Genomic DNA, 115343 nt, shown 5'->3' with positions numbered 1-115343 from the left:
ACGGCGTGGCACAGCAGCGGATCTTCCAGCGAACGCGAGACGGAACCGAGCGCCGCCTGGTGCAGCACATAATCGACGGCGACGCCAGCGGTGGCGGGGGCGCCCGCACTGGCACGCCCGCGCTTGCCCAAGCTGCTGCCCCTGCCGTCGCTGGCGCCATCGGCCGCATCTATTTCACCTTCCGGCTCGCCGTCTGCCTCGCTGCCATCGGCACTGCCAGCCTGCGCCGGCACGCCGCACGCGCGCGCGCACGCTTGCGGGTCGCGGATGTCGCCTTCGATGAAAGTGAAGCGCCGCCATGCATCTTCTCCCACGCTGGCGCGCACTTGCTCCAGGTTGTGGCGGTGGCCCGTCATGAAATTGTCGAGCCCGCGCACTTCCTGTCCCAGCTTCAGCAAGGTTTCCAGCAGATGGGAACCGATGAAGCCGGCCACGCCCGTCACCAGCCAGCGCCGCGGCGTTTGCGCCAGCTGCGCACAGGCTTGCGCATACGCACCGGCAGCCGGGCCGCCGGCGGGGGCGCCTTGCGCCGTGTTTGCTACCCGCTCGAAGGCATCGGCCGCCATCACAGCCGCCACACGTGCAAGCCGCCGTCCTCGAGCGGACGCGGGTCGAAATGCGATTTGATGTCGATGAAGCAACCGTTTTCCAGCACCTTGCCCTGGAAGTCCGCCAGCGGGCGGGCCAGCAGGGCCTGGTGCGAGACGGCGCTGATGATGGCCTCGGCCCGCGGCAGCTGTTCCCAGCTTTCCAGGGTCAAGCCGTATTCTTCCAGCGCTTCGCGGCCATCGGCGACGGGGTCGTGCACGTGCACCTGCACGCCATACGATTGCAGCTCGTGAATCATGTCGACCACTTTCGAGTTGCGCAGGTCGGGGCAATTTTCCTTGAAAGTCAGGCCCAGCACGTTCACGTGCGCCCCTTTCAATTTGAAGCCCGCGCGCACCATTTCCTTGATGGTCTTTTCCGCCACGAACTTGGCCATGCCGTCGTTGATGCGGCGCCCGGCCAGGATCACGTGCGGGTGGTAACCCAGCATTTCCGCCTTGTGCGTCAAATAGTATGGGTCGACGCCGATGCAGTGGCCGCCCACCAGACCGGGCCGGAACGGCAGGAAATTCCACTTCGTGCCCGCCGCCTGCAGCACTTCCAGGGTGTCGATGCCGATGCGGTCGAAGATGATGGCCAGTTCGTTCATCAGTGCGATGTTCAGGTCGCGCTGCGTGTTTTCGATCACCTTGGCAGCCTCGGCCACCTTGATGCTCGATGCCCGGTGCACACCGGCCTCGACCACGCCTTCGTACAGCGCCGCCACTTGCTCCAGGGTGGCGTCGTCGTCGCCCGAGACCACCTTGCGGATGCTGTGCAGGGTGTGGTCCCGGTCGCCGGGGTTGATGCGCTCGGGCGAAAAGCCCACATGAAAGTCTTCCTTCCAGCGCAGGCCCGAATGCTGCTCGAGGATGGGGATACAGATTTCTTCGGTGGCGCCCGGATATACGGTGGACTCGTAGATGACGATGGCGCCGCGCCGCATGTGGCGGCCGACGGCCGCGCTGGCGCCGGCCAGGGCGGAGAAATCGGGATTGTGCGCGCTGTCGACGGGCGTGGGCACGGCCACGACGATGAAGTCGGCCAGTTGCAGCTCGGCCGGGTCGCAGCCGACGCTCAGCCCTTGCGCCGCCAGCAACTGTTCATGGCTGACTTCGCCCGTCGGGTCGATGTGGCGCCGGTAGCTTTCCACCTTGCGGGCCGACAAGTCAAAGCCGATCGTGCGCTGGCGCATGCCAAACGCCACGGCCAGCTGCAAGCCCACATAACCGAGCCCCACCACCGCCACCACGCCGCCCTTGCTATCCACCTTGCTGTCCATATGTCTGTGCTCCGAAAAGTTGCGGCCCGAGCATCGCCGTCCGGGAAATTCTACGGTTGCCGATTCGGCGATTCTTGAGCGGGAACAAGAAACACGGGGCAGCGGCCAGCATGCACGCCGACAATCGGCGGCTTGTTGAGCGCAATCAAGGAGACCGGCGGCCATCTTTTTAAGCTAGGCCATGCCGATCCCTCATGCACGCCGCTACCGGAGACTTCCATGGCCCGTTCCCTGCCCCGCCCTTTCCCTGGCCTGCCCGCCGTTGCGCTGTGCTGTACTTTGCTGCTACCCCTGCTGACGGCTTGCCACGGCACGCAGAGCAGCGAAAGCCTGCTGGCCGACGCGCAGCAGTACCGCCAGAAAGGCGAAGCGCGGGCGGCCATTATCCAGTTGAAGAACCTGCTGCAAAAGGAGCCGGACAACGCGGCCGCGCGCTTGCTGCTGGGCAGCATCTATATCGACACGGGCGAAGCGCTGTCGGCAGAGAAAGAATTGCGCAAGGCAATGTCGCTGGGCCTCGCTTCGCAGCAAGTGATGCCGCTGCTGGGCAAGGCCTGGCTGATGCTGGGCCAGTTCGACAAGGTGCTGGCCGAGATCGCCGACGATGCGGCGCAGCCCGCCAGCGTGCTGGCCCTGCGCGGCGATGCCTTGCTGGCCCTGGGCCGCCGGGACGAGGCCCGTGCCCTGTACTCGCGCCTGCTCGAAGCCCATCCGGACCAAGTCGAAGCCTTGCTGGGCCTGGCCCGCCTGGCGGCGCTGGACCAGCAAGTGACGGCGGCCGAGCTGCTGCTGGCGCAAGCCCTGAAAAGCGCGCCCGTCAACCTCGACGCCTTGCGTCTGCAGGGCGACCTGCTGCGCCTGCAAGGCAAGAACGGCGCGGCGCGGCTCGCCTACATGCAGATTCTCAAGATAAAACCGGACAATACCCAGGCGCACATCGACCTGGCCAACCTCGATATCGTGGAAAACCGCTACGGGGAAGCGGCGGCCCAGCTGGCCACGGCGCGCAAGACGGCGCCCAACAGTCTGGGTTTGCTGCAAGCCCAGGCGCTGCTCGATTTCCGCCAGGGCAAGAACAAGACGGCCTTGCAAGCCTTGCAACTAGTGCTCAAGGCGGCGCCTGATCACATGCCGTCCATCCTGCTGGCCGGCGCCGTGCAACTGGCGCTCGGCTCGCCGCCGCAGGCGGAAAACTACCTGCGGCGCTTCCTCGCCGTGTATCCCAAACACTTGTATGCCGTCAAGATGATGGCGTCGATCGAATTGATGCGTGGCAAGACCGATGCGGCCATCGACTTGCTGCAACCGATGCTGGCCGCCTTCCCCGACGACGTGGAATTGCTGTCGCTGGCCGGCGAAGCCCACTTGCGCGCGCGCCAGTACGACAAGGCGACGGCGTATTTCGAACAGGCCAGCACCCTGGCGCCGGACACGGCCAGGCTGCACGCGGCGCTGGGCATCAGCCGCCTGGGCATGGGCGAGCACAGCCGCGCCATCAATGAACTGGAACGCGCCAGCATGCTCGACAAGAGCACGCCGCAAGCAGGCACCATGCTGGTGATGACCTTGCTACGCAACAAGCAGAACGACAAGGCCCTGGCCAGCGTCAAGATGATGGAGCAACAGCAGAAAGGCACGAATCCCTTGCTGCTGAACCTGAAAGGCGGCGTCTACCTGGCCTTGCGCGATTTACCGGCCGCGCGCGCCAGTTTCGAGCAAGCCCTGGGCATGGACCCTATCTATTTACCCGCGCTGAACAACCTGGCGCAGATCGACCTGGCCGAGAAAAAGCCGGAACAGGCCAGGCAGCACTTCGAGCGGGCGCTGGCAAAAGCGCCGAAGAATGCCGACCTGTGCGCGGCGCTGGCCAAGCTGGCCGCGTCGCAAGGCAAGACGGACGAGGCGCGGCGCTGGCTCGAGCGGGCCCACCGCGACAATCCCGACGCCGTCGCGCCGGCCCTGCTGCTGAGTAACTTTTACCTGAAGACGGGTGCACCCGACAAGGCGCTGGAACTGGCGCGCACCTTGCAAACGGGCCATCCGGGCGACGCCGATGCGCTGGCCCTGCGCGCCCAGGTGGAATACAGCGCCGGCCTGGCGCCAGCCGCGCTCGACAGCTACAACAAGCTGGCCAGCATACAGACCACGTCCGCGCCCCTGCAGATGCGCATCGCCAGCCTGCACCTGGCGCTGGGCGACCATCACAATGCGCTGCAAGCCGTCAAGCGGGCGCAGGCGCTTGACCCGGCCCTGCTCGAAGCGCGCGTGGTGGAAGTGGCGATGCTGCTGACCCTGAACCGGCAGCGCGAGGCGCTGGCCGTGGCGCGGCAAGTGCAGGAGCAGCAGCCGAAGCTGGCGGCCGGCTACAAGCTCGAGGGCGACGTGCTGATGGAGCAAAAGCTGCCGCAGCAAGCCGTCAAGCTGTACCAGCACGCCTTCGGCATCAGCCCCATCGGTCCCTTGCAGGTGCAGCTGTACCGCGCCTTGCAGGCGTCCGGGCAAGAACGCGAAGCCGAGGCGCGCATGGCCACCTGGCTGAAGGCGCATCCGGAAGACTTGCCGACCCGCACCTACCTGGCGGGCACCCGGCTGGCGGCAAAGCAATACCGCGCCGCCATCGAGCACTTCCAGTACGTCGTCGCCAAGGATGGGGCCAATGTGGTGGCCTTGAACGACCTGGCCTGGGCGTATCAGCAGGAAAAAGATCCGCGCGCGCAGGCCACGGCCGAGCAGGCGCTGAAGCTGGCACCCGACAATCCCGCCGTGCTCGACACCCTGGGCTGGATCGTGCTGGAGCAAGGCGACGTCAAGCGCGCCACGGCCCTGCTGCGCAAGGCGGCGGCGCTGGCGCCGAAGTCGCCCGAGGTGGCGTACCACCTGGGCGCGGCGCTGGCGAAATCGGGCGACAAGGGCGGCGCGCGCAAGCAGCTGGAACAATTGCTTGCCGCCAACAAGGACTTTCCGCAGCGGGCCGCAGCGCAAGCCCTGCTGACCCAGCTGTAGGCCATGGCTGTCCACGCGGCCATGCCCGGCGTGGTGGCGCGGCCGCTGGCCCTGCTGGCGGGCGCGGCCTGCGTGCTGGCCTTGCGCCACTATCCGCTGGGCCACGGCTGGCCCGGCCTGCTGTTTGCCATCCTGCTGCCCGCATATTTTCTGCTGCTGTGCTGGCGTCCCGCCAGCTGGCTGTTCTGCGTGCCCGCCCTGCTGCCCGTGCTGGACCTGGCGCCTTGGACGGGCTGGTTCTTCCTGGAAGAAATCGATCTGCTGCTGTTGCTGACGGTGGCCTGCGGCTACTGGCGCCTGGGCGGGCCGGCGCAAGGCGCAGCGGCGCGGCTGTCGCCCGCCGCCCGCGTCTGTTTGCTGCTGTGCAGCCTGGCCTGGCTGGTGGCGCTGCTGCGCGGCGTCCTGCCGCTGCCGCACCTCGATCTGAACGCCTGGGATAACTATCTGAGCCCCTACAACAGCTTGCGGCTGGGCAAGGCCTGGGCCTGGAGCATGCTGCTGCTGCCGCTGCTGCTGCGCGACGCGGATCCTCCCGCCTTGCGCCGCTACGCGCTGCCGGGCATGCTGGCCGGACTGGCCATGGTGTCGCTGTTCGCCCTGTGGGAACGGGCCGTGTTTCCCGGCCTGTCGAATTTGTCCAGCGACTACCGCATCACGGCGCCGTTTTCCGCCATGCACACGGGCGGCGCCGCGCTGGACGGCTACCTGGCGTTGAGCCTGCCGTTTGCGGGCCTGTGGCTGGCGCGCGCGCGCAGCCGCTGGCAGGCAGCGCTGGCATTGCTGCTGCTGGGCCTGGCCCTGCACGCGGCATTCACCACCTTTTCGCGGGGCTTGTACGCGGCCCTGGCCGCAGCCATGCTGCTGGCATTCTGGCACACCCTGCGGACGGCGCCCGGTGCGGCGCGGCACCCACCGGGCCAGCCGCCCGTGCGCAAAATCTTGCTGATGCTGCTGCTGGCCAGTCTGGGCACGGTCCTGCTCGTGTACATGTTCAGCCTGGCCGGCTACCGGGGCTTGCTGGCCGCCGTCGTCCTGCTTGCGGCCAGTTTCGTGCTGGCGGCGCGGCCCTTGCCGTGGCGTCTGGCGCCGGCCAGCCTGTTGTGCGCGCTATGTCTGCAGGGCTTGCTGGCCGCCTGGTGGCCGGAAGGGACAGGCCAGCAAACGGCCGGCTGGCTGAAAGGCCCGTATTTCCTGTTTTTGCTGGCGGCCGCGCTGCTGGCGGGCGCATTGTGGCCCAGCGGCACTGGCGGCAAAGGGCCGGCCAGGCTGGGCCTGGCAATGATGGCGTGGACCATGCTGGCATGCAACCTCGCCTGGATAGGCTGGCACTGGGCCGGACCGCCGGCCCTGCTGCCCGCCGGCCTCGTCGTGGGGCTGGCCACGCTGATGTTGTGCAATGGCCGCTTGCGTCCGCCGTTGTGGCGGCTGGACCGGGCCAGCCTGAGCATCGCGGGCGCAGCCGGCATCCTGCTGCTGCTGGCCATACCCGTCTCGGCCAGCTATTACGCCACAGAACGTTTCGCCACCACCGCCTTCGACATGCAAGGCCGCTTGCGCCACTGGCGGCAAGTGCTGGCCATGCAGCCATCGGACTGGGGCGACCGCCTGTTCGGCATGGGGCTCGGCAGTTTCCCCGCCACATATTACTGGCACAATCCGCAGCGCGAGGTGCCGGCCAGCATCGTGTATGCCGAGGAAGGCGGCAACCCGGACAATCCCGGCAACAGGTATGTGCGCCTGGCCAGTCCCGGCTACAGCGCCGGCTATGGCGAACTGCTGCGGCTGCTGCAACGCCTTCCCGTGCAGCCTGCCACGCCTTACACCCTGGCGCTCGACGTGCGCCGGACCGGCCCCATGCCCGTGCTGCTGGTGCGCCTGTGCCAGCGGCAATTGCTGTATGCACAAGGCTGCGTGAACGTTCCGTTGCGCCTGCACCCTGCAACGGCCGGCACGCAGGCCAGCGCTTGGCAGCATTATGACGTGCCGTTCGACAGTGCCTGGCTGGGCGCGGGGGCCTGGCTGCTGCGTCCGCCCGTGCAACTGGAACTGGCGGCCAGCGGCACGGCCACCTCGTCCGTGCTCGAAGTCGACAATCTGAGCTTGCGCGCACAGGGGGGCGAGGAGCTGATCGCCAATGGACGCTTTACTCAGGCCAACAATTACTGGTTTTTCAGCAGCGACCACCACCACTTGCCGTGGCATATCAAAAGCATGGCCTTGCACTTGCTGGTCGAAACGGGCTGGTGCGGCGCCCTGTCCATGCTGGCCCTGCTGGCTGCGGCCAGCCAGCGCCTGCTGCGCCGCGCCGCGCGGGGCGATCCAGGCGCGCTGGCCTGCGCCGCTGCCTTGCTGGGTTTTCTCGTCGTCGGCCTGTTCGACAGCCTGCTCGACGTGCCGCGCATCGCCCTGCTGTGTTACCTGATGCTGCTGTGCGCGCTGCTGCAGCCCGTGTCATCTCCTCCCGTTGAAAGTACACCGCCATGAAAGCCTTGCTCTCCGCCTTGCTGTCCTGCCTTTTTCTGCTCCTGGTTGCGGCGCCCTGCCGCGCCGATGCGCCGCTGGCGCACACCATCGCGCGCGTCAAGCCGTCCATCGTCGGCGTGGGCAGCCTGCAAAAGACGCGCACGCCGCCGATGAACTTCATCGGCACAGGCTTCGTGACGGGCGACGGCTTGAGCGTGCTGACCTGCGCCCATGTGATCCAGAAACTGCTCGACGCCAATCCCAACGAAGTCATCGGCATACTCACGGGCCAGGGCGAGGCGGCGCAGTTTCGCCCCGCCAAGGTCCAGGCGCTGGACACGGAACACGACCTGGCCTTGCTGCGCCTGGCGGGCGCGCCTCTGCCCGCCCTGGCGCTGGGCGACGCGGCCACGGTGCGCGAAGGCCAGGCCATGGCGTTTACAGGATTTCCCCTGGGTACCTTGTTGGGACTGCACCACGTCACGCACCGCGCTACCGTGTCATCGCTCACGCCCGTGGTCATGCCCAGCGAAAATGCGCAGCGCCTCGACGTGCGCCGCCTGGCGCAGTTGCAAAAGGCGCCGTACACGGTGTTCCAGCTGGACGCGACGGCGTACCCGGGCAGCAGCGGCAGCCCCCTGTTTGATCCCGAGACCGGTCTCGTCTACGGTATCGTCAACATGGTGTACGTCAAGGGCCTCAAGGAGACGGCCATCAGCGCGCCCAGCGGCATCACTTACGCGATTCCAGGCAGCCACATGCAGGCGATCTTGCTGAAAAACAAATGACTTCTCAGTTGCGCCCCTGCCTCAGCCGGTCGGTAATGCCAGGCTCATCCCATGTCGGGAAAAAAAAGGGGTAAAACGACCGTTCACCCCCATGCTGTTCCATCAGGCCACCGTACTTGCGGATCTGGGCCCCCATGTAATCGAGGTCCAGCCGTAGCAGCACGGCCGGCGCCCCCACGCGCGTGCACTCGCGCTCGCCGCCGAAGTCCTGGAAACCCAGCATGCGCTTGTAAAACACCACGTGGCGCGGGTTGACTTCGATCACGTAATCCGTAAAGCCGTGAATATTATGGGCATAGATATAAGAGATATGAATCAGCGCCGCAAACACGCGCTTGCTCACACCCTTGTCGATGGCCAGGCGCGACGGTTCGCACAGGCGGCGGCCCTGCTCGCGCAGGACGTCGAGCTTGTCGCGGAAGTTTTCATCCGCAGGCAAGCCCGTCTCGTCATTGTCGAGGCACAGGGTCATGGTGCCGACGGTGCTGCCGGCCGTTTCCGCAAACAGCGTGATTTTATTCAGCGCATGCGCGGTGCCGGGATCGACGGCATAGCCGCGCCAGCCGTACATCTTGCGGATCAGCAAACTGGCCGCCTCGCGCCGGCCACGCGAATTGGCCATGCGGATATGAAAGCGCTGCAGGTCGAGCTCGTGCTCCATGGCCGGGTCGATCTGCCCCTCGCCCACCACCAGGTCACTCAGGGTGCCTGGGGTGTCGAAGGAAATAATGGGTTCATCTTGAAAGCTCATCTTGTCCTCACGTTCATCGGCTGCCGTTGAGACGGACTGAAGCCAATGCCTTGTGACAAGACAAAAACTGGAGAAGTTCCCAGCTTTAGTTAAAAAAACAGAAGAATTTCACCTTTAGATAGCAAAATTACACGCTGAAATTTGCCGAAAAGTACAAAATGACAAATATAAGTGCTGTTTTGATATTGCCGAGGCCGCTGTTAAAAAAAGCTTTCCGGTATCAGCAGCACATCGCCCGGCCGCATCATGACATTCGCGGAAATATCGCCTTCCTTCAGCAAATCATCGAGGCGGACCCGCAGCTGCTGCTGGTTGCCTTCGCGCATGCGGATGATGCTGGCCTTGTTGCCGGCCGCGAAATCGGTGATGCCGCCCACGGCGATGAGCACGTCCATCAGCGACATGCCCAGCCGGTACGGCAGCGCCTGCGGCTTGGCCGCCTCGCCAATCACCCGGATCTGCTCGCCATACGGTCCCGAGAAATTGGTGACGATGACCGTCACCACGGGCTGCTGGATGAATTTGCTCAAGGCTTGCTCGATGTCGCGCGCCAGCTGGGTCGACGTCTTGCCGCTGGCGGGTAAATCCTCGACCAGCGGCGTGGTGATCTTGCCGTCCGGGCGGACAGCCACCGTCAGCGACACTTCCGGGTTGCGCCAGACGATGATGTTGACGGAGTCGCCCGGCCCGATCAGGTAATCGTGCATGGGCGCACTGTCGTCGGACGGTGCCAGCGGATGGGACGTGCGGCAGGCGCCCAGCAGGCTGGCCGCGCTGGCCAGGCCCAGCGCGTTACGGACAAATGCACGGCGAAACGGATTCATGCGGAGCCTCTTCGAGTCGATGGCGCATCCATGGCCGGCCCCGCAGAACCAGCCTGGGCCGCGAACTTCCTATGATTATTAAAACTCGGCAAGAGAACCTTGAGGCGTATCAAGAAGCAATCATCTTGGGAAATCTTGCTCCACAGCCGCCCTATACTTTGCTTACCCAACAGGCAAGTATTTCTTGCAAGATGCCGCTGTTGTCCGCGCCGCCAGCCCATCTCCCGTGCAGCACCGCACCGTCACCTGAAGGAAGCGACATGGAAGACTTGATACAGCAACTGCTGTCCAGCCTGAAAGGCATCTGGAAGTACCGCTGGCACGCGGTCGTGGTGGCGTGGCTGGTGGCCATCGCCGGCTTCATCCGGGTGATCTCCCTGCCCGACGACTTCCAGACATCGGCGCGCGTGTTTGTCGATACGCAAACCATCCTCAAGCCGCTGATGGCCGGCATGACCAGCGTGCCGAACACGGAACAGCAGGTGGCGATCATGAGCCGCACCCTGCTCAGCCGCCCGAACGTCGAGCGCGTCATGCGCATGGTCGACCTCGACCTGGGTTCGAAGACCGTGCGCGAGCACGAGGCCCAACTGGACGAGCTGATGAGCCGCATCAAGATCACCGGCACCAACGCCTACGACATCTACACCATCAGCTACAGCGGGCGCGACCCCAAGCTCGTGCGCGACGTCGTGCAAAGCCTGCTGACCATCTTTGTCGAAGGCAGTTTCCAGGGCAAGAAAGGCGATTCGCAAAAGGCGGTGCAATTCATCGACGAGCAGATCAAGAATTACGAGGACAAGCTGAGCGCGGCGGAAAACCTGGTGAAGGAATTCAAGATCCGCAACAACCTGCTGCTGCCGCGCCAGGGCATCGACTATGGCAGCCAGCTGCTGATGTCGTCCGATAGCCTGAACAATGCCAAGCTGGAACTGGTCGAGGCGGAACAGGCACGCAAGGCCATCCTGAGCCAGATCGAGGGCGACGAGCCCGTGCTCGACCTGGAACCGAACGCGGCGGCCATCACGAATCCCGAACTCGACGAGCGCATCGCGTCGATCAACAAGAACCTCGACAGCCTGCGCATGCAATTTACGGAATTGCATCCCGACATCATCGCTTCGAAACGCCTGGTGGCCCAGCTGGAAGAACGCAAGATCGAGGAAAGCAAGCTGAAAACGGCGGCCGGTGATCCGGGCAAGAACTACAGCCCCATGCTGCAGCAACTGAAAGTGGCGCTGACGGACGCGGACGCCAAGGTGGCCGCCATCCGCGCCCGCGTGCAGGAATACAACGCGCGCAACGAGCGCCTGCTGGCGCAGAGCAATGCCGTGCCCGAGGTGGAATCGCAGCTGGCGCAGCTCAACCGCGACTACATCATCAACAAGGAAAACTATGAAAAGCTGATTGGCCGGCGCGAAGCGGCCAAGCTGTCGGGCGAACTCAGTTCCACCACGGACATGATGGCCTTCAAGATCATCGACCCGCCCACGGTGCAATATGCGCCCGTCGGCCCGAACCGCCCGTTGCTGTTTTCCGCGGCGCTGGGCGCGGCCCTGATTGCCGGCATCGCCACGGCCCTCCTGATCAGCCAGGTGCGCCCCACCTTCCTCAGTCCTTCCGAGCTGCGCGACGCCACGGGCTTGAACGTGCTGGGCACGGTATCGATGAACTGGACGCCGCTGCAGCAAGTGCGCCGCCGCCGCGCCCGCTATGGCTTTGGCGCCTGCCTGGGCAGCCTGTTCGTGCTGTACGGCGGGGTCATGACGGCCGCGCTGCTGAAATTCTAGATCCCAAGGAGCGACGATGACCAGCAAGGACAGCGGCAAGCAGGAACCCACCACCCTCGGCGTGGCCGAGGCCGGCATGCCCTATACGGTGAACGGTACGCAGGGCGCGGACGCGGCCCGGTCGCCCCGTTACCGCCCCCTGAACCTGGACCGGCTGGCCGAGCAAGGCATGCTCACGCACGACGGCGGGCGCAGCGCGGTGGCCGAGGATTTTCGCATCATCAAGCGCCCGCTGCTGCGCCAGGCGCGCGCCAGCGGCGCCGAGGCCATTCGCCACGGCAACCTGATCGTCGTCACCAGCGCCATGCCGGGCGAAGGCAAGACGTACTGCGCCATCAACCTGGCCATGAGCATCGCCATGGAAATGGATATCACGGTGCTGCTGGTCGACGCGGACGTGGCGCGCCCGTCCGTGCTGAAAGTGCTGGGCCTGCCGCCCGAGCCGGGGCTGATGGATATCCTGCTCGACCCGCAACTGGCCATGGCGGACGTGATCCTGAAAACCAATGTGGCCAACCTGAGCATCCTGCCAGCCGGGCGCAGCAACAAGCACGCGACGGAATTGCTGGCCAGCCGGGCCATGAGCCGCTTGCTGGCGGAAATTGCCAGCCGCTATGGCGACCGCATCGTCGTCTTCGATTCGCCGCCCCTCCTGATCACCAGCGAAGCGCACGCGCTGGTCGGGCAGATGGGACAAGTCGTCATGGTGGTCGAGGCGGAAACGACGACGCAGCACGCCGTCAAGGAGGCGCTGCGGCAGATCGAGTCGTGCGAACACATACATTTGATCTACAACAAGACCAAATCGTTCCCCGGCAACGACTACTACGGCTATGGCCATTACGATTAGCCGCCGGGTTTCGCTAACGCCGCCGCTGTCGCCGCTGCTGCCGTTGCTGCCGTTGCTATCTCTGCTGCTGCCCCTGCCCGTCGGCGCCGTCGACTGGCTGGTGCAGCCGTCGCTGCGCCTGCGCGAAAGCTATACGGACAATGCCTTGCGCGCGCCACCCGGCAAGGCGCAATCGGACTTCATCACGGAAATCGCGCCCGCCATCGCCCTCATCGGCACGGGCCCCCGCCTGCGCATGCACCTCGATTACAGCTGGCACAAATACCTGTCCGGCCAGCGCGCTGATACCGAGCACCACGAACTGGGCGCCTCGGCCGACGCCGAGCTGGTCAAGGACTGGTTCTTCATCGATGCGGACGCCAGCGTGAGCCGGCGCAACATCTCGCCGTTCGGCCCGCAATTGATCGACGACCTGCCCGATACGGACAACGCCAGCACCGTGCGCACCACCGGCATCAGCCCCTATTTGCGGCACCGTTTCCGCGGCCTGGCCACGACCGAGCTGCGCTACACGCGCAACACGGTCGACAGCGGCGGCGCACTGCTGTCCGTACACAGCGATGAAATGGAATTGCTGCTCAGCGGCGAGCCGCGCGGCAAGGGCTGGACCTGGAACGCCAGCCACGACGTGCGCCGCACGCAGGACAGCAAGCTGGCGCCCATGCGCATGCAGCGCAGCAGCGTGGGCCTGCGCTATCCGTTCAGCAGCAAATGGGCGGCCACGGCCAGCGGCGGCACGGAAAAGGAAGGCTATGTATCGGCCAGCGGCAAGGCGCCGGCCGGCCGCTTCTGGTCGCTGGGCGGCGTGTGGACGCCGTCACCGCGCACCAGCGTGGCCTTCAGCACGGGCAGGCGTTTTTTTGGCAACACCTACAGCCTGGACGCCACGTTCCTGCAGCGCCATACCAACTGGCAACTCAATTACAGCGAAAACATCACCACCCTGCCGACGCAATTTTCGCGCCTGGGCGACCGCGACGCGGGCCAGTTGCTCGATCAATTGTGGCGCGGCATCTTTCCCAATGCGCGCGACCGGCGCCTGCGCATCGATGCCTTCCTGCGCTACGCCAACAGCCTGGGGCCGGAACGGGGCGCCATCAATTACTTCAGCCACCGCTATTTCCTGCAAAAGCAGCTGAAGCTGACGATGGCGCGCGCCACGGCGAAAAGCACGATGATCGCCGGCATCACGGCCGTCGACCGCACGGCGCAAACGGCCAGCGGCATCGACAGCGGCTTGCTGCCCGGCGTGGAATTTGGCAGCGAAGACCGCACGCGCCAGATGAGCGGCAACCTGGGCTGGAGCTGGAAAGCCAGTTCGCGCACCAGCCTGAACGCCAATGCCGGCTACGCCAGCGTGCGCTCGCTGAGCGTGCCCCGGCACGACAACAACATCACCGTGACGGCCGGCTACACGCGCATCCTGCAGCAGAACATGACGGCCAGCATCGACGTGCGGCACACGCGGCACGCCAGCAACCGCGGCGGCGATTACCGCGAAAACGGCGTCAGCGCCACGCTCACCATGCAATTCTAAGGAGGCCGCAATGTCCGACCCTACTCTTGCGCGCGCCGTGCCGGCGCACCTGCTGTGCGTGGTGGCCGCGCGCCCCAACCTGATGAAGATGGCGCCCATCCTGGCCGCTCTGGCCCGCCACGCACCTTTCGTGCGGGTGACCTTGCTGCATACGGGCCAGCACTACGACACGGCCATGAATGGCCAGCTGTTTGCGGACCTGGACCTGCGCCCGCCCGACATCTGCCTCGATGTCGGCTCCGGCAACCACGCGCAGCAGACGGCCGAGATCATGCGCCGCTTCGACGCCGTGCTCGACGCGCAGCCGCCGCTGGCGCCCGATGCCGTGCTGGTGGTGGGCGACGTCAATTCCACCCTCGCATGCGCGCTGGTGGCGGCCAAGCGTGACATTCCCGTGATCCACGTCGAGGCGGGCCTGCGCAGCGGCGACCGGCACATGCCCGAGGAAATCAACCGCGTACTGACGGACCAGTTGTCGAGCCTGCTGCTGACCAGCGAGGAAGGCGCGCGCGCCAACCTGCTGCGCGAAGGCATCGCGCCCGAACGCATTCACTTCACGGGCAACGTCATGATCGACAGCCTGCGGCAGCAACTGCCGCGCGCGATAACGCCCGCCGCCACCCTGCGCGCCCAAGGCCACGCCTGCCCGCCCGCGTATGGACTGTTGACCTTGCACCGGCCGTCGAACGTGGATGACCCGGCGCAGCTGGAAGCGCTGCTGGGGGCGCTGGGAGAATTGTCGCAGCAACTGCCGCTGCTGTTTCCCATCCACCCGCGCACCCTGGCAGGCCTGCGTCTGGCGGGCCTGGAACCGCTGCTGGCGCGGCATGCCATCGTCCGCCTGCCGCCGCTGGGCTACCTGGAAATGCTGGGCCTGATGCAAAAGGCGCGCCTGGTGCTGACGGATTCGGGCGGCGTGCAGGAAGAAAGCACGGCCTTGGGCGTACCTTGCCTGACCTTGCGCGACAATACGGAGCGGCCCGTCACCCTCAGCGACGGCACGAACACGCTGGCCGGCACGCAGCCGGCCGCCATCCTGGCGCTGGCGCGGGGCATCCTCGACACGGGCGGCAAGCGCGGCCGCCTTCCGCCCCTGTGGGATGGCCACGCGGCCACGCGCATCGCCGCCGTCATCGCACCCTGGCTGGCGGCGCGCCGGGGGCCGCCATGACGCCGCCGGTGATACTGCGCAACGCGCTCACCATCGACGTGGAAGATTACTTCCAGGTGTCCGCCTTCGCGCCGCATATCGCGCGCGCCGACTGGCCCCGCCTGGAATGCCGGGTCGAGGCAAATATCGAGCGCATCCTGCTGCTGCTGGAAACGCGCCGCATCCACGCCACCTTTTTTACCCTGGGCTGGATCGCCGAGCGCTATCCCGCCATGCTGCGCCGCGTGGCGGCCGCCGGGCACGAAGTGGCCAGTCACGGCTATGCGCACCTGCGCGCCTGCGACCAGTCGGCCGCGCAGTTCGCCGACGATGTGCGCCACAGCAAGACCATCCTGGAACAATTGACGGGGCTGGCCGTGCACGGCTACCGGGCGCCCAGCTTTTCCATCGGCGCGGCCAACCTGTGGGCTTTCGACGTGCTGCAGGAAGCGGGCTACCGCTACAGTTCCAGCATCTATCCGATCCGCCACGACCACTACGGCATGCCCGATTCCCCCCGCTTCGCCTGGCGGCCACGGGGGGCGCACGGCATGCTGGAATTGCCCGTCAGCACAGTACGCTTGCGCGGGCGCAACCTGCCGGCCGGCGGCGGCGGTTATTTCAGGTTGATGCCGTATGCACTGTCGCGCTGGCTTTTGCGACGCATCAATTCGCGCGACGGGCAAGCTGGCATATTCTATTTTCATCCTTGGGAACTCGACCCCGGCCAGCCGCGCCCGACGGGCCTGAGTGCCAGGACGCGCTTTCGCCACTATGTGAACCTGGGGCGCATGGAAGCGCGGCTGGGGCGCCTGACTCGCGATTTCTCCTGGGACCGCATGGACCGTATTTTTCTGGAAAGCACATGATGCACGAGGCCAGCCTTGCTCCCGACCCGCTACAGTCCCGCGCCGCCATCGCCGTGCGGTCGCTGCAGGGGCACGAGCATGCGCGCTGGGACGCCTTTGTCGACACCTGCCCGGAAGCGACCTTCTTTCACCGCGCCGGCTGGCAAACCATCATGGAGCAAGGTTTCAAGCACGACAGCTATTTCTTGTACGCGGAACAGGACGGGCGCATCGCCGGCGTGCTGCCGCTGGCCCATCTGCGCAGCCGTTTGTTCGGCTCCGCCCTCGTCTCGCTGCCGTTTTGCGTGTACGGCGGCATCGCCGGCGGCAGCGCAGCCGTGCAACTGGCCCTTGACGGCGCGGCACTGGCGCTGGCGCGGCGCCTCGGCGTGGGGCACCTGGAATACCGCTGGCGCGAAGTGCCAGAAAGTGCAGACCCTTCCTGGCTGCACAAACCCCTGTACGCGACCTTCCGCCGCTCCTTGCTGCCCGATGCCGAGCAGAACCTGCTGGCCATTCCTCGCAAGCAGCGCGCCGTCGTGCGCAAGGCCATCACGGGCGGCCTGCACAGCGCCATCGACTATGACCTCAACCGTTTCTACCCGATCTACGCGGCCAGCGTGCACCGGCTGGGCACGCCCGTCTTCGCGCGCCGCCATTTTGCCCTGCTGCGTTCGGTGTTTGGCGACGCCTGCCAAATCCTCACCGTCTACCACGGCCAGCAGGCGCAAGCGAGCGTGCTGCTGTTCTTTTTCCGCGATGAAGTGCTGCCATATTACGGCGGCGGCAGCGTGCTGGCGCGCAGCACGGGCGCCAACGACTTCATGTACTGGGAAGCGATGCGCCGCGCTTGCGCGCGCGGCTACCGCCTGTTCGATTTCGGCCGCAGCAAGCTGGGTACGGGGGCATACGACTTCAAGAAGAACTGGGGCTTCACGCCGCAGCCGCTGCCCTACGCCTACCAGCTCGTGCGCGCCAAGGCCTTGCCGGAAGTCAACCCACTGAATCCGAAATATGCGCTGTTCATCCGCGCCTGGCGCCGCCTGCCGCTGCCGCTGGCCAACCTGCTGGGGCCGCACATCGTGCGGCAGCTGGGCTAAGCGACGGGACCCACCATGCGCGAACTGCTATTCCTTGCCCACCGCCTGCCGTATCCGCCCAACAAGGGCGACAAGATACGCTCGTGGCATATGCTGCAATACCTGAGCCGGCATTTCCGCGTGCACCTGGGCTGCTTCATCGACGATGACGACGACTGGCAGCACGCGAAAACCGTGGCCGCCCTGTGCGCCAGCACGCGCTTCATCGGCTTGCGGCGCGGCCCGGCCCGCTGGCGCGCCATGCAGGCGCTGCTGTCGCGCCAGGCCATGAGCGTGCAGTACTACCGCGATGATGGCCTGCTGCAATGGGTCGACGGCTTGCTGTCCTGCGGCAAGGTGCGCCACGCGCTGGCCTTTTCCGGCCCCATGGCGCAATACATCGACGGTAGCGCGGGCCGCGCCCTGCACCGCGTGATCGATTTCGTCGACGTCGATTCCGACAAATGGCGCCAGTACGGCGACAGCAAGCCCTGGCCCATGTCGCAGCTGTACCGGCACGAAGCGTACATGCTGCTGCAGTACGAGCGCCATATCGCCCAGCAATTCACGGCTGCCAGCTTCGTCTCGCCGGCCGAAGCGGCCCTGTTCCGCCAATGCGCCCCGATGGCGCGGCGCAAGACGGGATACTTCAACAACGGCGTCGACACGGCGTATTTCACGCCCCTGCCGGACCAGCCCCCCTTCTATCCGCCCGGCGTGCAGGCGCTGGTGTTTACGGGCGCCATGGATTACTGGCCGAACATCGACGCCGTGCAATGGTTCGTGCGCCACGTCTGGCCCGCCTTGCGGCGCCAGTTTCCCCAGTTACAGTTTTATATCGTCGGCAGCGCGCCCGTGCCCGCCGTGACGGCGCTCGCCAAGATGGCTGGCGTGGTGGTGACGGGCAAGGTGCCCGACATCCGGCCCTACCTGGCCGGTGCGGCGCTGGTCGTGGCGCCCCTGCGCATCGCCCGCGGCGTGCAAAACAAGGTACTGGAAGCGATGGCGATGGGCAAGGTCGTGCTGGCCACGCCGCAGGCGCTCGAAGGCATCGCCGCCCAGCCGGGCCTGGAACTGCTGCTGGCGCGCGACGACGTCGAATTCATCCACCATGCCGCGCGCGTGCTGCGCCATGCCCAGGGCGGCGCAGCCGAAGGGAACGGCGCGGCCATGGGCACCGCGGCGCGCCAGCTGGTCTTGCAGGATTACAACTGGGAACGCAATCTGCGGGGCCTGGGCGCCATGCTGGGCCTGCCTGCCGAGACGGATGCCGATACCGACGCGGCTGCCAGCGGCGCCAGCGCGCCTTTGCTGCCCGTGCGGGAGCCATCCACATGAGCGTGCAGCTCGATCCGGTGGCCCGCTTGCCGGACGCGGCCGTCTGGCGGCACGGGCACGCCCAGGGCCAGCAGCAAGCCCTGCTGCTCCTGCTGCTGGCCCTGGCTGCCATCGTGCTGCTGTACCACGCCACCTTCTGGTCGATGCTGGAACTGTGGTCCCGCTCGCAAACCTTCGCGCACGGTTTCTTGATCGTGCCCATCAGTTGCTGGCTGGCCTGGCGCCAGCGCACCCGCCTGGCCGCGCTGGCGCCCCAGCCGTCGCGCCCGGGCTTGCTGCTGCTGGGCTTACTGGGCCTGGCCTGGCTGCTGGCCGACGCCGCCAACGTGCCCGTGGTGGAACAATATGCGGCCACGGCCATGCTGCCCGCCTGCGTGCTGGCCATCCTCGGCCCACCGGCCGTGCGCCTGCTGGCCTTTCCGCTCGCCTATCTGTTTCTCGCCGTGCCGTTTGGCGAAGTGTTCCTGGAACCGCTGATCGACTTCACGGCCGCCTTCACCGTCACCGCGCTGCAATGGACGGGCGTGCCCGTGTTTCGCGATGGCAGCAATTTTTCTCTGCCCACCGGCAACTGGTCGGTGGTGGAAGCGTGCAGCGGCTTGCGCTACCTGATCGCCGCGCTGGCCCTGGGCGCCCTGTTTGCCCATGTCAACTTCCACAGCGCGCGGCGGCGCCTGGCCGTCATGGCCGCCGCCCTGCTCGTGCCCATCCTCGCCAATGGCGTGCGCGCCTACCTGATCGTGATGCTGGGCCACCTGAGCGACATGCGCCTGGCCGTGGGCATCGACCACCTGATCTATGGCTGGCTGTTCTTCGGCCTGGTGGCGTTGCTGCTGTTCTGGCTGGCCGCGCGCTGGCGCGAACTGCCGCCGGCGCGCGCCGTGCCGCCGGCTCGGCCCGCACACCTGAGCGCTGGCGCGGCCAGTCCGCGCGCCGTCGTGCGCGCCAGCGTCGCCTGCCTGCTGCTGGCGGCCGTGTGGCCGGTATTGGCGCTGGCCAGCCACCGCGATGATGCTCCCAAGCTGCCCGCCGTTGTGCTGACACTGCCCGATCCACCCGCCTGGCATCGCCTGCCCGACGTTCCTCCTGCCTGGCAGGCGCCGTATGCGGGCACGCCCGCGCGGTTTGCCGCCATGTATGCGCGCCAGGACGGCGACGGCGCGCCCGTGGGGCTGCAACTGCACTGGTATGCGCGCCAGGCGCGCGATGCCGAACTGCTGACGCACCAGGCCTCGCCTTACGGCGCGCACTGGATGCCCCTGGTGCAGGGCGAGCGGCACGTCAACCTGTCCGACGGCCAGATAGGGGTGCGCGAAAGTGTGCTGGCCCACGGCGGCGAACGCCTGCTGCTGTGGCGCGTCTACCGCCAGGGCGGCGTCGTCACGGCCAGGCCCGTGCTGGTAAAACTGCTGCTGGCGCAAGCCAAGCTGCTGGGCAGGCGCCAGGATGGCGCCGACATCCTCGTCTTTGCCGCCTACGACGAGCTGGCGCCGCCGCCGCGCGCGCAGCTGCAAGCCTTTATGCGGGCGGCGCTGCCCGTCATCGAACAACGCTTGCAGGAGTTGCCGCATGGCCCTTGACCTCGATACCGGTGGCACGGAGGCCGCCAGCACGGCCCCGCTGATCGTGCACGTGATCCACCAGCTCGACGTGGGCGGGCTGGAAAACGGCCTGGTCAACCTGATCAACCATTTGCCTCCGGAACGCTACCGCCACGCCATCGTCTGCATGAAGAACGCCACCGCGTTTCGCCTGCGCCTGACCACCCCGGGTGTCGACATCATCAGCCTGGACAAGCGCGAAGGCAAGGACTGGCGCCACTATCTGCACCTGTACCGCGTGCTGAAACGCTTGCAGCCGGCACTCGTGCACACGCGCAACCTGGGCTGCCTTGAAGCGCAGCTGCTGGCCTGCCTGGCCGGCGTGCGCCTGCGCGTGCATGGCGAACACGGGCGCGACATGAGCGACTTGCACGGCACCCGCCGCAAATACCGGCTGCTGCGCAAATGCATGCTGCCGCTGGTGCAGCACTTCATCGCCGTCAGCGCCGACCTGGGGCTATGGCTGGTGGACGCCATCGGCGCGGCGCCCACGCAGGTGTCGCACATCGGCAACGGCGTCGACAGCGTGCAGTTTCACCCGCGCCTGGGGCCGCCGGCCGCCGTGGGCCCGCCCGGTTTCCTGTGCAACGGCGCCTTCGTCATCGGCAGCGTGGGCCGCATGGCGACCGTCAAGGATCACGCCTCGCTGGTGCAGGCCTTTTTGCTGTTGCTGGCGCAGCCGGGCGCCCACGCGCGCCTGCGCCTGCTCATCGTCGGCGACGGGCCGTGCCGCCAGGCTTGCCTGGACCTGCTGCAGCAAGCCGGCGTGGCGCACCTTGCCTGGCTGCCCGGCGCACGCGACGACGTGGCGCAACTGCTGCGCGCGATGGACCTGTTCGTGCTGCCCTCGCTGGCCGAAGGCAGCTCGAACACCATCCTCGAAGCCATGGCGACGGGTCTGCCCATCGTTGCCACGCAGGTGGGCGGCAACGCGGAACTGGTGCAGTCGGGCTGGAGCGGCACGCTGGTGCCGCCCGGCTCGCCCGAGATGCTGGCCGACGCCATGCTCGACTACTACAGCATGCCCGAACTGGGCCCGCGCCACGGCGCGCGCGGGCGGCGCCAGGTGCTGGCCGAACACAGCCTGCCCGCCATGGCCGGCGCCTACCTGGCCGTGTACGACCGCCTGACGGGCGCGCGCCAGCCGTCTCCCCTGTCCACCACTCCCTGAAAGGCCTCCCATGTGCGGCATCAGCGGCATCTTTGATTTGCAGGGCCAGCGCGACATCGACGTGCTGCTGCTGGCGCGCATGAACCATAGCCTGCATCACCGTGGGCCGGACGAAGGCGGCTTGCACCGCGAGCCTGGCCTCGGTCTGGCGCACCGGCGCCTGTCCGTGATCGACCTGGCCAGCGGCCAGCAGCCGCTGTTCAACGCCGACCGCAGCATCGCCATCGTCTTCAATGGCGAAATCTATAACTATCGCAGCCTGATGGCGGAGCTGCGCCAGTTCGGCCATCAATTCCGCACCAGCAGCGACACGGAAGTCATCGTCCACGCCTGGGAACAGTGGGGCGAGCAATGCGTGCAGCGCCTGCGCGGCATGTTCGCCTTCGCCCTGTGGGACCGCCGCCGCCACCTGCTGTTCCTGGCGCGCGACCGCCTGGGCGTCAAACCCCTGTATTACGGCGAGGCGCAGGACGGCACCCTGCTGTTCGGCTCCGAACTCAAAGCCCTGCTCGCCCATCCGGCCATGCCGCGCGCGCTCGACCCGCTGGCCGTGGAAGAGTATTTCGCCTACGGCTACGTGCCCGAGCCGCGCAGCATCTTCCAGCACGCGCGCAAGCTGCCGCCCGGGCATACCCTGTCGATCCGCGCCGGCCAGCCGCTGCCCGCGCCGCAAGCGTACTGGGACATCCCGTTCACACCGAATCCGCCCGCCAGCGAGGCGCAGGCGGCCGATGAATTGCTGGCGCGCCTGCGCGAAGCCGTGCGCATCCGCATGGTGGCCGAAGTGCCGCTCGGAGCATTTCTGTCCGGCGGGGTCGATTCGAGCGCCGTCGTGGCGCTGATGGCCGGGGCCAGCGCCACGCCCGTCAACACGTGTTCGATTTCGTTCGGCGACCCGGCCTACAACGAAGCGCGCTACGCCGACCTGGTGGCGCGCCGTTACGGCACGGCGCACCACGCGCGCCAGGTCGAGCAGGACGACTTCGAGCTGATCGACCTGCTGGCCAATCTGTACGACGAACCGTTCGCCGACAGTTCCGCCATGCCCACGTACAGAGTCTGCCAACTGGCGCGCCAGCGGGTCACGGTGGCCCTGTCGGGCGATGGCGGCGATGAAAGCCTGGCCGGCTACCGGCGCTACCGCCTGCACACGCGCGAAGAAAAGGTCCGCAAGGCGATGGATCCGCTGTTTCCGGCCGGCTTGCGCCAGTCGCTATTCGGCACCCTGGGGCGGCTGTACCCGAAGGCCGACTGGGCGCCCCGCTTCCTGCGCGCCAAGACCACCTTCGAGGGTCTGGCGCGCGACACGACGGACGCGTATTTTCACGGCGTCAGCCTGCTGGGCGACGCCATGCGCGCGCGCCTGTTCAGCCCCGAGCTGCGGCGCAGCCTGCAGGGCTACCGCGCCGTCGAGGTGCTGCGCCGCCATGCGCTGGCCAGTCCCGCGCAAGATCCCCTGTCGCAAGTGCAGTACCTGGACCTGAAAACCTATCTGCCCGGCGACATCCTGACGAAAGTCGACCGGGCCAGCATGGCGCACGCGCTGGAAGTGCGCTCGCCCCTGCTCGACCATGAACTGGTGGCGTGGATGTCGGGCCTGCCGCCGCACTTCAAGCTGCGGCGCGGTGTAGGCAAGTATTTGCTGAAAAAAGCCCTGCGCCCGCTGCTGCCCGATACCCTGCTGTACCGCCAGAAGATGGGCTTTTCGGTGCCGCTGACCGACTGGCTGCGCGGCCCGCTGCGCCAGCGCCTGCATCAGCGGCTGCTCGGTCCCACGCTGGCGCAGTGCGGCCTGTTCGACATGGATTACGTGCGCCTGCTGCTCGATCAGCATGCGAGCGGGCGGCGCGACTACAGCGCGCCCCTGTGGTCGCTGCTGATGTTCGAGGCGTTCCTGCGGCAGGTGCTGCCCGTCGATGGCCGCCAGGCGCCGATGCCCGCGCCAGCCATGGCAATGGAGTGAAGCCATGCGCATCCTGCACATCCTCGACCACTCGCTGCCCCTGCACAGCGGCTACACGTTTCGCACCCTGGCCATCCTACGGCAGCAGCGCGCGCTGGGCTGGCACACGACGCAGCTCACGAGTGCCAAGCAGGGGCCGGCCGACGGCGCGCAGCAACTGGTCGACGGCTGGCATTTCTACCGCACGGCGCCCAGTGCGCGCTGGTGGACGCGCCTGCCCGTGCTGCGGCAAGTGGCCGTCATCGTCGGCCTGGCCGTACGCCTGCGCCGGCTGGCACGACGCCTCAAGCCCGACATCCTGCATGCGCATTCGCCGGCGCTGAACGCCATCGCCGCCCTCAACGCGGGCCGCGCGCTGGGCATCCCCGTCGTATATGAAGTGCGCGCCTTCTGGGAAGACGCGGCCGCCGACCATGGCAGCAGCCGGCCTGGCGGCCTGCGCTACCGGCTCACGCGCGCGCTAGAAACCTACGCGCTGCGCCGCGCCGATGCCGTCACCACCATCTGCGACGGCTTGCGGCGCGAGCTGTGCGCGCGCGGCGTGCCGGCGCATAAAATCACCGTGATTCCAAACGCCGTCGATGCGGGGGCCTTCAGCGTCACGGCGCCCGACGATTTGTGGCTGGCGCGCAAACTGGGCTTGCACGGACACCTGGTCATCGGCTTCATCGGCTCGTTTTACGCCTATGAGGGACTGGCCCTGCTGCTGCGCGCCATGCCGCGCCTGCTGGCGGCGCAGCCGGCATTGCGGCTGCTGCTGGCCGGCGGCGGTCCGCAAGAGGCGGCGCTGTGGGCGCTGGCGGCGCAGCTGGGCATAGACCACGCCGTGGTCTTCGCGGGCAGAGTGCCGCATGCGCAGGTGGCCGCCTATTATCAGCTGGTCGACATCTGCGTGTATCCGCGCCTGCCGATGCGCCTGACGGAATTGGTGACGCCCTTGAAACCGTTGGAGGCGATGGCGCAGGGCCGCCTCGTGGTGGCGTCCGACGTGGGTGGCCACCGCGAACTGGTCGAGCATGGCAAGACGGGCATGCTGTTTCGCGCCGGCGACGCCGAGGCGCTGGCGCAGGCCATCTTGTCGCTGCTGCTGGCGCCCGCCAGCTGGCCGGCGCTGCGGCGCCAGGCGCGCGCCTTTGTCGAGACGGAACGCAGTTGGGACGCCAGCGTGAGCCGCTATGCGTCCGTGTATGCGCGCGTGACGACGGCGCGCATGGCGGAGGAACTGGCAGGAGTCACGCCATGATCTTCGCGGGCCTGCGCATCGCGCTGGTCGGCCCGCTGCCGCCGCCGGCCGGCGGCATGGCGAATCAGACGGCGCAACTGGCGCGCAAGCTGCGCGAGGATGGCGCGCATGTGCAGCTGCTGGCCGTCAACGGGCCGCATCTGCCCCCATGGCTGGCGCGCATCCGCTACCTGCGCGCGGCGCTGCGCCTGCCCGTGCACCTGTGGCGCTTGTGGCGCACGGCCAATACCGTCGACCTGTTCCACATCATGGCCAATTCCGGCTGGTCCTGGCATCTGCAGGCCGCGCCCGCGCTGTGGATCGCCAGCCTGAAAGGCAAGCCGGCCCTGCTCAATTACCGGGGTGGCGAAGCGGCCGTTTTTTTTTCCCGGTCGCCGCACCTGGTGGCGTTCAGCCTGCGCCGCGCCAGCGCCATCGTCGTGCCGTCGGCCTACCTGGCCGGCGTCTTCGAACAATATGGGCATACGGCGCATATCGTGCCGAACGTGCTGGACTTGCAGCGCTTTACGCGCGCCGCGCCGCGCACGCCAGTGGCCGATGGCCCCTGCATTCTCGTGGCGCGCCACCTGGAAGCGCTGTATGACAACGCCAGCGCCGTGCGCGCCTTCGCCATCGTGCGCGAGGCTTTTCCCGCAGCGCGCCTGGTGCTGGCCGGCGGCGGGCCGCAGCGCGCGGCGCTGGCGCGCCTGGCCAGGTCGCTCGGCGTTCCGGACGCCGTGCGCTTCGCCGGCCCCGTCGACAACGCCGCCATGCCCGCGCTGTACCAGGCCAGCGACGTCGTCCTCAATCCCAGCCTGGCCGACAACATGCCCAATTCCGTGCTCGAGGCGCTGGCCTGCGGCGTGCCCGTCGTCAGCACCAACGTGGGCGGCATCCCCGCCCTGCTGCAAGACGGCGTGACGGCGCTGCTGGTGCCGCCCGGCGATCCGGCCGCCATGGCGCAGGCCATCCTGGCGCTGCTGCGCGACCCGCCGCGCACGCAGGCGCTGGTCGACGCGGGCCTGGCGCACGCCGCCACCTTTGGCTGGCCCGATATCGCGCCCAGGCTGGCGGCCCACTACCGCCGCATCCGCGCCGCGCCTCGCCCCGGCGCCTACACGCGCTGGGTCGCCCGCTGGCTGTTTCCCCTGCATGAATGGATCAAAGGCCACCGCAGCGCGCGCCTGCTGCGCCGGCTGGAACGCTCACAGTGGTGGAGCACCGAGCAGTTGCAGGAATGGCAGCTGGCCCGCCTGCGCGCGCTGCTGCGCCATGCGGCCGAGCACGTGCCGTATTACCGCGCCCTGTTCGCCCGCAGCGGTTTCGATCCGGAACAGGTGCGGCAACTGGCCGACTTGTCGCGCCTGCCGCTGCTGAGGAAGGTTGATATCGCCAGCGCGCGCGACAGTTTCAAGTCGGCCCGCGCCGTGGGTTTGCGCCCGTTCGCCACGGGCGGCTCCAGCGGCGAACCGCTGCAGTTTTTTCTTGGCCGGCGCAGGGTCAGCCACGACATCGCCGCCAAGTGGCGCGCCACGCGCTGGTGGGGCGTCGACATCGGCGACCGCGAAGCCGTGCTGTGGGGCTCGCCCATCGAGCTGCACGCGCAAGACCGCGTGCGCCGCGTGCGCGACGCGCTGCTGCGCACGACCTTGCTGCCCGCGTTTGCCATGTCGCCCGACCGCCTCGATGGCTATGTCAGGCAATTGCGCCGCTGGCGTCCGCGCATGCTGTTCGGCTACCCGTCCGCCCTGTGCCGCATCGCCAGCCACGCCAGCGCGCGCGACCTGCCGCTCGACGGCCTGGGCGTGAAAGTGGCGTTCGTCACGGCCGAACGCCTGTACGACGAGCAGCGCGCGCAAATCGCCGCCGCCTTCGGCTGCCCCGTGGCCAACGGCTACGGCGGGCGCGACGCGGGCTTCATCGCCCACGAATGCCCGGAAGGCGGCATGCACATCACGGCCGAAGACATCATCGTGGAAATCGTCGATGGCCAGGGCCAGCCGCTGCCGCCAGGGGCCACGGGCGACATCGTCGTCACCCACCTGGCCACGCAAGACTACCCCTTCATCCGCTACGCCACGGGTGACGTGGGCGCGCTGGGCACCGGGCCGTGCGCCTGCGGCCGCGGCCTGCCCCTGCTGCAGAAAATCGAAGGGCGCAGCACGGATTTCCTCACCGCGGTCGATGGCACCGTCATGCACGGCCTGGCCCTCGTCTACATCGTGCGCGAACTGCCGCAGGTGCGCAGCTTCAAAATCATCCAGGAAAGCCTGCTGCGCACGCGCGTGCTGCTGGTCTGCCTGCCGCGCCTGGATGCCGCCACGCGCACGGCCATCGTCACCGGCTTCCAGGCCAGGCTGGGCGCGCAGGTGGACATCGCCATCGATGAGGTCGACGAGATCGCAGCGGAGGCGTCGGGCAAGTACCGCTATGTGGTGAGCGCAGTGACGCAGGCAGGCAGCCCGTAGTTAGCTGGCAGCGCGGCCCGCCGGCAGCGACAGTAGAATTTTCCCGTGCTCGGATTGGAAAAGCTGCCTCGCATTTGCTTCAAGCGAGCGATAGACCTCGCTGCGTGCTCCGGCACCACCGCGTATCATTTCGTTATGTAAACCATTCATGAACTGACGGAAAATCTGCAGGCCATCGTTGAATCGCCCCGCACCATCGAGCAGGATATGTTCTGCAAGCCGCAGTTTGCCAATACGCGCGCAAAGCAGGTATTCGATATGAATTCCCGCGGGCATCATGTCGAGCATTAATCGGGCGAAATTGGTGATCGACGTTAAATGCGTTGGGGACACGTCTTTGGACGACTTCGCCATGGCAAGAATATTATCGATAAAGGACAGGATTTCATTGCGTTTCGCCGCCATGCTGGTCAACAGCGGAATGGCAAGCTCGCGTATTTCCGATGCCAGGCTACGATCCTGCAACAAGGTTCGCGCTGCCTCCACCAGTCCCACATATTCACTGATCTTACCCATGTAAAATACAATGTGCTGCGAGCGCACATCTTGCGCAATGACATCGACAGCGTCCTGGATTTTATCCAGTTTCTTTGCCAAATATTTTGTCTGCACCACGATCGCGGCAAGAATAATGCCGGTCGACACGGCCGCGGCGATCACCGTCGTCGCCTGTGCCATTTTCAGCGCTTCTTCCACGCTCTTGGCCGCACTTTCCTTGAACGGAAGATGCTGGATGATGCCAGACCCGCCGCTGCCCTCGGCCCAGTATGCCACGCCGTCATGTATGGCTGCCTTGCCTTCCGCCATCGCTTGTATCAATACCGGCTTCAATTTTGCCTGGTCGATGATCCATATTGTTTCTTGCAGCATTTACATTTCCTTAGAAAAATTCACGTGCTTCACATTCCCGGCGCATATAAGCGATTTGAATGACGGCAGGAATCGTTACCCGATAAGCGGCGCCGCTGATGGCGGGCACGGTGAGCGCGGCCGACACGGCCAATCCGACGGGGCCGGCAAACACGGCCAGGCTTCTGCCCAGACCACCTGTCGCAATAATGCTGATGGCCCGTCCCGCGAACATGCTTGCAGCGGATCTGGCGATCAGCGAAGATATTTGCAGGGAACCGATGCCACTCAACAAGGCCGCTTTCAGCAAGGCCAATCCTTCCCCATCGCGTGAGTTGTAGCCGATATCAAATTCCTTCAGCAGCGAAGCGCGTTGTTCCGCACCGAGCTTTTCCCAGGCATCGCCGATGAATTTCTCCAGCAGCTTGTTTTCCATCGCATAAGCGGAACTGTTTTTTTCCGTTTTGACTTTCTGGTTATCGCAAACGTCCGACAAAATCTCCTTGTACAGCACGCCATCGCCACGAAACAGGTTGACGATAGTGTCGCCGCCGAAATGCTGAAGCTCGCCGGCAATCAACTGCCAGCATTGCCGGTACTGGTCCGTCTTTCCAGCAAACTTCTTGAAGTTATCATCTGCAACAAGTTCGCTGGCCATGCGAGCCGACTGATCTTTGTCGTGCGTGAGATAGCCAGCCAAAATACGCAAATCCTCTTCCTTGCAATACTGCAGGAATGCGAGGTCTTCATCGACGCGATATTTGATACCCATATTTCCCCTTGGTAATTTTCTTGTATTGTATTTTTAATTGCACCCAACTTACAAGGCAAAACAAGGAAAAACATGCAATAGGAAGCCGATGCCGCTTTTATTCTCCCATTGGCGCATGACGGCCCGGAAATGGCACTGACACTGGCACTGGCACTGCAATCGAGCCTGCCACGGTCGCCGGCATATGCGCCGCCATAACGTGTGGCCGTGCTGGCAGCATCGTGGAGGTCAAAATGGCCAAGACAGCTTCACGTTAGCGTATGGCCTTCAAGAACATTCTTCGGCCGAGCGTGATTGCAGGATCACAGCCAGCAACTTGCAAAACGGATGATGCGCGGGGGTTCAGCTATTTCAAAAGGCTGCTGTCCATAACTATTTCTCTCACTTTTATTTCGAAATGGTAATGAACGCCACTATCTTCGCTAAACTGATTTTCCAAAACAATGACATCAACATCTTTTTCAGGGAAATAGACTTTGATCGAGGCAAAGCCCAAGCCCTTCCCGGAGTGGCCTATATACTTGACCGTATCTTTGTCACTCACATAAACACCGTATCCATAACCGATTTCTCTGTCACCGAAAGCCACGTGCTGACTGGATATGGAATAATTCGTCATCAGCTTATAGGTTTCGGCCTTTAAAATCTTCCCTTTATGAAGTTTTTCATCCCAGATATTCAAATCTTTCGCATTTGAAACAATTCCCCCTGCCGGGATGAAGCTTGTCCAGCCTTTTCCCTGAACAGGATGTTCCTTCAGTGCGAATACATTTTTCGTATTGACATATCCATTGATGACGTTATTATTCTTGTTTTCCTCATAGCAGAAACTATTCACCATCCCCAGCTCTCTGAACAGCTCATGCGCTGCATCGACATAGACTTTTCCACTGACTTTTTCAAAAATATTGCTCAGCATTGAATAAGTCGTAACGCCATACAGAAAGTCCGTTCCGGGCCTGAAGCTGAGTGGCTTGTCGATTTCCGTGATTCCTGCTGAAAAGTTGAGCAGCTGATGCACCGTCACTTCGTCGGCCCAGGCCTGCGGCAAATCGGGTAAATATCTTCTAACGGAACTTTGCAAGTCTATCGTGCCTTTTTCAACTTCCCTCAAAATCAACACAGCCGTAATTTGCTTGCTATTCGACATGATTCGGAAATTATCTTCCAGCCTTAACCGTGTTTTATTTTTAACATCAGAATAACCAAAGGCTTTTGCGTATTTTTCCTTGCCATTCTTCGTGATGAGAATGACGCCATTAAAGCTTCTTGGACTTGTTGATTTGATCAAGCTGTCGATCTTGGCGGAATAATCATCTGCCTTTTCCGCATGTGAATGATCGCCAACTTGGGCATTCACGAATGTGGATGTCATCAACAAAAAAGAAAGTGCAGATATTGTCAGTGGCAGCATCGTTTTTCTTTCAATATGAGATTCTGGTTTGATTACTATTTCCAATAAACAAAAGATTCTACAAGATTGACCATCTGACAAGTACTGGCCTGTCAGTGAGTGCGGATCCAGGCGCGCAAAAAAATGAAGGCTAGCCACGCCGGGCGTTCAGTCGTCAATCAGATCAAAGTCGGTCAGCAAACCGTCCGCGGTCAGGTAAACCAACAATTTTCGCTCCGGCTTGATGCCGCTCACGAGGAAGGCCAGGACGCTGTCCACCTTGCTGCCATGCCGTTCGATCTCGCGGCCAGCGACAGTTTGCTCGTGCAAAAAAGTCAGCGACTTGACATTGACCAGTTCGCCAATAGCCTGTGTGCCAAAATTGTTCTTGATGCCGGGCGTGGCAAAATCCGAGTTGGCCAGGGCGCTGCCGCCACGCCCAATGTCGGACAACACAGCCTGTACATTCCGGGTGCGCGCAGGCTTGGGGTCGGTGCGTGCTGCCAATGTGTGCAGCAGCGGGCCGATGCGCGGCGCCGTGTTGGCTTTGTCTTTGGTCGTCACGACGACGCCTGTCACCTCTGCCTGCGCATCGACGACGAACGCCAGTTCGCAATTGCGCGACGTCGAATGGAAGCGATGCGCGCCGACAGGCACGAACACTTCGTCGGGCAAGCCATCGAAAATGCTGCGTAACTGACCACCCTGCATATCGAAGGTTCCCATCGTGTTGTTGGCCAACTCGTAGCGGCCCGTGTAGCGGATGAGTTCCTTGGCATCGATGTTGATGGCGGGTTGCTTGAGCAACACGTCGTAGTCGGCATCTGGCCAGTGATAGGCGCGGCCGATGGCAGCTGTCAGGCGATCCATCATGCGGGAATTGTCATTTGCGTTAATCATGATCACGACACCCTGGCCTGTGCCGGAAAATGCCGTCAGCAAAGTATCGAAGCCTTCGTCACGCCCGCCGTGCGAGAAGCGTTGCGCGCTGCCGCTGCCGTGAAGGAAGACGCCCAGGCCCGCGTTCTCTTTTTGCGGGCTCAGCATCTGTTGCGTCAAGGCTGCCGAGATGACGGGGTTGGACGTACCAGCCAGAGACTGCTGTACCCCGATGGCGAAGCGCGCCAGGTCCGACGCGTTGGTCCATAAGCCGGCCGCCGCCATTTCTGGATACACATGCCAGCGTCCCGCCACCAGGCTGCGGTCGGCAAGGTGGCCGCTGGCATTCAGGCGTGCGCGCTCGGCTGGCGGCGGTTGCAAATAGGAGCTCTCGTTCATGCCCAAGGGCTTGAGGACGGCGTCGCGCATGTAGTCGGGAAACGCCTGACCGCTCACGTCGGCCACCATTTGTTGCATGACGGTATAGCCGCCACCCGAGTAACGCACCTTGCTGCCTGGAACGATATCAACGCGAATGGGCGCGGTATTCGCGGGCTTCTCGCCATCGAGCACCTGGACCACGCTGGGTACTGGCGCATTGCTGGCGTAGCCGGGAAAGCCGTGCACGGTCAGTCCCGCGTTGTGGCTGAGCAGCCTGCGCAAGGTCACCTTCTGTTCGGCCGACAGGGCGCTGTCCGGCAGCTTCCACGTGCGCAGCCTGGTGTTGACGTCTTCGTCAAGCGCAAGCTTGCCTAGCTCGACCAGGTGCAACGCCCCCAGCGCGGCCACCGGTTTGCTGACCGAACCGGCCTGGAACAGTGTGTGCGGGCTGACCGGCGTCTTGCCACCCTTTTCCGTGACACCATACCCTTGCGCCCTGACAATCTTGCCGTTCTCGATGATGGCAAGCGACAGGCCGGGGATTTGCCGCATCGTCATTTCGGCGTTGATGATGTCGTCCAATGCGTCCGCCTGGGCACTACTTGCGAACAACAGGGTCACGATGAATGCCAGGGGATGAACTCGCATGAACGCTTCTTTCAATGGTGGTTGACGGATGCCAGGAAGGAAAAGTTGACGATACGTTACCTTGTACGGGCGCAATGCAGGATTGCGACAGGCCGTCAGATATCGGCCATGGGCGGTCATATTCCTGGATGCGTTGCGTTCCGCCTTTGCTGGCGTGACCGATTGCATCCGCAGCGGGAAGCAAATATCGGTCGGCAACGAAATTCGTCACTTCATACAGTCTATTATCTGTCCTGCTTGCGCCTTGTGAAAACCGCCCAGGCAAGCACCGCAATGCCTGCAACGATACATCCGGCCAGACTGACGGCGGCACCAAAAATGTACCACGCCACATCGAATCCGTGACTATAGAATGTTCCGACAAATAGCCCGCTCACCAGCCAGACCAACACCGCCAATTTAAGCAGAAAGTATTTTACTTTAGCGATGGGGCGACCAAGGCGCATCTGTTGAAGAGCGGCCGCACCCATGATTAAACAAGCCAAACTGGCCGCAATTATCAAGCGTGAAAATGAATACTCCATATCGCAACCTAACTTGTAGCTGAGCCAGCGGGCCCGGAGAGTAAAGGACCGAGGGGTTCAAGTGCAGCAGCCAATTATCGCCTGCAACTACACCACCGGCTTGAACCTGCACTACGGAACTTGTGCTACCACCGACAATCACTGCCCGAACAGTTGTTCCAGCCTTAGCTGATCTCCCGCCGCCACAAAACAGGCACTCTGCCAGCGCTGCGTGCGCAAAGCCTGGACCGATTCCGGCGCGCACCAGGGTGGATACACGCGCAGCGCGCGTTTGCCTCCGGTGCCGGCGCGCGACATCACGCCCCGTTCCAGCAGCACGCTGCGCGGGAAAATGAAAAAGCCGTGCTGTTCCTCATCGCTGACGGCGATGATGACGACATCAACAGGGTCCGCTTCGTCCAACGGCGCGATGTCGGCATCGGGATGGGGACGCTTCCAGACGGTGACGAACTGGCCGGTTTTCGTTGGCGTGGTTTTCGCCACGCGCAAGACCAGGCGCTTGCCATGCAGTTCTGTGCGGCAGGCGCCGTAGTCCGCGCTTTCCGCTTCCGGCACGGGCGCTTGCGGCAAGCCCAGGAAAGCCCATGGACTGGCCTTCATTGCGCGCTGAACTCGGCGGCGGCCTTGGCCGCCCACAGCGCTTCGGCGTGGCTGGCGAACGGGCTGTCGTAGCCGTCGACCTTGCCATCCTCGTCGACAAAATACAGCCACCAGCCGTCGGCCTGCTGGCGGATGGCCGTGTGGCCCGGTGGGCAATGGGTTTCCATGGCGTCGCTGGCGGCCAGGGTGGTAATGCGGATGCCGCGGTGAATAATATGCTCGGGTGTCATGGGGGAAGTCATGCGAAAAAATCAATGGCCGTAGTGTAGCCGCACCGGCCTCTCCTGGCCAGTGCGCTACACTATTCCTTCACACGGAGGACGACATGGCATCACAGCAAGGCACGGTGGATTTTTTGCTCGACCAGATGGCGGGCGCGGGCAGCATCAGCGCGAAGAAAATGTTTGGGGAATATGGCCTGTATTGCGACGGCAAGATGTTCGCCATCGTCGCCGACGACCAGCTGTTCATCAAGCCGACGGACGCGGGACGCGCCTGGATCAGTACGCAAGGCTCGCTGCAGGAAGCGCCGCCCTACCCGCAAGCCAAGCCGTATTTCCTCATCGATGGCGGGCTGTGGGACGAGCGCGACTGGCTCAGCCAGCTGGCGCGGCGCACGGCCGACGCCTTGCCGCTGCCAAAACCCAAGCCGCCGCCCAAGCCTAAAAAACCGGCGTCAGCTGCTTAAGACGCTGTTTTCACACGCCTTGCCTTCGCGGAAGCACGCCAGGTTGTGATATGTGATGGCGGCGATCTCGCGCAGCGCTTCCATCGTGAAGAAACCCTGATGACCCGTCACCAGCACGTTCGGGAAGGTCATCAGGCGCTGGAAGATGTCGTCGTCGATGATGTCGGACGAACGGTCCTGGAAGAACAGATTGCTTTCCTGCTCGTAGACGTCGATGGCCAGGGAACCGAGCTGGCGCGATTTGAGCGCCTCGATGACGGCGCCCGTGTCGATCAGGCCGCCGCGCGAAGTGTTCACCAGCATGGCGCCCTTCTTCATCAGCGGCAAGGTTGCCTCGCTGATCATGTGGCGCGTGCTGTCCATCAAGGGGCAATGCAGCGAGACGATGTCGGACTCGGCCAGCAGCCGCGGCAGCTCCACCATCGTGCCCAGTTCCCCGAACGCGGGCGCCGGATACGGGTCGTGACCCAGCACCGTGCAGCCAAAGCCTTTGAAGATGCGCGCCGTGGCCAGGCCGATCTTGCCCGTGCCGACGATGCCGACCGTTTTGCCGTGCAAGGTGGCGCCCAGCAAGCCATCGAGCGAGAAATTGCCTTCGCGCACGCGGGCGTAGGCGCGGTGCGTGTGGCGGTTCAGGGTTTGCACGAGGGCCAGCGTGTATTCGGCCACCGCTTCCGGCGAGTACGCGGGCACGCGGGCGACGAACAGGCCCAGGCGCCGGGCCGCTTCCAGGTCGAGGTTATTGTAGCCGGCGCAGCGCAGCAGGATGGCGCGCACGCCGTAACCGTGCAGGGCTTCGAGCACGGGCGCGTCGAGCACGTCGTTGACGAAGACGCAGACGGCGTCGGCGCCTTGCGCCAGGACCACGGTTTCCTGGCTCAGCAAAGCGCTGTGGTAGACCAGTTCGATGCCGGCGGCGTCGGGCTGGGACGGCAAGGCTTCATCGAAGAAACGGCGGTCGTAGGGCTGGCTGGCAAAGAAGGCGATTTTCATGGGGCGTCCTGGAACTTGCTGGATGGCAAAACACCATCATAGCGCAAGCGCCCTGCCCCACGGTGTACGCCTGGCGTCCCTGGCCGCCTATTTGGGTTCGCGCGGCAAGGTCAGCACGTGGCGCAGATACGCCGTTTCCTCGGCGTGCCGCGCGTGATAGCGCTCGCGCGCGGCGCGCATGGCCGTCTGGTGGGCCGCGATGCCCGTTTCCGTCAGCTCGGCGCCGAAATCGGCCGGCGGCGGCACCGGGCCGCCGAACAGGCGCGCCAGGATGAAGCGGCCCACGTTGTCGCGGTAGTGCGACGCTTCCCAGTAATAGCGCATTTCGCGCGCCCCCGTCACTTGCGGGATCGATTCGCTGGTGATGCTGTTAAAGCCCGAAAAATCATACACGCGCACGTCGCAGCCCTGGCTGCGGTAGCGCCCGGCCATTTGCGCCAGGTCGCGCTGCCATGCTTCCATGGCGTCCCACTTGCCGCGCCAGTACAGGGCGTCGAGCGTGAGCGCGTGCGTGGGATTGATGTACAGGCGCAAACGCGTGCCGCCACGGCACAGCTTCCCGACACTGGCATCGAAGGCCTGCAGCGCGGGCGCCGTCGGCCCCAGGCCATCGCCGAACTCTTGCAGGCGCGGCTTGAAGGCGCGCGCCGTGCCGGCCCAGCCATGGTTGCGGCTGGTGATGCAGGACTCGTCGCGCTGGCCGTGCAGGGCCAGGCTGGACAGGCACACGCCGTCATAAGTGCCGCTGAGGATGCGCCAGCTGTCGTGGGTCATGTCCACCGTCAGGCCGCGCTTGATGTTGAGCAAGGCACGCCGCGCGAAAAACGCGGGGCCGTCATCCGTCAAGCCCGGCTCCACGCCGGCCGAGCCCAGTTCCAGGGAAAACGAGGGCGCGTCGATGCCCCACACGAGGGTGTCGACATGGCTGACCCGGGCCGCGTGTTCGGCCAGGCGGATGGCGTCGCCGATCGAAGCGCCCGAGACGGCGCTGTTGAAGACGCTCTTGCCATCAAACAAGGTACGCATGCTACTGGCCGGCAAACCCATTTCCGTACGCGAATTGCCGATATACACGACGGCGGGCCGGTAGCGCGCCACGGCGTACGTCTTGCCCCACACGCTGAGTTTTTCGGTCGTCGGCCGCAATCGCTGCAGCAGCGGGCTGTCCCACTGGTGCAGCAAGTATGGATCGACGTGGTAATTGACGGCGGAGACCAGGGCCAGCGCGGCCAGCGCGCAGGCAAGGAAGATGGCGAGGTAGCGGCGGGCAATGGTATCCATGGTCAGAATTGGAAGTAGAGAAATTCGGTAACCCGGTTCATGCCGAAAATGCAGGCGATGAACAGCGCGGCAAAGCCCAGGCTCCAGCGCGGCGTGGGCCGCCAGCTGAAGGCCCAGCGCCCAGCCGGTTGAAATATTCTTTCAATGGCAGGCTCGTAGAGAAAGAAAATTTCTTGCGTGTTCGGCGCCCGGAAAGCCAGCAGCATGGCGCCCAGCAGCACGGGCAAGCCAGGACCCACCAGTTCGATCCAGCGGATGCCGTCGAACGCCGGATGCATGCCCCACTGCGCCAGGCTGGCCGCGTGACTGGCCAGGCCGCGCGGCAAGCTCACGCCGTTCGCGCCCACCAGCGCGCCCGTGATGTCCCAGGCCGTGGCCACGTCGGGCGCGCGGAAAAAGATCCAGGCTAGCATGACGGCAAGAAAAGTCAGCAAGCTCGGCCACCAACGCGCCGCGGCCGCGCCAAACATGCGCTGCCACGCCTGCTGCAGCACCAGGTACAGGCCGTGCAAGCCGCCCCAGATGACAAAGGTCCAGCCGGCGCCATGCCACAGGCCGCCCAGCAGCATGGTCAGCATCAGGTTGCGGTAACGCATGGCTTCGCCACGCCGGCTGCCGCCTAGCGGGATATATAAATAGTCACGCAGGAAACGCGACAAGGTCATGTGCCAGCGGCGCCAGAAGTCCGCGATATTGGCCGCCTTGTACGGCGAATTGAAGTTCAGCGGCAATTTCACGCCGAACAGGCGCGACAGGCCGATGGCCATGTCGGAATAACCGGAAAAGTCGAAATACAGCTGGAACGTGTAGGCCAGCACGCCGATCCACGCTTCGATCAGGGTCGGCTGCGCGCCGGCCGCAAAAACAGGGATGGCCAGCGGCGACAGGTTGTCGGCGATCAGCACTTTTTTTGCCAGGCCAATAGTAAAGATCGACAAGCCGATGGCGAAATTGGCGGCGCGCGGATGGGCGTTGGCCGGGTCGGCGAACTGCGGCATCATGTCGCGGTGGTGCAGCACGGGGCCGGCGATCAGGTGCGGGAAATAGCTGACGAACAGCACATAGTGGATGAAACGGTACTCGCGCACCTCGCCCCGGTAACAATCGACGAGGAAGGCGATCTGCGTGAAGGTAAAGAACGAGATACCGATGGGCAGGATGATGTCGAGGCCAGCCCACGGCAGACCTCCGGTGCTGGCGGCGACGGCATTGATGCTGTCGATAAAGAAATTCGCATATTTGTAGTAGGCGAGCAGCCCCAGGTTCAAGGCCAGGGCCGCGACCAGCGCGCGCTTGCGGGCCCCGCCCGCGCAAGAGCCGATCAGGCGGCCGCCGCCGTAGTTGAAGCAGATCGAGGCCAGCAGCAGCGGCAGGTAGCGCACGTCCCACCAGGCATAAAAGAACAGCGAGGCGAGCGCCAGCCAGGCGGCCGGTGCCAGGCGCCAGCTGGCCTTGCTGCCCCCGGCAGACGCCCAGCGGTCCAGCAGAAAATAGCCAGCCAGCACGATGGGCAGATAGCCGAACAGGAAGGCGAAGGAATTAAACAGCATGCTGCCTCCTGGCAGGCAAGGACTGGGCCTGGTAGTAACAATCGGCGATCTGGGCCGCCACCCGCTCCCACGTAAAGCGCTCCACCAGCGCTTGCACGCGGGCCCGTTCGGGCGGCAGCGCCAGCAGTTCGAGGATGGCCTGGCGCTGCGCGTGGCCATCGTCCCAGCGCACCTTGCGCAGCGCGAAGGCGGAATCGGGCAAGTCCAGCGCGCTTTGCGCCGTCATGACGACGGGCGTGCCGGCCGCCAGCGCTTCGAGCACGCTCAAGGGAAACACCTCGCCCTGGCTGGGCAAGGCCGCCACGGCCGCCGCATGGTAGGCGCTGGCCAGCAGCGGATCGGCGTGGTCGAGCGCGCCCAGCCAGCTGACGTGCGGCAAGTCCAGCAACAGTTGCAGATACGCTTGCTGCTCGCGCGGCGCGGCGCCGATCAGCACCAGGGGCAAGCCGGCACCCGCCAGCGCCTGCGCCAGTCCCAGCTGGTTTTTGTAGGGCGAAATACTGCCTACCATCAGCACGAACGGCCCGGCGATGCCCGTTTCGCGCAGGAACAGGTCGCCATTAGCCGTGAAGAAATGCGGATTGATTCCATTTGGCAGGACGCGAATGGCGTCGGCCGGCATGCCGAAACCTTGCGCAATGGCGTCGCGCTCGGCCTCGCCCAGGGCGATCACCACGTCGGCCAGCTGCAAGGCGCGCCGGGTTTGCGCATAGCTCGTTTGCACCATCCACTCCGTCAGGCGCCCCGCCAGCCGGTCGGCCAGCCGTGCGCGCCAGGCGCTGGCCCGGCCCCAGCCCGGCGACAGCAGCGGCGACAGCACCACGGGCACGCCTTGCTCGCTGGCCATTTCCATGATGCGGTAAGTCCCGTTGCTCGCCGAAAATACGTGCAGCACGTCGAAATCGGCCAGCCGCTCATGGTTGGCGTCGACCAGCTGTACTTCCAAGGGGCGCGCCTGTTGCTGGGGCAGCCGGTTCAGCGCGGCAATGGTTTCGCGTACCTGGATCTGCAAGCCGCCGTCGCGCTGGAACAGCATCGGGTAGGACAAGATACCGACACGCATGGTCATCCTTTCGTGGATTTGACTGCCAGCCAGCGCCCCGCCAGCTTGCGTTGCAACAACAAAAACTCACCAGCGAGCTCATGTTTCAACAGGAACAGGCCGGCCAGCCAGCACAGCAAGGTGGCCAGCGCCGTGCCCGTCAGCGCCAGCAGCGCCGGGATTTCCGTTGGCAGCCACAGCAGCGAAGCGACGGGCGCGAAGGCGCTGACACCGCAGAGCAGCAGGCTTTTGCGCACGGCCCGCGCCAGGATGCGCCAGTCGAGTGCGCTCAAGCGCCGCAGGCAGCCGTAGTTCAGCCAGCTGCGCAGCACGTTGCTGAGCACCACGGCCCAAGCTACCACCACCAGGCCGAACGGCGCCGCAGCCAGCAGCAGCGCCACCTTGATGACGCCGGCGCAGGCATCGAGCCGCACTTGTGCATGCAGCTGGCCCGTCGCCACGAACAGGTAGCGGGCCATGCTGAACATGCTATACACGGCCGAAGACAGGCACATGATGCGTATCAAGGGCACACAGGCTAGCCATTGCGTGCCATACAACACCTTGACCAGGGGCAAAGCCATGCAGGCGAGAAAGAGAAAAAACGGCCACGCCAGCGCCGTCATGTAGCTGATGGTGCGCAGATACACGAGTTCCGCCCCGCCCTGCCCCCCCTGTCCTCCACCTTCGCGCGCGCGCGCCGCGAACAGGGGAAACACGACGGGAGAAATCGCGCTGGTGATGGCCTGGTTAAAGATATTGAGCACGCTTTGCGCCTTGCCGAACAGGGCCAGGCTTTCAATGCCGATCAGCTTGCCGATGATGAGGTCTGGCGCCGCCACGCCCGCCTCGTCGACGAGGCCGCCCCCCGTCGCATACGCGCCAAAGCGGGCGATATCGCCCATGCCGCGCCGTCCAGGCAGCCACGGCAGTTCCTTGGGCCGCACCAGCAGGCTCACCAGCAGCGAGGCGCAGGAACCGGCCAGCGCCGCCCACACCATGCTCATGTAACTGTAGCCCTGCAGCGCCAGCAGCACGGCCACCAGCAGGTTGACCACGCTATTGGCCGCGTTGATGGCATAGATGGCGCGAAAGCGCAATTGCCGGCGCAGCATCGGCAACGTCAAGGCGCTGAACGGTATCAACAGGAAATTGATTGATAGCAAGCGCAGCACGAAGGTCAGCCGGGGTTCGCCATAGAACTGCGCGAGCGGCGCGCTGGCCAGCAGCACCAGGCCCGCCAGCAGCCAGGCGACAAGCAGGCTGGTGGCCAGCGCGGCCCGCAATTTCACCGTATCGAGCTGCTTTTCCTGGATCAGGTATTGCCCCACGCCAAAATCGCGCACCACTTGCGCCAGGGCCACCAGCACGGCGCCCAGCGAATACACGCCCACCTCGGCCGGCGTCAACAGGCGCGACAGCACCATGGTGGCGACAATGCCCAGCAGCAGCACCGTATATTTTTCGGCAAACGAAAAGAAAAACGAATGGCGGGTGGCGCTCATGCGGGCCGCCCGCGCCTACACAAGGCCGGCGTAAAATGCGCGCAGCTGGCGTTCCAGGCGCGGCATCGCATAGCGCTGCACGGTTTCTTCGCGCGCCAGCCGTCCCATGCGGGCGCGCCGTGGCGCATCGGCCAGCAGCTGCGCCACGGCCGCGCAGGCGGCGTGCTCATCTTCCAGCGGCAGCAGCAAGCCGCCTTCGCTGTCATGCAGGATATCGTGGGTGCCCGGCACATCCGTGCCCACGGCCGGCACGCCGCAAGCCATGGCCTCAATCGTGGCGATGCCGAAGCCCTCGTTTTGACTCAGCAACACATGCAGATCGAAGGCCGGCATCAACAACTCGACGCGCTGCTGAAAACCGGCAAACACGATTCTGTCGTGCAAGCCCGATTGCTGCGCCTGCAGCCGCAGCATGGCTTCCAGCGGCCCCGTGCCCACCAGCACTACATATAAGTTGGGAAACTGCGCGGCCAGCCTGGCGAACAGCGCCAGCAGCGCTTGCGGGCGCTTTTGTGCGGACAGCCGGGCCACACAACCGAGCACCAGCGCGTCCGGCGGCAGCCCGAGTTGCCGCCGCGCCAGCACCCTGCGTTCGGGAGAGACAATGAAAGTGTCCGTATCGACGCCGTTCGGGATCACGGCCAGCCGCGTTTCCGGGTTCAGCATGCCGCGATACAGCTCAAGAAAATGCCGCATGGCCGACGGCGACACGGCATACACGCCCTTGACGCTGCGAAACGCTTCCTGCAGCCGGGGCCGCTGCCAGTCGCTGAAGGCTTCCAGGGGAAACGCATTGTGCACGCTGATCACGGCCGGCAGCCGGCATTGCCGGGCCAGCCACAGGATGGACGCGCCATAACTGGTCCAGCAAAAGGCCACGTGAACCAGATCGGGCCGCAGCCGCCGCAGCCGCCAGGCGCCCGTGACCCTGGCGCGCAACCAATTCCAGCGGCGCCAGGCCCAGTGCTCGAGAAACAAGGGCGGTTCATACACTTGCACCTGCAAGCGCTGCGCCCGAAGGCCCTGTACCCACTGCGTAAAACCGGGAAAACGGCGCAAGGCCAGCACACTGTCGTAACCGCTCGCACCCAGCATTTTCGCCTCTTGCGCCATGCGCAGCTCCATGCCGCCCAGCTCGCCTGAATAACTGCTGATGACGATGCGCGGCAGGCGTTTTCGCCGTCCCCGCCACGCTTCATGAAAGAAACCGCGCAGCCACGCCCGTTCCCATTGGCGCAGGAACAGGTCGGCGTGGTCGCGCCGCAGCCAGGCTCGCACGGCGCCGAGGGTATCGCGCACGTATCTGCCCAGCATCCAGCGTGGCACGCCCAGCAACTCCACGCTCGGTGCAAAGGTGGCCAGCCGGCATTGGCCCCGGCCGAACAGCATGGCGCGGCGCAGTATCCAGGCGCGTTGCACTTGCGGCACGCGGATGATGTGCGCCACTTTGGCCTGCGGACAGAACCAGGATGGATTGCCGGCCGCATGCATTTCCAGGTTGAGCCGGGTTTCGCTGCCCATGGCGTAGTTGGCTCCCTGCGGGCCGATGCTTTCGTCATAGCGGGCGCCCGCCTCGAAGATGCGGCGGCGTATCGCCATGTTGGCGCCCCAGACCAGGCCCGGGTAGATGGGCGCGTCGCGCAGGTCTGGGCTGGTGATGCCCCACGTCAAGCCAACGGGCGTCAGGCGCAGCAGCCAGTCTTCCGGTCGCTGGCGCCAGGCGGGCACGATGGCGCCGCCGAACAGGGCGTAGCCGGGGTGGGTGCGGGCGCTGTCCTGCAAGCGGCACAGCCAATCCGATGCGGGCATGGCATCGTCGTCGCCAAACACGAACAGCTCGCCGCCATCGCCGCCCAGGCGCAAGGCGTGTTCGACGGCCCCGTTCAGGGCGGGACTGCGGCCGCGCCGCGCCACGTAGATATCGCTCAAAGGCAAACGGCCGCGGAAGGCGGCGATCACCTGGGCCGTGGCGTCCGTGCTGCCATTGTCGGCGATGACGAGGCGCCAGCCGCCCACGGGCGAACGCAGACCCATGTAGGCGCGCAATACCTGGGGCAAGGTGCCGGCGCCATTGTAGGTCGCCATGAGAACGGTCAACAAGGACATGCCTCCTTGGTCTTACCATGACAAAACTATGCATCAAGCAGTATTGATCCAGTGTACTGAGCCTGCCCGCCAGCCCGTTGACAGGCATCAAGTCCTTGCCAGCCCGGACACAACCAGGAGCGTCCCCCTTCATGCGCGACATACTGATTACCATCATCATCCTCGGTTCGCTGCCCTTCATCCTGAAGTCGCCGGCCATCGGCGGCCTGATGTGGGTCTGGGTCAGCGTGATGAATCCGCACACGCAAGGCTGGGGCTTTGCCACCCACATGCCGTTCGCCTTCATCATCGCCGTCGCCACCCTGCTCAGCCTGCTCATGACGCGCGAGCCGAAAAGCTTGCCGCTCACGCCCGTCAGCGTGCTGCTGCTGTTGTTTGTCGCGTGGATGAATGTCACGGCCCCGTTCGCCCTGCTGCCGGCGGCGTCGTGGGTGCAGTGGAACAAGGTGATGAAGATCATGCTGATGAGCTTTGTCATCATGATGGTGATACGCACGCGGCGCGACATTGTGCGCCTGGTCTGGGTGCTGGTCGGGTCGATCGGCTATTACGGCGTGAAAGGCGGCATCTTCACCATCCGCAGCGGCGGCACGGAGCGGGTCTGGGGGCCGGAAGAAACCTTTATTGGCGATAACAATTCCCTGGCCCTGGCCCTGATCATCACCATCCCCCTCATGTACTACCTGCAGCAAAACACGGACAAGCGCTGGGTACGCCATGGCTTGTCGGCAGCCATGCTGCTGTCGGCCCTGGCTGCGCTGGGCTCGTATTCGCGCGGCGGGCTGCTGGCCATTGCCGCCATGGGCCTGTTCATGTGGCTGAAAAGCGACCGCAAGCTGGTGCTGGGCGCGCTGCTCGGCGCGGTCGCGCCGCTGCTGCTGGCCTTCATGCCCGAACGCTGGGCCGAACGCATGGACACCATCAATACCTACCAGGACGATGTTTCCGCCATGGGCCGCCTGAATGCCTGGCGCATGGCCTGGAACCTGGCGCGCGACCGCTTTCCCGGCGGCGGCTTCGACGTGTCCGACGCCGCCATCTTTGCCCGCTACGCGCCCAATCCCATGGATGTGCACGCGGCGCACAGCATTTATTTCCAGGCGCTGGGCGAACACGGCTTTGTCGGCTTGCTGATTTACCTGGCGCTGGGCATCGCCACCTGGCGCACGGCCGCCGCCATCATCCGCCGCACGCGGGGCAAGCCTGAATTGCGCTGGGCGCTGGGCCTGGCCACCATGAGCCAGGCCAGCCTGATCGGCTTTGCCGTGGGCGGCGCCTTCCTCAGCCTGCTGTACTTCGACATGCCGTATTACCTGATGGCCGCGCTGATCGCCACGCGCATCGTCGTCGAGCAGCAAGCCACGGCCCCCACGCCCACGGCCCGCCGGGCCAAACCCGGAACAGCCATCGCGGAGCAGCCATGACGGCCACCTTGTCCATCCTGATTTACCACCGCGTGCTGGCGCGGCCCGACCCGCTGTTTCCCGGCGAAGTCGATGCCGTGCTGTTCGAGCGCCAGCTGCGCCTTATCAAACGTTTCTATACGCCGCTGCCGCTCGGCGATGCCGTGCAGCGCCTGCAGGATGGCAGCCTGCCGCAGCGCGCCGCCTGCATCACGTTTGACGACGGCTATGCGGACAATGCGCAAATCGCCCTGCCGCTGCTGCGGCGCCATGCCTTGCACGCCACGTTTTTCATCGCCACGGGCTATCTGGACGGCGGGCAGATGTGGAACGACACGGTGATCGACGCCGTGCGCCAGGCGGCAGGGCCTATGCTGGACTTGCGCGAGCATGAGTTGGGAGCGCTCCCCGTCGCCAGCCTGGCACAGCGGCAAACGGCCATCGCCACCTTGCTGGGCCAGCTCAAATACCTGCCGTTCGCGCGACGCCAGCAACTGGCCATGTACATCCGCCGTCAGGCAGGCACCAAAGCTGGTCCGCTCGCCATGCTGAGCACGGCGCAGCTGCGCCAGTTGCAGGCGGCCGGCATGGAGCTGGGCGCGCACACGGACAGCCATCCGATTCTGTCCACCTTGCCGGACCATGCGGCGCGGCAAAACATTGCCGACGGCAAGCGCCAGCTGGAAGCGTTGATCCAGGCGCCCGTGACCCTGTTTGCGTATCCGAACGGCAAGGCCGGACGCGATTATGGCGCACCGCACGTGGCGATGGTCAAGAGCCTCGGTTTCAAGGCGGCCGTGGCGACGGACTGGGGCGTGGCGCGTCCCGGCGCGGAGCTCGACTTGCTGCAGTTGCCCCGCTTTACGCCGTGGGATCGAGGACGGCTGGCGTTTCTGTGGCGCATGCGGCAAAACCGCCGGCAAGCGCACCCAGCGCGCCCGGATGCTGGCTGAGCCATTGTTCCAGCATCAGCAGCAGCCACACCATGGTGCCGTGATAGGCCGGGTGTTCCGCCAGCAAGCGCCCTTGCAGATCGTCGATGAAGGCGGGCCGCACGATGCCGCGCCCGCGCAGCTGGGTCAGATTGTCGAACGCAAACTCGCGCAGCGGAGGATGGCTGTGCAGCCACTGGCCGAAAGGCAGGCCGAAGCCGTGCTTTTTCTTGCGCACGATGGCCGGTGGCAAGATTTCCGCCAGCGCCCGCTTGAAGAAGGGCCGCAGGCGCATGCCGTCGAGCTTGTCGCGCGGCGCCAGGCGCGCAGCAAACGCCACCATCGCATCGTGCAGAAAGGGAAACGCCGCTTCCACGCCTGCCAGCTCGCAGGCCTTGCGCACCTTGAACAGGTCGTTGTCGGCCAGGGTAAAACGCATGTCGAGCGCCAGCAGTTCATTAATCTGGCTCAAGCCCTGGCCTTGGCGCTCCCAATACGCGCCATTCACGCAGCCGGGCGCCATGCCCGGGTCGATGGTGTCGATGAAGCCCGCTTCCAGCACCGTGCGGTGGCCATGGCGCAGCAACAGGTTGTAGCTGTCGAGCCGGGCCGGCAGCGGCAGGCTCGACAGCTCGATGTAGCGGCGCGCCTTGTCGGCCAGCCGCCACGGTTTGCCCCTTTGCTGGCGGAACAGCAGCGGCTCGATGATGGCCTGGCGCAACATGACGGGCAAGCGCTCGTACTGCGACAGCAAGGCCTGGTGCGCATAGCGCTCATTACCACCAAACAATTCATCGCCGCCATCGCCACCCAGCAAGCGCGTCACGCCATCCTCGCGCGCCATCTGCGCGCAATAGTACGCGGGAATGGCCGAGGCATTGCCGAAAGGCTGGTCGAAGATGGCCGCCATGGCGGGGATGGCGGCCAGCACGTCGGACGGCGTCACGTAGCGTTCGTGGTGGATGCTGCCCGCGTGGCTGGCGGCCAGGCGCGCATACGCCATTTCATCATAGCCGGGAGAGTCGAAGCCGATGGAATACGTGCGCGCGGGCCGGCCCGTCACCTGGCCGATGATGGCGGCCAGGGTGGAACTGTCCGTGCCGCCGCTGAGAAACGCGCCCGTGTCCGCCCCATCCGCGCCCAGGCTGCTTTCCACGGCCTGGCGCAGCAGGCGCAGGAATTCCTGCTTGTTGCTGGCAAAGCTGCGCCGCGCGCGCTCTGCTGCCGGCTCGTGGAAAGCCAGTTGCCAGTAACTGCCCTTGCATTGCTTGCCGCCGCGCACATGCAGGTATTCGCCGGGCAGCAGGCGCTGCTGGCCAAGATAGGCCGTGGCTGGGCCGGGCACCATGTGGAAGAATAAATAGTGATACAGCGCTTGCGGATCGAGCGCGCCCCGCACGGACGGATGGGCCAGCAAGGCGTCATGCGAGGAGGCAAAGAACAAGCCCTGCGCATTGCTCGCATAGCTGAGCGGGTGGATGCCGGCGCGGTCCACGGCCAGCAGGGCCGAGCCGGAAAAAGAATCGAGGATGGCCAGACAGAAAGGCCCGGACAGGCTGGCGCAGGCGGCCACGCCCCGGCTCAGCCACAGGGACGCGAGGCGGGACGCCACGTCGTCGGCCGAGCCGTCAAGCTCGGGCCGGCCCCAAATGGCCACTTGCAAGCCATCTTGCTGATATACATGGCGGCTGCCGTCGATGGCGGCCACGGCCACGCCGCCCACTTCGCTCACGCTGGCGGCCAGCGGTGCGCTATCGAAACGCGACAAGGGCGCGGCCATGCTTGCCAGCGCGCTCGACGCTACGCCATCGGAAGCCGTGTCGGCAGCCGCCGCCAGCCAACCGCACAGGCCGCTCATACGAGCACCTCGGCCGGCAGCGGATGGCCGAGAAAGGCCGTCGGGCTGGCCGTCAAGCCATACGCGCCCGACTGGAACACCACCACCAGATCGCCCTCCTCGGCGCGCGCCATCTCCATCTGGTCGGCCAGCAAGTCCAGCGGCGTGCACAGCGGCCCCACGACGGACGCCACTTCGCGCGGACCGCCGTGCAACCGGTTGCCGATGGCGACCGGGTAATTCTTGCGGATCAGCTGACCAAAATTGCCGGAGGCCGCCAAGTGATGATGCAAGCCGCCATCCGTGACGAGAAATACTTGTCCATGCGACACCTTGCGTTCGATCACCTTGCACACATAGATACCGGCTTCGGCCACCAGATAACGGCCCAGTTCCAGATTCAGGCGCGCGCCCGGTGCCGCCTGGGCCAGGATGGCGAGCTGCCGCTGCAAGCCGTCCGCCACGGGCGCCAGGTCGAGCGCCTGATCGCCCGGGAAATACGGCACGCCGAAGCCGCCGCCGATATTCAGGGTGCGCAAGGGCGATGGCGCGCTGTCGGCCAGTTGCAGGGCCAGTTGCACGCTCAGCGCCTGCGCTTCGGCCAGGGCTGTCGCCGACAGGCTTTGCGAACCCGCATACAGGTGAAACCCGTGAAAATCCAGGCCCAGCTGGCCGATGCGGCCCAGCAACGCCGGCACGAGGGCCGCATCGACGCCGAATGGCTGCGCGCCGCCGCCCATGCGCATGCCCGTGCGGCGCAAGGCGAAATCAGGATTCACGCGCACGGCCACCCTGGCCGCCAGGCCCAGCCGTTCACTGGCCAGCGCCGCCTTTTCCAGCTGGGCGCCGGACTCGACGTTGATCAGTACGCCAGCGGCCACGGCCCGCGCCAGTTCGCCATCGCTCTTGCCCGGCCCCGCAAAGCTGATGCGCTGCGGCGCCATGGGCGTATCGAGCGCGGTCGCCAATTCGCCGCCCGAGGCCACGTCGATGCCATCGACCAGGCCCGCCAGCCACTGCACCACGGCCGGCATGGGGTTGGCCTTCATGGCGTAATGCAAGTGCACGCCGGCCGGCAAGGCGGCGCGCAGTTCGGCCACGCGGCGCGTGATGTGCGCGCGTTCATAGGCGTAGAACGGCGTGCTGCCCACCCTCTGGGCCAGCTGGCGCAAGGGCACGCCGCCAATCTGCAGCATGTCGTTTTCCACGGCAAATTGCTGGCCCAAGTGCGAGTGCGTGGGCAATTCCGTATTGTTCGAGCGGATCAAGTCCTTCATGCCGCATCTCCTGTTTGGACCGCATACGCGCGCGCCAGTTCCCTGGCCAGCAAGGGACGGTCGATCTTGCCGTTCGGATTGCGCGGCAGCACGCCATCGCGGATCTCCACCCACAGCGGCACCATATAGCTGGGCAGGCGGGCGCGGCAGGCGGCCAGCACGCTGTCGCGCTGCAATTCCACGCCGGGCGCGGGCGTGACGAGCAAGGCGATGGCCTGGCCCAGCACGGCGTGGGGCAAGCCCAGCGCGGCGGCCTCGCCCACCAGTCCGCTGGCATACGCGACTTCCTCGATCTCGGCCGGGCTGACCCGGTAGCCCGACGTCTTGATCATGTCATCGCTGCGGCCCACGAAATACAGATAGCCGTCCGCATCGCGGCGCACCGTGTCGCCCGACCAGACGGCCAGCTCCGGCAGCACCAGGCCGCTGGCCTGCGGCGGCAGCGGCTTGAAGCGCTCGGCCGTGCGCGCCGCGTCGTTCCAGTAGCCGAGCGCCACCAGCGCGCCGCGGTGCACCAGTTCGCCCGGCTCGTCGGCGTCGCACACGCTGCCGTCCGGACGCAGCACCAGCACTTCCGCGTTGGGGATCGCTTGTCCGATGGAGTCGGGGCGCCGCTCCAGCTGTTCCGGCGCCAGATACGTCGAGCGGAACGCCTCCGTCAGGCCATACATCAGGTAGACCTGCGTGCGCGGCAGCGACTCGCGCAGCCGGTCGAGCGTGGATCGCTGCATCACGCCGCCCGAATTGGTGATGTAGCGCAAGGGCGTAGACAGGGGCCAGCTCAGCTGCGACAGCTGCACCCACAGCGGCGGTACGGCGGCCAGGCCCGTGATGGCTTCCTGCTCGACGGCTTCGACGATATCGCGCAGCAGCAGATAATTCATCAGCACGGCGCAGGCGCCGCTGGCAAACGCCGTCGTCAGCTGGCTCAAGCCATAATCAAAACTGAGCGGCAGGACACACAGAATGCGGTCTTCCGGCGTGTTGCGCAAATAGCCCGACACGCTGAGCGCGCCCGCCAGCATGTTGCGGTGCGACAGCACCACGCCTTTCGGCCGCCCCGTGCTGCCCGATGTATATAAAATGGCGGCCATGTCGATGTCGATGGCCCTGTGCGGCAGGGGTGTGGGTGCGTCAGCGACAGGCACGGCGTTCCACGGCAGCAGCCGTATCTTGCCCAGGCTCGATTGCGCCTCGCCTTCGCCCGTCAGCAGCACCGTGCGCAAGTCCGGACAGGCGGCCAGCGCCGGGCCCAGCTGCGCCAGGCGTTCGCGCGAGGTGACGAGGATGTCCACGTTGCAGTCGGCCAGGATATACGCCACCTGATCCGGCTTGAGCAGCGGATTGACGGGCACGAACACGCCGCCGGCGGCGGCCGCGCCAAACATGGCGCTGACGTTTTCCGGGCGTTTTTCCAGGTACACGGCCACGCGCGCGCCGCGCTGCAAGCCCAGGGTCAGCAGGGTGGCGGCCGCCTCGCGCACGGACTGCGCCAGCGCGGCATAGCTCAACTCCGCGCCCTGCCACGACAGGGCCGGCGCGTGGGGGCTGCGCTGCGCCGTTTCGAAGATCAGATCGTGTATCAGTGTCGCCATCGTGTCATCCCCGGATTGCCATGATTGCCATGCATTCCCCTATGATTCAGACAAACGGCCACAGCGGTCTTGATTTTGATCAATTAACAGTTTCAGCAACACAGCTTGAGCCGGCGCAAGACCGCCGCTGGCCGCTGCGCTCTAATGGACAACGTTGGCTGCATAGCCGCCCCATCCGTTACCGCCATGGCCCTGTCCCCGCAATTTCCCCTGCTGCAACGGCTGGCCGCCAGCCTCCATCAACTGGGCTGGCTCGACAGCGCTTGGCTGGCCCTGGCGCGGCTGCTGGCGATAGTGCCCGGCGGGCGCTGCGCGCTGTACCGTTATCAATTTGTGGCGCAGGCCGTGGCGCCCGGTTCGCTGTGCCGCGGGCGCGGCCAGTCGGTCACCGTCACGCCCTGCCTGGCGGAAGCGGACTTGCCGCCCGGTCCCGAGCGCCGGCCCGGCGCGCTGCGCGAACGCTACCGGCAAGGCGCGCAATGCCTGGTGGCGCGCAGTTCGCAAGAAGCTGGCAAGGACAGCATGGCTGGCTGGATCTGGCTGCTGCGCCACGGCTGCCAGGAAGACGAGGTGCGCGCCCGCTACGCGCTGGCCTCAAACCAGTCGTCGTGGGACCTGGACGTGTGGGTGCATCCCGAGCAGCGCGGCGGCCTGGTCTTCGCGCGCCTGTGGGAAGAAGCCAACACCGTGTTGTATGCGCAGGGCGTGCGCTGGACGTGCAGCCGCATCTCGCGCTTCAACCGCGCCTCGCTGGGCGCCCATGCGCGCCTGGGCACGCATGCGCTGGGCACGGCCACCTTCATGCGCTGCGGGCGCTGGCAATGGATGGCCGCCAGCCTGCCGCCGTATCTGCACCTGTCGCGCCGCCCCGACGATATTCCCTGCCTGGCCTTCGATACGTCGTCCCTGCCGCACTACCCTTCCCTGGAGCTGACATGCCGCATCTTGAAGCAGTAAAGCACATCCTCGACACCACGCTGGGCTTGAACGGCCGCGTGCTGGAAAGCCACACGCCGCTGCTGGGCAGTGTGCCGGAACTCGACTCGATGGCCGTGATCGGCGTGATCGCCGCGCTGGAAGACCATTTCGGCATCATCGTCGCCGACGACGACATCCACGCGCGCCACTTCGCCACCGTCGGCACCCTGCACGATTTCGTGTTTGCAAAGCTGCGACCATGAACCGCGCCGCCCTCGACGCGCTGCCGCTGCTGCCCTTCTTCCTGCCCGCCAGCGGCGGCCAGCGCTACTGCCTGCTGCATCTGCCGCCGCCGGGCCAGGCCGCGCGCGGCGGCATTATCTACGTCCATCCCTTCGCGGAAGAACTCAATAAAAGCCGCCACGTGGCCGCCGCGCAGGCGCGCGCCTTTGCCGCCGCCGGTTACAGCGTGCTGCAGATCGACCTGTTTGGCTGCGGCGACAGCAGCGGCGACTTTGGCGAGGCGCGCTGGGACATCTGGCACAACGACCTGCACCTGGCTTGCGCCTGGCTGGCGCAACGGGTTGACGGCCCCTTGACCGTGTGGGGCCTGCGCCTGGGCGCCCTGCTGGCCCTCGATTTCGCCAGCCGCGCGCCGCTGCCTCTGGCGCGTTTGCTGCTGTGGCAACCGGAACTCGATGGACGGCGCAGCATCGACCGCTTCCTGCGCCTGCGCCTGGCGACCGGCATGCTGGCCGGCGGCACGCAGGAAGCGCCCGGCCAGGCGCGCGCCACGCTGGCGAAAGGCGAGCCTGTGGAAGTGGCTGGCTACCTGCTGGCGCCAGAACTGGCGCACGCCATCGACGGCGTCAGCGCCTCCGCACTGCAGCCGGCCGTTCCCGAGCTACCCATCTACTGGCTCGATTACCAGGCGACGGAACAGACTTGCGCGCCCGTGCCGCCACTGGCGCGGCAATGGCGCGAACAGGGCGCCGCCGTGCACGTCGCCAGCTTCGGCGACGGCCCGTTCTGGCACAGCGGCGAGCTGCTGGCGTGTCCGCAACTGCTGGACGCCACGCGTGCGCTGTGCCGCGACTGGCTCGACGACGAAAGGACGCCGCCATGAAACGCGACAGCGGTCAGCAGCACCTGGCAGGGCACGCCGTGCGCGAGCTGGCCCTGCGCTTTCGCAGCACATGTGACGACGAGGAGGCGCAGGCGCGCCTGGCCGGCATCCTCAGCCTGCCCGACGCGCCCGGCGCGCGCGGCGTCTTGATCGTCACGGGCGGGCCGCAGTACAGAATCGGCAGCCACCGCCAGTTCGTCTTGCTGGCCCGCGCCCTGGCCGCGCAAGGCTGGCCCGTGCTGCGTTTCGACTTGCGCGGCATGGGCGACAGCGAGGGCAGCGCGCGCGACTACCGCGCCGCCGGTCCCGACATCGCCGGCGCGCTGGCGCAATTCTTCGACGCCGTGCCGTCCTTGCGCGAAGTGGCGCTGTGGGGCTTGTGCGATGGCGCCACGGCCGCCGCCTGCCATGCGCCGCGCGACGCGCGCGTCACAGCCCTGATCCTGCTCAACCCGTGGGTGCGCAGCAGCGCCGGCCTGGCGCGCGCCACCTTGCGCCACTATTATTTGCCACGCTTGCTGCAAGGCGGTTTCTGGCGCAAGCTGGCCAGCGGCGGATTGCAGCTGGGTGCCAGCCTGGCCTCGCTGCGGCAGGTGGCGGCCGCCACGCAAGCACCGACAACGCAGGCAGACGACGCGCCCGCGCCGGCCCTGCTGCGGGCGCTCACGCAATTCCAGGGCAAGGTGCTGCTGATCCTCAGCGGCGACGACCTGGGCGCACGCGAGTGGCAAGCCCTGCTCGATGGCGATGCGGCCTGGCGCGGCGTCGCCGCCCGCGCGCAGTGGACGCAGGCGCAGGTCGATGGAGCCAACCACACCTTCGCCAGCGCCGCCTGGCGCGGCGAAGTGGAACAGCAATGCGCGCGGTGGCTGCAGTCATGGTAAAAACCTCACCGAACGCGGCCCGACCGAAACGGGTGCTGATGGTCGCCTACCATTTTCCGCCGTTCGCTGGCGGCAGCGGCATCCTGCGCACCCTGGGCTTTGCGCGCCATTTGCCCGACTGCGGCTGGCAGCCGCTGGTGCTCAGTCCCAGCGCCACCGCGTATCCGCATCAGGGCGATTCCCAGCTGGCGCAGACAGTTGCGCAAGCCACCGTGCGGCGCACCCTGGCGCTGGACGCGGCACGCCATCTGTCCATCGGCGGGCGCTATCCGCGCTGCCTGGCGCTGCCCGACCGCTGGAGTTCCTGGTGGCTGAGCGCCGTGCCGGCGGGCCTGCGCATGATCCGCGAATACCGCCCCGACGCCATCTGGTCGACGTATCCGATCGCCACGGCACACCTGATCGCGATGACTTTGCAAAAACTCAGCGGCCTGCCGTGGATCGCCGACCAGCGCGACCCCATGCTCGACGACAGCGACCCGCTGGCGCCGTATCCGCCCGAGCCGCGCCTGCACCGCATGCATGCGTGGATAGAACAGCGCATCGCGGCGCGCAGCGCGGCCATCGTCTGCACCACGCCGGGCGCCGTCGCGGCGCACCAGCGGCGCCTGGCACAACTGCCGCGCGAACGATTCCAGCTGATAGAGAACGGTTACGATGAAGACGGCTATGCAGCCTGCCCTGAACGCACGGGCCACCGCAGCCGCTTTCTGCTGCTGCACAGCGGCGTGATCTATCCGTCCGAGCGCGATCCGCAAGCGCTGTTCGAAGCCCTGGCCCGGCTGCGCCGCGATGGCGTGCTCCACGCCCGCAATTTCCAGCTGGTGCTGCGCGCCACGGGCCACGATGCGTGGCTGGCAGGCCTGCTGGCGAAATACGCCATCGAAGATCTGGTCAGCCTGGCACCCTTGCAGCCGCACGGCGCGGCGCTGCAGGAAATGCTGGCCGCCGACGGCTTGCTGCTCCTGCAGGCGGCCAATTGCAACGGGCAGATACCCGCCAAGCTGTATGAATACCTGCGCTGCCGCCGGCCCATCCTCGCGCTGACGGATCTGGCGGGCGACAGCGCGGCCAAGCTGCGCCACTGCGGCATCGACACCATCGGCCAGCTGGCGTGCAGCGGCGACTGCGCGCGCGCCCTGCTGCGCTTCGTGGAACTGGCGCGCCAGGGGCGCGCGCCGCTGGCCAGCCCCGCCGCCATCGCCCTGCAATCGCGGCAAGCCCGCAGCAACGCCCTGGCCGATTTGCTGGACCAGGTCAGTCACAGGAGCCCGACATGAAACATCCCTTGTTTGCCTGCGCCCTCGCCGCCTGCTGCGCCAGCGCCGGCGCCGCCGATTGTCCACCCTACGTCAAGCACACGCCGGGTGGCGACTACACGAGCGCGGAAGACCGTTCCGGCTTGAGCGTGGTCGAGAAATTCCATTTTTCACGGGCCGTGGAAACGCTCACGCAAGGCATGACGGGCAGCCTGGGCGCCGACATCAGCTACACGCTCGAACACTTCCCGAACCACCACCGGGCGCTGGCGTCGATGGCCAAACTGGGACTGCGTCTGAAAAGCGCGCAGCCGCCCGGCGCCCGCTACACGGTCAGCTGCTACTTCGAACGGGCGATCGCCTTCGCGCCGCACGACGTGACGGCGCGCATGGTGTATGGCAGCTATTTGCTATCCACGGGCCAGGACGCGATGGCGCTGGAACAGCTGGATGCAGCCAGCCGCCTGGCGCCCGAGCAGGCCACCATCCAGTACAACCTGGGCCTGATGTATGTGAAAAAGAAGGAATACGACAAGGCCAGCGCGCACGCGCAAAAAGCCTATGCGCTGGGTTTTCCTCTGCCAGGGCTGAAGAACAAGCTGAAGGCGGCGGGCAAGTGGAGAGAACCGCCACCCACCGTCATGCAAGCGAAGGAAGCACCGACAGAACCGGCCGTGCCGCCGGTCGAAGAACCTAGCGGGGAATGACGGCTGGCCGCTGGGCCACGCTCAAGTGGCCCGTTGGCGACGCGGCCAGCGCGGCGGCCAGGTCTCGCCGCGACTGCGCCTTGTCTTCCGCTTCGCTGATGTACGCCAGTTCGGCCGGCTGCAGCACAGTAAGAGTCAGCAGCATCACTTCGCCATACGGCGTGTCGAACGATGGAGGAATCGTGGCCGTACCCTGGGCCAGCAGCACGCCCACCTGTTCGTTTTCGTCTTCCAGTCCCTTTGGTGCATCTTGCAGGTCGAGCGCCATCGACACGCTGCCGTGGCGCTGCACAAGCAAATCGATGGAGCCATGGTCGGCCACGTTCTGGCTGACCTGGTAAATGAGATCGAAGAGCCACGATGCCTGCACGGGATCGCCGTCAAGGGCGGACAGCGGCGCCTCGATGCACACTTCCAGCAAATGGCCGCGCGGCACAAACACGTCGTCGTCATCCTCGAACGGATCGCTCAAGCCATCGCTGGCGATGAGGATCGAGTCAGGCCGGCGGACCACCCGCCACGCCTGGCGCAACGACGGCCAGCGCGGGCCTCCCATGAAGGCGGGGTTGACCAGCGGCGCCAGCACGTCGGCGTCCATGGCGCCCAGGGTGGCATAAAAGGCGTCGCGCGCGGCGCAGGCCGTGGCCAGCATGTGCGCGCCCGCTTCCTTGCCGACGACGGCGTCATCCGGTTGCGGTACTTGGGGGATAAGGTTTTCAGGCATGAGAGAGTCTTTGAATTAGTCGGTGGGAGGAAAGTCGTCGTAGGAACGGGGCAAATAGCCCCAGATGCGCGCCACCCGGTCGCGCACTTCGAAATCAAAGCCGATGCGTTCGAGTTCCGGCACGATCCACACGCCGTGGTCGATGATTTTCTTGGGCAGCAGCATGGCCACGTGTTCTTCCGAGTACAGGCTGATATCGAACCATTCCACGCCCAGGAAGGGGAACGGCGGGTGGTAATCCCATTCCGTATCCCAGCGCGAGACATAGCCGGTGACGGAGCCGTAGCGGTATGACGGCGCCCAGTCGGTGCGTCCGCGCATGAAGGCCAGCAGTTCGTTCCACTTGCAGTCGTTGGCGGCGCCGGCCAGGTTGCGCCGCGCGATGTGGCCGCGCAGCTTGCGCTTGATGTCCTCGCCGCCGGCGTCGGCCTGCGGCAGGCTGGCCTCTGCCATCAGCGCACCACCGGTTTGACCTTGGACGCGGCCAGCACGGCGCGTTGGCGGGCCGTGTCGATATCGTCGGCCGTGGCCAGCGCCACGCCCATGCGGCGGCGGGCGAACGATTCCGGCTTGCCAAACAGGCGCAAGTCCGCGCCCGGCACGCTCAAGGCGTCGGCCACGCCTTCGAAGGCGATGCCTTTCGCTTCCAGCTGGCCGTAGATGACGGCCGAGGCGCCGGGCGAACGCAGGGCCACGTTGACGGGCAAGCCGAGGATGGCTTTCGCGTGCAGCTCGAATTCGCTCTGCACCTGGCTGGCCATGGTGACCATGCCCGTGTCGTGCGGACGGGGGCTCACTTCCGAGAACCACACCATGTCGTCCTTGACGAACAGCTCCACGCCGAACAGGCCCAGGCCGCCCAGGTTGTCCGTCACCTTGCGGGCGATGTCGCGCGAACGCTCCAGAGCCAGCGGCGCCATGCGCGCCGGCTGCCACGATTCCACGTAGTCGCCATGCACCTGCAAGTGGCCGATCGGCTCGCAGAACTGCGTCTCGATCTGGCCCGAGGCGGCAACAAAACGCACCGTCAGCAAGGTAATTTCGTAATCGAAGTCGATGAAACCTTCGACGATGACCCGGCCCGTATCGACCCGGCTGCCGCTGGCCGCATATGCCCACGCCGCGTCGACGTCTTGCGCGCCATCGAGCTTGGACTGGCCCTTGCCCGACGAGGACATCACGGGTTTCACCACGCACGGAAAACCGATCTCCTGGCATGCCAGCTGCAACTCCTGCAGGCTGCTGGCGAAGCGGTATGGCGACGTGGCCACGCCCAGGGTTTCCGCCGCCAGGGTGCGGATGCCTTCGCGGTTCATCGTCAGCACGGCCGCGCGCGCGTTCGGGATGCACGTGATTTGCCCGGCCGCTTCCAGCGCCGCCAGGGTATCGGTGGCGATGGCTTCGATTTCCGGCACGATCAGGTCCGGCTTTTCCAGGGCTATCAGGGCGGCCAGCGCCACGCCGTCGCTCATGTCGATCACGTGCGAGCGGTGCGCCACCGGGTGGCCGGGCGCGTTCGGATAGCGGTCGACGGCAATCACTTCCACGCCCAGGCGCTGCAGCGAGATGATCACTTCCTTGCCCAGTTCGCCGGAACCCAGCAGCATGACCTTGATGGCGGTGGAAGACAGGGGCGTGCCGAAGGTGCGGGGCGCGATGGTGCTGCTGGTGCGAGTGGTCATGGCAGGATCTGTAAGCGGATGGAAAGATGGCTGGGACTATAGCAAATGCCGGCCATCTTGGACAGGGCGCGCCGCTGGCGTGCGGCGACCACCCGCCCCGCTAACCCGCGTACGCCCGCTTGATCTCGTCAATGTTGATTTTTTTCATGCCCATCATGGCTTTCATCACGCGCTGGGCCTTGGCGGGGTCGGGATCGCCCAGCAGCTTGATCATGAGGGTGGGCACGATTTGCCAGGACACGCCGAACTTGTCCTTGAGCCAGCTGCATTGCTGCGCTTCCGGCGGCCCGCCTTCGGACAGCAGGTTCCAGTAATGATCGACCTCGTCCTGGGTGTCGCAATTGACCTGGAACGAGATCGCTTCGGAAAACTGGAACAGGGGGCCGCCGTTCAGCCCCGTAAACGTCTGGCCATCGAGTTCGAAGGCCACCGTCAGCACGCTGCCCGGCTCCTGGCCGTGGATTTCCTTGCCCTCCTCGCCGTAGCGCAGGATCTGGCCGATCTTCGAATTGGGAAATATTTCCGTATAAAACCGGGCCGCCGCCTCGGCGTTGCCGTTGAACCATAAACATGGGGTAATCTTTTGTACGCTGTGCATGATGTCTCCCTGGTCCGGTGTGTGGATTAGCGTCTCTAATATAGTCGCAATCGCGCCCGCATGGCGCGCGGATCGCGCCTGTTTTGAGTGCATTACCGTCCAGGAATAGCCTCGCGCCCCAGCACGCCGGCGCTGGCAAGCAGGCGCAGCCGGGCCGAGCGCCATTCCGCCTGGCAACGAATGCGCTCCTGCTGCGCCTCGAGCAGCGCCGACTGCGTGTTCAGCATTTCCAGGATATCGGCCGCGCCCAGGCCGAACTTGCGCTGCACGCTGGCCTGGGCATCGCGCGCCGCGTCCAGCCACGTTTGCGAGGCGGCCAGGTTGGCCAAGGCCGTGCTCGCCTCCGCATGCGTTTTCACCAGCTCCATCAAGGTCTGCTGCTGCACTTCCTCGGCTTCCGCTTCCCTTTGCCCGGCTTGCGCCAGCGCGCCGCGCACCTTGTAATGGCGCGCAAAGCCGTCGAACAGGGGAATGTTCAATGCGATGCCCACCAGGGTTTCGCGCGTGGAGGCGGCGGACAAGCCCTGGTTGGGACGGCCGTTCTGGTAGATATTCGCCGTCAGGTCGATGCTGGGGCGGCCTTCCGACTCGGTCACCGCCACCCGTTCGCGCGCGGCCGCCAGCTGCGCCTGCGCGGCCACAATGGCCGGGTGCCGCGCCTGGGCCAGCGCCAGCCAGGTGTGCAAATCTTCGCTCAAGCCCGCCACCGGGGCATCCGCATCGTCGTCCAGGACCACGCCCGCCTCCGCCGGCAAGCCCAGCGTATAGACGAGTACGGCGCGCGCCTTCTGGAACTCGCCATCGGCGCGGCTGGCGCCCAGGGCCGCCTTGGCCAGCGCGCTGGTCGCCTGCAGGGTATCGCTGTGCGAGCCGAGGCCCCGCTGGGCGCGGCGCTGCGTGGCGAGCACCGTTTCGTTCGCCAGGGCCGCGTAGTCCTGGCGCATGCGCACATTTGCCCGCGCCGTCTGGGCGTCGAAATACGCGCTGACGGTGGCCGCCAGGGTTTTTTGCAGCACGGCGTCGCGGTTGGCCAGCGCCGCGTCCAGCAAGGCTTGCGCCGAACGCTGGCCCGCCGCGCGCCCGCCGAAGTCGAACAAACGCCAGGACAGATTGAGCGAGCCCGTATTGCTGTTCAAGCTGCCGGACGGCGTGCTGGCACCCGGATAAGCCGTGCGGTCGTGCACCCGGCTCAGGCCCGCATTCAGGGTTGGCAGAAAGGCGGCCTTTGCCTCGCCCAGGCCGGCCGCCTGCAAGCGGATGCCGGCCCAGGCGCCGTGCACTTGCGCGTTGTGGCACAGGGCCAGGTCGACGGCCGCCGGCAGGGTCAATGGCACGGTCAGCAGCACACCAGCCTCATACGCGGACGGGCATGGCGCGGCATCGAGCCTGCCCGGCGATTGCGCCTGCGCTGCAGCACTGGCCAGCAGCAAGCCGACGGCGATGGCGATGATGGTCATGGCGCGGCGTCTAGCGTTCATGCAGCGCCTCCTTCTGGTGCTGTACCAGCGGCGAGAGCACGTATTCGATCACCCTCCTCGTCCCCGTGCGGATTTCCGCGCGCACGGCCATGCCGGCCGTCAAGGGCACCGTCTTGCCATCGATGACGATGGACGGCTGCCGCAGCGTGATCCTGACGGCATACACGAGGCCCTTCTTTTCATCCTCGACGGCGTCGCGCGAGACGCTGCTGACGACGGCGGGCACGGTGCCATACTTGGTGTAATCGAAGGCGTCGACCTTGATGGCGACCATCTGCCCTTCCTGCACGAAGCCGACGTCGCGGTTTTCCAGCACGGCGTCGATTTCCAGTTTGCCCTGGCGCGGCACGATCTGCATCAGCGCCTGCGCGGCCGGCACGACGCCGCCCACCGTATGCAGCTTCAGCTGCTGCACCGTGCCGTCGACGGGGGCCGTCAAACGCAGCAGACTGCCGCGGGCGCCGGCGCGGCGCGCATCCTGGCCGCTGGCTGCCGCCACCCTGGCCCCTTCCGTCAGCGCGTCGTAGGCGTCCTTGCGCGTCTGCGCCACCAGGGCCGCCCGCTCGCTGCGGGCCGACGCCAGCTGGCCGGCCAGGTCGATGCGCGCCTGCTCCTTTTCCAGCCACGCGTGTTCAGCCACGTCGCGCGTGGCCAGTAGCGCGTGGTAGTCGCCGGCGCGCTGCGCGGCCAATGGCAGCGCCTGGGCATAGCGGGCGATTTCCCCATCGAGATGCGCGAGCCTGGCGCGGAAACTCGCATACTGGCCATCGAGGTGGCCCTGCGCTTCCTCGCGCTGGGAGGCGGAGGCGCCATCGGGCGCCGCCAGCTTCGGCAACGTCAAGCTGTCGATGGCGGCGATCAGCGCGCGCGAACGGGCCATTTGCAGCGCGGCCGCCACGGCGTCGCCGGCGGCCTTGTCGCGCTCGGCATCCGGGCCGCGGCTGTCGAGTTCCACCAGCAGCTGGCCCGCCTTGACGGCTTGCCCTTCCTTTACATGCAGGGCGCTGACGGCCGCCACGTCGACGGAGGCGATGGTCTTGGTGTTACCGGACGGAATGATCTTGCCGGCCGCGTTGACGATGATGTCGACCTGGCCAAAGACCGCCCACAGCACCACGCAGGCAACGAGCAGCATCAGCACCTGGGCCGTCAGGCGCAAGGACGGCGACACGGGCCGCTCCTGCAGCGCCAGCGCGGCCGGTAAAAAGGCCGCCTCGTCTTCGCTCAGCACGGGGCCGCTCAAGGCCGCGCGGTTACGCCAGCTGTGCCGCAGCACCTGGCCGTAGCGTTTGAACAGCTCGCCATACGCGGCCAGGCGGTGGCCGGCGCTCATGTTGCGTCCCCTGTTGCGCTCCCGCTCGTGCCCTGCTGCAGGCTGTACAGATGGGCGTAGATGCCGCCCGGGTTCGCCAGCAGCGCGTCGTGCGTGCCCAGTTCGGCCACCTGCCCCCGCTCCATGACGACGATGCGGTGTGCTTCGCGCACGGCCGACAGGCGGTGGGCGATGATCAGCACGGTGCGTCCCGCGCAAATGCCGCGCATATTGTCCTGGATGATTTTTTCCGATTCGTAGTCGAGCGCGCTCGTCGCTTCGTCGAAAATCAGGATGCGCGGATCGCCGATCAGGGCGCGGGCAATCGCGATGCGCTGGCGCTGGCCGCCGGACAAGCCCGTGCCGTGCTCGCCCACCATGGTGTCGTAGCCCTCTGGCAATTCGCAAATGAAATCGTGGGCACCTGCCAGTTTCGCCACGGCGATGACGGCGTCAATGGGCAGCGCCGGGTCGCTCAGCGCGATGTTGTCGCGCACGGAGCGGTTGAAGAGGATATTTTCCTGCAGCACCACGCCGATCTGGCGCCGCAGCGAGGCCGTGTCGATGACGGCGATATCCTGCCCGTCGATCAGCACCTTGCCCCGTTCGGGAATGTACAGGCGCTGCGCCAGCCGCGTCAGGGTGCTCTTGCCGGAGCCGGAACGCCCGACGATGCCGATCACCTCGCCTGGCGCGATGACAATCGATACATTGCGCAGCACTTCGGCCGCATCGGGGCGGTAGCGGAAACCCACTTGCTGGAACTCGATGGCGCCCGCGATGCGCGGCAGGCGCGCCTTCTGGCTGCCCGCTTCCACACGCGCGTTGAGGATGTCGCCGAGCCGGCTCATCGAGATGCCCACCTGCTGGAAATCGTTCCACAGCTGCGCCAGGCGCAGGATGGGCGAGGCTACCTGCCCGGCCAGCATGTTGAACGCGACCAGTTCGCCCACCGTCATCTTGCCGTCGATGACGAGGGTCGCGCCCCACCACATGATGGCCGCCGTCACCAGCTTGCTGACGAGCGTGACGCCGCCGCTGGCCAGCATGCCGATGTTATTCGCCGACAAGCCCGCCGAGACATAGCCGGCCAGCTGCTTTTCCCATTGTTGCTGCCAGCGCGGTTCCACGGCCATGGCCTTGAGCGTGTCGACGCCGCTGATGGTTTCGACCAGGAAAGACTGGTTTTCCGCGCTGCGGTTGAATTTATCGTTCAGGCGGCCCCGCAGCACGGGCGTGAGCAGCATCGACAGGGCCGCGTATACGGGAATCGAGGCCAGCACGACGACGCTGAGCGCCGCGCTATACCACAGCATGGCGGCAATGAAGATGAAGGAAAACAGCAAATCGAGCACCAGGGTCATGGCGTTGCCGGTGAGAAAAGAGCGGATGTTTTCCAGTTCATGGATGCGCGCCACGGAATCGCCCACGCGGCGCGCCTGGAAATAGGCGATCGGCAAGGCCAGCAAATGGCGGAACAGGCGCGCGCCCAGTTCCACGTCGATCTTGCTGCTGGTGCGTGCGAAAACATAGGTGCGGATGAGGCCCAGCACGGCTTCGAAGACGATGGCGCAGATCAGGCCGATGGCCACCACGTGCAGGGTTTTCATGGCGTGGTTGACCAGCACCTTGTCCATCACCACCTGGAAAAACAGGGGCGTGGCCAGGCCGATCAGTTGCAGCACGAAGGAAATGAGCAACACTTCGCCCAGCAGCCTGCGGTATTTGACGATGGCGGGGATGAACCAGCTGAAGTCGAAACGGGCCGTCTCGCCCGCATAGCTGGCCTTGCTGGTGAAAAAGATCAGTTCCCCACTCCAGGCGGCAAGGAAGGCTGCCCGGCCGAGGATTTGCGGCGGCTGGCCCGGATGCTGGACCAGCACCTTGCTCACGCCGTCAGCACCTGTGTCCACCTTGCCAAGGATAAAGAAACGGCCATCCGTATCGATGGCGATGGCGGGCAGCGGCGCTTGCGCCAGCCGTTCGGGCGCCTGGCGCACCAGTTTGGCCGTCAAGCCAAGTTGCCGCGCGGCCAGCAGCACGGTTTGCCGCGTGAACACGGCCTGGCCGAAGGCGTGCTTGAGCTGGGCGCCATCGGCGGCGACGCCGTGCAGGCTGGCCATCAGCAGCAGTGACAGCAAGCCCGTGTCGGGCGTGGTTTTTTCAATCGGTGGCGTATCGTTGCGGTAGGAGAGGACTGTCATCGGGCAATATCAGAAATTCAATGGCGCAGCCAGGCCGTGGCGGGTGACCCCGGCCCGGCTGCGTGATGGTGGATCTAGTTGCTCAACGGTTTAATGCGCCGCCGCCAGCTGGAGCTGCGTCGACGGGCCGCCTTGCGCCGACCACGGCGCCGATGCGGCCGCCGGCACGGCAAAGCCGGCCATCGCTTGCACCAGCTGCGCGGCATCCGCTTGCCAGCCGCTGAAACCGCCCTGGCTGGCGGCACCCAATGGCTGAGCGGCGCGCCAGTTCTGCGCCAGCACCGGCGCCAGGATGGCGGCTGTGCCGGCAGGCAGAGTGAGCTGGCCGGCTGGCGGCGGCGTCAGACTGGCCATCGCCTGCACCAGGTTTTGCACCTGGCTGCCCAGCAAGACCCGGCCATCGGCCATGCGGAATTCCTCGATGCGCCGCTCCGCGCTCTCGTACCAGCCGGTGACGGTGATCTTGTCGCTGGTGCCGATGGTGCTCACTTCCAGAGCCGTGCCCACCTGGCGGAACCACAGCTGCTCGGCGCTGACGCCGGCCAAAAAGGAGACCACGTCGCGGCTGCCTGCCTCGTTGGCCTCGTTGATCAAGTCGGCGCCGTCGCCGCGGGCGAAGATATAGGTGTCGTTGCCCAGCACACCGGCCAGGATGTCGTCGCCCTTGCCGCCTTGCAAGATATCGTTGCCCAGGACGCCCAGCAGGGTGTTCTTCAGTTCATTGCCGATCAACACGTCGTCGAACTTGCTGCCGACAACCGCGATGAAATTGGCCACTACATCCACGCCCGGACGCGCCGCCAGTGCCGTGCCTGCGGGGGCGAAGGCAACCGTCGCGCCAGCGCTTGCATTGACGTAATTGAGCGTGTTGCCCGCACCGCCGCCGTCGAGCACATTGCCGCCGGGGGTAGTGACGAAAAAGACGTTGTTGGTGAAGGCGCTGCCCGTCACCGTCAGGCCAGGGACGCCGAGGCGCACATTCTCGACGTTGCCGGCCACCGTATAGTTGACCGTGGTAAACACGGTGTCGCTGCCGCCATTGCCCCGTTCGACGATGAAGTCGCCACTGTGATTGACGTGATAGGTGTCGTCACCGCCCAGGCCTTCCATCAGGTCGGCGCCGGCCGTGCCCTTGATGAGGTCGGCATTTTCCGTGCCGACAAAGGTTTGCTCCGTCAACTGCGTGGGACCGTTGAAGTGCCAGGCCTGGGACAGCACGGGCGCCAGGGCGGCGGCGGTGCCTGCCGGCAGGGTCAGCTGGCCCAGCGGCGGTGGCGCCAGGGTCGCCATCGCCTGCACCAGCAGTTGCACATCGGCGCCGCGCATGACGTGGCCGGCGGCCGTGCGGAATTCCTCGATGTTCGGCGCAGCCTTGTTCCAGGCGCGGATGGTGATCTTGTCCGTCGTGCCGATGGTGCTCACTTCCAGGTCCGCGCCCACCTGGCGAAACCACAGCTGGTCGATGTTGACGCCGGCCAGGAAAGCGATGGCGTCGTAATTGGCGTCGGCGGACGCTTCGATGATGACGTCGGCGCCGTCGCCGCGCGCAAAGACATAGGTATCGTCGCCCAGGCCGCCGGTCAGCACATCGTCGCCCTTGCCGCCTTGCAAGGTATCGTTGCCGAGCCCGCCAGACAGGGTGTTGGCCAGTTCGTTGCCGATCAGCACATCGTCATAGGCACTGCCTGTCACGCTGGAAATATTGACCAGCACATCGCTGCCAGGCAAGAGCGCGCTACCGCCGACGACGGGAACGATGGTCGCCGTGGCGCCCGCCTTGGCACCCGCATAAGTGGCCGAATTATTGCTGCCGATGCCATACAACAAGTTGCCGCCAGCAACGTCGACGTGAAAGACGTTGCCGCTGCCGTTACCTGTCACACCCACGCCCGCGGCGGCCAGGTGCACCTCTTCGATGTTGGCGCCCATGGTGTAGCTGACCGTCGTGTAGACAGTGTCGCGGCCGCCGCCAGGCTGTTCGGTCACCACGTCGTAGCCATGGTTGACGTAATAAATGTCATCGCCGGCCAGGCCCGCCATCACATCGGCGCCCGCCGTGCCCTTGATGATGTCCGGATTCGCCGTGCCAGTGAAGACGCCGTTGCCGGGCTGATTCGGTCCTTCCGTGCGCCAGTTCTGCGCCAGCACGGGAGCCAGGACGGTGGCTGCGTAGATTGGCAAAGTCAGCTGGCCAGCCGGTGGCGGCTGCAGTGCGGCCATCGCCTGCACCAGGTTTTTCACGTCGCTGCCCAGCAGCACGCGGCCATCGGCCGTGCGGAATTCCTGGATGCGGGGCGCGCTGCCTGCGCTGTACCAGCCATTGATGGTGATCTTGTCGCTCGTGCCGATGGTGCTCACTTCCAGGTTCATGCCTACCTGGCGGAACCACAGCTGGTCGGCGCTGACGCCGGCCAGGAAGGAGACGACATTCTGGCTGCCCCCCTCGAGCACATCGGTGATGACGTCGGCGCCGTCGCCGCGGGCAAAGATATAGGTATCGTCCCCCTGCATGCCGGCCAGCAGATCATCGCCCTTGCCACCGCGTAAGGTATCGTTGCCGAAGCCGCCCACGAGGGCGTTCTTGAGTTCGTTGCCGGTGAAGACATCGTCGAACTTGCTGCCGCCGATGCTCATCAGGTTGACCAGGATGTCGCTGCCCGCTGGCGCCGCCAGTGGGTCATTCGCGCCCAGCAGCGTCGCCGTCACGCCTGTGCTGGAACCGATATAAGCGACCGAATTGCCCGTGCCGCCGCCATCTATCCTGTTGCCACCGGCCGTGTCGACGTGAAACACATTATTGGTATTGGCGCTGCCCGTCACGGTCAGCCCGGCGGCGGTCAGGTACACGCTCTCCACGTTCTCGGCCACCTGGTAATTGACGCTGGTATACACCTTGTCGTTGCCGCCATTGGCCAGCTCGACGATCACGTCGCCGCTGTCGTTGACGTAATACGTATCGTCGCCGGCCAGGCCTTCGAGCACGTCGGCGCCCGTGGTGCCGCTGAGCACATCGGCGTTCGGCGTGCCGGTGAAGCGCTGCAGGGCCGCGGCGGCGGCACTGTTCAGGTAGGCCTCGATGGCGGCAATGCCATCGCCTGCGGAGGCGGAAGTGTGCGATGCAAATTTTTCAGTCATGTTGCAGTTTCCTGTCGTTAAACGTCAAAACCAAGAGTGAATATGTCGGCGCAAGCCGGCATGCAAGGCAAAAGTCCCGGCCGCATCCACCTGCCGTTCAGCGTGCACATTCAACGGTCCGGCACTTTCGGCGCATGGACGGCGCGCGGTTGAGCGTCGCCTCGCATGCACGCCTTAATGACGGTCAAACGGGACAGCCACTGTTATTTGTCATGCAAATGTCACACTGAATGAAGGAAAGAGGAGGAACCTTGCCCGGTTTTTTCTGTCGCCGCTGCATCCATTGTGCGAGAATGCCCCTCCCTCCTGGATGGTGCGCATGATGACCAAACTCGCCGCAAGCATCACTGTAATGACACTCGCGCTGGCAGCTTGCAAGCCCGCAGCCACGGCACCTGCGCATGACATTCCCGCGGCCATGCGCCAGACGGCGACCACCTTGCTGCAGTCAACATTGCTGCACGCGACCTCGATTGCCGTCGTGTATCGCGGCAAGGAATTCATGCTGCATCAAGGCGAGCTGGAGACCGGCAAAGCCAATCCGCCGAACGATACAACGCTGTATGAAATCGGCTCGATCAGCAAGACTTTTGCCGGCCTGCTGCTGGCGAACGCTGTGCTCGATGGGAAGGCGGCGCTCGACGATCCCATTCAAAAATACCTGCCGGCCGCCTACCCGAACCTGCAGTCGCAGGGGCAGCCAGTGCGCTTGCGCCATTTGATCACGCACACCAGCACCATGCCGGGCATGCTGCCATTGCAGGTGAACACCATATTGAAGGATTTCACCGCACACGCCACGCCGGCAAAGCTCAATGCGGCCTACGCCAGCTACGGACAACAGCAATTCTGGCAAGACTTGCACACAGTCAGCATCTCAGGTCCGCTAGGCAAGGACTACGCCTATTCCAGCGCCGGCACCGAACTCATTGCGCACACGCTGGAAAAAATCTACGGCATGCCCTATGCAGTCCTGCTCACGCAATTCGTCGCGCGCGAAGCGGGCATGCGCGATACCAGGCTGAGAATCGCCGCCACGGATGCCGACCGGCTGGCACCCGGCTACCACAGCGACAATCCCGTCGCGACAACACCGATGCCGCAACTGCCCTGGGGGGCAGCCGGCAACCTGAAGTCCACCATGCCGGACATGGCGAAGTACCTGCGCCTGCAATTGAGCGCCCATCCCGCGGTCATCGAATCGCACCAGCCGCTGGTGCGCTTTCAGGACGACTTCAGTATTGGTTACTTCTGGAACATCGGCAGCAATAGCCAGTTGGGCACGCATTATGTACACCATGGCGGCGTGCCGCGTGCGCAAAGCTACGCCTGGGTCGTTCCCAAATACCAGCTGGGGGTCTTCATCATCACCAACCAGAGCGGCGACGCGACCGCCGGCGCCATGGAAAGCGCGCTGGCGCATATTTTCGACACGGTGGAATCCCTGGAAAGCGTGGAGTAGGCCGTCAACAATACAAATAGCGCCAGAGTTTGGCGAGATGGCGCTTATTTGCCCGGCGCGGCGCGCACGTTAGCGCTGGCCACATGCAACTGCAAGGCCGTCAGGGAAGCATCCGCCGTCATGGCACAGCGCCAAAAGTCTGATCCTGCAACTGCTGCACCAGGAAATCGATGAAGACGCGCAGGCGCGGCGGCAGGTGGCGGCTGGCTGGCCACAGCAGCCAGAAGGCAGTGCGCGCCTGCGTATGCTCGTCCAGCAGCGAGACCAGTTGCCCCGCCGCCAGCTCGCGCTGCACGGCAAATGCAGGCAGATAGGCGATGCCCTGCCCCTGCACGGCCAGGAAGACGCGCATTTCCACGCTGTTGCAGACCATGCCGGGCACCGGGTGGGTTGCCTCGTCCATCAGCGGCCACTGTTCCAGGCGGCCCGTGGCGGGAAAGCGGTAGTCGAGGCGCGCGTGTTCCAGCAGTTCGGCGCCATCAACGGGCCGGCCATGGCGCGCCAGGTAGGCGGGCGACGCCAGCAGCAGGCGCCGGAAGGTGCACAGTTTGCGCCGCATCAAGCTTGAGTCGGCCAGCTCGCCCGTGCGCACGGCCGCGTCAAAGCCGTCGCTGACGATGTTGACCATGGCGTCGGAGAAATCAAGGTCGAGTTCGATGGCGGGATAGGCTTGCATGAACGCGCCGATGGCCGGCTCGAACAGGCCGCTGTAGCGTGGCAGGCTGATGCGCAGGCGGCCGCTGGGCGCGCCGCTCGATTCGCCCAGCTCGCGCTCTGCCGCTTCCACTTCCGCCAGGATGCGCTTGCAGCGCTGCAGGAATTTCTCCCCTTCCGCCGTCAATGCCAGGTGCCGCGTGCTGCGCTGGAACAGGCGCGCACCGAGCCGCGCCTCCATGCGCGCCACGCTCTTGCCGACGGCCGACGATGACAGACCCAGCAGCCGGCCCGTGGCCGAAAAACTGCCGCTGTCGGCCACCTGCACGAACATGGCGATGCCACCCAAGCTATCCATTTGCGCTCCATTCACGACATTTTTGTCCGATATGTTGATCAGTTTAGCCCATTTTTCTTCAATGATGGGCGCGCCATACTCGCCTCTTTCTTTCATATCCGACACCCATGTCCTCTTCCTCACGTCTTTCACTCCCCCTGCAAGTGCTGGCCGCTTGCCTGACGGGCTTGCTGATTCCCCTGTGCTTCACGGGCCCGGCCGTGGCCCTGCCCGCCCTCGGCGCCGAATTGCACGGCAGCGCCGCCGCCCTGAACTGGGTCATCAATGCGTATATCCTCAGCTATGGCAGCGCCATGATGGTGGCCGGCAGCCTGACGGACGTGCTGGGACGGCGCCGCGTCTGGCTGGCGGGGCTGGCGTTGTTTTGCGTGGCGACACTGGCCATCGCCCACGCGCCATCGGTGGCTTGGATCGCCGTGCTGCGCTTCGTGCAGGGCCTGGGCGGCGCGGCCGCGTTCGCCGCCGCCATGTCCTCGCTGGCGCCCTTGTTCCACGGCGCGGCGCGCAGCCGCGTGATGAGCGTGCTGGGCACGACGTTCGGCCTGGGCCTGGCCTTCGGTCCGCTGGCGGCCGGCGCCATGCTGGCACTGGCCCGCTGGCCCGCCATCTTTTATGCCACGGCCGTGCTGGGCGCCATCGGCATGCTGCTGGTATGGGTCAGCGTGCCGGCCGATCCGGCGCGCGGCCAGGGCCGGCTGGACTGGCCCGGCGCCATCAGCTTCAGCGCCGCGCTGGGCCTGCTGACCCTGGGCATGCTGCTGGCGCCCGAACACGGCTGGCGCAACGGCGCCGTGCTGCTGTCCGTCGCCGCATCCGTGCTGCTGTTCCTCGCCTTTGTCGCCATCGAGCGCAGGACGGCGCGGCCCATGCTGGATTTGTCGCTGTTCCGCCAGCGCCGCTTTATCGCCGTGCAAGTGCTGGCCGCTTCGCCCGCCTTCCTGTTCATCGTGCTCATCGTCATGCTGCCGGGGCGCTTCATCGGCATCGACCACATGTCCGCGCTGGCGGCGGGCCGTTTGATGATCGCCCTGGCCGCGCCGCTGCTGCTCGTGCCCATGCTGGCGGCGCTGCTGTCGCGCTGGGTCAACACGGGCGCCCTGTGCGCGGCGGGACTGCTGCTGGCCGCGGCGGGCCTGGCCTGGCTGGCGCAGGTGCTGGGCCATGGAGGCACCGCGGCGCTGGCCGGCCCCCTGCTGCTGATCGGCGTGGGCATAGGCTTGCCGTGGGGCTTGATGGATGGCATGGCCTTGAGCGTGGTGGAAACGGAGCGGGCCGGCATGGCGACGGGCATCTTCAATACCGTGCGCGTCAGCGCTGACGGGGTGGCGCTGGCGCTGGCTGGCTCCTTGTTGGCCGGCCTGATCGGCGCGGGCCTGGCGCAGCAACTACCAGCCGAGCTACCCGTGCTGGCCGCGGCCAGCCGCGCCGCGCTCGGCGATATCGAGCAGGCGACACAACTGCTGGGCGGCCAGGAAGCGCTGCTGCGCGCCAGCTATGACGCCGCCTTCCGCCAGTTGCTGCTCGGCCTGGCGGTGCTGGCCGTGGCGCTGGCGGCGCTGGTGCCGTATCTGCTCAGGAAGAAAGAAAAGCGCCTGACAAAACCGTAGCGAGCGGAAGGTAGAGGTGGTCGAGAAGCGCAACCGTACTAGCGTACGGTGAGCATCGCAGGCCGCCTATACCGACGCGCAGTAGGTTTTGGACGGTGCTTTAGGCGTCCAGGCCGTAGAACACCGCAACCAGGATGGCGATATTGTTGCAGGCGCGTGCGAACGCCGTTGTCGCATAGGCAACGGCCACGCTGGGGCCGCGGTAGCGCAGGTAGACAAAGCTGAACATGGCGCCCGACCCCAGCGCGACGATGGCGTGCAACAAGCCGCCGCTGATGAAATGCACGACGGCCCACAGGATGGCGCCGATAAAAACGCTCAGTTGCCGGCTGGCGCCCAGGCGCCGGAGGATTTCCAGCGGCAGCAGCTGGCCGAGGAAGGTTTCCAGGATGGGAGAATAGATGACGACCCAGAACACCAGCAGCGGCAGCGACATTTCGCGCTTGAACTTGGACAAGCCCGTGTGCGCGCCCCAGTATTCGGGCGGCAACAGCCATTTGGTGATAAACAGGATGGCAAAGCACAGCATGCAGGTGAGCAGACCCCAGCCGAGACCGGCAAGGGCCAGCTGCAGCACGGGCGGCGCCGGTTTGTCGTCGTCCGGGCTGGATAGATCATGGCTGCTGCGCACTTGCATGAGAAGTCCTGGCGGTGATCCAGCGCTCATTGTAGCGCGGAATATGCCTGGTGGCGCACGCCGCGCTAAAGCGCCATCCGCCTCAAGCAGCCAGGCGCAGCGGTCCGTTGGCCGGCTTGGCCAGTTTGAAAATGCCCACTTCCTGTTCCAGCTGCGCCGCCTGCTGCTGCAATTCGTGCGCGGCGGCCGCAGCCTGTTCGACCAGGGCCGCGTTTTGCTGGGTTACCCTGTCCATGTCGACGATGGCGCGGTTGACTTGCTCGATGCCGGCACCCTGCTCCTGCGTGGCGTCGCTGATCTCGGCCATGATGCCCGTTACCCTGCCGATGCCGGCCACCACGTCGTGCATGGTGACGCCAGCTTGCTCGACGAGCAATGTTCCCGTGCCCACCTTGCTGACGGAATCGTCGATCAGCAGCTTGATTTCGCGCGCGGCAGCGCTTGAACGTTGCGCCAGGTTGCGCACTTCCGTGGCGACGACGGCAAAACCGCGTCCCTGTTCACCGGCGCGCGCCGCTTCCACGGCCGCGTTCAAGGCCAGGATATTCGTCTGAAAGGCGATGCTGTCGATCACGCCGATGATGTCGACGATCTTGTTCGACGAAGCATTGATCAGGCCCATGGTGTGCACCACTTCGGCCACGGCCTTGCCGCCCTGCTCCGACACCTTGGACGCTTCGCGCGCCAGGTGGTTCGCCTGCTGCGCGTTGTCCGCATTCTGGCGCACGGTGGAAATCAGCTCTTCCATCGATGAGGCCACTTCTTCCAGCGAGCCGGCCTGCTGCTCCGTGCGCTGCGACAGGTCGCGGTTGCCCGTGGCGATCTCGGTCGAGGCCGTGGCGATGCTTTCCGTGCCGTGACGCACCTTGCCGACGATGGCGGCCAGGTTGTCGCGCATGGTCTTGATCGCAAACAATAAACTGCTGTCGTCGCCGTGGCGCGTGTGCACGTCGATGGCCAACTCCCCCAGCGCGATGCGCCCGGCGATCGTGGCCGCATACGCCGGTTCGCCGCCCAGCTGGCGCAGCAGGCCGCGCGTGATGACGGTGGCGACCGCAATGCAAATGAGCACACTGAGCGCGGCCAGCACACCGATCCAGCGCAGCGACTGGCCGTAGATGGCGCGCGCGGCCACGCTGGCCTGCTCCGATTCGCGCTGCACGGATTTCAGCACCGTGTCGATGTCGGCGACGATCTGGCGCCGCAGCGGGCTGCACTCCTCGACAAGGAAAGTGCCGTACTGTTCCATCTGTCCCGCCGCGCGGAACTGGCGCGGGCGCTGCAATTCCTGCGCCATGGTCTTCAGGCCCGTGCTGACTTTCTCGAATTGCGCATCGCCGGCGAACTGCGGCGCCAGGCGCGACAGCGCTTCCAGGTACAGCGCTTTCTGGCTGTCGAGGATGGCCAGCTCTTTTTCGGCGGCAGCCTGGTCATGGAAGATATACGCGTTGCGGGCGGCCAGGCCCGTCTGATCGAGCGCTTCGCGCGCCACGTACAGCGGTTCGAGTTTTTCCAGTTGGACTTTTTCTTGCGCGTCCATGGCGCCGGAGATGGCGCCGATGCGCAGCAGCGCGAAGGCCGCCAGCACCAGCATCAGTAGTACCAGCAGCCCGAAGCCTGCGCTCAGGCGCGCGCCTATCGTCAAACGATTGAATGACATCATTGTTGTTATTGCCCTGTAATAAAGTTGATTTTTGCCGGTTCCGCTAGAACCGGCGATCTGCTGGCCGTCGTCTTGCCTTTCCCGCATGGCGCGGGATGGGTCTCTAACTGGCGTTTTTTGGGCAGTCAGCTTCTAATTTCGGGCAATGTCGGCGCGTAGGGTAATCCCCCTGCGCCAAACAACAGCACACTGAATTATAAGCGAACAGCGTTATTTATGATTTCACGCGGTCGCTTTTAATGCCTTGATGCAAGTCAAGCTGGGGCGTATCAGCCTGCGCCCGGGGCGTCGATGACGGCCATGGTGATGCGCGAGATGCAGCACAGTTTGCCGGCCTCGTCGACGATGCGGATTTCCCAGACCTGGCTGCTGCGGCCCCGGTGGATCGGCGTGGCGCGCCCCGTCACGTGGCCGCCGCGCACGCCGCGCACGTGGTTGGCGTTGATTTCCTGCCCCACGCTGACATGGCGGCGATTATCCAGGCAGGCATTCGCGGCCATGCTGCCCAGGGTTTCTGCCAGCAAGACGGAAGCGCCGCCGTGCAGCAGTTTAAAAGGCTGCATGGTGCGGTGGTCGACGGGCATGGTCGCCTCGATCCAGTCGGGGCCGAAAGCCGTGAATACGATGCCCAGATGGCGCATGGCCGTGCCCTCGCTGGCGGCGTTGAGGGTGGCCAGGTCGAGCGGTGCGTGCCAGATTTCCATTGTTGCCTCGGATAAGTAGGGAGAAAAAGCCATTGTAGGACAGCGCGCCCATATGCGCCGCTTCATCTTTCCTTCACCGTGGCCCGGGGTGGCGATGGCATTAACTGGTTATAATTGCCCCATTCTTAAAAAACGAGGTTGTGTATGAAGTGGGCCTTGCTGGGCATTTTTGTGTTTTCTGTTTTACATATTCATTTTCGGGGCAAGGTGCGCCTGCCGTTCCGCCGCCAGATCTTCGATCATTCCTCGTTCATGGCGCCGCTGAACCTGTTCATGCACACCTTTTCCAAGGTGCCGGCCACGCCATACCTTTCTGTCGATCAATTCCCGGAACTGGCGCCGCTGCAGCAGAACTGGCAAATCATCCGCGATGAAGCGCTGCGCATGCAGGAAATGAAAAAGATCAAGGCCGCTGAAAAGAACAATGACGTGGGTTTCAATTCCTTCTTTAAATATGGCTGGAAGCGTTTCTACCTGAAATGGTATGACGCGAACCACCCGTCGGCACAGCAGATGTGCCCGCAGACCTATGCGCTGCTGCAATCGATTCCCTCGATCAAGGCCGCCATGTTCGCGGAGCTGCCGCAAGGTGGCAAGCTCAACCCGCACCGCGATCCGTTCGCCGGCTCCCTGCGCTACCACCTGGGCTTGCAGACGCCGAACGACGACCGCTGCTTCATCGACGTCGATGGCGAGCGCCACAGCTGGCGCGACGGCCAGGCCGTGATGTTCGATGAAACGTATATCCACTGGGCCCGCAACGATGCCGACAGCGACCGTATCATCCTGTTCTGCGACATCGAACGCCCGATGCGCTACCGCTGGGCGCAAGGCTTGAACCGCTGGCTGGGCCGCACCCTGATGACGGCCGCCGCCTCGCCAAACGAACTGGGCGACCAGGTCGGCGGCGTGAGCAAGCTGTTCCAGATTTCCTGGACCATGGGCCAGTACCGCCGCCGCTTCAAGGCGTGGAACAAGACGGCCTACCAGATCACCCGCGTGGCGCTGGTGGTGGGCATCATCGCGCTGATCTACTTTATCTAGGCGTTACATTGCCTCTTTGACAAAACCGCCTTCGGGCGGTTTTTTTATAATGCGATGCCCCTACCAGGAGAATTTACAAAATGGCCGAACGCGACCGCAAGCACGATATCCAGATCGGCGATGAGACATGGATCGAGTTCATCAGCCTTGACGGCCGCTACGAGCAGGCGCTCGACATCGATGCCCTGCTGGCCGGATTATGGCCGCTGATCTGCCGCCTGGAAACGCATTGCGACGCCGGTTGTTGCGGCATCGACGCCTTCGATTTCACGTGCGAAAGTATCGATACGGCGCTGCTTGAGCTTGACCGCGCGCAACTCCACGCGGCCTGCTTGCAAGCCCGCGCTGCCGTGGCAGCGGCCGCCAGCGACGTATTGACGAGCAACACGATGAATCATATTGCGGATAAACGCGTGTTCCTGCAGTTGCTCGGGCATCTCGAGCGCTGCTTTGCGGGCCCTCAAAACGGCCCGCCGGCAAGCCAGCCGCGCTGACATCGGCGATAATACGGGCTCACACCACTCTTTTCTTTTATTTATGCGCGACATCATTGCCGGATTTCTACGTTTCCAGAAGGAAGTCTTTCCTGAACGCCGAGAGCTGTTCAAGAGCCTGGCCACGGGACAGACGCCCAAGGCCTTGTTCATTTCCTGCTCCGACAGCAGGATGGTGCCGGAACTGGTGACGCAGCGCGAACCTGGCGAACTGTTCGTCATCCGCAACGCGGGCAACATCGTGCCCTCGTTTGGCCCGGAACCGGGCGGCGTGAGCGCGTCCGTCGAATTTGCCGTTGCCGCCCTGAATGTGACGGACATCGTCATTTGCGGCCATTCCGATTGTGGCGCGATGAAAGCCATCGCCACCTGCACCTGCCTCGAACACATGCCTGCCGTCAAGAACTGGCTGCGGCACGCGGATGCGGCGCGCATGATCAATGAATCGATCGAACATGCCACGGAACAGGAGCGCATCGACGGCATGGTGCGGGCCAACGTGGTGGCGCAACTCAACAACATCCGCACCCACCCTTCGGTGGCGCTGGGCATCACGCAAAAACGCCTGACCCTGCATGGCTGGGTGTATGACATCGAAAATGGCTCGCTGGACGCGCTCGACGAGGCTACCGGCCAGTTTGTCCCGCTGGCGGAACATCCGGCGTCGAAGATGTAAGGTAAACGTCGGCACACCACCGTCTTCCCTTGAGCACCGCGTCGCTCCATGATTGAATTTGGGACGCAAATTGATTGTGTCCACAAATTTATTTATGGACACAATAATTCAACCAGTCCCAACCAGCGCGAAACGCGGCCCGTATCGCCAGCACAGCGATGAATTCAAGCGTGCCGCTGTGGCGCGTACTCAGGTTGATAGGGCATCCGTTTCGCTGCTTGCCCGCGATCTGAAGATCAACACCAATCAGCTGTTCAGTTGGCGCAAGCGCTTCGGCGACGAGACGCTTGCTGCTAGTGCTAGCACTGCGCCAAGTCAACTGGTGGCAGTCACAGTGCTAAACACACCGGTGGCGGCCTCATCGGCCGCCAGCGTCTCGTCCGGCATGATCGTGGTCAACTTGGGCCAGGCCCAGCTGCGTTTGGAAGACCAGATCGACGCGGCCACGCTGACGCTGTTGCTGGCACGGCGGCTGCCATGATCGGTTTGTCAGCAGGCACGAAGATATGGCTGGCCGCCAGCGTACCGACATGCGCGCCGGCATGAACGGTCTGGCGGCGAAGGCGCAGAAGGCGCTCGCCGAATATCCAACAACTCGGCGGCCGAATGGGCGCTGCGCGGCATCGCCATCGGCCGCCGCAATTACCTGTTTACCGGTGCCAACACCGGCGGCGAGCGCGCCGCTGCGATGTACTCGCTGATCGGCACAGCCAAGCTGTACGGAAAAAAATGGGCGCTAAGCCGATTCAGACCGTACCCCTGTAGTCGACGTGTCACTGTTGGCCCCACCACCAACCAGAAACATTTCCTCTTATTTCGCCGATAACATTCATAAATAAGCTATATTGCTTAGACAAATAAAATGTTGGAATTCTATGGCCGGTGAAATCATAAGGAAGGGCGACCCCACAAGCCATGGTGGCGTTGTTCTAGAAGGGTCCATGACGGACATATGCATGGGCCAGCCCATTGCTTTTTTTGGACACAAAGTCCACTGCCCCAAGTGCAAAGGTGTTTTCCCTATTGTGGAGGGCGTGCCAACAACGACCTTTTACGGGAAAGGCGTAGCCTTGGCAGGCATGAAGACCTCTTGTGGCGCAATCCTGATCGCCACCCAGTTTTCCGACACTGTGGAATATGGCAGTGGCGCTGCGCCGCGAGCAATCAGCCCTTCGACCGCAGCCATGCGCACAGCCTTTGCCGCAGCCCTCGATGGAACATTAGCCACTCCGCCGACGAGCGACGATCACGATGACCACAAATATGACCTCGCCTTCCACGTACAGGATGAATCGACTGGACAGGCGCTTACGAATACACGCTATCGCATCACCCTGGACGACGGTACTGAGCTTATCGGTACCACTGACGCTGGGGGCATGACCGAAAAAGCATGCTCGGACCATCCACAAAACGCGACGATAGAAGTACCATATTATGACCACGACAGCCCCCCTCACACCGACCACGAACACTACGCCTGCGACTGTTAGCGTAACGCCTGAGCTTAGCGGTGCTGTGTGGTGCAACCGCTTCCCAGGTAGCCGCGAAACATCAGCTCTCAAGCCCGACTTCCGGAGTAACTGTAATGCCTTTATTGCGGCAATCGAGGCGGCCGGTGGCGTCAAAAACATCGCCGCAACCTACAGGCCGCCCGAGCGCGCATATCTCATGCACTGGGCGCATAGGATTGTAAAGAACGGTTTCGATCCGACAATGGTACCGTCCATGGCCGGCGTCAACATCAAATGGGACCACCCCACACTGGAGGCTTCCGTGAGCGCGGCGCGCCAGATGTCGGCAGGGTACGGTATCGGAGGGTTGGCCGCGAACACACCGCCAGCCCTAAACACATTGCATACAAGTCGTGAGGCGATCGACATGTCAATTACCTGGACCGGCACTCTGAATATCGCCAACAAGGACGGCTCGATCACGGAGATCAACACCACGCCGCGCACGGGCATGAACTTGCAGCTCAAAGCAGTTGGGTTGACTTATGGCGTTAAAAAATACGTTGGCGGAAATGCCGATAAACCGCACTGGTCAACTACAGGACATTAATATGAAATTTTTCGCCGCCTTTCTGATCGCCGCATGTCTCCTGCCGACGGCGCACGCTGTAGTGTCCGTGCCGGCGCACTTGATTGGCTACTACTCGAATATGCGGACCGAAGGCGCTGACGATCCACATTTTGTCTCCGGATACGACATCGTGCTTTACCAACGCGTAGCGGAAACGATAGGCCATGTCGCTGTCGCCATCGGCACCTCCGAACCAGTCAGAGCCACCATCAAAGAGATGACATACGATTCGAAGAAAAAAGTGCTGACCTTCACCGCCGAGTACTCCAGCGGCCTGGCCACCAATCCTGTGAAAGGAGCGCCCGACCGCGAAGCTTTGCAAGTGCTCATCTTCAGCGGCGTCGTGCGTCCGCAGTCGATCTCGGGGAAAGTGGGCATCAAAGATTTCTACTGCGGTCCATGCAGGCCAGTGTTCAAGCGCGTGACACTCAAACGTATCATTGAAATGGGGCGCACGGGCGAATTACGGGCCATCCCGTTATAGTCGCCTGAGCACTTGGGCCGACTGGAAATGCATCAATCTGAAAAGAGATTACGTCTGGGCTTCAGAACAGCTTGGCTTAGCGTCCGATTTTTTCCATTTTCCCTCTACCCCACATCGCGCTTCAGAATCCTGGCATGAGCGCAGTTGGGGCCGGCACGTTGGCCATCGCCACGCAGAATTCAGGCGCAAGTTGCGCTTGACCTTGTCAAGGCGGGAAGGTTCAAGGTAGCGGTATTCAAGCGACATCAAGGAGAATCCCGCATGCCAAAGATCACCGTCCTGCCCCATCCCGAGCTGGCCCCCGACGGCGCCGTCATCGACGCGCCGCAGAAGACGAGTATTTGCGACGCATTGCTGCTCAACAAAATAGACATCGAACACGCTTGCGGCCAGGTCGGTGCCTGTTCCACCTGCCACGTGATCGTGGTGCAGGGTTTCGATACACTCAACGAACTGGGTGACAATGAAGAAGACATGCTCGACCAGGCCTGGGGCTTGCAGCCCCACTCGCGCCTGTCCTGCCAGGCGCGAGTGGCGCTGGAAGACCTGACGGTCGAACTGCCCCGGTACACGCTGAACCACGCCAAGGAATAGTCCCCGGCACGATTGCCCAACTGCCCTACGGGTTTACCACGTGATTTACCACATGATCACGCGCTGCTCGGGCGGCAGGTACATCGGGTCGCCCGGCTTGATGCCGAACGCTTCGTAGAAGCCGGGCTGGTTCTTCACCGTGCCCTTGGCGCGGAATTCGCCCGGCGAATGCGGGTCGCTCTTGATCTGCGCAATGGCCGCTTCGGGACGCAGTTTCGCGCGCCATTTCTGCGCAAAGCCGATGTACAGGCGCTGTTCGCCCGTCAAGCCATCGATGACCGGCGACGGCTTGCCGTTCAACGAGCGCTGGTAGGCCTTGTAGGTGATCGACAGGCCGGAATTGTCGCCGATGTTTTCACCCAGGGTCAGCTCGCCATTGATGTGGTAGCCCGGCACTGGGCTGTAGGCGCCGTATTGCTTGACGAGGCCGGCGGCCAGCGCCTTGAAGGCCGCGAGGTCTTCTGCCGTCCACCAGTTGCGCAAGCGGCCCTTGGCATCATATTGACTGCCCGAATCATCGAAGGCATGGCTGATTTCATGGCCGAAGGTGATGCCCAGCAAGCCGTAATTGACGGCATCTTCCGCCTTCACGTTGAAAAATGGCGGCTGCAAAATGGCGGCCGGGATCGTGATGGCGTTGAGCGACGGGCTGTAGCTGGCGTTGACGGTTTGCGGCGTCATCGACCATTCATCGCGGTCGACAGGCTTGCCCAGCTTGGCCAGGTTTTGCTGGCGGCTCCACGCGCGCGCGGCGCGCACGTTGGCGATCAGGTCGTTTGGCTGCGTCTGCATGCTGCTGTAGTCGCGCCAGGTATCGGGATAGGCGATCTTCGGCTTCAGGGCGGCCAGCTTGAGCTGGGCCTCCTTCTTGGTTTCCGGGCCCATCCAGTCAAGCTGCTCGATGCCATCCTTGAACGAGGCGACGAAATTGTCGAACATGGCCATCACGCGGGGCCGGGTTTCCGGCGGCAAATACATTTCCACGTAGCGCTTGCCGACGGCGTCGCTGATGGCGCCATCCGTGAAGCGCAGCGCCAGCTGCCACTGCGGTTCGCTTTGCGGCACGCCGCGCAGCACCGTGCCGTCGAAGGCGAAGCGTTCCTTGACGGTGGCGCTGTCCAGGAACGAGGCATAGCTTTCGATGATGCGCCAGTTCAGATAGCTCTTCCACGATGCCAGCGGCACGGCGGCCACGGTCTCGGCAAAGCCCGTCATGAAGCTGGGCTGGCGCACGACGGCAGAAGTAGCCTTTGGCGCGAGGCCGGCGGCCGTGAAATACGCGTTCCAGTCGAAGGCCGGCGCCAGTGCCGTAAATTTGTCGAAGTCGAGGCGGTTGTACGATTTGACGGGGTCGCGCATCTGCACGCGCGTCCATTGCACCGCCGCCAGGCGCGTTTCAATGTCGAGTATCTGCGCCGCGTGGGCGGCAGCGGCCTTGTCGCCGCTCATGGCCAGCATGGTCTCGATATGCTTGAGGTATTTGGCGCGCACGGCTTGCAGCTTGGCGTCGTCATCCTTCAGGTAGTAATCGCGGTCGGGCAAGCCCAGGCCGGACTGGCTGATGTTGACCGTGTAGCGCTCGGGGTCTTGCGCATCGGGCGCCACATAGGCGGAAAACGGCGTGGCAATGCCATTGCCTTGCAGATAGGCGAGCAGCGCCGGCAAGTCTTTCTTGTCTTTCACGGCGGCGACGCGGGCCAGCTCGGCGCGCAGCGGCTTGAAACCGGCCGCGTTGCGCGCCTTGTCGTTCATGAAGCTCGTGTACAGGTCGGCGATCTTGTGCGCCTCGCTGCCTGGCTTGCCGGGGTTTTTCAGGGTCGCGTCGATCAGGCCGCGCAACTGGCCCTGGGCGATTTCGCGCAATTCGATGTAGGTGCCCCAGACGGATTTGTCGGCCGGGATGTCCGTATTGCGGGTCCAGACGCCGTTGACGTAGCCGTAGAAATCATCCCGGGGGCTCACTGCGGGGTCCAGGGTTTTCAGGTCGATGCCGGAGACGGGCGCGCCGGCATTGGTGGCTTGGGCGTACAGCGACGGCGAAGATAAGGCGAGCAAGGCGCAGCAGGCGGCGCTGATCAGTGAACGTTTCACGAAGATTCCTTTAATTGTTTTCACTTCATGTTGGGGAACATGCTTGTCCAGGCATGAGAGGCTGGATTATAGTCCGCGTGCTTGCCGCGCAACAATGACAGTTGAATAACTACGGGAATCAGCGGCTCAGCAGATCGAGCAGGTCCACCGTCTTTTTACCCTGATTTTTCAGCAGATCCGCAAGCGAACCCGGCGTTGGCCTGCCATTGCCGGCCGCATGATTGAAATAATTAAAATCGAGCTTGATCTTGTCTTCCAGGTCGCTCGCATAATTGGCAGGATACTGCGATTGCTCCAGACGCGGCAATGTATTGAAATGCGCCAGCACCGACTTGAAGAAATTGGTCGTCTTGCCGGTGGTATTGTATTCATGCATGGCTTGCGCCACGACTTGGGTGCGCCATGCCTCTTCTTCCTGATACGCCTGCATAAAGGCGGCGCGCCGCTCGTTGATGGTAAAGGTCCCGCTGTCATCGTTCGAAATGGCGGACAATTGCTCGCGCGACAAGCCGGCAAACGGATTGGGGCCCTTCCGGTCGACATAAGCGGTGGCAGCGGCGGCCGACTTTGCCGATGCCGCGTCATTCGGTTGCGGCAGCTGTTTGGCGGCGGCCGCCTTGTGTTCCGCATCCAGCGGATACAGGATGTCGTCGGTATTGCGATTCACCCACGCACCCAGCGCCGCATGATCGAAGTTCCGGATGGTGGCGCTGGTGGCCTCCGAAGCTTTCGCCAGGCGCCCGGCCAGGGTCGAAATGACGACATCGTCCGCCACGGCGCCAGCGCCGGCCGGCGCCTGTGTGGCCTGGGCCTTGTCCGAGGATGGCTTGTCAGATGACACCTTGCTGCCTTCCGCGGCAGACAGCGCCCCGCGTTGAATTCCTGCCGTGCTGATATGCATCATTGCTCGCCCCGAGATCAGTAAAAGTTACTATTTAAGTAAATGTTACTATAGCACAATATATGTGTACGCCGGGCCAGGCGCATGCACGGGGGCGGTTCGGCTCCGGCTTTACTTCACCGGCTCGAACGTCACCGTCAAGCCATTGCCCGTGGTCCTGATCTGCGTCGGCACGAATTGCACGCCTGCGTAACGCAACTCGTCGGGTTTGAAGGTGTAGATCGGCGTTTCATGCATGAGCTGGTCCGCCACCAGGCTGGCCACCTTGGCGAACTGGCGCTGCTGCGACTCGTCCATGCCGTCGATGGTGACCTTGTCCACGCTCGCCTCGCTCAGGTACACGGCATTGCGCTGAGCGTCGAGCACGAGGCGGCCCGACATGGCCAGACTGCCGCGCCAGCTCTGGCGTATGAATGGCGGCAAGACGCTGGCGTCCACGCTGAGGGCGACTCTTTCGCGCTCGGGCTGCAAGGATAGTTGCGGGCGGGTCAGCTTGACGTCCAGCACGGACAGCACGCGCTTGTCGATGGGAAAGCGGCGCTCCAGGCCCTGCTGCATCTTGCTCAGCGACACATTCACGTCGCGCGGGCCGATCAGGGTGGAACACGCGGCCAGCACGGTACAAGCGAAGGCGGCGATCGCGGCGGTTTTCAGCAAAGGACGGATGGCGGTCAAGGTCATGGATAGTCTCGGTGGAAAGATGGCGCCATCTTACACATGCGCCCGCTTTCACGCAAAAACCGGCGCCCACCTTGCAGCGGGCGCCGGTTCTGGTGTTGGCCTTGTCAGCGTACGAACAAGGCGATCAGTATGACGATGGGCAATGGAATACCCAGCAGCAGCAAGAGGATGGAACGCATGGCAGACTCCTTGATTGTATGGGTGGCTTAAATGGTCACGTGGCGCAGCACTCTTTCATGGTCGCGCTGGCGGCCGCCAAACGTTGCCGCCAGGCTGGCCACGAAAGCGCCCAGCAGCAAGGCGACGAACATCCACAATGCCGTATGCGCGCCAGCCTTGCGGGCCGTGTCAGCCGCTTGCTGGGCACGCGCCTTGGCATCGGCGGCGGCCTTGGCGGCGCGGGCGTAGACGGCGTCGACCCGCGCTTCCGCTTCCGCCTGCGTCAGGCCCGTACGGCTGGCCACGACCTGGCCCAGATAGGCGCGGTCATCGGCGGCCAGGCTGCCCGTGGACAAGCTGGTGGCGAAGATCCTGCCGGTTTCCAAGCGCTGCTCGGCGACCGTGCCGCCCGCCTCGCCCGCACCAGCCGCCGGTGCGGCACGCAGCAGCATGTCGGAGAAATAGTCGAGCGGATTGACGTCGCCGCCCTCGCCCGCCTTGGCGCCTGCCGCCCCGGCACCGGCCGCCACAGCCGGGGACACCGCCGCCGCCACGCCGCTGCCCGCATCGATGGCGCCGCTCAGTACGGCGCGCGTGCCGCCGGCCAGCACGGCCACGGTGATCAGGGTGGCCACGGCCCAGGCCAGCAAGCCATGGGCCGTATCGCGGAAATGCACCTCATCCGTGTGAATCGAGCTCCATTTCACGCGCAGGCGGCCCGCCATGTAGCCGCCGATGCCGGAGGCGGCCAGTTGCATGAAAGCCAGCCAGGCGATGGTCGACACGCCGATGGCCGTCGCGTTGAACGACCATGGCGACACGGACGACAGGCCCAGGCCCACGCCGAGGATCAGCAGGATGAAGGACAAGGCGGCCGCAGCGGCAGCGCCCGCCAGCACGGCGCCCCAGGACACGCCCGGATTGTTCAGGTCCGACACGGACAATGGTGTAGCTTGCATGGAATACTCCCTTGGTTGTTGATTTTTTTAAGCCGTTCAGGCGGCCACGCCCGTCAATTGCTCCTTGCGCGCGGCCATTTCCTGGCCCAGCGCGTCGAGGTCGACGGCCGTCTCGCGCACCTTGGGAAACATGTCGCCCTCTTCTTCCTTGACGTGGTGCTCGATCTGCTCGGACAGCACCTTGACCTTGGCGTCGTACAGGTCGTCGGCCGGGTCCATCGCGGCAATCTGCGCGATGAGCTCCTTGGCGCTGGCGTGCTCGACGATGGCTTCATCCATCAGGTCGCCATCGTGGATGGGACGGCGCACGGCCGGATAGAAGATTTCTTCTTCCAGTTGCGTGTGCACGGTGAGTTCCTGGCAGATCTGGTCGGCCAGCTTTTTCTTGGTGGCAAATGAGCGGTCGCTCAAGCCTTCATATTGGGCAAACAAAGCCTTCACGGCTTTATGGTCCTGCATCAATAATGTGATCGCGTTCATGGCGCCTCCTTGTTGTGGATGAGGCAAGGATGCGCCATGGCGGCGCCAGCGTATGTGCGACGCCTTACACAATCTTGATTTTTAATACACTCAGCTATTAAGCTGCGACTTGATGCCGTGATGGCCCATCAGGTCGTACAGGGTGGGCCGGCTCACGCCCAGCAGCTCGGCCGCCCTGGCGATATTGCCGTCGGCCCGCGCCAGCGCGCGCACCATCACCTTGTATTCCGCCCCTTCGCGGGCCTGGCGCAGGTTCAGCGGCTCATCCGGGGCCGCCGCCTGGGCGCTGGCGGGCAAACCCAGGTCGTCTGCGGCGATCTGCGGCCCGTCACTCATGATGACGGCCCGCTTGATGCAGTTTTCCACTTCACGCACATTGCCGGGCCAGCCATAGCTTTCGATCAGCTGCAGCGCGCCGGCGCTGAAATGCAGGTTGCTGCGCCCTTCGCTGGCGCAGAACTTGTTCTTGAAATGGTGGGCCAGCAAGGCCGCATCGCCAGCCCGCTCGCGCAGCGGCGGAATGCGCAGGACGATTTCGCTGAGGCGGTAAAACAGGTCTTCGCGGAAACGCCCCTGCTCCGCCAGCACCTTTAAATCCTGGTGCGTGGCGCAAACGATGCGCACGTCGACGGCGATCTCGGCACGCCCGCCCACGCGCTCGATGACCCGTTCCTGCAGGAAGCGCAGCAGTTTCGCCTGCAGTCCCATCGGCATGTCGCCTATCTCGTCGAGAAAGAAGGTGCCGCCATGGGCCAGTTCGATCTTGCCCAGGGTTTGCCGCGCCGCGCCCGTAAAGGCCCCCCGCTCGTAGCCGAACAGCTCGCTTTCCAGCAGGTTCTCGGGAATCGCCGCGCAATTGATGGCAACAAAGCGTTGCGCATGGCGGCTCGACAGCGCGTGCAGGCCACGCGCAATCAGTTCCTTGCCGCTGCCCGAATCACCGAGCAGCATCACGCTGGCCGACGAGGGCGCCACTTTTTCCGCGTTGCGGCACAGTTTCAGCATGCCCGGATCGCGGCTGACGATGCCGGCCAAAGGGGAATCGGCCTGCGTTTGCAGCATGCGGCGGTTTTCCTGCTGCATCGCGTGCAGATAAAACGCGCGGGCGATGACGAGGCCCAGCATGTCGGCCTCGAACGGCTTCTGGTGGAAATCGTAGGCGCCCAGCGCGATGGCTTTCAAGGCATGCGCGCGCTCCTGGTTGCCCGAGAGGATGATGACTTTCGTGTCCGGCGCCAGCGCGAGGATTTGCTGCAGGGTGGCCAGGCCTTCCGTGGCACCGTCCGGGTCGGGCGGCAAGCCCAGGTCCATCGTCACGACGGCCGGCTGGTGGCGCCGTACCAGCGCCAGCGCCGCCTCGCGCTCGCCCGCCAGCAGCACCTCGTAACCGTCAAAGCTCCAGTGCAACTGCTTTTGCAGGCCGGGATCGTCTTCGATGACCAGCAGTTTTTGTTTCGCCATACGTATGCACTCCAGTCAACGGGTAGAACAGCGGAAATCTGGGGTATGACCCGGCGGGTCAGACCCCATGGCCGCATGCAGCGGCAAGATCACGCGAAACGTCGTGCCCACTTGCGGCTCGCTGCGCACTTCCAGGCTGCCGCCCACTTCGCGCAGGTATTCGCGGCTTTCGAACACGCCGATGCCCATGCCCGCCGTCTTGGTTGTGTCAAACGGTGTAAATAGACGTTCGCGGATGAATTGCTCGCTCATGCCCTGCCCCGTATCGTCGAGCTCGACGACAGCCGTGTGCTGTACGCGCCGCAAGCGCACGGCCACCTTGCCGTCGCTGGCCGTCGCTTCGATGGCGTTCTGGATCAAGTGCCCCAGCACCCGTTCCAGGCGTGCGCGGTTGGCCAGCACCGTCAGCTCGCCATCGACAATTTCCAGCCGGGGCGCCGGCGCCAGGCTGGCCTTGGCGGCAACGGCCTGGCGCAGCAAGCCGTCGAGCTGCAACGGCGCGGGCGCTTCCGGCGCTTCGCCACGCGCCAATTTCTGCAGCAGGGTCTTCATTTTTTGCACGGAATGGTCCAGGGTACCCAGCATGTCTTCCTGGAAAGCGGGATTGGCGCGGTGTTTTTCCGCATTGCTTAACAACAATGACAGCTGAAATACGAGGTTTTTGAGGTCGTGCACGATGAAAGTGGACATGCGGTTGAACGAGTCGAACTGGCGCGCCACCGTCAGGGTATCGAGAGATTCGCGGTGCGCCAGGTAGCTGGCGGCCTGGCTGCCGGCAATTTTCAGCACGTCGCGGATTTCCCAGTTCAGGCCGATGCGCGTGCGGGGCCGCGCCAGCGCGACGAAGGCGAACAGCTGGCCATGCAGCATCAAGGGCACCAGCAGCCACACGTCGGGCAGCGCCAGCAGCGCGGGCGGCAAGCGCAAGCCGCCGTACTGGCGCGGGTTTTGCTGGCAATCGGGCACGTCGATCACCCACTGCCGTGCCTCGAGGAACTGGCACAGTGGGCCAAGCGCCGGTTCGCTCCACGTGCCAGGCGGCCAGTTCCAGCTGGCGGCCGGGGCGAACTGCCCCTGTTCGCGCAATATCCACAGCGCGCCGGCGCGGCTTTCCACCAGCTGCGCCATGGCCTGTATCGTGCGTTCGCCCAGCGCCGGGCCATCTTCGGACAGCGCGCGCGTAAATCTCAGCCATTCCTCGCGGTAATCGAAGATGGCATTGTAAAAATGTTTATTGATGTACACCTTGAGCTTGGCGCGCAGGCTGCCGGAAAACAGCACCCCGGCCAGCAGCAGGACCGCACCGCCCAGGTAAGCCATCTGCATGAAGGAACCCCAGGTGCCGCCGAAATAGCGCAAATAATAGGCGCTGGCCGCCATGGCCAGCAAATAGATGGCCGAGCCCAGCAAGGCGGCCGAGCGGTACAGCATCTGGCGCGAGACGGACAAGCCCAGCGCCCAGCCCGGATTGCGCGCGGCCGAGACGGCCAGCAGCGGCGCGCACAGGGCGTCGACGATGCCGCGCGCGGCCCAGATATCGTCATTGACCGTACGAAACAGCAAAGCGTCGCTGTACAGATAAAAATCGTAGGCGAACAGGCCGCCCACGCCCAGGCACGCAAACTTGATGCCCCAGCGTTTCAACGGGGGCGTGTTGCGGTACCACTGTTCCACCAGCAACATGCCCAGCACGGCCAGCAGCAGCCGGCAGACACTGGCGATGATGCGCGCTGGCAAAGGCAGCGCCAGCCAGGATGAGGCCATCGAGAGCAGCCACGGCGCCAGCGCCGTGAGGACGATGCCCACCAGTACGAGGCGCAAACGGGGCCGCGACGGTTCGATCAGCAGCAGCAAAAACACCAGCCAGGCCAGGGTGCGCAGCAATTCGAGCGCATCGCCGGCCAGCGCGGTGCGCTGTCCCAGCAGCACCAGCACCACCGTGCCCGTCGCCCAGCCGCCCGTCGCCAGGCAGGCGACCAGCAAGGCGCGCACGTTTTGCCGCGCGCGCCAGTTGCTGATGAGCAGCAGCGCCAGCACAAAGAAAGCCAGCGACGCCAGGCCATGGCTGAGGGCCGCCGCGTCGGCCGCCGCCAGCCAGTCCGACTGCTGCCGCATCACCGGCTGCCCTTGCCAAACAGCACCACCTGCACCGTATCGAGCAGGATCAGCAAGTCGAGGAACAGGCTATTGTTTTTCACGTAATACAAATCGTATTGCAGTTTCTTGACGGCATCATCGACGGAAGCGCCATACTGGTAGCGCACTTGGGCCAGGCCTGTGATGCCCGGCTTGATGTTGTGACGAATGTTGTAGTACGGCACCTGCTCCTTCAGTTGCTCGACAAAATAGGCGCGCTCGGGACGGGGACCGACAAAACTCATCTCGCCGCGAAACACATTGAGCATCTGCGGCAATTCATCGATGCGCAGCTTGCGGATCAGCTTGCCCACGCGCGTGATGCGCGCATCGTTGTCCAACGCCCAGATGGGCTTGCCATCGCCCTCCGCATCGCAGCGCATGCTGCGAAATTTCAGCACGTTGAAGGGCAAGCCGTCGCGCCCCACCCGCTCTTGCTGGTAAAACACGGGGCCGCCGTCTTCCAGGCGGATGCACAGGGCCGTCACGAGCATCACGGGCAGCGCGGCCAGACAGATGACGCCGCTGGCGGCAAGGTCGAACAAACGCTTCGATGTGGCGCGGAAAAAACTCTGGTCAAAACCGCCGCCATAGATCAGATAGCTCGGTTGCAAGGAATCGATGCGGATCTGGCACGCTTCGCGCTCGAAAAACGTGGCCGCATCGATCACCTTGACGCCGCCCAGCGCGCATTCCAGCAATTGCTTGACGGGAAACGCGCCATTGCGCCGGTCGCTGAGGGAAACGACGATCTCATGCGCGGCATGGCGCTGGGCCATGGCCAGCAGCGATGCTTCGGCCGGCAGCAAGGCCGAGGCCGGCACACAGCGTTGTTCGCCAGCCACATCGATGCAGCCCACCACCGTGAACTGATGAAAACCGATCTTGCTCGCCGCCAGCTCCATGCATTCGCGCGCCAGCGCCCCGCCGCCCACGAGGATCAGCCGGCCTTCCATCAGCGCCGATTGCGAGGATTTGAACACCACCAGGCGCGCCAGCAGCACGCCGATGGCGCCCAAGCCGAAGATCAGCACGCTGCCGCGCCCGAAATGCAAGGAAGGGATAAAACGGATCAGGACGCTGAGCACGGCAAAACCCAGCGCGAACGACGGCAGGATGCGTAATAGCGTATTGCGGATGTCTTCGCGCGAACGGTGCTGGTACATGCCCAGCGCGCTCATGCTGAAAACGATGACCAGGGCAAAGATCGAGGACGACAAGTAGACCTCGCTCACCCGCAGCACGCGACTGCCGTCCGCCAGCCACACCAGGGATGTCAGGGTGGCCGACAGCAGCAGGATCATAATTTCCAGCAACAGCAAAATAAACGCTGTTTTCGAGACGTAATGGCTGAAGATGCGGATCATGGGGGCCTCCTGCGGCAAAGGCGGCACGCCGCGCACAAGGCGGCTTGCTGCCGGTCTTGCCATCATGGCGAACTGTTCCAGCAAGACATTGATACGCCACAAGCTACGGCCCCAGCTATCTTTCACTGGCAGAATTTATCTCAACACATTACCGATTGATGTGAAATGGACTATAGTATGCTTCCCCTGAAAAAAGATAAATGTCATGAAATTTGATGTAGCGATTGTCGGCAGTGGCCTGGCGGGTTTATCGGTTGCACTGCATTTAGCTGAGACGCGCACCGTCGCGATCATTTCCAAACGCGCGCTGCTCGATGGCGCCAGCAACTGGGCGCAAGGCGGGATCGCGGCCGTGCTGGACTCGGGCGACAGCCACCAGCAGCACATCGAAGACACCCTGATCGCCGGCGGCGGCCTGTGTGACGAGAGCGCCACGCGCTACATCGTCGAGCACGGCCGCGAAGCCATCGAATGGCTGATCGAGCAAGGCGTGCCGTTTACGCGCGACGCCTCGGCCGAGCTGGGCTTCCACCTGACCCGCGAAGGCGGACACAGCCAGCGCCGCATCATCCACGCGGCCGACGCCACCGGGCACGCCGTGCAAGTGACCCTGGAAGAAAAGGTGCGCGCCCACCCGAACATCAGCCTGTTCGAACACCATTGCGCGATCGACCTGATCACTTCCGACAAGCTGGGCATGAAGCCGACCCAGCGCAATGCGCAGCCGCATTGCCACGGCCTGTACGTGCAGGATGAGCAAACCGGCAAGGTACTCACGTTTGCCGCCGAGCACACCGTGCTGGCCACGGGCGGCGCCGGCAAGGTGTATTTATATACCACCAACCCGGACACGGCCAGCGGCGACGGCATCGCCATGGCCTGGCGCGCCGGCTGCCGCGTGTCGAACATGGAATTCATCCAGTTCCACCCCACGTGTTTGTACCACCCGTACGCGAAATCGTTTTTGATCACCGAAGCCATCCGTGGCGAAGGCGGCTTGCTGAAACTGCCGCCCGAAGCGGGCGCGGCGGCCGGTCAGCGCTTCATGCTGGCGCACGACGAGCGGGCCGAACTGGCGCCGCGCGACGTGGTGGCGCGCGCCATCGACTTCGAGATCAAGAAACGCGGCCTCGACTACGTGCACCTGGACATCAGCCACAAGCCGGCCGAATTCCTCATCGAACACTTCCCGACCATCTACGCGCGCTGCCTGGAGCTGGGCATCGACATCACCAAGCAGCCTATCCCCATCGTGCCCGCCGCCCATTACACCTGCGGCGGCGTCGTCACGGACCTGGCGGGCCGGGCCGACTTGCCGGGCCTGTATGCAGTGGGAGAGACGGCCTGCACGGGTCTGCATGGCGCGAACCGCCTGGCGTCGAACTCTTTGCTGGAATGCATCGTCATCGGCCGCGCTTGCGCGCAAGATATCGAAAGCAAGGAAAAGCTGGGCACGCCATATCTGCCCGACTGGGATGAAAGCCGGGTCACGGATGCGGATGAAGAAGTGGTGATTTCCCACAACTGGGACGAACTGCGCCGCTTCATGTGGAATTACGTCGGCATCGTGCGCACGACCAAGCGCCTGGAGCGGGCCCAGCACCGCATCGCCCTCTTGAAGGAAGAAATCGACGAGTACTACCGCAACTTCCGCATCACGCACGACTTATTGGAACTGCGCAATCTCGTCGACGTGGCCTCGATGATCGTCAACAGCGCCCTGTCGCGCCGCGAAAGCCGTGGCCTGCACTTCAGCCGCGATTATCCGGAAACCTTGCCGAAAGCGATCGCCAGCGTACTGACGCCGCCGCATAGGTAAATAACCAACGGCCTTCTCATTCCAGCATGACGAGTTCCGAATTCCTCACCGCCGGCCGAAGTGCTTCTTTCACCGTTCGTTTGGGACCGGACGCCACTGGTTGATCTTGGCTCGTCGCCGGCGAGCGCAGTTGAAGATTTCTTGTTCCGCATATTGGATGCCGGCGCATCTCAAGTTCGTATCGGCTGACCCCGCCGTCTATCGAACGTTCTGGCGAATCGCACGCCCGTCACTTTTGACAACAGACATTGAAAACGTTAACGTTTTGTGCGGTTCAATGCACCTGGAGGAAAGTCATGGCAGGAAAATTTTTGAGTCGAGGCGCGCTAGTCCACCTTATCAAGAGTCAGGAACGAACTAACGCTATTCAAAAACGCGATGGATTAACCCAGCACCCGGTGCGAACCACGGTGTGTGGTTGCACTGACCCTGATTGCGGTGGCTGGCATACCATACTGACTGACAGAAACGTGCCAACCGCAGACGAGTGCAAGTCGATTTTGCAACACGAAAAAGCCAAAAGAAAGAGCTAGCTGCGTATGGAATCAATGACAGGGATGGCAACAAAGTGGAAGAACCAGGAGGTGCGAAGTCACAATGGCCTCCTGTGCAGCAATGGTGATCTTTACGACGTGCACGAAACCAGAATGGCCAGAGTACGTGAAAAACAGGAACTTGGCGGTTGGCTCAATGTCGCGATTCTGGCGCAAGAAGAGCTGTATGGTGGACAGTACATGGTAAAGTGCGGCGAGGCTGCGGAACACGGCTCAATCGGCGTAGTCGTTTTGGAATCGCTGCAAAATCATGAACCTGTCTGGACGTTTGTTTCGGATCAATCCAATCCATTTGATCAAATAACAATCAAGGGCGGCTTGGTTTTGGTGCTGTCAACGTCAGGCGCCGTGTTACGGTTTGCTGCGCCAATGAGGGAGGCAAGGCTTCTGCTTCCGAGTACTTCGATCCATGGTGCTAACGACGGGCGCTTGTAAACCCGGGCGTTTTTCAGCACAATAGGGCGAAAGCTGCCTCCCACAAAAGGTTCTGTTCGGCACAAGCAGCCATGCGCCATGGTCCATAACGACCTCCCCGGCTCACGATTCCGGCATCTCAAACTCAATCCCATCGTCCGTGTACGACATCTTGGCGGACGCGCCCGTACAACTACCCTGCGCCTCGTCCGCCACATAGCGGCATTCGCTTTCCAGCCCGCCATCCTCGCGCCAGTACCGGGTCCAGCCGTGGCGTTCGCCATCGACATACTCGATCAATTGACGCGGCTTGCCATTCGCATGCCAGGAACGCAACGCGCCCTCCTCGCGCCCGCCCGCGTTCCACTGTTTGTGCACGAGCAATACCCCGGCACGGCTGAAGCGCTGTTCGCTGCGCAAGACGAAGTGGCCGCTGTGGCTGCGCTTGCTGGCCACTGTGCCATCCGGGTAATATTCGACGCTGTCGCCGGCCGGCTTGTCGTCCACGTACTGCGTTGTACGCTGCACCTTGCCGTCCGGGAAGTAGCCGGTGCTCGGTCCTGACTGGATGCCGTTGTCATACTGGCTGCGGCTTTCCACCGTGCCATCGGGATAAAATAGCAGCAGCTCGCCCTCCGTCTGGCCCTTGATCTGATTCATGCGCGTGCGCAGCTTGCCGTCTATATCAAAAGACTCCACCACGCCATCGGCGCGGGCGCCGTTCACGTACTGGCTGGCCTCGTTCAGCTTGCCCGTATCGTGATAGGTCCGCTGTTCGCCTTCCTGCACGCCATTGCGCCACGTGTTGCGCATGGAAATCTGGCCCTCAGGACGATACAGGGTCTGCACACCTTCCTGCACGCCGCGGCCATCCTGCTCCACCTGCATCTCGACCTGGCCATGCGGGTAGTACATGCTGTAGTTGCCCACCAGCTTGCCGCGCAGGTAATCGGGATCGTTGACCTCGCCAATCAGCCGCTTCGGCTCGCCTTCGCGCGCGTGCACCACCTCGACTTGCCAGGTGCCGGGCGTCTTGCCTGGCGGCAGCGGGACGACCAGCGCATAGCGCGCATGCTCCTTGACTTCGCCGCGCGTCAGATTGTGATTCAGGTACAGGCGCGCCTTGCCATCGGCACAGGCTTGCGGCTCGCAGCCGCCCAGCTTGCCGACATCGGGCATGCCGAGAGCACCCACATTGCCTGGTGCAGGACAGAATTTGATACGCATCAACAAGGGCGTTTTGTCACGTATCAGCTTGGCCAATTGCTGCTTCATGGCGGCGTATTGCTGCGCGTCCAGGCCCACGGACACGGCATCCATCAGCACCTGCCTGCCGCCGCAGCCGCTGTCGCTGGCCAGGGTCAGCACATCGCCGTCGGGCGTCGCCTTGATCGCGTTGACTACTTGCCGCTGTTCGATCTCGGCGTGCGCCAGCGCCGGCCACAGCAGCGTTGCAAGCAGCATATGCTTCACAAGGCGCGCCATGCCTGCTCCTTGCGCTGCAGTTCCGGCGCTGGCGGCGCCTCGCCGCAGCCGCCCTGGGCCTTGCCGGCCACATACTGGCATTCGCTTGTCAAGCTGCCATCCTCGCGCCAGCTGCGGCTCCAGCCGTCGCGCCGGTCGTTCACGTACTCGATCTCATGCTCGGGCTTGCCGTTCTCGTACCACGAGCGCGACGTGCCCTGCTCGCGCAATTGCGCATCCCATTTCCGTTCCAGCACCAGCACGCCTTGCGGACTGTAGCGCTGGACGCTCAGCAGTCCGCCCTTGTCGCCGTACTGCTGGCGGCTCTGCACCTTGCCATCCGGATAGAATTCCAGCGCCTCGCCCGTCGGTAAATCGTTGACCTGCGTCATCCTGGCTCTCACGGCGCCATCCGGATAGTAATTCGTGCTCACGCCATTGAACTTACCGTTCTGCATTTCCGCGCGGCTGGAGATTTTTCCATCAGGGAAGTACGTGAGCATCTCGCCTTCCATCTTTCCACCGCGCAGCACATAGCTGGTGCTCAGCTTGCCATTTTCATCAAACTTCTGCACGGGACCGTCGACACGCTTGCCGTCGCGGTACACGCTGGCCTCGCGCAACTTGCCCGTGGGGTGATATTGCTGGTGCGTGCCTTCCGGCAAGCCATGGCGCCAGCTGCCACGCGCATCCAGGGTGCCATCGGGGTAATAAAGACTGGTGACGCCCTCCTGCCGGCCCTGCCCGTCCTGCGCCACCTGTTTCTCGATCTTGCCGTTCGGGTAATATGTAACAAAGCCGCCCACCATATCGCCGGAGGCATAATCGGCCTTGTTGACATGGCCCGACAGGCGCAGTTTGTGCCCGGCCACACTATAAATGTCCACCTTCCACGTGCCAGGCAGTTTGCCTTTCGGCAAGGGAAACAGCAGCACATTCGGTGCGTTTTCCTGCTCGGTGGGGTAGAAACGTTCGTGCAGGTACAGCCGTGCCTTGTCATCGGCGCAAGTGCTGGGAGTGCAGGCGGCGATATCGCGCACGATGGGTGCGCCCCCACTTTCCGGGCATTTTTTCAGGGTGATGAGCATGGGCGTCTTGTCGCGGATACGCCGGGCCAGCTCGACTTTCAGCGCTTCGTACTTCGCCTCGTCCAGCCTGACCGAGTACGCATCCATGCGCACTTGCCGGCCGCCGCAAGCAGTCGTGCCCGCAACAGTGAACTCATCGCCGCCGTCGCGATCTGGTTGGGCCGCCATGGCTGTCACCACCAGGCGCTGCACGATTTCCGCCTGCGCCATGCCGGAGGTCAGCAAGGAGGCGCCCAGTAAGGCGCATATTGTCTTGATTTTCATGGTATCCCTTTAATTTTCCGCCGTGACGGCCACGCCACCCGGCACAAAGCTGACCCGGCCATCGCGGTAGCGCACCAGCACCACCACCTTGGCATCCTGCAATTGACCGTGCTGCACGGCCGGCAAGTAGGTCCAGCGCTTGAGGCTATTGAGCAGCACCTTGTTGAGCATCGGCTCCATCGGCAACTCGGCCGCCGCATAGGTCAGGGTGCCGTCGGCCGCGATGGTCAGGGTCAGGCGGTTTTCACCCCTTGCGTGCTTTTCGTCCAGCACGCCATACGCAACCGTCGTCATCGTCTCGCGCTGTACACTGCCGACCTGGTCCCGCAAGGGCGGCAAGGCCTTCAGCCTGGCTGCCAGCAGCGCGCCCTCGGCCAGCACCTTGTCCCAGCGTTTCTGGTAAGTGCCCGGCTGCGCCAGACGCAGCACCTTGGCGTTCAGATCCATGCGCTGCGTCATGCGCGCCACGCCATTGTCGGACGGCTGACCCGGCTCGGCCGGCAAGGCATGCTCCACGGCGTAGCGGTAAGCCGTCAGTTGCGCCAGCGCCACCAGGTTCACCGCATCGGCCTCGTCGCCACCGCGCAGCTGCGCCGCGGCCGCGATGCCGAGCCAGGCCGTGCCATCGGTCGGGTGCGCCCACACGGCTTGCTCGAAGTACTGGCGCGCCGCCTGCGGTTCGTTCAGGCTCAGATGCATGCGGCCCATGGCCGCCGCCACCAGATGGTCGCGCGGGTTCGCTTGCAGCAGGTCAAGATAGGTCGCGACCAGCCCCGGCTGATAGCCGGGCACCCAGCCCAGGCCCTCCAGCAACGAGGCGCGCAGCTGCGCCTGCGTGCGGTCAACGCCGTAGCCGGACGCCTTTTCCTGGCCGGAACGGTACAACAGCTGCAAGCCTCTTGTGACGGCGTCATCGTCGCCCTTGCTGATCGCTTGCGACAGGCTGCGCAAGGCCTTGCGCGCATCGGACGGCTGGAAACCGGCCGCCTTGCGCGTGCGCCAGCGAAACACTTCCAGGCCAGCCGCCTGGTCCGCTTGCGCCTGCAGGCTGGCCTTGGCCTTGGCTTCATCGGGCGACGAGGTCCAGGCCGTAAAGCCGATCAGGAACAGCACGATCAGCAGCACCACCACGGCCCAGCCCTTGCCGGAAATGCCGACCGCATTGGCCTGCCCACCGCCTGCAGGCAGCCGGACGGGCATCTGCCCCGGCGCCGTATGATGCGCGCCGCGCGTACTGCGCTGCTGCGGCAACGATTGCTGTTGCAACTGCATCTGCTGCGCCTGCACCGAGGCTTGCGCGGCCGCACCGATGACCTTGTCGCGCGCGCACGCCGCGCAACCCTGGCCCGCGAAATGCTGGTGTTCGGGATTCACGGCGCAAATGACCAACTTGCCGCCGCTGCGCTGCGCATAGCCGCGCAGCAGCTGCGCCCAGTCGGCCGCCGATGGCCGCTGCGGTTTGGGGGATGGCGAAAATGCGCGGTCGAACATGGCGCGCAGCTCGGGTGGCATCAGCGCGTGGCCGCTGGTGGCGTTCGGCGCCAGCTGCTTGTGGCGTTTTATCCCATACGCATAGCAGCCGTCGCGGATGCGCCCGGGAATATCGGTCGCCACTTGCGCATTGCCGGGCCGCCCGCTGTACGGGTGGATGCCGAAGTTGAGCAACTGGAAGATGACGACGGCCAGCGCAAAACGGTCTTGCGCCATTTCCGTGCCCGCCGGCATGCCCTTGCGCTGGAATTCCGGCGCCAGATAGTCGGCCGTGAATTGCTCGGCAGGAAACCGCTCGGCATGGCCCTGGATGCTGAAGCCGTCGCAATCGAGCATGGCGATGTACAGCGAATCGCGGTAGAAACGCAGATTCACGGGTTTCAGATCGACTACATAATGCTGCTGCTGGTGCAGCGCATCGATGACGGCGGCCAGGTTGGCGGCCAGGGTCAGCTTGGGACCGAGTCCCGTGGGCAAGCCTGCCGCACGCGCTTGCCGCTCCTGCATGATCTGCTCCAGCTCGGCCGTCTGCGCCATGTCCAGCAAGGGCATGACGAAACCGGCGAAGCCGCCCTGGCCGTCGAACACGGCCGCTTGCGGCCAGGCGATCTGCACGTAGCGCTTGCCGTTTTCCAACTGGTCCGGCAGCTCGGGCGACAATTCCAGCATCGCTTCGAGCTTGCGCCGGTTGGCGGCCCGGTCAAGGTGCGGGTGGTACAGCTTGGCGACTTGCGCCGGCGCGCCCGGCAGCAGATACACGCTGCCCGCGCCGCCGCTTTTAATCAGTTTGCCCAGCACCAGCGTACGGACTTTGTCGAGCCAGATTTTTCCACCCGGACTCAGCCCCGGTGTCACACCCTGCTTCCGGCTCATGCGCGCAAGGCCAGCAGCAGGGTCTTGTCGTCGCCCGTGATCTGGTGCGTGCGCGGGTCGGCCAGGGTGGATGCCAGTGCTTCGTTGCCCAACTCGACGCTGTCGACCGTGCGCAGATAGCCTTGCACGGCATCCATGAAGGGTGCGTACAGCGCCGCATTGTTCTTGCTCATGGCAAAGGGCATGCAGCCATCGGACATCAGCACCACGCCGCGCACGGACTGGGGAATCGGCAACAGGCGCAGCTGCTCGCGCCAGCGCTCGCCGCTGATAAAGTAGGTTTCGTTGGCGTATTCGCCGTTGGCGGGCAGCGAGATCAGTTCGCCCCCATCGCCCAGCTGCGCCACGCCCAGGCCATCGCCCAGGTGGAAGAAGAAGCCGGTATCTTGCCCCATGACCACACCGACCACCGTGGCGGCGTAGTCGTCCAGGGTAGCGTCGGCGGCGCGGGCAATGTCGTCGAGCGCGGCGCGGATCTGCGCCAGGGTGCCGGCCAGCGCGCCGTCATGCAAATCCTGCACGGTGGCGCCCTGCTCCAGCCGGCCGGCCAGCGCCTGCACGGTGTGCGCGGCAACAAACTGCGCGCCCTGCTCGCTGAGCCTGGCCGAACCGGCGCCATCGCAGACGATGGCCACCAGCACGTCGCCCACGACGGCGTGCGCGTGCGCATCCTGGCAAGGGATGGCTTTATCCAGGTGGGCCTTGCCCGTGACGGAGGCGCCAAACACGCGCCAGGTATTCTGTACCGCGGCCATGGATCAGGTGCTTACGACGGACCAGCCGTCCGTCGAGGCCAGCTGCGCCTGCGCGCCGGGACGAGATTGCGACACCACCTGCATGCTGGCGCTCAGCCACAGGAACAGTTCGCGGAACTGCAAGCCCTTCAGCTGCTTCACGCCCCGCTCGCCACGGCTGGAAAACTGCCCCAGGGTATCGATATTCGCGTTGTCGCCCACGGCGATGGGGAAGATCGCCACTTTATTGGCTTGCTCGGCCGCGCGCGCCTGCTCGGCGCCGTGCTGCCAGCGGTCCGTCGGCTCACCGTCCGACATCAAAAACAGCCACGGCCGCGTGTACGCCACGCCTGCCTGGCGGAAACGCTGTTTTTCCTGCTCGATCTCGGCCAGCGCCAGTTCGACGGCCGCGCCGGTCGGCGTGGTGCCGTTCGCTTCCAACTGGGGCGCCGTGAAATCCATGGCGTCGCACCAGTTGCTGGCCATCACGGCTTCATCGTGCGCGCCATATTGAATCACGAGGATGCGCACGCGCTTGGCGGCGATCACGTCGGACTTGAGTTCCTGTTCCAGCAAGGCCAGGCCTTCGTTGAGCAGCGAGACGGGTTCGCCGGCCATGCTGCCGGAGCAGTCCAGCACGAGCACCAGCGGTGTGCGTTGTTCGGTATTGTCGACCAGGGCGACGTCGGGGATCATTATGGAAGTCATGTAATTTTGATAGAGTTGCGAAATAGCTTAGGGCCGAAGCTTACCCTATGGATATGTTTTCCATGCGTCCGATTGCATCGGCTTTCACCATGCGGTATCAAACACCTGATAAAACCTCTAGCTTGCAATGAAAATAACAAGCTCGTACACTGCGCCATTCTGCCCCGACTCTGGCGGCCATCCATTTACTGACGTTTTGGAAAGAAAGTAATGCAACAGCACCCTGAAATGGACTATGTCGGCTTTTGGCCGCGCGTTGGCGCGACGTTGATCGACACCTTGCTCTTGCTGATTTTCATCATACCGATGTTGATAGCCATCTATGGCGAAAGCTACTTTTTGACCGATTCCTTTTTCCGTGGCCCGGCCCACTTCATGATTTCATGTGTCATGCCGCCACTGATTCAACTGGCGTTTTGGATTGCCCTGTCTACAACGCCTGGCAAGATGGCCATCGGCGCGATCATCGTCGATGCGGAGACGGGCGGTAAACCGTCTGCCAGCCAGTGTGTCAAACGCTGCCTCAGTGCTTACCTGTCGGCGCTACCGTTTTACCTGGGATTTCTTTGGGTCGCCAGGGACCCGCGCAAGCAGGGATGGCACGACAAGATCGCTGGTACGGCTGTGATACGGCGCAAGACCACGGCAGTGCCGGCCGCCCTGCAATAAGCAATCTGGATGATGATACCGATCGCCAGCCTGGAAGAACTTGAAGAATTCCTTGGAGAAAAGCTGGACCAGTTCGCTTCTGGGCCGCCAATCGCGCATCCAGGGCTGCGCCTGTCGCAGGTGTGCAAGCAGGTGGTGCTGGATATCCGCAACGGCAACGCCACTGCCGTGCGCGTCGCCTGTCGGGTAATCACAGAAGACCCTGGCATGCCCTTCGGGAAGCTGATCAAGAGTGCTTTCGCCAGGGCGCTAAGGCAAAGTGCCGATCTCCTGTCCGAGGTGCAACGGCGTGGCTTGACAGCGAAAACCGTTGCGTTGCTGGAACTCGAATTCTGTCCGCGAGAAACAGAAGATTATTGCAAGTTAATCAAAAAATTTGACCCTGCCGAGCTGCTCGCCCGGCTCGATAACGTGCGGGCCACGGATGCGAAATCGCGCATGCTCCTGCAAAGCCTGATGGCCGACGGAGCGCGGCGGACAGCCGCAAGCTAGCGGCACTATTCCCAGATGATTTCCAGGGGCACGCCCGGCTCCATCTCCGCTTCCTTGCCGGAAAGCGGATATTTTCGATGCCCCAGCGAGTATTTGGTCACGAAGACCTTGTAGCCGCCATCGTGAAGAAAATGCACGACGAAGCGGCCAGCATCGGCGGGAGCATACGGAGGAACCGCCACCGTTTGCTCCACGCGGACATCCTCGCCGTTTTTTACCGTATGCATGGCGACGGCCGCCGTCATCCCAGGCTTCCATCGCGCCGGTATCGAAAGACAGCAAGTCTCTCCCCCTCCGCCCTCGCCGGGAGCAAGATACCCGGCCTCCGCCGACGAGCCATCGGCCAGTGTCACGGTATAACTGCCGACGCCGTACTCGCCATGGTTGTAGGCCGTCAGGCTCACGGTGATTTGTCGTTCACTCCTCGCACAGCCGGTATTCATAAGCGACAAGACCATGCACACGAAACAGGCGGCATAGCTATTTTTCGAGAAAAATATCATTTGGTCCTCACAGGGAACCGCATGTGCATGACCCTTCTGCCGTGCAGCGTCTTCAGCCCCAGATAATTTCAATCGGAACGCCCCGCTCCAGTTGCGCCTCTTTCCCTGACAGCGGGTATTTTCGATGGCCGAGCAGGTAGCGGGTGACGAACACCTTGTATTTGCCATTGCTCAGAAAATGCACGATGAACATTCCCGCATCGTCAGCCGTGTACTTGGGCACTGGCACGGTTTGTTCCACGCGGATGTCCTTGCCATTCTTGATGGTGTGCATGACGATAGTCGCCGTCATTCCCACTTGCCACACGCGGGGAAGGGAAAGGCAGCAAGTATGTCCGCCGCCACCCTGGCCAGCATCCAGATAGCCCGCCCCCGCGCTGGCGCCATTCTGCAAGGTCACCTCATAACTTCCCACCCCGTGATCGGTATGGTTGTAGGCGCTTATATTTACGATCAACTCCTTGCTTTCCTTGCCGGTTGCCGCATGTGAAACCGCCATGCAAAGCCACAGGAAACCGATCAGCGCCGGCTTCATCGACCTAAGATTTTTTAGCATAAGATACCCTCAGCAATCACAAATGATGACACCGTCAATTCTGCAATGTTGTTACGGCTCGACGAATTATTATTTTGCCGCATACGCCTCCCACAACGGCGGCCCCGCCTCCCAGACGGTATTCGGCAAGGCGTGCAAGGCATCGTAAAAGGCGTCCACCGAGGCGGGCGGATTTTTCATCAGGGCCACGAACTGCGGCTGCTCCATCGCCTTGCCCGACGTGTACAGCGCCAGCACCACGTATTGCGACTGCCGGTCGAGGTCGTCGATTCCCGCATCGAGCGCGCGCTGCTGGTATTTGGCGACGAAGGCATTGAGTATGCGCGGCGGCGTGTCATTCGTTTCATCGGTGATCACGCGCCGCAGATGACTGACCAGGTTGGCCGTATCGGCAGGCTTGACCTTGCCCTGCCGCGCTCCGCTGGACGCTGACGGCACTTTGTCGGCAGCCTGCGCCACGGCGCTGCCGCCCATAAACGCCAGCGTCAGGCACAGTGCCAGCGCCGGGAACGCCGTCAGGTAATGCTTGCTTGGTTGCATACAAACTTTCGCTAAGTGAATGGCATGCGACTCCCGCCCATGCCCCAGGGTTTATATTTTTAACAATTTTTTATTGTATCGGGGAATTTTTAATCCGGGAGCACGATTGCATCGGCAGCGCCGCATTGCGGTGGTGCAGCGTTTGTACTATCTTGATAGTTGCCCAGGACAGATGGCAGCGACCAGCCCCTCCTCACGAAGGCGGGGCGGATCGCCGCGCAAGACCGCCCTTACCCAGTTCCGCACCTGCACGCCTGCGGCACACTGATGTCATCAGGATTGGGGACTAGCATGATCACAGGGACAGTCACGGCGGATGTGGGCAAGCTGATCGGCGCCATGTACGAATCGGCCTGCGGCACAGGCGACTGGCCGCAGCTCGACAGCGCCGGCCTGAACGGCCAGCAATGGCAGGAACTCCTGCCGCATCTGCAACGCGCTCTGTGCCTGCAGCAGCGCCTGCGCGAGGCGCGGCTGGCCAGCCACTGCGCGCAGGCGGCGCTCGACGCCATGGGCGCCGCCGTGCTGGTGCTCGACGCCAGCCTCGCGCTGCGCTTCGCCACCCCCGCCGGACACGCGCTGCATGCGGCGCAACTGGAACACGCCGCGCCGCCCGCCCTGGTGCGCGCCGTGCGACTGGTGATCGCCAGCGCCGGTGGCGCGGCGCAATGCCAGTCGCTGCGTCTGGCGCGCAAGCAGCAAGCGCCGCTGGCCGTGACCATCAGCCCGCTTGCCGATTGCCAGCCCACCTGCGCACTGCTGATCGCGCGCGACCCCACAAAAACGTGCACGTCCGTTCCTGCCTTGCGCCAGCTGTTTGACTTGACGCAAGCCGAGGCGCAAGTGGGCAAGGCGCTGGCGCAAGGGGCCACCATCGAGGAAATCGCCGCGCAGGGCGGCATCAGCGTCAACACCGTCAAGACGCATCTGCACCACACCTATTTGAAGACGGATACGCGGCGCCAGGGCGAGCTGATCGCCCTGATCCACGGCGCGACGGCGCACCTGGCCATCGTCGATGCATGAGGCCGTGTCATCCGATCGGATGATGCGCGGTGCATCTTGCCTGCCTACACTGGCAACACCGGTCGCCCGCGCCTTGCCAGAGTGACAGCAAGGCACGCGGACCAGCCGGTGTGGTTCCCTGTCACCTATAACAACATCGCCGCGCCGGCAGCGGCCGGCACCAAAGTTCAAGGATGGGTAAAAAAATGAAAACATGGATCTTGGCCGGCACCCTGGGCGTCTGCGCCCTGCTGGCAAATGCGCAAACGCTCCCCGACAGCCAGACCGTCGTCATTCCAGGCGGGCGCCTGCAGACGATCGAATTGCCGGTACACAAGCATTTCATGAGTGCGGAAAGGTTTGCTCCGTTCCGCGGCGGCTATGAGCTGTCGAACGGGCAAGTGCTGTACCTGCGCAATGCGGGCAACATCGGCGCCATGATGTATGCGCGCATCGACGACCAGGAAGAACACCGCATCATCGCCAGCGGCAGCAACAGCTTTGTGGCGCTCGACCAGCAACTGGCCATGCGCATCGACTTGCGCGACGACGGCAGCGTGGGCGGCGAAGTGCTGATGCAGGTACCGGCCGAAAAACTGGCCAGCGGCGCCATCGTGCCGGCCCACGTGCAAAGCATGAGCCTGGCATCGCGCTAAGGCGGCAGCGCATTCCACATGGGGTGGCAGCCATGAGCAAACAGTATTCTGTCCAGCAGCAAAACGCGCTGACCCAGGCCGCCATCAAGCAGACGGCGGCCTGGGACGACATCAGCACCGGCTACGACCGGCCGCACACAAGCGCGGCACGGGCGTCGGCTATGGGGTTGTGCAAGAAAGTGCTGCAGGAATTGAATCGCGGCGCGTCCTGGCGGAACGGCTGCATTCGCATGCTATGATCGCCGTCCAGTTCATGAGACAAATGGCAACGGCACATGCGGCAATCACCCGGCAACAACCCGATCTCGACGCTGCTGCGCGGCATCCTGCGCCTGCTGGCCTGGCCCTTGCTGGCCCTCGTCAGCGCCGCCTGCACCAGCACCACGCGCCATCCTGCCAGCGAGCCCACGCAAGTCATCCTGCGCTTTACCTATGATGACGGCAAGCCGATGCGGCATGACAATTACCTGGCCCAGGCGCGCCAGCAAACGTATATCAAGCACTGCAGCAAGATAGGCAGCACCACTGTCTGCGACGTCGGCTCGGATCCACTCTTCATGGGCGGCGACGCCCCGCTGGACGCCAACGGCGAAGTGCGCGTCACCCTGCACTCGACCGGCCCCATCGGCAACAATCCGACCAGTCTGTGCATCAAGGGCAAAGGCTACGTCTTTGATTCCGGCGACTGGAGACGCGGTCCGTTTCACCATGGCCAGGTGATCGAGATCCGCTACAGGATCAGCGAAGTGCAAATGACGTGCCCCTGGTCGTCGGGCACGCCGCCGTGGTGGGACAAAAACTAAATTAGCCAGCCGGGGCCGGCTGGCTTAACAGTTACTGCAGCTCGAACTCCGCAGGAGTCAAGCCCAGCTCGCGCGCGATCTTGCTGGCCACGCGCTGCTCGTTGGCGTCGAAATTGCCGTCCGACGAAGCGACGGCGATAATCATGCGCACCAGCAAGCGCGACGCCTCCACATTCGACTTCATCTTGCCCAGCGCCTGATACGCCTTGGCTTCGCCGATATCCTTGTCGAACTCCAGCTGACCGACATATTCCTGGAACGCCTTGATCACGTCCGTGGTGGTAAACACGGACAGCGCATCATTGCTTTCAATGAATTTGACCATCTTCTGCTTCTCTTCCGCACTGACGCTGCCGTCCGCCATGGCGATCAGGGCCGAGCCAGCCATCGCTGCGTTCAGGAAATCCTTGTTCTTGTACTTCAGTGCCTCGGTTTTCAGTTCGCTGGCTTTGGTCTTTAGTTTGGACAGAAAGGAATCGAAACTCATGGGGCTTCTCCTGGTTGGTTCGAATGAGGCAGCGCTACAGGCTACCATTACCACCCAGATGAGGGCGCGTGGATGGAATGCAAGCGGCGGGAACAAATCTTGCCTCCAATGAAAGCATAGCCAAACCCAGAGCAAGGGCCGGGGTCAGACCCTTAGGGTCTGACCCCAGTTTCTGCCTTTGGGGTGAAAAACCGCCAACTGCATACAAACGCCCAAAACACCACGAAACCCAATTAATAAGAAAATTATCTTATTTGCAGTTGAAAAATAAGTAACTCCATGGCAGCATGGAATTACTTTTTCTTTACTGCAAGGTTGTGATGGACAAGCAATTGCTGTTGATTTGCGCACTGACGTTCATCATCCACATTATCGGCACCCTCGCCTACTCCGTGCGCATCGCCGGCATCCGCACGCGGCGCATCGCCGTGTCGCTGGCCCTGTTCAGCATCCTGATGCTGCTGTCGCGCACTTCGAACTCATTCCTGGGCCCCTTCCTCGCCAAGCGCGTGGAAACGGGCATCGACCAGCATGTTGCCGCCAGCACCTTATTAGTCGACTTCCGCTGGCTGCTATTCTCCGCCAGCCTGGCAACCATCCTCGGCGCGATCCTGATCCCCACCTTCCAGCGCGCCTTCTGCCGCGCCGTCGAGCACTTCCAGGTACACAGGTCGGTACCGAAACTGCTGCTGCACGCCGTCTTCAAGGGCGGCCTGTCCTACCTCAAGACTTCCGCCAGTCTGTCCAAGCCCGCCAACGTCACGGGCCTGCGCCAACAATCCGGCGTATCGATTTCCATGACAGCCATGAACGTCATCGCCACGGCACTGTGGACGGTCGGTGTCTTCGCGGCGCTGTACGCAGGCGTGCTGGACCCCAGCGTGAGAGTCACCTCCAGCACGCTTTCATCGATCATCAACGGCGGCGCCACCATCATGATGGCCGTCTTCATCGACCCGCACATGTCGGGCATGACGGATGACGTCATCGAAGGCAAGATCGAAGAATCCCAGTTCCGGCGGGCGGTGGTGTGGCTGGTGGGGAGCCGATTGGCGGGAACGCTGATTGCGCAGTTTTTGCTGGTGCCGTCGGCGGTGGTGATTGTGGGGGTGGCGAAGGGGTTGTGATTTTCACCGAAAACTGAAGGAGTGATTTGCTGAATCAAGAAAAAAAAACCTTAATTTCCTGATCTATTTGAGGATGAACCCGTCGATGTTTCTCCGGGAAAATCCCCAATAGGCTATTTCCATTTAGTTGATGCTCAAAAATGGGATCTTGTTTCCGTTTTTTTGCAGTCATGGCATTGGACAGTGACATTCGAAGTATCCCCTTGGGATGTCTGCCGATACCAGCTATGGCTTTCAGATCCAGTTTTTTCATCGCCACACTGAACACATTTTTCGATAATTTGACAGCGGCCATTTTTACCGACACGCTCATACTCAGCGTGTACAACTTTTCTCATCTGGTGATCGCAATGATCACATTTCTGCACTTTTGTACACTTATTGTCGCTGTCGTAATCACGATCAGCATTCTCCCAGCTCAATGGATACTTATGCTTGCTGGCTTTAATTGTTTCGTTACAATCTGGACAAACGTTTTCAAAGTAGCACAACGGCTTTCCTTCAACATTTTTTCCTGTTCCGCTATGAATTCCCAGTCCACACTTTGCCTTCATTGCGGTTTTTTTAATTGAATCCCATATTCCCATTCTACTTCTCCTATTTATATTAAAAATTTAATTAGCAACGAATTTCAATAAACTCTCGAGATAGGCATTCCATCCCATAAAAACCCGACATGTCTAGCACGATAACCAGCCACATAAACCGGAGCTATATCTTTGCAAATCTTACGAAAAATCAGAATTTTTTAAAAACAACTATCTAAAAATTCGACCCAGAAAAATAATATGGCGAATAAGTAAGAATACTAGCATAATTACAAAAAAATTTCCATATGGCAATGCACACTTAATGATCATACGTTTATTGCTCAACCATCTGCAGAGCACGCTATCGCAACGCTCAGTCACGTGAAAATTTTGATGCTATATCTTATAGCTACATTCAAAATAAGTTTCGTGCAATTACTAAACTAAAAATAAAAAAGCCGCTGTCTCCTGACAGCGGCTTTCTCATTCCTACCCAGCCACAGCGTCTTGAACCAAGACGCTGCTCCGTAAATAGCTAAGTAAATTACCCCACAAACTTCCGCGCATTCCTGAACATGCGCATCCACGGCGAATCCTCGCCCCACGCTTCAGGGTGGTAGGACTGTTGAACGCTGCGGAACACGCGCTCCGCGTGCGGCATCAGCACGGTGAAGCGGCCATCTGGCGTAGTCACGGAGGTGATGCCTTCCGGCGAGCCGTTCGGGTTGTATGGATACGCTTCGGTGGCGGCACCCTTGTTGTCGACGAAGCGCATGGCTTTGCTGACCTGGGTGATGTCGCCCGTTTGCGAGAAGTCGGCGTAGCCTTCGCCGTGGGCGATGGCGATGCCGGCTTGGGTGCCGGCCATGCCGTTGAAGAAGATCGATGGGGAATCCATCACTTCGACCATGGCAAAGCGGCCTTCGAATTTCTCCGACTTGTTGCGCGTGAATTTAGGCCAGGCGTGGGCGCCGGGGATGATGGATTTCAGGTTGCTCATCATCTGGCAGCCGTTGCAGATACCCAAACCGAAGCTGTCCGTGCGGTTGAAGAAGCGCGCGAACTGTTCCGCCAGGCTGGCGTTGAACAGGATCGTTTTCGCCCAGCCTTCGCCCGCGCCCAGCACGTCGCCGTACGAGAAGCCGCCCACGGCGATGACGCCCTGGAAGTCGTCCAGTTTGACGCGGCCGGCGATCAGGTCACTCATGTGCACGTCGACAGCCGTGAAACCTGCCTGGTGCATGACGTAAGCCGTCTCGATGTGCGAGTTGACGCCCTGCTCGCGCAGGATGGCGACACGCGGACGCACGCCGGTGGCGATGAATGGCGCGGCGATGTTCTCGTTCTGGTCGAACGTGACGATGGGCGACATGCCCGGATCTTGCACGTCCAGCAGGCGGTCGTATTCGGCGTCGGCGCAAGCTGGATTGTCGCGCAGGCGGGCGATGCGCCAGCTTGTTTCGCTCCACAGGCGGTGCAGTTCAGCGCGTGGCTGGGTGTAAATCAGCTTGGCGTCGCGCGTGAATTCGATCACGTCGCGGTCGTTCAATTTGCCGATGATATGGCTGCAGGCGCCCAAATTAAACGTGCGCAGCACGTCCATGACGAGCGACTTTTCTTCCGCGCGCACCTGGATCACGGCGCCCAGCTCTTCGCTGAACAAGGCGCGCAGGGTCAGTTCGTTGCGGCGTTCCGCGACCTGGCCCGTCCAGTTCTTGGCGTCGCCCCAGTCGCTCGAGTGCTCGCCTTCCATGGTCAGCATGTCCAGGTTGACGGACATGCCCGTGTGGCCGGCGAAGGCCATTTCCGTCAGGGTGGCGTACAGGCCGCCGTCCGAACGGTCATGGTAGGCCAGCAGCTTGTCGTCGCTGTTCAATTTCTGGATGGCGGCGAAGAAGCCTTTCAGGTCTTCCGCGCTGTCGACGTCCGGCGTTTCATTGCCCAACTGCCCCATGACTTGCGCCAGGGCGGAAGCGCCCAGACGGTTTTTGCCGCGACCCAGGTCGATCAAGATCAATGACGTGTCGCCCTTGTCCGTTTTCAGCTGCGGCGTGAGCGACTTGCGCACGTCCGCCACTGGCGCGAACGAGGAGACGATCAGCGACACCGGCGACGTGACGGATTTCGCCGCGCCCGTGCTGTCGTCTTTCCACGTCGTGCGCATCGACAGCGAATCCTTGCCGACGGGGATGCTGATGCCCAGCGCCGGGCACAGGTCCATGCCGACGGCTTTGACCGTGTCGTACAGAGCCGCGTCCTGGCCAGGCTGGCCGCAGGCGGCCATCCAGTTGGCGGACAATTTGATGTCGGAGATGTCGCTGATTGCTGCGGCGGCGATGTTGGTGACGGCTTCGCCCACGGCCATGCGGCCGGAAGCTGCTGCGTCGATGACGGCCAGCGGCGTGCGTTCGCCCATGGCCATCGCTTCGCCCAGGTAACCCTCGAAGCTCATGGTGGTGACGGCGCAATCGGCCACCGGCACTTGCCATGGTCCCACCATCTGGTCGCGCACGGTCATGCCGCCCACGCTGCGGTCGCCGATGGTGATGAGGAAGGATTTGTCGGCCACGGTCGGCAGCAGCAGCACTTTTTGCGCCACGTCCTTCAAGTCCATGCCGGTGAGATCAATGGCAGGGAAATCGTTGGCCACGTGGACCACGTCGCGCTGCATCTTCGGCGGCTTGCCCAGCAAGACGTCCATCGGCATGTCGACCGGCTCGTTACCGAGTTCCGGGTCGATCAGTTTCAGCTGACGCTCTTCGGTGGCCACGCCCACGGCGGCGAACAGACAGCGTTCGCGTTCGCACATGGCTTTGAACAGTGGCAGGCTTTCCGGCGCGATGGCCAGCACATAGCGTTCCTGCGATTCATTGCTCCAGATTTCCTTCGGCGCCATGCCCGATTCTTCCAGCGGCACCTTGCGCAGGTCGAAAATCGCGCCGCGCTTGGCGTCGTTGGTGATTTCAGGGAACGCGTTCGACAAGCCGCCCGCACCCACGTCGTGGATCGAGATGATCGGATTGTCCGCGCCCATTTGCCAGCAGGCGTTGATGACTTCCTGGGCGCGGCGTTCCATTTCCGGATTACCGCGCTGGACGGAATCGAAGTCCAGGTCGGCCGTGTTGCTGCCGGTGGTCATCGACGAAGCGGCGCTGCCGCCCATGCCGATGCGCATGCCCGGGCCACCGAGCTGCACCAGCAGGCTGCCGACGGGGATGTCGTTCTTGTGCGTGTGCTGCGCCGAGATATTGCCGATGCCGCCAGCGATCATGATCGGCTTGTGGTAGCCGAACACGGCGTCTTTGTCGACGCCGACGTTCTGCTCATACGTACGGAAGTAGCCGCCCAATACGGGACGGCCGAATTCGTTCGAGAACGCGGCGCCGCCCAGCGGGCCTTCGATCATGATTTGCAGCGGCGACGCGATGCGTTCCGGTTTGCCGTATTGGTCCGCATCCGCGCGGCCTGCCAGTGGCGCCGTCACGGAAGCGGCCGTTTCCCAGCTGCGCACGGCGTCCGGCAGCGACAGATTCGATACGGTGAAACCGGTCAGGCCAGCTTTTGGCTTGGCGCCGCGGCCCGTCGCGCCTTCGTCGCGGATCTCGCCGCCCGCGCCCGTGGAGGCGCCGGGGAATGGAGAAATGGCCGTCGGGTGGTTATGCGTTTCCACCTTCATCAGGGTGTGCGTCAGCTCGGTCGATGCCGCATATTCATGGTTTGCGCCGCGCGGGTAGAAGCGCGACACGGTCGCGCCTTCCATGATCGAGGAATTGTCGCTGTAGGCGACAACGGTGCCCTTCGGCTGCAGTTCGTGCGTATTCTTGATCATGCCGAACAGGGACTTGGGCTGCGCCACACCGTCGATGGTCCAGTCGGCGTTGAATATCTTGTGGCGGCAATGCTCGCTGTTCGCCTGCGCGAACATCATCAGTTCCACGTCCGTCGGGTTGCGGCCAGCCTTGGTGAAGGCGGCGTCCAGGTAGTCGATTTCGTCTTCCGACATCGCCAGGCCCAGTTCCGTGTTCGCCGTTTCCAAAGCAAGCTTGCCCTGCCCCAGCAAGTCGATCGATTCGAGCGGGCGCGCTTCCAGGGTGCGGAACAGGTCCTTGGCGTCGTCCGCGCTGCGCAGCACGGATTCCGTCATGCGGTCGTGCAGCAGGTCGGCCACGGCTTGCACCTGCTCGTCCGTCAGCTTGCCGGCGCCAATGGCGCTGCCCAGAATGCCCGATTTCAGGTTGATGCGGAAAGCGATGCCGCGTTCGACGCGCTTGATGTGCGCCATGCCGCAGTTGTGCGCGATGTCGGTGGCTTTCGAGGCCCACGGCGAAATCGTGCCGAAACGGGGGATAACGAAGAATTCTTCGGCAGCGCCTTCCGTATTGTCAGCGTGGGCCGGCTCGCCGTACGTCAGCAAGGCGCCAAGGCGCGTGCTGTCATCGCTGGTGAGAGGCGCGCTGGCATCGATGAAATGGACATAGCGTGCTTGTACGGCAACAATCGCAGGCGAGACGGCTTGCAGTTGGCTTAACAGACGGTGGCTACGGAAATGGGACAGGGCATTGGAACCCGGCAGTATCAACATGATTGGAAGGTGGTTGATGCAGCGTGGCTGCGGGTTAAAGGTAGGTATGACAATATCTTTCGTACGGCAAATTTCCTTTGCGCGCATTATACCCGTTTTACCCCTGCCTTATGACCGGAACTTGGGGTTTCACCCCCCTTTTGCCACCCTTTTGCCCCGCTTTTGCCCCACACGGCGGCAGTTTTTGACACGGCAACAACACCGTCAGCCGGTCATCAGGCGATCACATAGCGGTTCTTGCCTTGCCGCTTGGCCAGGTACAGGGCCTCGTCGGCCCGCCGGTAGCTGTGGCCCAGGTCCTTGCTCCGGTCCAGCTCGGCCACGCCCACGCTGATCGACACGAACTGGGCGGCCAGAAAAGCCTGGCTGACGGCGTCGACCAGGGCGCCGGCAAAGGCGCGCGCGTCTTCCCGGCCGCCCGCGTAGACGATGCCGAATTCCTCGCCGCCCAAGCGCCCGCACAGATGGCCCTGCGCCTTGTCAGCGATGACGGCGGCCGTGCGCACGAGCACTTCGTCGCCCGCATCGTGTCCCTGCTGGTCGTTGATGATCTTGAAATCGTCGATATCGATCATCAGGAAATGCAGCATGCCGCCATGGGCCGCGCCGTGCATCTGCTGGGCGCGCTGCGTGAACATGCGGCGGTTGTTCAGGCCCGTCAGGCTGTCCTGGAAGGCCAGCCGCGTCAATTCCACCTTGGAGTGATAGTTGCGCAAGCGCAATAAACTGAAACTGACGTTCAGTGCCAGCCCGAACAGCACGCTGACGGCGATCATCAACGGCGCCCAGGACTGGTCGGGCAAGCCCGCGTTGACGGGATACAGGCCGTGGCCCACATTCCACCACACGCCGGCCACCACGGCCAGGTAGCTGAGGCCGCCATTGAAGATGGAGGCGATGGCCAGGGTCATGAAGACGCCCACGGGCAAGACCCAGAAGCTGGCGTGCTGCACGGCGTCGGCCATGGTGCGCAAGCCAAAAGTCAGGGCCAGCACGGCGCAGGCGCCCGTAATGGTCAGCACGGACAAGGTGGTGCAGCGGTAGCGCACGATGAGGCTAATCAGCATGCCCAGCAGCGCCAGCGCGGCATGCGTGAGGTTCGGATGGTAGGCAGGCGGCATCATCAGCCACGTCAGGCTGAAGGCGACGATGCCCAGCACTTGCGTGACCAGGCCGACCCGGTGCAGCTCCGCAAAATACGTATGCTGCTGTTCGCTGTTGCCGCCAAACGCAAGGGGAACGGCAATGCGCCGCAGGGAAGAAAGGTCAGGAACACGCATACGGGTATCGACACCAGAGAGAAGAAGAGCGCCCGGTACAGCCTTGCGCATGCCTGGCCGCAAGATTGTGCGGCATCCAACACTAGTTGTAATTAGGATACTATCATGCAAGTCAACTATCTGCTGGAATTTGCGGCGCCGGCACTGGCGCGCAGGGCGGCGGCGCCATGAAATACAACGCCGCGCGCCACCGGGAGCGCCCGGCGCCCTGCCCCGCGCCCGATTGCATGCATTTTGCTGGCAGTGTCGGCCGGCTTTGCAGTATGCTGATAAAAAGTAATACTGCCAGGCAGATACATATATAAGAAGAGTTCCCGCAAATGACCGAACAGATGAACGAGAGCTGAACCATGCCAGAAACTAGCGACTTATCTGTCCTGATCGTCGACCCGAACCCCAGCATGCGGGGCAATCTGCACAATATGCTGAACCAGGCGGCCATCACCAAGGTGGAATATGCCGTCAATGCCGGCACGGCCATCCGCTTGCTGACGAAGAAACCGTTCGACATCATCCTGTGCGAATACGATCTTGGTAGCGGCACGGACGGCCAGGATGGCCAGCAATTGCTGGAAGACTTGCGCCACCACAAGCTGATCGGCCTGTGGACGATCTTCATCATGCTGACCTCCGAAGCCATCCACAGCAAGGTCATCAGCGCGGCAGAACTGACCCCTTCCGACTACATATTAAAACCGTTCACCGTCGACGTGCTGAGCGGACGCATCGCGCGCGCCATCGAGCGGCGCGCCATTTTCCTGCCCACGTATCAGCTGATCGACAAGGGCGACTTGCGCGAAGCCGTGAAAAGCTGCCGCGCGGCCGAACTGCAACACCCGCGCCTGGCGGCCGATTTCACCCGCCTGCGCGCCGAGCTGCACATCGCCCTCGACGAATGGAAGGAAGCGGAACAGCTGTACGCCGACATGCTGGCCACGCGCCCCATGGCCTGGGCCCACCTGGGACTGGCGCGCACCCTGTTCGAGCAGCAGCGCCACGAAGAGGCGCAGGACGCGCTGCTGGAACTGGTGGAGGTCTATCCCCGCTTCATGGCCGCCTATGACCTTCTTGCGAAGAACCATGAAGCCATGGGCCAGCAGCTGCAGGCAAAGAAAATCCTCGAGGACGCGGTGGCCATCTCGCCGCACATGGTGCGCCGCCTGCGCCACCTGGGCGGCATCGCCTATGACACGGGCGACATCGGCGCGGCCGAACGGGCGTATAAACAGGTCGTGACGAAAGCGAAGTACTCGGAATTTCGCGACCCGGAAGACCACGTCAACCTGGTCAAGACGCTGGTCAAGAAAGGCGACGCGCCGCAGGCGAGCGGCGTGCTGCGCGACATGGAGCGCTCCTTGCGCGGCGGCGCCAACGTGGAAGCGTGCCGCGCCATTTCGGCCGCCATGCTGCATGAACTGTCGGGCAACGACATCGCCGCCGCCAGCGAACTGCAGCTGGCCGCCGCCGCCCTGGACACGGCGCGGGGCCTGTCGACGCAGCTGAAGGTGGGCCTCGTGCAAAGCTGCCTGAAAAACAACCTGGAGCAAGCCGCGTCCGACGTCATGATGAAACTCGTCAACGAAGCCGACAGCGACGTGACGATGGAAGCGGCCGTCGACGTATTTGAGAAGGCGGGCCGCCACGACCTGGCGCAAGGCATGGGCCAGCAGATCACGCACCAGGTGCAGGAACTGATGCAGGATGCGGCCAGCAAGTCGGAAAGCGGAGAGCTCAAGGGGGCGGTATTCGTGCTGCGCCAGGCCCTGCGCAAAACCCCAGGCAACCTGCCCGTGCTGTTCGCCTCCGTCGACGCCATCCTGCGCCAGCTCAACATGCTGGGCTGGGAAGCCCCGCTGGCCGAACAGGCGCAGCACCAGATGCAGGTGATCAGCAAGATCGACCCCAAGCATCCGAAGCTGGAGTCGCTCAAGCAGCAGTATGCGGCCACGCAGCACAAGTACGGTATTGCCACCTGATGTGAGGGACGCACTGCAAACCTGCTGCGCAGCCCACTCTCGGGTCGGCGTTGCTCGCCGTACTAAAGTACGGCTGCGCTACTCAACCCGACATTGGACTTGCTCGTTACGGTTTGCAGAAGCGTCGTGACGTGCGTTGACGTCAAAAACACACAGCCCATTCTTCACGGCGTAGGTCGGATTAGCGTAGCGTAATCCGACACCATTGCTGGCTCCGCAATGTCGGATTACGCGGCGTGCCGCCGCTAATCCGACCTACGCGCCACACGTGCCAACACCAGCACAATCAACGCCGCGATATTAACGCTCGCCCCTGAGCGTGTAGACCGGCTTCTCGGACTCCCCTTTCTCCGCCATCGCCAGCACGCGCTGCAGTTCCTTGCGCTCGTTGCCCTCCTTGGCCGATGACACCAGCTTGCGCAGGATGGCGACGTGCGCCGTCTGCAGCGCCTGTGCCGCCGGCACGGCGATGTCCGGTTTCACGCCGACGTGCTCCCAGTTGGTTTTGGTGACGACATTGATCGTGCGTGCGGTCGGGATCGCGACTATGATGTCCTGCCCCAGGTTGTACCAGCTCACGGGATTGGAGCCGCCGCCGGTGGTCTCTCCGACCACCGTGCCGCGCTTCTGCGCCTGGATGCCATAGGAGAAATCCTCGCCGCCGGAAAACGTGCGGGCCGAGGTCAGCACGTACACGGGCTTGTCGTAACGCTGTGTGACCGTCTTCACGGTCCAGAACTGCCGCGTCGTGCCGGTCGGACGATCGTACATGTCGATCAGGTGACGCTCGTCGCCGAACGGGAAGAAATGACTCATCAGGTAGGCCACGCTGGCCGGGCTGCCGCCGCCGTTGCGGCGCAGGTCGAGGATCAGCGCATCCGTCCCCGCCATGAGCGACATCGCCGCCGTGTACGCCGCGCCGACGAATTCCGGACCGCCGAAGCCGCGCAGCTCGATATAGCCGACGTTGCCGGGAAGGCGTTCGATCTTCTCGATGTCATAGCCGCGCCGCACGGTCTGGTCGCGCCATTCGTCAATCTTGGCGCGGCTAGGCAGTTCGTCGGCACCGCTGCGCTCACGAAGACCTTCGTAAAACGCGGCGCTGAAATGCAAGTCACCGCTCAACTCCCGCAAGTCCTTCGCCAGCGCCTCGCTGAACGCCTTCACGCTGGCGGCGCTCGCATAACCTCCTGCCGCATTTTTCCTGGTGATCGCACTGCCGACCCGTTCGGCCACCGCTGGTTCGATGTAATTCGCATTCATTTTCGTGACCAGTGTCTGCACGATCGCGGCGCGGGCGGACGCGCTCAGGACAGTGTCCTCCGCCGCGTAGGCGGAAAACGACAACAACGCACCCAATACGACTGCTGCGACAAACTTCTTTCTACCTGCCATACATTCCTCCAAGTTGGACTACGAAGCGTTTGATTGTTGCGTGAAAAAATGCGCGTGATGCGCCCTGCCTCATTCGGCTTTCTTGTCGCGGCGTTGCAGTGCTTCCGTCAGAGCGGGCATATAGGAGCGGCTGGCGCGCAGCACACTGCCGTCGCGCAGGCGCAGCATGGCATCCCGGTTGGTGAGCGAGCGCAGCTCGGCGATCATGTCCAGCCGCACGATGGACGAGCGGTGCACGCGATGAAACTGGCGCGGATCGAGCTGCATGGCCAGGTTGTGCAGGCGCTCACGTACCAGCCAGGTCTTGCCGTTCGCATGCAGGGAGGCGTAATCGCCGTCGGCCTCGATGCGTTCGACCTCCGCAACCGGCACCAGCACCGTACGCGATCCGACACGCACGCTGAAAGTGCGCGCTGCCGGCGTCGCCGACGCTGCGGCACGACCATGGCCGCGATAGGGAAAAGCCTGCTCAGCACGGTCAAGGGCTTCGTCGAAGCGTTCGTCATCGACGGGCTTGAGCAGGTAATCGAGGGCGGCCAGTTCGAAGGCTTGCAGGGCGAAGCCATCGTAGGCGGTGAGCAGGATCGCCATCGGCCGCTGCGCCGGCGGCAGTGCGGCCAGCATGTCGAGGCCGGACTTGCCCGGCATTTCGACGTCGACGAACACCAGGTCGGGCTTCAGCGCCAGAATACCTTCGCCAGCGCTGGCGCCGTCACCGAATTGGCCAACCAGCGTGAAGGCATCGCGCCGGGCCAGCCTGACTTCGACCGCCAGCCTGGCCAGCGGCTCGTCGTCGATGATAACGACCCGGATGCTCATGCCGCCGCCCCCATACTGCGCAGCGGCATGGCGATGCGCACGTGGAAGCGACCGTCCGTACGCCAGCCTGCGTCCACCTCTTGAGCCTCGCCGTACAGGTGGCGCAGCCGTTCCCTGACGTTGCTCAGGCCGATCCCGCTTTCCGCGTGCGCCCGCTGCTGGCCGTCGTTCCGCACGTCGATGAGCAGGCGCGCCCCGGCGCGCTCGACCAGAATATCGAGCCGGCCGGGAGCGGCCAGCGGCGCGATGCCGTGGCGGATCGCATTCTCCACCAGCGGCTGCAGCATCAGATAGGGCACGACGCTGTCGAGCAGGTCAGGGCCGGCCTTCATCGTCAGGCGCAGGCGCTCGCCGAGCCGCGCCTTTTCGATGGCGAGGTAGGCGTCGAGCAGGGCCAATTCATCGGCAAGCGTATGCTCGTGGCGGCCGTCGTGTGCGAGGGTGGCGCGCAGGAAGTCGGACACGCACGCGAGCATGCGGTTGGCTTCACGGTTGGACTGCGCCGACACCAGCGCGGAAATCGCGTTCAGGGAGTTGAACAGGAAATGCGGATTGACCTGCAGGCGCAGCGCGCGCAGCTCGGCGTCGCGCGCCGCGCTTTGCGCCTGGACGAGATGCAGGCGGACCTGTTGCAGCGACAGGTAATACACCCCCACCGCATGCACCGCGCAGAACGCGATCAGCGCCAGCCAGCAGCTATCCAGACCCCGTGCGAGAGAGGCCCAGTGGTAGCCCTTCTCCATTCCGAGCGAAATTCCAAGGCGCTGCCCCAGCAAGGCGTTCACAATGGCCATTGCGTAGGTGACCGCCAACAGTATC

The 115343-nt window shown here is 64.0% G+C and carries 99 protein-coding genes (2 of these 99 only partly in view); 44 read left to right on the top strand and 55 right to left on the bottom strand.

Annotation, left to right across the window (positions count from 1 at the left end; translation table 11 throughout):
• Both KO539_RS10725 and KO539_RS10720 read right to left on the bottom strand, forming a co-directional pair.
• Positions 1–566, bottom strand: the start of a protein-coding gene (locus KO539_RS10725) for an SDR family oxidoreductase (protein ID WP_219309122.1). Its footprint begins 688 nt before the window's first position; only the first 566 of its 1254 coding nucleotides appear in the window; the start codon lies at positions 564–566; its stop codon lies off the left edge, out of view.
• Positions 566–1870 carry a nucleotide sugar dehydrogenase gene (locus KO539_RS10720; protein WP_219309120.1) on the bottom strand — a complete coding sequence of 435 codons (1305 nt, stop codon included), beginning with the start codon at positions 1868–1870 and terminating at the stop codon, positions 566–568. The genes KO539_RS10725 and KO539_RS10720 overlap by 1 nt, the downstream gene beginning before the upstream one ends.
• A gap of 219 nt (positions 1871–2089) precedes the next feature.
• On the opposite strand from KO539_RS10720, the gene prsT reads away from it, so the two are divergent.
• The 3 genes from prsT to KO539_RS10705 are packed head-to-tail and all read left to right on the top strand — an operon-like array spanning position 2090 to position 8124.
• Positions 2090–4873, top strand: a complete 2784-nt coding sequence (prsT, locus tag KO539_RS10715) for an XrtA/PEP-CTERM system TPR-repeat protein PrsT (RefSeq protein ID WP_219309119.1) — start codon at positions 2090–2092, stop codon at positions 4871–4873.
• A 3-nt stretch (positions 4874–4876) separates the two neighbouring features.
• Entirely contained in the window at positions 4877–7357 is a 2481-nt protein-coding gene (locus tag KO539_RS10710) for a hypothetical protein (protein ID WP_219309118.1), read from the top strand.
• Positions 7354–8124, top strand: a complete 771-nt coding sequence (locus KO539_RS10705) for a serine protease (RefSeq protein WP_035818781.1) — start codon at positions 7354–7356, stop codon at positions 8122–8124. The genes KO539_RS10710 and KO539_RS10705 overlap by 4 nt, the downstream gene beginning before the upstream one ends.
• Positions 8125–8128: 4 nt before the next feature.
• Here KO539_RS10705 and KO539_RS10700 read toward each other — a convergent pair whose 3' ends face one another.
• Together KO539_RS10700 and KO539_RS10695 are read right to left on the bottom strand one after the other, a co-directional pair.
• Entirely contained in the window at positions 8129–8875 is a 747-nt protein-coding gene (locus KO539_RS10700; RefSeq protein WP_219309117.1) for a long-chain N-acyl amino acid synthase, read from the bottom strand.
• 200 nt (positions 8876–9075) lie between these two features.
• Positions 9076–9699 carry an XrtA/PEP-CTERM system exopolysaccharide export protein gene (locus KO539_RS10695; protein ID WP_035818776.1) on the bottom strand — a complete coding sequence of 208 codons (624 nt, stop codon included), beginning with the start codon at positions 9697–9699 and terminating at the stop codon, positions 9076–9078.
• A gap of 260 nt (positions 9700–9959) precedes the next feature.
• On the opposite strand from KO539_RS10695, the gene KO539_RS10690 reads away from it, so the two are divergent.
• The 12 genes from KO539_RS10690 to KO539_RS10635 are packed head-to-tail and all read left to right on the top strand — an operon-like array spanning position 9960 to position 26716.
• Positions 9960–11489, top strand: coding sequence for an XrtA system polysaccharide chain length determinant (locus tag KO539_RS10690; protein ID WP_219309116.1), 1530 nt, complete (start codon positions 9960–9962; stop codon positions 11487–11489).
• A gap of 16 nt (positions 11490–11505) precedes the next feature.
• Complete coding sequence (locus KO539_RS10685) at positions 11506–12339, top strand: XrtA-associated tyrosine autokinase (protein ID WP_219309115.1); 834 nt, start codon at positions 11506–11508, stop codon at positions 12337–12339.
• Positions 12323–13876: a TIGR03016 family PEP-CTERM system-associated outer membrane protein gene (locus KO539_RS10680; RefSeq protein WP_219309114.1), complete on the top strand. Its 1554-nt coding sequence runs from the start codon at positions 12323–12325 to the stop codon at positions 13874–13876. The genes KO539_RS10685 and KO539_RS10680 overlap by 17 nt, the downstream gene beginning before the upstream one ends.
• Before the next feature lie 10 nt (positions 13877–13886).
• Positions 13887–15047: a non-hydrolyzing UDP-N-acetylglucosamine 2-epimerase gene (gene wecB / locus KO539_RS10675; protein WP_219309113.1), complete on the top strand. Its 1161-nt coding sequence runs from the start codon at positions 13887–13889 to the stop codon at positions 15045–15047.
• On the top strand, positions 15044–15895 hold the full coding sequence (locus tag KO539_RS10670; RefSeq protein WP_219309112.1) for an XrtA system polysaccharide deacetylase: 852 nt from the start codon (positions 15044–15046) through the stop codon (positions 15893–15895). Before wecB ends, KO539_RS10670 begins: the two co-directional genes overlap by 4 nt.
• Positions 15895–16974: a FemAB family XrtA/PEP-CTERM system-associated protein gene (locus KO539_RS10665; protein WP_374106397.1), complete on the top strand. Its 1080-nt coding sequence runs from the start codon at positions 15895–15897 to the stop codon at positions 16972–16974. The genes KO539_RS10670 and KO539_RS10665 overlap by 1 nt, the downstream gene beginning before the upstream one ends.
• Positions 16975–16989: 15 nt before the next feature.
• A complete protein-coding gene (locus KO539_RS10660) occupies positions 16990–18291 on the top strand; it encodes a TIGR03087 family PEP-CTERM/XrtA system glycosyltransferase (RefSeq protein WP_219309108.1) in 1302 nt (433 codons plus the stop codon).
• Complete coding sequence (gene xrtA, locus KO539_RS10655; RefSeq protein ID WP_219309106.1) at positions 18288–19871, top strand: exosortase A; 1584 nt, start codon at positions 18288–18290, stop codon at positions 19869–19871. Before KO539_RS10660 ends, xrtA begins: the two co-directional genes overlap by 4 nt.
• Positions 19861–21063: a TIGR03088 family PEP-CTERM/XrtA system glycosyltransferase gene (locus KO539_RS10650; RefSeq protein ID WP_219309104.1), complete on the top strand. Its 1203-nt coding sequence runs from the start codon at positions 19861–19863 to the stop codon at positions 21061–21063. Before xrtA ends, KO539_RS10650 begins: the two co-directional genes overlap by 11 nt.
• Before the next feature lie 10 nt (positions 21064–21073).
• On the top strand, positions 21074–23026 hold the full coding sequence (locus KO539_RS10645; protein WP_219309102.1) for an XrtA/PEP-CTERM system amidotransferase: 1953 nt from the start codon (positions 21074–21076) through the stop codon (positions 23024–23026).
• A gap of 4 nt (positions 23027–23030) precedes the next feature.
• A complete protein-coding gene (locus tag KO539_RS10640) occupies positions 23031–24269 on the top strand; it encodes a TIGR04063 family PEP-CTERM/XrtA system glycosyltransferase (RefSeq protein ID WP_219309100.1) in 1239 nt (412 codons plus the stop codon).
• Complete coding sequence (locus tag KO539_RS10635) at positions 24266–26716, top strand: glycosyltransferase (protein WP_219309095.1); 2451 nt, start codon at positions 24266–24268, stop codon at positions 26714–26716. Before KO539_RS10640 ends, KO539_RS10635 begins: the two co-directional genes overlap by 4 nt.
• Here KO539_RS10635 and KO539_RS10630 read toward each other — a convergent pair whose 3' ends face one another.
• The 7 genes from KO539_RS10630 to KO539_RS10600 all read right to left on the bottom strand — a co-directional run bounded on the left by KO539_RS10630 (position 26717) and on the right by KO539_RS10600 (position 33004).
• Positions 26717–27586 (bottom strand): hypothetical protein, encoded by an 870-nt coding sequence (locus KO539_RS10630; RefSeq protein WP_219309094.1) that lies wholly within the window; start codon positions 27584–27586, stop codon positions 26717–26719. It abuts the gene before it with no gap.
• A 10-nt stretch (positions 27587–27596) separates the two neighbouring features.
• A complete protein-coding gene (locus KO539_RS10625) occupies positions 27597–28337 on the bottom strand; it encodes a DUF3944 domain-containing protein (protein ID WP_219309093.1) in 741 nt (246 codons plus the stop codon).
• Between the two features lie 346 nt (positions 28338–28683).
• The gene (locus KO539_RS10620) at positions 28684–29751 is read right to left on the bottom strand and encodes a serine hydrolase (protein ID WP_219309092.1); all 1068 of its coding nucleotides are present in this window, start codon (positions 29749–29751) and stop codon (positions 28684–28686) included.
• Between the two features lie 147 nt (positions 29752–29898).
• Positions 29899–31836: a serine hydrolase gene (locus KO539_RS10615; RefSeq protein WP_219309091.1), complete on the bottom strand. Its 1938-nt coding sequence runs from the start codon at positions 31834–31836 to the stop codon at positions 29899–29901.
• Positions 31837–31862: 26 nt separating this feature from the next.
• Positions 31863–32162, bottom strand: a complete 300-nt coding sequence (locus KO539_RS10610; protein WP_176390609.1) for a hypothetical protein — start codon at positions 32160–32162, stop codon at positions 31863–31865.
• Between the two features lie 138 nt (positions 32163–32300).
• The gene (locus tag KO539_RS10605; protein WP_219309090.1) at positions 32301–32762 is read right to left on the bottom strand and encodes a MepB family protein; all 462 of its coding nucleotides are present in this window, start codon (positions 32760–32762) and stop codon (positions 32301–32303) included.
• On the bottom strand, positions 32759–33004 hold the full coding sequence (locus tag KO539_RS10600; RefSeq protein WP_257626231.1) for a hypothetical protein: 246 nt from the start codon (positions 33002–33004) through the stop codon (positions 32759–32761). The genes KO539_RS10605 and KO539_RS10600 overlap by 4 nt, the downstream gene beginning before the upstream one ends.
• A gap of 83 nt (positions 33005–33087) precedes the next feature.
• Between KO539_RS10600 and KO539_RS10595 the strand changes: the two genes are divergently transcribed.
• Positions 33088–33450 carry a TfoX/Sxy family protein gene (locus KO539_RS10595; protein ID WP_099376845.1) on the top strand — a complete coding sequence of 121 codons (363 nt, stop codon included), beginning with the start codon at positions 33088–33090 and terminating at the stop codon, positions 33448–33450.
• Here KO539_RS10595 and KO539_RS10590 read toward each other — a convergent pair.
• From KO539_RS10590 to KO539_RS10565, 6 genes are all read right to left on the bottom strand, one after another.
• Positions 33439–34443 carry a 2-hydroxyacid dehydrogenase gene (locus KO539_RS10590; protein WP_219309089.1) on the bottom strand — a complete coding sequence of 335 codons (1005 nt, stop codon included), beginning with the start codon at positions 34441–34443 and terminating at the stop codon, positions 33439–33441. The genes KO539_RS10595 and KO539_RS10590 overlap by 12 nt on opposite strands.
• An 87-nt stretch (positions 34444–34530) precedes the next feature.
• Positions 34531–35724 (bottom strand): hypothetical protein, encoded by a 1194-nt coding sequence (locus tag KO539_RS10585; RefSeq protein WP_219309088.1) that lies wholly within the window; start codon positions 35722–35724, stop codon positions 34531–34533.
• 2 nt (positions 35725–35726) lie between these two features.
• Complete coding sequence (locus KO539_RS10580; RefSeq protein ID WP_219309085.1) at positions 35727–37274, bottom strand: MBOAT family protein; 1548 nt, start codon at positions 37272–37274, stop codon at positions 35727–35729.
• Positions 37264–38337, bottom strand: coding sequence for a glycosyltransferase family 4 protein (locus tag KO539_RS10575; RefSeq protein WP_257626230.1), 1074 nt, complete (start codon positions 38335–38337; stop codon positions 37264–37266). Before KO539_RS10575 ends, KO539_RS10580 begins: the two co-directional genes overlap by 11 nt.
• A 2-nt stretch (positions 38338–38339) precedes the next feature.
• Positions 38340–39821 (bottom strand): lipopolysaccharide biosynthesis protein, encoded by a 1482-nt coding sequence (locus tag KO539_RS10570; RefSeq protein ID WP_219309081.1) that lies wholly within the window; start codon positions 39819–39821, stop codon positions 38340–38342.
• A 15-nt stretch (positions 39822–39836) separates the two neighbouring features.
• Positions 39837–41921 carry a glycosyltransferase gene (locus KO539_RS10565; protein ID WP_257626229.1) on the bottom strand — a complete coding sequence of 695 codons (2085 nt, stop codon included), beginning with the start codon at positions 41919–41921 and terminating at the stop codon, positions 39837–39839.
• A 137-nt stretch (positions 41922–42058) separates the two neighbouring features.
• Between KO539_RS10565 and KO539_RS10560 the strand changes: the two genes are divergently transcribed.
• Entirely contained in the window at positions 42059–43351 is a 1293-nt protein-coding gene (locus tag KO539_RS10560; RefSeq protein WP_219309071.1) for a putative O-glycosylation ligase, exosortase A system-associated, read from the top strand.
• Positions 43348–44283, top strand: coding sequence for a polysaccharide deacetylase family protein (locus tag KO539_RS10555; RefSeq protein WP_219309062.1), 936 nt, complete (start codon positions 43348–43350; stop codon positions 44281–44283). Before KO539_RS10560 ends, KO539_RS10555 begins: the two co-directional genes overlap by 4 nt.
• On the opposite strand, the gene KO539_RS10550 is transcribed toward KO539_RS10555, so the two are convergent.
• The 3 genes from KO539_RS10550 to KO539_RS10540 are packed head-to-tail and all read right to left on the bottom strand — an operon-like array spanning position 44192 to position 48971.
• Entirely contained in the window at positions 44192–46120 is a 1929-nt protein-coding gene (locus KO539_RS10550; RefSeq protein WP_219309060.1) for an asparagine synthetase B, read from the bottom strand. The two genes, KO539_RS10555 and KO539_RS10550, sit on opposite strands and share 92 nt — an antisense overlap.
• Positions 46117–47376, bottom strand: coding sequence for a pyridoxal-dependent decarboxylase, exosortase A system-associated (locus KO539_RS10545; protein WP_219309058.1), 1260 nt, complete (start codon positions 47374–47376; stop codon positions 46117–46119). Before KO539_RS10545 ends, KO539_RS10550 begins: the two co-directional genes overlap by 4 nt.
• Positions 47373–48971, bottom strand: coding sequence for an acyl-CoA ligase (AMP-forming), exosortase A system-associated (locus KO539_RS10540; protein WP_219309057.1), 1599 nt, complete (start codon positions 48969–48971; stop codon positions 47373–47375). The genes KO539_RS10545 and KO539_RS10540 overlap by 4 nt, the downstream gene beginning before the upstream one ends.
• 186 nt (positions 48972–49157) lie before the next feature.
• Between KO539_RS10540 and KO539_RS10535 the strand changes: the two genes are divergently transcribed.
• From KO539_RS10535 to KO539_RS10510, 6 genes are read left to right on the top strand one after another with little or no spacing between them, the layout of a single operon-like run.
• On the top strand, positions 49158–49928 hold the full coding sequence (locus tag KO539_RS10535; RefSeq protein ID WP_219309056.1) for a hypothetical protein: 771 nt from the start codon (positions 49158–49160) through the stop codon (positions 49926–49928).
• Complete coding sequence (locus tag KO539_RS10530) at positions 49907–50152, top strand: acyl carrier protein (protein ID WP_219309055.1); 246 nt, start codon at positions 49907–49909, stop codon at positions 50150–50152. Before KO539_RS10535 ends, KO539_RS10530 begins: the two co-directional genes overlap by 22 nt.
• The gene (locus KO539_RS10525; protein ID WP_219309054.1) at positions 50149–51015 is read left to right on the top strand and encodes a hydrolase 2, exosortase A system-associated; all 867 of its coding nucleotides are present in this window, start codon (positions 50149–50151) and stop codon (positions 51013–51015) included. Before KO539_RS10530 ends, KO539_RS10525 begins: the two co-directional genes overlap by 4 nt.
• On the top strand, positions 51012–51899 hold the full coding sequence (locus KO539_RS10520) for a hydrolase 1, exosortase A system-associated (protein WP_219309050.1): 888 nt from the start codon (positions 51012–51014) through the stop codon (positions 51897–51899). The genes KO539_RS10525 and KO539_RS10520 overlap by 4 nt, the downstream gene beginning before the upstream one ends.
• On the top strand, positions 51893–53179 hold the full coding sequence (locus tag KO539_RS10515; RefSeq protein WP_257626228.1) for a glycosyltransferase: 1287 nt from the start codon (positions 51893–51895) through the stop codon (positions 53177–53179). The genes KO539_RS10520 and KO539_RS10515 overlap by 7 nt, the downstream gene beginning before the upstream one ends.
• Positions 53176–53865, top strand: coding sequence for an ABC transporter permease (locus tag KO539_RS10510; protein ID WP_219309049.1), 690 nt, complete (start codon positions 53176–53178; stop codon positions 53863–53865). Before KO539_RS10515 ends, KO539_RS10510 begins: the two co-directional genes overlap by 4 nt.
• Here KO539_RS10510 and KO539_RS10505 read toward each other — a convergent pair.
• The 8 genes from KO539_RS10505 to KO539_RS30580 all read right to left on the bottom strand — a co-directional run bounded on the left by KO539_RS10505 (position 53852) and on the right by KO539_RS30580 (position 64998).
• Positions 53852–54589 (bottom strand): hypothetical protein, encoded by a 738-nt coding sequence (locus tag KO539_RS10505; RefSeq protein WP_219309048.1) that lies wholly within the window; start codon positions 54587–54589, stop codon positions 53852–53854. The two genes, KO539_RS10510 and KO539_RS10505, sit on opposite strands and share 14 nt — an antisense overlap.
• Before the next feature lie 15 nt (positions 54590–54604).
• On the bottom strand, positions 54605–55042 hold the full coding sequence (locus KO539_RS10500) for a DUF6678 family protein (RefSeq protein WP_257626227.1): 438 nt from the start codon (positions 55040–55042) through the stop codon (positions 54605–54607).
• Entirely contained in the window at positions 55042–56271 is a 1230-nt protein-coding gene (purT, locus tag KO539_RS10495) for a formate-dependent phosphoribosylglycinamide formyltransferase (protein ID WP_219309047.1), read from the bottom strand. The genes KO539_RS10500 and purT overlap by 1 nt, the downstream gene beginning before the upstream one ends.
• 100 nt (positions 56272–56371) lie before the next feature.
• A complete protein-coding gene (locus tag KO539_RS10490; protein ID WP_257626226.1) occupies positions 56372–56869 on the bottom strand; it encodes a VOC family protein in 498 nt (165 codons plus the stop codon).
• Between the two features lie 92 nt (positions 56870–56961).
• Complete coding sequence (locus KO539_RS10485; protein WP_257626225.1) at positions 56962–58347, bottom strand: TolC family protein; 1386 nt, start codon at positions 58345–58347, stop codon at positions 56962–56964.
• Positions 58337–59680: an HlyD family type I secretion periplasmic adaptor subunit gene (locus KO539_RS10480; protein ID WP_219309046.1), complete on the bottom strand. Its 1344-nt coding sequence runs from the start codon at positions 59678–59680 to the stop codon at positions 58337–58339. The genes KO539_RS10485 and KO539_RS10480 overlap by 11 nt, the downstream gene beginning before the upstream one ends.
• A complete protein-coding gene (locus KO539_RS10475) occupies positions 59677–61863 on the bottom strand; it encodes a type I secretion system permease/ATPase (RefSeq protein WP_219309044.1) in 2187 nt (728 codons plus the stop codon). The genes KO539_RS10480 and KO539_RS10475 overlap by 4 nt, the downstream gene beginning before the upstream one ends.
• A gap of 90 nt (positions 61864–61953) precedes the next feature.
• Positions 61954–64998, bottom strand: coding sequence for a calcium-binding protein (locus KO539_RS30580; RefSeq protein WP_219309043.1), 3045 nt, complete (start codon positions 64996–64998; stop codon positions 61954–61956).
• Between the two features lie 319 nt (positions 64999–65317).
• Here KO539_RS30580 and KO539_RS10465 point away from each other — a divergent pair, with 319 nt between their 5' ends.
• Positions 65318–66460, top strand: a complete 1143-nt coding sequence (locus KO539_RS10465) for a serine hydrolase (protein WP_219309042.1) — start codon at positions 65318–65320, stop codon at positions 66458–66460.
• A gap of 118 nt (positions 66461–66578) precedes the next feature.
• Here KO539_RS10465 and KO539_RS10460 read toward each other — a convergent pair whose 3' ends face one another.
• Entirely contained in the window at positions 66579–67472 is an 894-nt protein-coding gene (locus KO539_RS10460) for a LysR family transcriptional regulator (RefSeq protein ID WP_219309041.1), read from the bottom strand.
• Positions 67473–67579: 107 nt separating this feature from the next.
• Here KO539_RS10460 and KO539_RS10455 point away from each other — a divergent pair, with 107 nt between their 5' ends.
• Complete coding sequence (locus KO539_RS10455) at positions 67580–69079, top strand: MFS transporter (protein ID WP_219309040.1); 1500 nt, start codon at positions 67580–67582, stop codon at positions 69077–69079.
• A gap of 100 nt (positions 69080–69179) precedes the next feature.
• On the opposite strand, the gene KO539_RS10450 is transcribed toward KO539_RS10455, so the two are convergent.
• The 3 genes from KO539_RS10450 to KO539_RS10440 all read right to left on the bottom strand — a co-directional run bounded on the left by KO539_RS10450 (position 69180) and on the right by KO539_RS10440 (position 72083).
• Positions 69180–69716 (bottom strand): CPBP family intramembrane metalloprotease, encoded by a 537-nt coding sequence (locus KO539_RS10450; RefSeq protein ID WP_099401861.1) that lies wholly within the window; start codon positions 69714–69716, stop codon positions 69180–69182.
• 82 nt (positions 69717–69798) lie between these two features.
• Complete coding sequence (locus tag KO539_RS10445) at positions 69799–71379, bottom strand: methyl-accepting chemotaxis protein (protein ID WP_219309039.1); 1581 nt, start codon at positions 71377–71379, stop codon at positions 69799–69801.
• A gap of 269 nt (positions 71380–71648) precedes the next feature.
• A complete protein-coding gene (locus KO539_RS10440) occupies positions 71649–72083 on the bottom strand; it encodes a hotdog fold thioesterase (RefSeq protein ID WP_219309038.1) in 435 nt (144 codons plus the stop codon).
• Positions 72084–72227: 144 nt separating this feature from the next.
• Between KO539_RS10440 and lpxO the strand changes: the two genes are divergently transcribed.
• From lpxO to fdx, 8 genes are all read left to right on the top strand, one after another.
• A complete protein-coding gene (gene lpxO, locus KO539_RS10435; RefSeq protein WP_219309037.1) occupies positions 72228–73127 on the top strand; it encodes a lipid A hydroxylase LpxO in 900 nt (299 codons plus the stop codon).
• An 80-nt stretch (positions 73128–73207) separates the two neighbouring features.
• Positions 73208–73621, top strand: a complete 414-nt coding sequence (locus tag KO539_RS10430) for a DUF6331 family protein (protein WP_219309036.1) — start codon at positions 73208–73210, stop codon at positions 73619–73621.
• A 43-nt stretch (positions 73622–73664) separates the two neighbouring features.
• Positions 73665–74297 (top strand): carbonic anhydrase, encoded by a 633-nt coding sequence (locus KO539_RS10425; RefSeq protein WP_035818657.1) that lies wholly within the window; start codon positions 73665–73667, stop codon positions 74295–74297.
• Positions 74298–74355: 58 nt separating this feature from the next.
• Complete coding sequence (locus tag KO539_RS10420; protein WP_158301110.1) at positions 74356–74778, top strand: transposase; 423 nt, start codon at positions 74356–74358, stop codon at positions 74776–74778.
• Positions 74779–75172: 394 nt separating this feature from the next.
• Positions 75173–75790, top strand: a complete 618-nt coding sequence (locus KO539_RS10415; protein ID WP_219309034.1) for a PAAR domain-containing protein — start codon at positions 75173–75175, stop codon at positions 75788–75790.
• Positions 75735–76361 (top strand): peptidoglycan-binding domain-containing protein, encoded by a 627-nt coding sequence (locus tag KO539_RS10410; RefSeq protein WP_099376881.1) that lies wholly within the window; start codon positions 75735–75737, stop codon positions 76359–76361. Before KO539_RS10415 ends, KO539_RS10410 begins: the two co-directional genes overlap by 56 nt.
• 1 nt (position 76362) lies before the next feature.
• Positions 76363–76866: a hypothetical protein gene (locus KO539_RS10405; protein ID WP_219309032.1), complete on the top strand. Its 504-nt coding sequence runs from the start codon at positions 76363–76365 to the stop codon at positions 76864–76866.
• A 261-nt stretch (positions 76867–77127) separates the two neighbouring features.
• Positions 77128–77460, top strand: coding sequence for an ISC system 2Fe-2S type ferredoxin (gene fdx, locus KO539_RS10400; protein ID WP_219309030.1), 333 nt, complete (start codon positions 77128–77130; stop codon positions 77458–77460).
• A 45-nt stretch (positions 77461–77505) separates the two neighbouring features.
• On the opposite strand, the gene KO539_RS10395 is transcribed toward fdx, so the two are convergent.
• The 8 genes from KO539_RS10395 to KO539_RS10360 all read right to left on the bottom strand — a co-directional run bounded on the left by KO539_RS10395 (position 77506) and on the right by KO539_RS10360 (position 87695).
• The gene (locus tag KO539_RS10395; protein WP_219309028.1) at positions 77506–79551 is read right to left on the bottom strand and encodes a M13 family metallopeptidase; all 2046 of its coding nucleotides are present in this window, start codon (positions 79549–79551) and stop codon (positions 77506–77508) included.
• Between the two features lie 118 nt (positions 79552–79669).
• The gene (locus tag KO539_RS10390) at positions 79670–80455 is read right to left on the bottom strand and encodes a hypothetical protein (protein WP_219309027.1); all 786 of its coding nucleotides are present in this window, start codon (positions 80453–80455) and stop codon (positions 79670–79672) included.
• 108 nt (positions 80456–80563) lie between these two features.
• The gene (locus KO539_RS10385) at positions 80564–81133 is read right to left on the bottom strand and encodes a DUF1439 domain-containing protein (protein ID WP_035818645.1); all 570 of its coding nucleotides are present in this window, start codon (positions 81131–81133) and stop codon (positions 80564–80566) included.
• Positions 81134–81339: 206 nt separating this feature from the next.
• Positions 81340–82251 carry a hypothetical protein gene (locus KO539_RS10380; protein ID WP_219309025.1) on the bottom strand — a complete coding sequence of 304 codons (912 nt, stop codon included), beginning with the start codon at positions 82249–82251 and terminating at the stop codon, positions 81340–81342.
• 36 nt (positions 82252–82287) lie between these two features.
• Entirely contained in the window at positions 82288–82731 is a 444-nt protein-coding gene (locus KO539_RS10375; RefSeq protein ID WP_035818639.1) for a hemerythrin domain-containing protein, read from the bottom strand.
• A 90-nt stretch (positions 82732–82821) separates the two neighbouring features.
• Positions 82822–84192: a PEP-CTERM-box response regulator transcription factor gene (gene prsR, locus KO539_RS10370; RefSeq protein ID WP_219309023.1), complete on the bottom strand. Its 1371-nt coding sequence runs from the start codon at positions 84190–84192 to the stop codon at positions 82822–82824.
• A gap of 15 nt (positions 84193–84207) precedes the next feature.
• Entirely contained in the window at positions 84208–86307 is a 2100-nt protein-coding gene (gene prsK / locus KO539_RS10365) for an XrtA/PEP-CTERM system histidine kinase PrsK (protein ID WP_219309021.1), read from the bottom strand.
• The gene (locus KO539_RS10360; protein ID WP_219309019.1) at positions 86307–87695 is read right to left on the bottom strand and encodes a TIGR03013 family XrtA/PEP-CTERM system glycosyltransferase; all 1389 of its coding nucleotides are present in this window, start codon (positions 87693–87695) and stop codon (positions 86307–86309) included. Before KO539_RS10360 ends, prsK begins: the two co-directional genes overlap by 1 nt.
• A gap of 205 nt (positions 87696–87900) precedes the next feature.
• On the opposite strand from KO539_RS10360, the gene nadB reads away from it, so the two are divergent.
• Both nadB and KO539_RS10350 read left to right on the top strand, forming a co-directional pair.
• A complete protein-coding gene (gene nadB, locus KO539_RS10355; protein WP_219309017.1) occupies positions 87901–89514 on the top strand; it encodes an L-aspartate oxidase in 1614 nt (537 codons plus the stop codon).
• 539 nt (positions 89515–90053) lie between these two features.
• On the top strand, positions 90054–90503 hold the full coding sequence (locus tag KO539_RS10350; RefSeq protein ID WP_219309014.1) for a hypothetical protein: 450 nt from the start codon (positions 90054–90056) through the stop codon (positions 90501–90503).
• A gap of 102 nt (positions 90504–90605) precedes the next feature.
• Here KO539_RS10350 and KO539_RS10345 read toward each other — a convergent pair whose 3' ends face one another.
• From KO539_RS10345 to KO539_RS10325, 5 genes are read right to left on the bottom strand one after another with little or no spacing between them, the layout of a single operon-like run.
• Entirely contained in the window at positions 90606–91967 is a 1362-nt protein-coding gene (locus KO539_RS10345) for a toxin-antitoxin system YwqK family antitoxin (RefSeq protein ID WP_219309013.1), read from the bottom strand.
• Positions 91952–93298, bottom strand: coding sequence for a toxin-antitoxin system YwqK family antitoxin (locus tag KO539_RS10340; RefSeq protein WP_219309011.1), 1347 nt, complete (start codon positions 93296–93298; stop codon positions 91952–91954). The genes KO539_RS10345 and KO539_RS10340 overlap by 16 nt, the downstream gene beginning before the upstream one ends.
• A 9-nt stretch (positions 93299–93307) precedes the next feature.
• On the bottom strand, positions 93308–95662 hold the full coding sequence (locus tag KO539_RS10335) for a hypothetical protein (protein WP_219309009.1): 2355 nt from the start codon (positions 95660–95662) through the stop codon (positions 93308–93310).
• Complete coding sequence (locus KO539_RS10330) at positions 95659–96417, bottom strand: PP2C family serine/threonine-protein phosphatase (protein WP_219309007.1); 759 nt, start codon at positions 96415–96417, stop codon at positions 95659–95661. Before KO539_RS10330 ends, KO539_RS10335 begins: the two co-directional genes overlap by 4 nt.
• Before the next feature lie 3 nt (positions 96418–96420).
• On the bottom strand, positions 96421–97104 hold the full coding sequence (locus KO539_RS10325) for a VWA domain-containing protein (protein ID WP_219309005.1): 684 nt from the start codon (positions 97102–97104) through the stop codon (positions 96421–96423).
• A 210-nt stretch (positions 97105–97314) separates the two neighbouring features.
• On the opposite strand from KO539_RS10325, the gene KO539_RS10320 reads away from it, so the two are divergent.
• Positions 97315–97773 carry an RDD family protein gene (locus KO539_RS10320; protein ID WP_219309003.1) on the top strand — a complete coding sequence of 153 codons (459 nt, stop codon included), beginning with the start codon at positions 97315–97317 and terminating at the stop codon, positions 97771–97773.
• A gap of 9 nt (positions 97774–97782) precedes the next feature.
• Complete coding sequence (locus KO539_RS10315; protein WP_219309001.1) at positions 97783–98265, top strand: hypothetical protein; 483 nt, start codon at positions 97783–97785, stop codon at positions 98263–98265.
• A 5-nt stretch (positions 98266–98270) separates the two neighbouring features.
• On the opposite strand, the gene KO539_RS10310 is transcribed toward KO539_RS10315, so the two are convergent.
• The 3 genes from KO539_RS10310 to KO539_RS10300 form a co-directional block, all read right to left on the bottom strand.
• A complete protein-coding gene (locus tag KO539_RS10310; protein WP_219308999.1) occupies positions 98271–98768 on the bottom strand; it encodes a DUF3304 domain-containing protein in 498 nt (165 codons plus the stop codon).
• A gap of 52 nt (positions 98769–98820) precedes the next feature.
• Positions 98821–99324: a DUF3304 domain-containing protein gene (locus KO539_RS10305; RefSeq protein ID WP_257626224.1), complete on the bottom strand. Its 504-nt coding sequence runs from the start codon at positions 99322–99324 to the stop codon at positions 98821–98823.
• Between the two features lie 69 nt (positions 99325–99393).
• Positions 99394–99864, bottom strand: a complete 471-nt coding sequence (locus tag KO539_RS10300; RefSeq protein ID WP_219308997.1) for a hypothetical protein — start codon at positions 99862–99864, stop codon at positions 99394–99396.
• Positions 99865–100155: 291 nt separating this feature from the next.
• Between KO539_RS10300 and KO539_RS10295 the strand changes: the two genes are divergently transcribed.
• The 4 genes from KO539_RS10295 to KO539_RS10280 all read left to right on the top strand — a co-directional run bounded on the left by KO539_RS10295 (position 100156) and on the right by KO539_RS10280 (position 102328).
• Positions 100156–100890 carry a helix-turn-helix transcriptional regulator gene (locus KO539_RS10295; protein WP_219308995.1) on the top strand — a complete coding sequence of 245 codons (735 nt, stop codon included), beginning with the start codon at positions 100156–100158 and terminating at the stop codon, positions 100888–100890.
• Positions 100891–101075: 185 nt separating this feature from the next.
• Complete coding sequence (locus KO539_RS10290) at positions 101076–101525, top strand: hypothetical protein (protein WP_219308993.1); 450 nt, start codon at positions 101076–101078, stop codon at positions 101523–101525.
• A gap of 32 nt (positions 101526–101557) precedes the next feature.
• Positions 101558–101764, top strand: a complete 207-nt coding sequence (locus tag KO539_RS10285) for a hypothetical protein (protein ID WP_219308991.1) — start codon at positions 101558–101560, stop codon at positions 101762–101764.
• A gap of 36 nt (positions 101765–101800) precedes the next feature.
• A complete protein-coding gene (locus tag KO539_RS10280) occupies positions 101801–102328 on the top strand; it encodes a hypothetical protein (RefSeq protein WP_176389629.1) in 528 nt (175 codons plus the stop codon).
• A 31-nt stretch (positions 102329–102359) separates the two neighbouring features.
• On the opposite strand, the gene KO539_RS10275 is transcribed toward KO539_RS10280, so the two are convergent.
• Positions 102360–102815: a tellurite resistance TerB family protein gene (locus KO539_RS10275; protein ID WP_099664126.1), complete on the bottom strand. Its 456-nt coding sequence runs from the start codon at positions 102813–102815 to the stop codon at positions 102360–102362.
• Positions 102816–103135: 320 nt separating this feature from the next.
• Between KO539_RS10275 and KO539_RS10270 the strand changes: the two genes are divergently transcribed.
• Positions 103136–103942 carry a lipid II flippase Amj family protein gene (locus tag KO539_RS10270; protein WP_219308989.1) on the top strand — a complete coding sequence of 269 codons (807 nt, stop codon included), beginning with the start codon at positions 103136–103138 and terminating at the stop codon, positions 103940–103942.
• Between the two features lie 134 nt (positions 103943–104076).
• Here the strand turns inward: KO539_RS10270 and KO539_RS10265 are convergent, their stop codons facing one another.
• From KO539_RS10265 to KO539_RS10255, 3 genes are all read right to left on the bottom strand, one after another.
• Positions 104077–104529 (bottom strand): hypothetical protein, encoded by a 453-nt coding sequence (locus KO539_RS10265; protein WP_219308988.1) that lies wholly within the window; start codon positions 104527–104529, stop codon positions 104077–104079.
• Positions 104530–105016: 487 nt separating this feature from the next.
• Positions 105017–109054 (bottom strand): phosphoribosylformylglycinamidine synthase, encoded by a 4038-nt coding sequence (gene purL, locus KO539_RS10260; protein ID WP_219308986.1) that lies wholly within the window; start codon positions 109052–109054, stop codon positions 105017–105019.
• Between the two features lie 215 nt (positions 109055–109269).
• Positions 109270–110334 (bottom strand): diguanylate cyclase, encoded by a 1065-nt coding sequence (locus KO539_RS10255; RefSeq protein ID WP_219308985.1) that lies wholly within the window; start codon positions 110332–110334, stop codon positions 109270–109272.
• Positions 110335–110684: 350 nt separating this feature from the next.
• Here KO539_RS10255 and KO539_RS10250 point away from each other — a divergent pair, with 350 nt between their 5' ends.
• A complete protein-coding gene (locus tag KO539_RS10250; RefSeq protein ID WP_219308983.1) occupies positions 110685–112310 on the top strand; it encodes a tetratricopeptide repeat-containing response regulator in 1626 nt (541 codons plus the stop codon).
• 300 nt (positions 112311–112610) lie between these two features.
• On the opposite strand, the gene KO539_RS10245 is transcribed toward KO539_RS10250, so the two are convergent.
• The 3 genes from KO539_RS10245 to KO539_RS10235 all read right to left on the bottom strand — a co-directional run.
• Positions 112611–113705, bottom strand: a complete 1095-nt coding sequence (locus tag KO539_RS10245) for a S41 family peptidase (RefSeq protein ID WP_219308981.1) — start codon at positions 113703–113705, stop codon at positions 112611–112613.
• Between the two features lie 69 nt (positions 113706–113774).
• A complete protein-coding gene (locus tag KO539_RS10240; RefSeq protein WP_219308980.1) occupies positions 113775–114524 on the bottom strand; it encodes a LytTR family DNA-binding domain-containing protein in 750 nt (249 codons plus the stop codon).
• Positions 114521–115343: the 3' portion of a sensor histidine kinase gene (locus KO539_RS10235; protein ID WP_374106382.1), read on the bottom strand. Its footprint extends 212 nt past the window's final position; 823 of the gene's 1035 nt are visible here — the last part of the coding sequence; its start codon lies beyond the right edge, outside the window; the stop codon is at positions 114521–114523. The genes KO539_RS10240 and KO539_RS10235 overlap by 4 nt, the downstream gene beginning before the upstream one ends.

The organism is Janthinobacterium sp. NKUCC06_STL, assembly GCF_019345455.1.
Classification (GTDB): Bacteria; Pseudomonadota; Gammaproteobacteria; order Burkholderiales; family Burkholderiaceae_D; genus Janthinobacterium; species Janthinobacterium rivuli.
Note: the sequence above shows the minus strand (reverse complement) of the source record. Positions and strands in the feature narration are given on the sequence as shown.

Coding starts and splice junctions, on each gene's coding strand:
- KO539_RS10720 (WP_219309120.1), bottom strand. CDS start 1,870: ATGGACAGCAAGGTGGATAGCAAGGGCGGCGTGGTGGCGGTGGTGGGG.
- prsT (WP_219309119.1), top strand. CDS start 2,090: ATGGCCCGTTCCCTGCCCCGCCCTTTCCCTGGCCTGCCCGCCGTTGCG.
- KO539_RS10710 (WP_219309118.1), top strand. CDS start 4,877: ATGGCTGTCCACGCGGCCATGCCCGGCGTGGTGGCGCGGCCGCTGGCC.
- KO539_RS10705 (WP_035818781.1), top strand. CDS start 7,354: ATGAAAGCCTTGCTCTCCGCCTTGCTGTCCTGCCTTTTTCTGCTCCTG.
- KO539_RS10700 (WP_219309117.1), bottom strand. CDS start 8,875: ATGAGCTTTCAAGATGAACCCATTATTTCCTTCGACACCCCAGGCACC.
- KO539_RS10695 (WP_035818776.1), bottom strand. CDS start 9,699: ATGAATCCGTTTCGCCGTGCATTTGTCCGTAACGCGCTGGGCCTGGCC.
- KO539_RS10690 (WP_219309116.1), top strand. CDS start 9,960: ATGGAAGACTTGATACAGCAACTGCTGTCCAGCCTGAAAGGCATCTGG.
- KO539_RS10685 (WP_219309115.1), top strand. CDS start 11,506: ATGACCAGCAAGGACAGCGGCAAGCAGGAACCCACCACCCTCGGCGTG.
- KO539_RS10680 (WP_219309114.1), top strand. CDS start 12,323: ATGGCCATTACGATTAGCCGCCGGGTTTCGCTAACGCCGCCGCTGTCG.
- wecB (WP_219309113.1), top strand. CDS start 13,887: ATGTCCGACCCTACTCTTGCGCGCGCCGTGCCGGCGCACCTGCTGTGC.
- KO539_RS10670 (WP_219309112.1), top strand. CDS start 15,044: ATGACGCCGCCGGTGATACTGCGCAACGCGCTCACCATCGACGTGGAA.
- KO539_RS10665 (WP_374106397.1), top strand. CDS start 15,895: ATGCACGAGGCCAGCCTTGCTCCCGACCCGCTACAGTCCCGCGCCGCC.
- KO539_RS10660 (WP_219309108.1), top strand. CDS start 16,990: ATGCGCGAACTGCTATTCCTTGCCCACCGCCTGCCGTATCCGCCCAAC.
- xrtA (WP_219309106.1), top strand. CDS start 18,288: ATGAGCGTGCAGCTCGATCCGGTGGCCCGCTTGCCGGACGCGGCCGTC.
- KO539_RS10650 (WP_219309104.1), top strand. CDS start 19,861: ATGGCCCTTGACCTCGATACCGGTGGCACGGAGGCCGCCAGCACGGCC.
- KO539_RS10645 (WP_219309102.1), top strand. CDS start 21,074: ATGTGCGGCATCAGCGGCATCTTTGATTTGCAGGGCCAGCGCGACATC.
- KO539_RS10640 (WP_219309100.1), top strand. CDS start 23,031: ATGCGCATCCTGCACATCCTCGACCACTCGCTGCCCCTGCACAGCGGC.
- KO539_RS10635 (WP_219309095.1), top strand. CDS start 24,266: ATGATCTTCGCGGGCCTGCGCATCGCGCTGGTCGGCCCGCTGCCGCCG.
- KO539_RS10630 (WP_219309094.1), bottom strand. CDS start 27,586: ATGCTGCAAGAAACAATATGGATCATCGACCAGGCAAAATTGAAGCCG.
- KO539_RS10625 (WP_219309093.1), bottom strand. CDS start 28,337: ATGGGTATCAAATATCGCGTCGATGAAGACCTCGCATTCCTGCAGTAT.
- KO539_RS10620 (WP_219309092.1), bottom strand. CDS start 29,751: ATGCTGCCACTGACAATATCTGCACTTTCTTTTTTGTTGATGACATCC.
- KO539_RS10610 (WP_176390609.1), bottom strand. CDS start 32,162: ATGGAGTATTCATTTTCACGCTTGATAATTGCGGCCAGTTTGGCTTGT.
- KO539_RS10605 (WP_219309090.1), bottom strand. CDS start 32,762: ATGAAGGCCAGTCCATGGGCTTTCCTGGGCTTGCCGCAAGCGCCCGTG.
- KO539_RS10600 (WP_257626231.1), bottom strand. CDS start 33,004: ATGACTTCCCCCATGACACCCGAGCATATTATTCACCGCGGCATCCGC.
- KO539_RS10595 (WP_099376845.1), top strand. CDS start 33,088: ATGGCATCACAGCAAGGCACGGTGGATTTTTTGCTCGACCAGATGGCG.
- KO539_RS10590 (WP_219309089.1), bottom strand. CDS start 34,443: ATGAAAATCGCCTTCTTTGCCAGCCAGCCCTACGACCGCCGTTTCTTC.
- KO539_RS10585 (WP_219309088.1), bottom strand. CDS start 35,724: ATGGATACCATTGCCCGCCGCTACCTCGCCATCTTCCTTGCCTGCGCG.
- KO539_RS10580 (WP_219309085.1), bottom strand. CDS start 37,274: ATGCTGTTTAATTCCTTCGCCTTCCTGTTCGGCTATCTGCCCATCGTG.
- KO539_RS10575 (WP_257626230.1), bottom strand. CDS start 38,337: ATGCGTGTCGGTATCTTGTCCTACCCGATGCTGTTCCAGCGCGACGGC.
- KO539_RS10570 (WP_219309081.1), bottom strand. CDS start 39,821: ATGAGCGCCACCCGCCATTCGTTTTTCTTTTCGTTTGCCGAAAAATAT.
- KO539_RS10560 (WP_219309071.1), top strand. CDS start 42,059: ATGCGCGACATACTGATTACCATCATCATCCTCGGTTCGCTGCCCTTC.
- KO539_RS10555 (WP_219309062.1), top strand. CDS start 43,348: ATGACGGCCACCTTGTCCATCCTGATTTACCACCGCGTGCTGGCGCGG.
- KO539_RS10550 (WP_219309060.1), bottom strand. CDS start 46,120: ATGAGCGGCCTGTGCGGTTGGCTGGCGGCGGCTGCCGACACGGCTTCC.
- KO539_RS10545 (WP_219309058.1), bottom strand. CDS start 47,376: ATGAAGGACTTGATCCGCTCGAACAATACGGAATTGCCCACGCACTCG.
- KO539_RS10540 (WP_219309057.1), bottom strand. CDS start 48,971: ATGGCGACACTGATACACGATCTGATCTTCGAAACGGCGCAGCGCAGC.
- KO539_RS10535 (WP_219309056.1), top strand. CDS start 49,158: ATGGCCCTGTCCCCGCAATTTCCCCTGCTGCAACGGCTGGCCGCCAGC.
- KO539_RS10530 (WP_219309055.1), top strand. CDS start 49,907: ATGCCGCATCTTGAAGCAGTAAAGCACATCCTCGACACCACGCTGGGC.
- KO539_RS10525 (WP_219309054.1), top strand. CDS start 50,149: ATGAACCGCGCCGCCCTCGACGCGCTGCCGCTGCTGCCCTTCTTCCTG.
- KO539_RS10520 (WP_219309050.1), top strand. CDS start 51,012: ATGAAACGCGACAGCGGTCAGCAGCACCTGGCAGGGCACGCCGTGCGC.
- KO539_RS10515 (WP_257626228.1), top strand. CDS start 51,893: ATGGTAAAAACCTCACCGAACGCGGCCCGACCGAAACGGGTGCTGATG.
- KO539_RS10510 (WP_219309049.1), top strand. CDS start 53,176: ATGAAACATCCCTTGTTTGCCTGCGCCCTCGCCGCCTGCTGCGCCAGC.
- KO539_RS10505 (WP_219309048.1), bottom strand. CDS start 54,589: ATGCCTGAAAACCTTATCCCCCAAGTACCGCAACCGGATGACGCCGTC.
- KO539_RS10500 (WP_257626227.1), bottom strand. CDS start 55,042: ATGGCAGAGGCCAGCCTGCCGCAGGCCGACGCCGGCGGCGAGGACATC.
- purT (WP_219309047.1), bottom strand. CDS start 56,271: ATGACCACTCGCACCAGCAGCACCATCGCGCCCCGCACCTTCGGCACG.
- KO539_RS10490 (WP_257626226.1), bottom strand. CDS start 56,869: ATGCACAGCGTACAAAAGATTACCCCATGTTTATGGTTCAACGGCAAC.
- KO539_RS10485 (WP_257626225.1), bottom strand. CDS start 58,347: ATGAACGCTAGACGCCGCGCCATGACCATCATCGCCATCGCCGTCGGC.
- KO539_RS10480 (WP_219309046.1), bottom strand. CDS start 59,680: ATGAGCGCCGGCCACCGCCTGGCCGCGTATGGCGAGCTGTTCAAACGC.
- KO539_RS10475 (WP_219309044.1), bottom strand. CDS start 61,863: ATGACAGTCCTCTCCTACCGCAACGATACGCCACCGATTGAAAAAACC.
- KO539_RS30580 (WP_219309043.1), bottom strand. CDS start 64,998: ATGACTGAAAAATTTGCATCGCACACTTCCGCCTCCGCAGGCGATGGC.
- KO539_RS10465 (WP_219309042.1), top strand. CDS start 65,318: ATGATGACCAAACTCGCCGCAAGCATCACTGTAATGACACTCGCGCTG.
- KO539_RS10460 (WP_219309041.1), bottom strand. CDS start 67,472: ATGGATAGCTTGGGTGGCATCGCCATGTTCGTGCAGGTGGCCGACAGC.
- KO539_RS10455 (WP_219309040.1), top strand. CDS start 67,580: ATGTCCTCTTCCTCACGTCTTTCACTCCCCCTGCAAGTGCTGGCCGCT.
- KO539_RS10450 (WP_099401861.1), bottom strand. CDS start 69,716: ATGCAAGTGCGCAGCAGCCATGATCTATCCAGCCCGGACGACGACAAA.
- KO539_RS10445 (WP_219309039.1), bottom strand. CDS start 71,379: ATGATGTCATTCAATCGTTTGACGATAGGCGCGCGCCTGAGCGCAGGC.
- KO539_RS10440 (WP_219309038.1), bottom strand. CDS start 72,083: ATGGAAATCTGGCACGCACCGCTCGACCTGGCCACCCTCAACGCCGCC.
- lpxO (WP_219309037.1), top strand. CDS start 72,228: ATGAAGTGGGCCTTGCTGGGCATTTTTGTGTTTTCTGTTTTACATATT.
- KO539_RS10430 (WP_219309036.1), top strand. CDS start 73,208: ATGGCCGAACGCGACCGCAAGCACGATATCCAGATCGGCGATGAGACA.
- KO539_RS10425 (WP_035818657.1), top strand. CDS start 73,665: ATGCGCGACATCATTGCCGGATTTCTACGTTTCCAGAAGGAAGTCTTT.
- KO539_RS10415 (WP_219309034.1), top strand. CDS start 75,173: ATGGCCGGTGAAATCATAAGGAAGGGCGACCCCACAAGCCATGGTGGC.
- KO539_RS10410 (WP_099376881.1), top strand. CDS start 75,735: ATGACCACGACAGCCCCCCTCACACCGACCACGAACACTACGCCTGCG.
- KO539_RS10405 (WP_219309032.1), top strand. CDS start 76,363: ATGAAATTTTTCGCCGCCTTTCTGATCGCCGCATGTCTCCTGCCGACG.
- fdx (WP_219309030.1), top strand. CDS start 77,128: ATGCCAAAGATCACCGTCCTGCCCCATCCCGAGCTGGCCCCCGACGGC.
- KO539_RS10390 (WP_219309027.1), bottom strand. CDS start 80,455: ATGATGCATATCAGCACGGCAGGAATTCAACGCGGGGCGCTGTCTGCC.
- KO539_RS10385 (WP_035818645.1), bottom strand. CDS start 81,133: ATGACCTTGACCGCCATCCGTCCTTTGCTGAAAACCGCCGCGATCGCC.
- KO539_RS10380 (WP_219309025.1), bottom strand. CDS start 82,251: ATGCAAGCTACACCATTGTCCGTGTCGGACCTGAACAATCCGGGCGTG.
- KO539_RS10375 (WP_035818639.1), bottom strand. CDS start 82,731: ATGAACGCGATCACATTATTGATGCAGGACCATAAAGCCGTGAAGGCT.
- prsR (WP_219309023.1), bottom strand. CDS start 84,192: ATGGCGAAACAAAAACTGCTGGTCATCGAAGACGATCCCGGCCTGCAA.
- prsK (WP_219309021.1), bottom strand. CDS start 86,307: ATGCGGCAGCAGTCGGACTGGCTGGCGGCGGCCGACGCGGCGGCCCTC.
- KO539_RS10360 (WP_219309019.1), bottom strand. CDS start 87,695: ATGATCCGCATCTTCAGCCATTACGTCTCGAAAACAGCGTTTATTTTG.
- nadB (WP_219309017.1), top strand. CDS start 87,901: ATGAAATTTGATGTAGCGATTGTCGGCAGTGGCCTGGCGGGTTTATCG.
- KO539_RS10350 (WP_219309014.1), top strand. CDS start 90,054: ATGGAATCAATGACAGGGATGGCAACAAAGTGGAAGAACCAGGAGGTG.
- KO539_RS10345 (WP_219309013.1), bottom strand. CDS start 91,967: ATGGCGCGCCTTGTGAAGCATATGCTGCTTGCAACGCTGCTGTGGCCG.
- KO539_RS10340 (WP_219309011.1), bottom strand. CDS start 93,298: ATGAAAATCAAGACAATATGCGCCTTACTGGGCGCCTCCTTGCTGACC.
- KO539_RS10335 (WP_219309009.1), bottom strand. CDS start 95,662: ATGAGCCGGAAGCAGGGTGTGACACCGGGGCTGAGTCCGGGTGGAAAA.
- KO539_RS10330 (WP_219309007.1), bottom strand. CDS start 96,417: ATGGCCGCGGTACAGAATACCTGGCGCGTGTTTGGCGCCTCCGTCACG.
- KO539_RS10325 (WP_219309005.1), bottom strand. CDS start 97,104: ATGACTTCCATAATGATCCCCGACGTCGCCCTGGTCGACAATACCGAA.
- KO539_RS10320 (WP_219309003.1), top strand. CDS start 97,315: ATGCAACAGCACCCTGAAATGGACTATGTCGGCTTTTGGCCGCGCGTT.
- KO539_RS10315 (WP_219309001.1), top strand. CDS start 97,783: ATGATGATACCGATCGCCAGCCTGGAAGAACTTGAAGAATTCCTTGGA.
- KO539_RS10310 (WP_219308999.1), bottom strand. CDS start 98,768: ATGATATTTTTCTCGAAAAATAGCTATGCCGCCTGTTTCGTGTGCATG.
- KO539_RS10305 (WP_257626224.1), bottom strand. CDS start 99,324: ATGCTAAAAAATCTTAGGTCGATGAAGCCGGCGCTGATCGGTTTCCTG.
- KO539_RS10300 (WP_219308997.1), bottom strand. CDS start 99,864: ATGCAACCAAGCAAGCATTACCTGACGGCGTTCCCGGCGCTGGCACTG.
- KO539_RS10295 (WP_219308995.1), top strand. CDS start 100,156: ATGATCACAGGGACAGTCACGGCGGATGTGGGCAAGCTGATCGGCGCC.
- KO539_RS10290 (WP_219308993.1), top strand. CDS start 101,076: ATGAAAACATGGATCTTGGCCGGCACCCTGGGCGTCTGCGCCCTGCTG.
- KO539_RS10285 (WP_219308991.1), top strand. CDS start 101,558: ATGAGCAAACAGTATTCTGTCCAGCAGCAAAACGCGCTGACCCAGGCC.
- KO539_RS10280 (WP_176389629.1), top strand. CDS start 101,801: ATGCGGCAATCACCCGGCAACAACCCGATCTCGACGCTGCTGCGCGGC.
- KO539_RS10275 (WP_099664126.1), bottom strand. CDS start 102,815: ATGAGTTTCGATTCCTTTCTGTCCAAACTAAAGACCAAAGCCAGCGAA.
- KO539_RS10270 (WP_219308989.1), top strand. CDS start 103,136: ATGGACAAGCAATTGCTGTTGATTTGCGCACTGACGTTCATCATCCAC.
- KO539_RS10265 (WP_219308988.1), bottom strand. CDS start 104,529: ATGGGAATATGGGATTCAATTAAAAAAACCGCAATGAAGGCAAAGTGT.
- purL (WP_219308986.1), bottom strand. CDS start 109,054: ATGTTGATACTGCCGGGTTCCAATGCCCTGTCCCATTTCCGTAGCCAC.
- KO539_RS10255 (WP_219308985.1), bottom strand. CDS start 110,334: ATGCGTGTTCCTGACCTTTCTTCCCTGCGGCGCATTGCCGTTCCCCTT.
- KO539_RS10250 (WP_219308983.1), top strand. CDS start 110,685: ATGCCAGAAACTAGCGACTTATCTGTCCTGATCGTCGACCCGAACCCC.
- KO539_RS10245 (WP_219308981.1), bottom strand. CDS start 113,705: ATGGCAGGTAGAAAGAAGTTTGTCGCAGCAGTCGTATTGGGTGCGTTG.
- KO539_RS10240 (WP_219308980.1), bottom strand. CDS start 114,524: ATGAGCATCCGGGTCGTTATCATCGACGACGAGCCGCTGGCCAGGCTG.